This window comes from Streptomyces sp. cmx-4-9, assembly GCF_046548835.1.
Taxonomy (GTDB): Bacteria; Actinomycetota; Actinomycetes; order Streptomycetales; family Streptomycetaceae; genus Streptomyces.
The window spans coordinates 398,881-511,459 of the sequence record NZ_JAEBEE010000007.1; the positions used below are offsets into that span (position 1 = coordinate 398,881).

The 112,579-nt window shown below is 72.4% G+C and carries 107 protein-coding genes (2 of these 107 running past the window's edge); 51 read left to right on the top strand and 56 right to left on the bottom strand.

What is annotated here, in order from left to right; genetic code table 11:
• A protein-coding gene (locus ACLJTM_RS23435) for a DUF1707 domain-containing protein (protein WP_411105645.1) crosses the window boundary here: on the bottom strand, positions 1-226 show its start. Its footprint begins 416 nt before the window's first position; the window shows 226 of its 642 coding nt (coding positions 1-226); the start codon lies at positions 224-226; its stop codon lies beyond the left edge, outside the window.
• A 150-nt stretch (positions 227-376) separates the two neighbouring features.
• On the opposite strand from ACLJTM_RS23435, the gene ACLJTM_RS23440 reads away from it, so the two are divergent.
• The 4 genes from ACLJTM_RS23440 to ACLJTM_RS23455 all read left to right on the top strand — a co-directional run bounded on the left by ACLJTM_RS23440 (position 377) and on the right by ACLJTM_RS23455 (position 4,987).
• A complete protein-coding gene (locus ACLJTM_RS23440; RefSeq protein ID WP_411105646.1) occupies positions 377-2,041 on the top strand; it encodes a fumarate hydratase in 1,665 nt (554 codons plus the stop codon).
• Positions 2,042-2,252: 211 nt separating this feature from the next.
• Entirely contained in the window at positions 2,253-3,323 is a 1,071-nt protein-coding gene (locus tag ACLJTM_RS23445) for a hypothetical protein (protein ID WP_411105647.1), read from the top strand.
• Between the two features lie 12 nt (positions 3,324-3,335).
• Positions 3,336-3,947, top strand: coding sequence for a hypothetical protein (locus ACLJTM_RS23450; protein WP_411105648.1), 612 nt, complete (start codon positions 3,336-3,338; stop codon positions 3,945-3,947).
• Positions 3,948-4,153: 206 nt separating this feature from the next.
• Positions 4,154-4,987, top strand: coding sequence for a glycerophosphodiester phosphodiesterase (locus ACLJTM_RS23455; protein WP_411105649.1), 834 nt, complete (start codon positions 4,154-4,156; stop codon positions 4,985-4,987).
• On the opposite strand, the gene ACLJTM_RS23460 is transcribed toward ACLJTM_RS23455, so the two are convergent.
• The gene (locus ACLJTM_RS23460; RefSeq protein ID WP_411105650.1) at positions 4,980-6,518 is read right to left on the bottom strand and encodes a ricin-type beta-trefoil lectin domain protein; all 1,539 of its coding nucleotides are present in this window, start codon (positions 6,516-6,518) and stop codon (positions 4,980-4,982) included. The genes ACLJTM_RS23455 and ACLJTM_RS23460 overlap by 8 nt on opposite strands.
• A 108-nt stretch (positions 6,519-6,626) precedes the next feature.
• Here ACLJTM_RS23460 and ACLJTM_RS23465 point away from each other — a divergent pair, with 108 nt between their 5' ends.
• The 3 genes from ACLJTM_RS23465 to ACLJTM_RS23475 all read left to right on the top strand — a co-directional run bounded on the left by ACLJTM_RS23465 (position 6,627) and on the right by ACLJTM_RS23475 (position 11,394).
• On the top strand, positions 6,627-8,030 hold the full coding sequence (locus tag ACLJTM_RS23465) for a class II fumarate hydratase (RefSeq protein WP_411105651.1): 1,404 nt from the start codon (positions 6,627-6,629) through the stop codon (positions 8,028-8,030).
• 101 nt (positions 8,031-8,131) lie between these two features.
• Positions 8,132-8,839: a DUF402 domain-containing protein gene (locus tag ACLJTM_RS23470; RefSeq protein WP_411105652.1), complete on the top strand. Its 708-nt coding sequence runs from the start codon at positions 8,132-8,134 to the stop codon at positions 8,837-8,839.
• A 257-nt stretch (positions 8,840-9,096) separates the two neighbouring features.
• A complete protein-coding gene (locus ACLJTM_RS23475) occupies positions 9,097-11,394 on the top strand; it encodes a SpoIIE family protein phosphatase (protein WP_411105653.1) in 2,298 nt (765 codons plus the stop codon).
• 124 nt (positions 11,395-11,518) lie between these two features.
• Here ACLJTM_RS23475 and ACLJTM_RS23480 read toward each other — a convergent pair whose 3' ends face one another.
• The gene (locus ACLJTM_RS23480) at positions 11,519-13,801 is read right to left on the bottom strand and encodes a transglycosylase domain-containing protein (protein ID WP_411105654.1); all 2,283 of its coding nucleotides are present in this window, start codon (positions 13,799-13,801) and stop codon (positions 11,519-11,521) included.
• A gap of 243 nt (positions 13,802-14,044) precedes the next feature.
• Here ACLJTM_RS23480 and ACLJTM_RS23485 point away from each other — a divergent pair, with 243 nt between their 5' ends.
• Positions 14,045-14,953 (top strand): SPFH domain-containing protein, encoded by a 909-nt coding sequence (locus ACLJTM_RS23485; protein ID WP_411105655.1) that lies wholly within the window; start codon positions 14,045-14,047, stop codon positions 14,951-14,953.
• Positions 14,950-15,231 (top strand): hypothetical protein, encoded by a 282-nt coding sequence (locus tag ACLJTM_RS23490; RefSeq protein WP_411105656.1) that lies wholly within the window; start codon positions 14,950-14,952, stop codon positions 15,229-15,231. Before ACLJTM_RS23485 ends, ACLJTM_RS23490 begins: the two co-directional genes overlap by 4 nt.
• A 24-nt stretch (positions 15,232-15,255) precedes the next feature.
• Here the strand turns inward: ACLJTM_RS23490 and ACLJTM_RS23495 are convergent, their stop codons facing one another.
• Positions 15,256-16,203 carry a hydrogen peroxide-inducible genes activator gene (locus ACLJTM_RS23495; protein WP_411105657.1) on the bottom strand — a complete coding sequence of 316 codons (948 nt, stop codon included), beginning with the start codon at positions 16,201-16,203 and terminating at the stop codon, positions 15,256-15,258.
• Positions 16,204-16,337: 134 nt separating this feature from the next.
• Between ACLJTM_RS23495 and ACLJTM_RS23500 the strand changes: the two genes are divergently transcribed.
• Positions 16,338-16,892, top strand: a complete 555-nt coding sequence (locus tag ACLJTM_RS23500; protein ID WP_351038461.1) for a peroxiredoxin — start codon at positions 16,338-16,340, stop codon at positions 16,890-16,892.
• A gap of 3 nt (positions 16,893-16,895) precedes the next feature.
• Complete coding sequence (locus tag ACLJTM_RS23505) at positions 16,896-17,435, top strand: alkyl hydroperoxide reductase (protein WP_411105658.1); 540 nt, start codon at positions 16,896-16,898, stop codon at positions 17,433-17,435.
• 72 nt (positions 17,436-17,507) lie between these two features.
• On the opposite strand, the gene ACLJTM_RS23510 is transcribed toward ACLJTM_RS23505, so the two are convergent.
• From ACLJTM_RS23510 to ACLJTM_RS23530, 5 genes are all read right to left on the bottom strand, one after another.
• Complete coding sequence (locus ACLJTM_RS23510; protein ID WP_411105659.1) at positions 17,508-18,218, bottom strand: hypothetical protein; 711 nt, start codon at positions 18,216-18,218, stop codon at positions 17,508-17,510.
• Between the two features lie 45 nt (positions 18,219-18,263).
• Entirely contained in the window at positions 18,264-19,637 is a 1,374-nt protein-coding gene (locus tag ACLJTM_RS23515; protein ID WP_411105660.1) for an AI-2E family transporter, read from the bottom strand.
• A 107-nt stretch (positions 19,638-19,744) separates the two neighbouring features.
• The gene (locus ACLJTM_RS23520) at positions 19,745-20,464 is read right to left on the bottom strand and encodes a transglycosylase SLT domain-containing protein (protein WP_411105661.1); all 720 of its coding nucleotides are present in this window, start codon (positions 20,462-20,464) and stop codon (positions 19,745-19,747) included.
• 454 nt (positions 20,465-20,918) lie between these two features.
• Positions 20,919-22,235: a PhoH family protein gene (locus tag ACLJTM_RS23525; RefSeq protein WP_411105662.1), complete on the bottom strand. Its 1,317-nt coding sequence runs from the start codon at positions 22,233-22,235 to the stop codon at positions 20,919-20,921.
• A gap of 344 nt (positions 22,236-22,579) precedes the next feature.
• Positions 22,580-23,341: an isoprenyl transferase gene (locus ACLJTM_RS23530; protein WP_411105663.1), complete on the bottom strand. Its 762-nt coding sequence runs from the start codon at positions 23,339-23,341 to the stop codon at positions 22,580-22,582.
• 124 nt (positions 23,342-23,465) lie between these two features.
• Here ACLJTM_RS23530 and mgrA point away from each other — a divergent pair, with 124 nt between their 5' ends.
• On the top strand, positions 23,466-24,503 hold the full coding sequence (gene mgrA, locus ACLJTM_RS23535) for an L-glyceraldehyde 3-phosphate reductase (RefSeq protein WP_411105664.1): 1,038 nt from the start codon (positions 23,466-23,468) through the stop codon (positions 24,501-24,503).
• 142 nt (positions 24,504-24,645) lie between these two features.
• Here the strand turns inward: mgrA and ACLJTM_RS23540 are convergent, their stop codons facing one another.
• On the bottom strand, positions 24,646-25,428 hold the full coding sequence (locus ACLJTM_RS23540) for a prepilin peptidase (RefSeq protein WP_411105665.1): 783 nt from the start codon (positions 25,426-25,428) through the stop codon (positions 24,646-24,648).
• 185 nt (positions 25,429-25,613) lie between these two features.
• Here ACLJTM_RS23540 and ACLJTM_RS23545 point away from each other — a divergent pair, with 185 nt between their 5' ends.
• The 3 genes from ACLJTM_RS23545 to ACLJTM_RS23555 all read left to right on the top strand — a co-directional run bounded on the left by ACLJTM_RS23545 (position 25,614) and on the right by ACLJTM_RS23555 (position 28,263).
• Complete coding sequence (locus ACLJTM_RS23545) at positions 25,614-25,973, top strand: DUF192 domain-containing protein (RefSeq protein ID WP_411105666.1); 360 nt, start codon at positions 25,614-25,616, stop codon at positions 25,971-25,973.
• 87 nt (positions 25,974-26,060) lie between these two features.
• Complete coding sequence (locus ACLJTM_RS23550) at positions 26,061-26,678, top strand: SMI1/KNR4 family protein (RefSeq protein ID WP_411105667.1); 618 nt, start codon at positions 26,061-26,063, stop codon at positions 26,676-26,678.
• A 307-nt stretch (positions 26,679-26,985) separates the two neighbouring features.
• Positions 26,986-28,263, top strand: a complete 1,278-nt coding sequence (locus ACLJTM_RS23555) for an extracellular solute-binding protein (RefSeq protein WP_411105796.1) — start codon at positions 26,986-26,988, stop codon at positions 28,261-28,263.
• 147 nt (positions 28,264-28,410) lie between these two features.
• Here ACLJTM_RS23555 and ACLJTM_RS23560 read toward each other — a convergent pair whose 3' ends face one another.
• Positions 28,411-29,040, bottom strand: coding sequence for a hypothetical protein (locus ACLJTM_RS23560; protein ID WP_411105668.1), 630 nt, complete (start codon positions 29,038-29,040; stop codon positions 28,411-28,413).
• A 171-nt stretch (positions 29,041-29,211) separates the two neighbouring features.
• Between ACLJTM_RS23560 and ACLJTM_RS23565 the strand changes: the two genes are divergently transcribed.
• Positions 29,212-30,345 (top strand): serine hydrolase domain-containing protein, encoded by a 1,134-nt coding sequence (locus ACLJTM_RS23565; protein WP_411105669.1) that lies wholly within the window; start codon positions 29,212-29,214, stop codon positions 30,343-30,345.
• A 180-nt stretch (positions 30,346-30,525) separates the two neighbouring features.
• Here the strand turns inward: ACLJTM_RS23565 and ACLJTM_RS23570 are convergent, their stop codons facing one another.
• From ACLJTM_RS23570 to ACLJTM_RS23580, 3 genes are all read right to left on the bottom strand, one after another.
• Positions 30,526-30,849, bottom strand: a complete 324-nt coding sequence (locus ACLJTM_RS23570) for a nuclear transport factor 2 family protein (RefSeq protein WP_411105670.1) — start codon at positions 30,847-30,849, stop codon at positions 30,526-30,528.
• A gap of 137 nt (positions 30,850-30,986) precedes the next feature.
• Positions 30,987-31,880, bottom strand: coding sequence for a polysaccharide deacetylase family protein (locus ACLJTM_RS23575; RefSeq protein WP_411105671.1), 894 nt, complete (start codon positions 31,878-31,880; stop codon positions 30,987-30,989).
• A 243-nt stretch (positions 31,881-32,123) separates the two neighbouring features.
• The gene (locus ACLJTM_RS23580) at positions 32,124-33,770 is read right to left on the bottom strand and encodes an MDR family MFS transporter (RefSeq protein ID WP_411105672.1); all 1,647 of its coding nucleotides are present in this window, start codon (positions 33,768-33,770) and stop codon (positions 32,124-32,126) included.
• Positions 33,771-33,891: 121 nt separating this feature from the next.
• On the opposite strand from ACLJTM_RS23580, the gene ACLJTM_RS23585 reads away from it, so the two are divergent.
• Positions 33,892-34,476 (top strand): TetR/AcrR family transcriptional regulator, encoded by a 585-nt coding sequence (locus tag ACLJTM_RS23585; protein ID WP_411105673.1) that lies wholly within the window; start codon positions 33,892-33,894, stop codon positions 34,474-34,476.
• Between the two features lie 57 nt (positions 34,477-34,533).
• Here ACLJTM_RS23585 and ACLJTM_RS23590 read toward each other — a convergent pair whose 3' ends face one another.
• Entirely contained in the window at positions 34,534-34,956 is a 423-nt protein-coding gene (locus tag ACLJTM_RS23590; protein ID WP_411105674.1) for a nuclear transport factor 2 family protein, read from the bottom strand.
• 113 nt (positions 34,957-35,069) lie between these two features.
• On the opposite strand from ACLJTM_RS23590, the gene ACLJTM_RS23595 reads away from it, so the two are divergent.
• Complete coding sequence (locus ACLJTM_RS23595) at positions 35,070-35,627, top strand: TetR/AcrR family transcriptional regulator (RefSeq protein WP_411105675.1); 558 nt, start codon at positions 35,070-35,072, stop codon at positions 35,625-35,627.
• Here the strand turns inward: ACLJTM_RS23595 and ACLJTM_RS23600 are convergent.
• The 14 genes from ACLJTM_RS23600 to ACLJTM_RS23665 all read right to left on the bottom strand — a co-directional run bounded on the left by ACLJTM_RS23600 (position 35,602) and on the right by ACLJTM_RS23665 (position 46,835).
• Positions 35,602-36,237, bottom strand: coding sequence for an OmpA family protein (locus ACLJTM_RS23600; RefSeq protein ID WP_411105676.1), 636 nt, complete (start codon positions 36,235-36,237; stop codon positions 35,602-35,604). The two genes, ACLJTM_RS23595 and ACLJTM_RS23600, sit on opposite strands and share 26 nt — an antisense overlap.
• Positions 36,238-36,241: 4 nt before the next feature.
• Positions 36,242-36,643 carry a hypothetical protein gene (locus tag ACLJTM_RS23605; protein ID WP_411105677.1) on the bottom strand — a complete coding sequence of 134 codons (402 nt, stop codon included), beginning with the start codon at positions 36,641-36,643 and terminating at the stop codon, positions 36,242-36,244.
• Between the two features lie 220 nt (positions 36,644-36,863).
• Complete coding sequence (locus ACLJTM_RS23610) at positions 36,864-37,532, bottom strand: pilus assembly protein TadG-related protein (protein WP_411105678.1); 669 nt, start codon at positions 37,530-37,532, stop codon at positions 36,864-36,866.
• A complete protein-coding gene (locus tag ACLJTM_RS23615) occupies positions 37,532-37,777 on the bottom strand; it encodes a hypothetical protein (RefSeq protein WP_411105679.1) in 246 nt (81 codons plus the stop codon). Before ACLJTM_RS23615 ends, ACLJTM_RS23610 begins: the two co-directional genes overlap by 1 nt.
• A gap of 110 nt (positions 37,778-37,887) precedes the next feature.
• On the bottom strand, positions 37,888-38,571 hold the full coding sequence (locus tag ACLJTM_RS23620; RefSeq protein WP_411105680.1) for a response regulator: 684 nt from the start codon (positions 38,569-38,571) through the stop codon (positions 37,888-37,890).
• On the bottom strand, positions 38,571-39,827 hold the full coding sequence (locus ACLJTM_RS23625) for a sensor histidine kinase (protein ID WP_411105681.1): 1,257 nt from the start codon (positions 39,825-39,827) through the stop codon (positions 38,571-38,573). The genes ACLJTM_RS23620 and ACLJTM_RS23625 overlap by 1 nt, the downstream gene beginning before the upstream one ends.
• A gap of 2 nt (positions 39,828-39,829) precedes the next feature.
• Positions 39,830-40,723 (bottom strand): DUF5936 domain-containing protein, encoded by an 894-nt coding sequence (locus tag ACLJTM_RS23630; RefSeq protein ID WP_411105682.1) that lies wholly within the window; start codon positions 40,721-40,723, stop codon positions 39,830-39,832.
• A 13-nt stretch (positions 40,724-40,736) separates the two neighbouring features.
• Positions 40,737-41,675, bottom strand: coding sequence for a type II secretion system F family protein (locus tag ACLJTM_RS23635; protein WP_411105683.1), 939 nt, complete (start codon positions 41,673-41,675; stop codon positions 40,737-40,739).
• Complete coding sequence (locus ACLJTM_RS23640) at positions 41,672-43,018, bottom strand: CpaF family protein (RefSeq protein ID WP_411105684.1); 1,347 nt, start codon at positions 43,016-43,018, stop codon at positions 41,672-41,674. Before ACLJTM_RS23640 ends, ACLJTM_RS23635 begins: the two co-directional genes overlap by 4 nt.
• Positions 43,015-43,383, bottom strand: coding sequence for a TadE/TadG family type IV pilus assembly protein (locus tag ACLJTM_RS23645; RefSeq protein ID WP_411105685.1), 369 nt, complete (start codon positions 43,381-43,383; stop codon positions 43,015-43,017). Before ACLJTM_RS23645 ends, ACLJTM_RS23640 begins: the two co-directional genes overlap by 4 nt.
• Position 43,384: 1 nt before the next feature.
• Positions 43,385-43,765, bottom strand: coding sequence for a TadE family protein (locus ACLJTM_RS23650; RefSeq protein ID WP_411105686.1), 381 nt, complete (start codon positions 43,763-43,765; stop codon positions 43,385-43,387).
• Between the two features lie 3 nt (positions 43,766-43,768).
• Positions 43,769-45,091 carry a CpaE family protein gene (locus ACLJTM_RS23655; protein WP_411105687.1) on the bottom strand — a complete coding sequence of 441 codons (1,323 nt, stop codon included), beginning with the start codon at positions 45,089-45,091 and terminating at the stop codon, positions 43,769-43,771.
• Between the two features lie 11 nt (positions 45,092-45,102).
• On the bottom strand, positions 45,103-45,804 hold the full coding sequence (cpaB, locus tag ACLJTM_RS23660) for a Flp pilus assembly protein CpaB (protein ID WP_411105688.1): 702 nt from the start codon (positions 45,802-45,804) through the stop codon (positions 45,103-45,105).
• 8 nt (positions 45,805-45,812) lie between these two features.
• A complete protein-coding gene (locus ACLJTM_RS23665) occupies positions 45,813-46,835 on the bottom strand; it encodes a hypothetical protein (RefSeq protein WP_411105689.1) in 1,023 nt (340 codons plus the stop codon).
• A 407-nt stretch (positions 46,836-47,242) separates the two neighbouring features.
• On the opposite strand from ACLJTM_RS23665, the gene ACLJTM_RS23670 reads away from it, so the two are divergent.
• Entirely contained in the window at positions 47,243-48,940 is a 1,698-nt protein-coding gene (locus ACLJTM_RS23670) for a chitinase (protein WP_411105690.1), read from the top strand.
• Between the two features lie 125 nt (positions 48,941-49,065).
• Positions 49,066-50,403, top strand: coding sequence for a M14 family metallopeptidase (locus tag ACLJTM_RS23675; RefSeq protein ID WP_411105691.1), 1,338 nt, complete (start codon positions 49,066-49,068; stop codon positions 50,401-50,403).
• 180 nt (positions 50,404-50,583) lie between these two features.
• Here the strand turns inward: ACLJTM_RS23675 and ACLJTM_RS23680 are convergent, their stop codons facing one another.
• Positions 50,584-50,994 carry a RidA family protein gene (locus tag ACLJTM_RS23680; protein ID WP_411105692.1) on the bottom strand — a complete coding sequence of 137 codons (411 nt, stop codon included), beginning with the start codon at positions 50,992-50,994 and terminating at the stop codon, positions 50,584-50,586.
• On the bottom strand, positions 50,991-51,761 hold the full coding sequence (locus tag ACLJTM_RS23685) for an IclR family transcriptional regulator (RefSeq protein ID WP_411105693.1): 771 nt from the start codon (positions 51,759-51,761) through the stop codon (positions 50,991-50,993). Before ACLJTM_RS23685 ends, ACLJTM_RS23680 begins: the two co-directional genes overlap by 4 nt.
• A 139-nt stretch (positions 51,762-51,900) precedes the next feature.
• On the opposite strand from ACLJTM_RS23685, the gene ACLJTM_RS23690 reads away from it, so the two are divergent.
• From ACLJTM_RS23690 to ACLJTM_RS23725, 8 genes are all read left to right on the top strand, one after another.
• Complete coding sequence (locus tag ACLJTM_RS23690) at positions 51,901-53,187, top strand: alanine racemase (RefSeq protein WP_411105694.1); 1,287 nt, start codon at positions 51,901-51,903, stop codon at positions 53,185-53,187.
• A gap of 9 nt (positions 53,188-53,196) precedes the next feature.
• Entirely contained in the window at positions 53,197-54,786 is a 1,590-nt protein-coding gene (locus tag ACLJTM_RS23695) for an N-acyl-D-amino-acid deacylase family protein (protein WP_411105695.1), read from the top strand.
• A gap of 17 nt (positions 54,787-54,803) precedes the next feature.
• Entirely contained in the window at positions 54,804-55,811 is a 1,008-nt protein-coding gene (locus ACLJTM_RS23700; protein ID WP_411105696.1) for a YdcF family protein, read from the top strand.
• Positions 55,812-55,899: 88 nt separating this feature from the next.
• Positions 55,900-56,085, top strand: a complete 186-nt coding sequence (locus ACLJTM_RS23705; RefSeq protein ID WP_411105697.1) for a hypothetical protein — start codon at positions 55,900-55,902, stop codon at positions 56,083-56,085.
• Positions 56,086-56,292: 207 nt separating this feature from the next.
• Positions 56,293-56,757, top strand: coding sequence for a nitroreductase/quinone reductase family protein (locus tag ACLJTM_RS23710; protein ID WP_411105698.1), 465 nt, complete (start codon positions 56,293-56,295; stop codon positions 56,755-56,757).
• Between the two features lie 163 nt (positions 56,758-56,920).
• Positions 56,921-57,427, top strand: coding sequence for an FBP domain-containing protein (locus ACLJTM_RS23715; protein WP_411105699.1), 507 nt, complete (start codon positions 56,921-56,923; stop codon positions 57,425-57,427).
• 1,893 nt (positions 57,428-59,320) lie between these two features.
• Positions 59,321-60,532 carry a pyridoxal phosphate-dependent aminotransferase gene (locus ACLJTM_RS23720; protein WP_411105700.1) on the top strand — a complete coding sequence of 404 codons (1,212 nt, stop codon included), beginning with the start codon at positions 59,321-59,323 and terminating at the stop codon, positions 60,530-60,532.
• Between the two features lie 176 nt (positions 60,533-60,708).
• The gene (locus ACLJTM_RS23725) at positions 60,709-61,089 is read left to right on the top strand and encodes a hypothetical protein (RefSeq protein WP_411105701.1); all 381 of its coding nucleotides are present in this window, start codon (positions 60,709-60,711) and stop codon (positions 61,087-61,089) included.
• A gap of 63 nt (positions 61,090-61,152) precedes the next feature.
• Here ACLJTM_RS23725 and ACLJTM_RS23730 read toward each other — a convergent pair whose 3' ends face one another.
• On the bottom strand, positions 61,153-61,575 hold the full coding sequence (locus ACLJTM_RS23730; protein ID WP_411105702.1) for a hypothetical protein: 423 nt from the start codon (positions 61,573-61,575) through the stop codon (positions 61,153-61,155).
• 144 nt (positions 61,576-61,719) lie between these two features.
• Here ACLJTM_RS23730 and ACLJTM_RS23735 point away from each other — a divergent pair, with 144 nt between their 5' ends.
• Genes ACLJTM_RS23735 through ACLJTM_RS23750 form a run of 4 tightly spaced genes read left to right on the top strand, consistent with a single transcriptional unit; the run spans position 61,720 to position 66,281 of the window.
• Positions 61,720-62,820 (top strand): hypothetical protein, encoded by a 1,101-nt coding sequence (locus tag ACLJTM_RS23735; protein WP_411105703.1) that lies wholly within the window; start codon positions 61,720-61,722, stop codon positions 62,818-62,820.
• Complete coding sequence (locus ACLJTM_RS23740; RefSeq protein ID WP_411105704.1) at positions 62,817-64,001, top strand: toxic anion resistance protein; 1,185 nt, start codon at positions 62,817-62,819, stop codon at positions 63,999-64,001. The genes ACLJTM_RS23735 and ACLJTM_RS23740 overlap by 4 nt, the downstream gene beginning before the upstream one ends.
• A 17-nt stretch (positions 64,002-64,018) precedes the next feature.
• Positions 64,019-65,647 carry a substrate-binding and vWA domain-containing protein gene (locus tag ACLJTM_RS23745; RefSeq protein WP_411105797.1) on the top strand — a complete coding sequence of 543 codons (1,629 nt, stop codon included), beginning with the start codon at positions 64,019-64,021 and terminating at the stop codon, positions 65,645-65,647.
• Between the two features lie 49 nt (positions 65,648-65,696).
• Positions 65,697-66,281, top strand: coding sequence for a hypothetical protein (locus ACLJTM_RS23750; protein ID WP_411105798.1), 585 nt, complete (start codon positions 65,697-65,699; stop codon positions 66,279-66,281).
• 71 nt (positions 66,282-66,352) lie between these two features.
• Here the strand turns inward: ACLJTM_RS23750 and ACLJTM_RS23755 are convergent, their stop codons facing one another.
• Positions 66,353-68,200 (bottom strand): phosphoenolpyruvate carboxykinase (GTP), encoded by a 1,848-nt coding sequence (locus ACLJTM_RS23755; RefSeq protein ID WP_411105705.1) that lies wholly within the window; start codon positions 68,198-68,200, stop codon positions 66,353-66,355.
• Between the two features lie 211 nt (positions 68,201-68,411).
• Between ACLJTM_RS23755 and trhA the strand changes: the two genes are divergently transcribed.
• Positions 68,412-69,134 carry a PAQR family membrane homeostasis protein TrhA gene (trhA, locus tag ACLJTM_RS23760; protein ID WP_411105706.1) on the top strand — a complete coding sequence of 241 codons (723 nt, stop codon included), beginning with the start codon at positions 68,412-68,414 and terminating at the stop codon, positions 69,132-69,134.
• 121 nt (positions 69,135-69,255) lie between these two features.
• Here trhA and ACLJTM_RS23765 read toward each other — a convergent pair whose 3' ends face one another.
• The 3 genes from ACLJTM_RS23765 to ACLJTM_RS23775 form a co-directional block, all read right to left on the bottom strand.
• Positions 69,256-71,310 (bottom strand): thioredoxin domain-containing protein, encoded by a 2,055-nt coding sequence (locus tag ACLJTM_RS23765; RefSeq protein ID WP_411105707.1) that lies wholly within the window; start codon positions 71,308-71,310, stop codon positions 69,256-69,258.
• Between the two features lie 47 nt (positions 71,311-71,357).
• Positions 71,358-72,695: a recombinase family protein gene (locus tag ACLJTM_RS23770; RefSeq protein ID WP_411105708.1), complete on the bottom strand. Its 1,338-nt coding sequence runs from the start codon at positions 72,693-72,695 to the stop codon at positions 71,358-71,360.
• Positions 72,696-72,762: 67 nt separating this feature from the next.
• Positions 72,763-73,644, bottom strand: a complete 882-nt coding sequence (locus ACLJTM_RS23775) for a DUF4344 domain-containing metallopeptidase (protein ID WP_411105709.1) — start codon at positions 73,642-73,644, stop codon at positions 72,763-72,765.
• 149 nt (positions 73,645-73,793) lie between these two features.
• Here ACLJTM_RS23775 and ACLJTM_RS23780 point away from each other — a divergent pair, with 149 nt between their 5' ends.
• Entirely contained in the window at positions 73,794-77,084 is a 3,291-nt protein-coding gene (locus ACLJTM_RS23780; RefSeq protein ID WP_411105710.1) for a tetratricopeptide repeat protein, read from the top strand.
• A 206-nt stretch (positions 77,085-77,290) separates the two neighbouring features.
• On the opposite strand, the gene ACLJTM_RS23785 is transcribed toward ACLJTM_RS23780, so the two are convergent.
• Together ACLJTM_RS23785 and mca are read right to left on the bottom strand one after the other, a co-directional pair.
• Positions 77,291-77,521, bottom strand: a complete 231-nt coding sequence (locus ACLJTM_RS23785; protein WP_411105711.1) for a hypothetical protein — start codon at positions 77,519-77,521, stop codon at positions 77,291-77,293.
• A 2-nt stretch (positions 77,522-77,523) separates the two neighbouring features.
• Complete coding sequence (gene mca, locus ACLJTM_RS23790) at positions 77,524-78,405, bottom strand: mycothiol conjugate amidase Mca (protein ID WP_411105712.1); 882 nt, start codon at positions 78,403-78,405, stop codon at positions 77,524-77,526.
• Positions 78,406-78,525: 120 nt separating this feature from the next.
• Between mca and ACLJTM_RS23795 the strand changes: the two genes are divergently transcribed.
• Together ACLJTM_RS23795 and greA are read left to right on the top strand one after the other, a co-directional pair.
• Complete coding sequence (locus ACLJTM_RS23795; protein WP_411105713.1) at positions 78,526-78,927, top strand: DUF4307 domain-containing protein; 402 nt, start codon at positions 78,526-78,528, stop codon at positions 78,925-78,927.
• A gap of 359 nt (positions 78,928-79,286) precedes the next feature.
• A complete protein-coding gene (greA, locus tag ACLJTM_RS23800) occupies positions 79,287-79,784 on the top strand; it encodes a transcription elongation factor GreA (RefSeq protein ID WP_411105714.1) in 498 nt (165 codons plus the stop codon).
• A 99-nt stretch (positions 79,785-79,883) separates the two neighbouring features.
• Here the strand turns inward: greA and ACLJTM_RS23805 are convergent, their stop codons facing one another.
• From ACLJTM_RS23805 to ilvA, 3 genes are all read right to left on the bottom strand, one after another.
• On the bottom strand, positions 79,884-80,741 hold the full coding sequence (locus tag ACLJTM_RS23805; RefSeq protein WP_411105715.1) for an ABC transporter permease: 858 nt from the start codon (positions 80,739-80,741) through the stop codon (positions 79,884-79,886).
• Entirely contained in the window at positions 80,738-81,775 is a 1,038-nt protein-coding gene (locus ACLJTM_RS23810) for an ATP-binding cassette domain-containing protein (protein WP_411105716.1), read from the bottom strand. Before ACLJTM_RS23810 ends, ACLJTM_RS23805 begins: the two co-directional genes overlap by 4 nt.
• Positions 81,776-81,953: 178 nt before the next feature.
• On the bottom strand, positions 81,954-83,186 hold the full coding sequence (ilvA, locus tag ACLJTM_RS23815; RefSeq protein ID WP_411105717.1) for a threonine ammonia-lyase: 1,233 nt from the start codon (positions 83,184-83,186) through the stop codon (positions 81,954-81,956).
• Positions 83,187-83,534: 348 nt separating this feature from the next.
• On the opposite strand from ilvA, the gene ACLJTM_RS23820 reads away from it, so the two are divergent.
• The 3 genes from ACLJTM_RS23820 (at position 83,535) to ACLJTM_RS23830 (ending at position 84,963) form a co-directional block, all read left to right on the top strand.
• A complete protein-coding gene (locus tag ACLJTM_RS23820; protein ID WP_411105718.1) occupies positions 83,535-84,056 on the top strand; it encodes a MarR family winged helix-turn-helix transcriptional regulator in 522 nt (173 codons plus the stop codon).
• A 68-nt stretch (positions 84,057-84,124) separates the two neighbouring features.
• Complete coding sequence (locus ACLJTM_RS23825; protein WP_411105719.1) at positions 84,125-84,715, top strand: sigma factor-like helix-turn-helix DNA-binding protein; 591 nt, start codon at positions 84,125-84,127, stop codon at positions 84,713-84,715.
• Entirely contained in the window at positions 84,712-84,963 is a 252-nt protein-coding gene (locus ACLJTM_RS23830; protein ID WP_411105720.1) for a hypothetical protein, read from the top strand. Before ACLJTM_RS23825 ends, ACLJTM_RS23830 begins: the two co-directional genes overlap by 4 nt.
• Positions 84,964-85,017: 54 nt before the next feature.
• Here ACLJTM_RS23830 and ACLJTM_RS23835 read toward each other — a convergent pair whose 3' ends face one another.
• Positions 85,018-86,175 carry a cystathionine gamma-synthase gene (locus ACLJTM_RS23835; RefSeq protein WP_411105721.1) on the bottom strand — a complete coding sequence of 386 codons (1,158 nt, stop codon included), beginning with the start codon at positions 86,173-86,175 and terminating at the stop codon, positions 85,018-85,020.
• A 94-nt stretch (positions 86,176-86,269) separates the two neighbouring features.
• Here ACLJTM_RS23835 and ACLJTM_RS23840 point away from each other — a divergent pair, with 94 nt between their 5' ends.
• Together ACLJTM_RS23840 and msrA are read left to right on the top strand one after the other, a co-directional pair.
• Positions 86,270-87,376, top strand: a complete 1,107-nt coding sequence (locus ACLJTM_RS23840; protein WP_411105722.1) for a hypothetical protein — start codon at positions 86,270-86,272, stop codon at positions 87,374-87,376.
• 180 nt (positions 87,377-87,556) lie between these two features.
• Positions 87,557-88,219, top strand: coding sequence for a peptide-methionine (S)-S-oxide reductase MsrA (gene msrA, locus ACLJTM_RS23845; RefSeq protein ID WP_411105723.1), 663 nt, complete (start codon positions 87,557-87,559; stop codon positions 88,217-88,219).
• Positions 88,220-88,323: 104 nt separating this feature from the next.
• Here msrA and ACLJTM_RS23850 read toward each other — a convergent pair whose 3' ends face one another.
• Entirely contained in the window at positions 88,324-89,370 is a 1,047-nt protein-coding gene (locus ACLJTM_RS23850; protein ID WP_411105724.1) for an NAD(P)-dependent alcohol dehydrogenase, read from the bottom strand.
• A 194-nt stretch (positions 89,371-89,564) separates the two neighbouring features.
• Here ACLJTM_RS23850 and ACLJTM_RS23855 point away from each other — a divergent pair, with 194 nt between their 5' ends.
• Complete coding sequence (locus tag ACLJTM_RS23855; RefSeq protein WP_411105725.1) at positions 89,565-90,506, top strand: helix-turn-helix transcriptional regulator; 942 nt, start codon at positions 89,565-89,567, stop codon at positions 90,504-90,506.
• A gap of 93 nt (positions 90,507-90,599) precedes the next feature.
• On the opposite strand, the gene ACLJTM_RS23860 is transcribed toward ACLJTM_RS23855, so the two are convergent.
• Together ACLJTM_RS23860 and ACLJTM_RS23865 are read right to left on the bottom strand one after the other, a co-directional pair.
• Entirely contained in the window at positions 90,600-91,859 is a 1,260-nt protein-coding gene (locus tag ACLJTM_RS23860) for a L,D-transpeptidase (protein ID WP_411105726.1), read from the bottom strand.
• A gap of 146 nt (positions 91,860-92,005) precedes the next feature.
• Positions 92,006-92,299, bottom strand: coding sequence for a hypothetical protein (locus ACLJTM_RS23865; protein ID WP_411105727.1), 294 nt, complete (start codon positions 92,297-92,299; stop codon positions 92,006-92,008).
• Between the two features lie 155 nt (positions 92,300-92,454).
• Here ACLJTM_RS23865 and ACLJTM_RS23870 point away from each other — a divergent pair, with 155 nt between their 5' ends.
• Positions 92,455-92,829 (top strand): hypothetical protein, encoded by a 375-nt coding sequence (locus ACLJTM_RS23870; protein WP_411105728.1) that lies wholly within the window; start codon positions 92,455-92,457, stop codon positions 92,827-92,829.
• A gap of 73 nt (positions 92,830-92,902) precedes the next feature.
• Here the strand turns inward: ACLJTM_RS23870 and hutH are convergent, their stop codons facing one another.
• The 5 genes from hutH to ACLJTM_RS23895 all read right to left on the bottom strand — a co-directional run bounded on the left by hutH (position 92,903) and on the right by ACLJTM_RS23895 (position 98,927).
• Positions 92,903-94,444 (bottom strand): histidine ammonia-lyase, encoded by a 1,542-nt coding sequence (gene hutH, locus ACLJTM_RS23875; protein WP_411105799.1) that lies wholly within the window; start codon positions 94,442-94,444, stop codon positions 92,903-92,905.
• Positions 94,445-94,560: 116 nt separating this feature from the next.
• Positions 94,561-95,673, bottom strand: coding sequence for a diguanylate cyclase domain-containing protein (locus tag ACLJTM_RS23880; protein WP_411105729.1), 1,113 nt, complete (start codon positions 95,671-95,673; stop codon positions 94,561-94,563).
• Between the two features lie 246 nt (positions 95,674-95,919).
• Positions 95,920-96,714 carry an enoyl-CoA hydratase/isomerase family protein gene (locus ACLJTM_RS23885; RefSeq protein ID WP_411105730.1) on the bottom strand — a complete coding sequence of 265 codons (795 nt, stop codon included), beginning with the start codon at positions 96,712-96,714 and terminating at the stop codon, positions 95,920-95,922.
• Positions 96,715-96,737: 23 nt separating this feature from the next.
• Positions 96,738-97,904, bottom strand: coding sequence for an adenylate/guanylate cyclase domain-containing protein (locus tag ACLJTM_RS23890; protein ID WP_411105731.1), 1,167 nt, complete (start codon positions 97,902-97,904; stop codon positions 96,738-96,740).
• Between the two features lie 117 nt (positions 97,905-98,021).
• Positions 98,022-98,927: a biotin--[acetyl-CoA-carboxylase] ligase gene (locus tag ACLJTM_RS23895; protein WP_411105732.1), complete on the bottom strand. Its 906-nt coding sequence runs from the start codon at positions 98,925-98,927 to the stop codon at positions 98,022-98,024.
• Positions 98,928-99,058: 131 nt separating this feature from the next.
• Between ACLJTM_RS23895 and ACLJTM_RS23900 the strand changes: the two genes are divergently transcribed.
• The 4 genes from ACLJTM_RS23900 (at position 99,059) to ACLJTM_RS23915 (ending at position 101,814) form a co-directional block, all read left to right on the top strand.
• Positions 99,059-100,651 carry an acyl-CoA carboxylase subunit beta gene (locus ACLJTM_RS23900; RefSeq protein WP_411105733.1) on the top strand — a complete coding sequence of 531 codons (1,593 nt, stop codon included), beginning with the start codon at positions 99,059-99,061 and terminating at the stop codon, positions 100,649-100,651.
• 17 nt (positions 100,652-100,668) lie between these two features.
• Positions 100,669-100,878, top strand: a complete 210-nt coding sequence (locus tag ACLJTM_RS23905) for an acyl-CoA carboxylase epsilon subunit (protein WP_411105734.1) — start codon at positions 100,669-100,671, stop codon at positions 100,876-100,878.
• Positions 100,879-100,957: 79 nt separating this feature from the next.
• The gene (mmpB, locus tag ACLJTM_RS23910; RefSeq protein WP_411105735.1) at positions 100,958-101,095 is read left to right on the top strand and encodes a morphogenic membrane protein MmpB; all 138 of its coding nucleotides are present in this window, start codon (positions 100,958-100,960) and stop codon (positions 101,093-101,095) included.
• A gap of 98 nt (positions 101,096-101,193) precedes the next feature.
• A complete protein-coding gene (locus ACLJTM_RS23915; RefSeq protein WP_411105736.1) occupies positions 101,194-101,814 on the top strand; it encodes a Maf family protein in 621 nt (206 codons plus the stop codon).
• Here ACLJTM_RS23915 and ACLJTM_RS23920 read toward each other — a convergent pair.
• Positions 101,795-102,262: a hypothetical protein gene (locus ACLJTM_RS23920; protein WP_411105737.1), complete on the bottom strand. Its 468-nt coding sequence runs from the start codon at positions 102,260-102,262 to the stop codon at positions 101,795-101,797. The two genes, ACLJTM_RS23915 and ACLJTM_RS23920, sit on opposite strands and share 20 nt — an antisense overlap.
• A 375-nt stretch (positions 102,263-102,637) precedes the next feature.
• On the opposite strand from ACLJTM_RS23920, the gene ACLJTM_RS23925 reads away from it, so the two are divergent.
• A complete protein-coding gene (locus tag ACLJTM_RS23925) occupies positions 102,638-104,401 on the top strand; it encodes an acetyl/propionyl/methylcrotonyl-CoA carboxylase subunit alpha (protein WP_411105738.1) in 1,764 nt (587 codons plus the stop codon).
• 144 nt (positions 104,402-104,545) lie between these two features.
• On the opposite strand, the gene ACLJTM_RS23930 is transcribed toward ACLJTM_RS23925, so the two are convergent.
• Both ACLJTM_RS23930 and ACLJTM_RS23935 read right to left on the bottom strand, forming a co-directional pair.
• Positions 104,546-105,493: a DeoR/GlpR family DNA-binding transcription regulator gene (locus ACLJTM_RS23930; RefSeq protein WP_411105739.1), complete on the bottom strand. Its 948-nt coding sequence runs from the start codon at positions 105,491-105,493 to the stop codon at positions 104,546-104,548.
• Between the two features lie 175 nt (positions 105,494-105,668).
• Positions 105,669-107,108 carry an NAD(P)H-quinone dehydrogenase gene (locus ACLJTM_RS23935; RefSeq protein ID WP_411105740.1) on the bottom strand — a complete coding sequence of 480 codons (1,440 nt, stop codon included), beginning with the start codon at positions 107,106-107,108 and terminating at the stop codon, positions 105,669-105,671.
• A 173-nt stretch (positions 107,109-107,281) separates the two neighbouring features.
• On the opposite strand from ACLJTM_RS23935, the gene ACLJTM_RS23940 reads away from it, so the two are divergent.
• The 3 genes from ACLJTM_RS23940 to ACLJTM_RS23950 all read left to right on the top strand — a co-directional run bounded on the left by ACLJTM_RS23940 (position 107,282) and on the right by ACLJTM_RS23950 (position 110,350).
• Positions 107,282-107,719: a gamma-glutamylcyclotransferase gene (locus tag ACLJTM_RS23940; protein ID WP_031144599.1), complete on the top strand. Its 438-nt coding sequence runs from the start codon at positions 107,282-107,284 to the stop codon at positions 107,717-107,719.
• Between the two features lie 143 nt (positions 107,720-107,862).
• On the top strand, positions 107,863-108,669 hold the full coding sequence (locus ACLJTM_RS23945; RefSeq protein WP_411105741.1) for a purine-nucleoside phosphorylase: 807 nt from the start codon (positions 107,863-107,865) through the stop codon (positions 108,667-108,669).
• A gap of 34 nt (positions 108,670-108,703) precedes the next feature.
• On the top strand, positions 108,704-110,350 hold the full coding sequence (locus ACLJTM_RS23950; RefSeq protein WP_411105742.1) for a phospho-sugar mutase: 1,647 nt from the start codon (positions 108,704-108,706) through the stop codon (positions 110,348-110,350).
• Positions 110,351-110,429: 79 nt separating this feature from the next.
• Here ACLJTM_RS23950 and ACLJTM_RS23955 read toward each other — a convergent pair whose 3' ends face one another.
• The 3 genes in view from ACLJTM_RS23955 to afsQ1 are tightly spaced (each overlapping or abutting the next) and all read right to left on the bottom strand, a layout consistent with a single transcriptional unit that may run on beyond the window.
• Positions 110,430-111,065 (bottom strand): hypothetical protein, encoded by a 636-nt coding sequence (locus tag ACLJTM_RS23955; RefSeq protein ID WP_411105743.1) that lies wholly within the window; start codon positions 111,063-111,065, stop codon positions 110,430-110,432.
• Positions 111,049-112,536, bottom strand: coding sequence for an ATP-binding protein (locus ACLJTM_RS23960; protein ID WP_411105744.1), 1,488 nt, complete (start codon positions 112,534-112,536; stop codon positions 111,049-111,051). The genes ACLJTM_RS23955 and ACLJTM_RS23960 overlap by 17 nt, the downstream gene beginning before the upstream one ends.
• Positions 112,533-112,579 carry the end of a two-component system response regulator AfsQ1 gene (gene afsQ1, locus ACLJTM_RS23965; RefSeq protein WP_063754818.1) on the bottom strand. Its footprint extends 631 nt past the window's final position, so only the last 47 of its 678 coding nucleotides appear in the window; its start codon lies beyond the right edge, outside the window; its stop codon occupies positions 112,533-112,535. Before afsQ1 ends, ACLJTM_RS23960 begins: the two co-directional genes overlap by 4 nt.

The following is a 112,579-nucleotide window of genomic DNA, read 5'->3' on the forward strand; positions in this document are numbered from 1 at the left end:
CCGGGACGTGGCCGGTGCCGGGCGCGGGCAGGTCCCGGACCAGCGGTTCCAGCTCGTCCACCGTCTTCACGGCGTAGAGGGAGTCCAGGCGTTCGGCGTGCTCCTCGGCGGTCAGCCGGCCCTCGGCGAGGGCGTCCGCGAGGGTCCGGGCGATCCGGTCGCGGTCGGCGTCGGAGGCGCGCAGCCGGGCGGGCGCGGGGGCGGCGGGGTGCTTTTCCAGGTCCACGCGCCCCAGCATAGCCAGACACGATAGATCGCGATACTGCCGAGTGAGCCTTACCTCACAGACACGCCCGCGGCGCGAGGTCCTACGCTGGAACACTGCGCTGCCAATCGGTCGTCAGCGCCGTCTGCCGAGTGAGGAATGACTGCCGTCATGCCAGAGTTTGCGTACACCGACCTGCTGCCCCTGGGCGAGGACACCACCCCCTACCGGCTGGTGACCGCCGAGGGCGTGTCCACCTTCGAGGCGGACGGGCGTACGTTCCTCAAGGTCGAGCCGGAGGCGCTGCGCAAGCTCGCCGAAGAGGCGATCCACGACATCCAGCACTTCCTGCGCCCCGCGCACCTCGCGCAGCTGCGCCGCATCATCGACGATCCCGAGGCCTCCGCGAACGACAAGTTCGTGGCCCTGGACCTGCTGAAGAACGCGAACATCGCGGCGGCCGGTGTCCTGCCGATGTGCCAGGACACCGGCACGGCGATCGTCATGGGCAAGCGCGGCCAGAACGTGCTGACGGAGGGCGGGGACGAGGCGGCCCTCTCCCGCGGCATCTACGACGCGTACACCCGCCTGAACCTGCGCTACTCGCAGATGGCGCCGCTGACCATGTGGGAGGAGAAGAACACCGGCTCGAACCTGCCCGCGCAGATCGAGCTGTACGCGACCGACGGCGGCGCGTACAAGTTCCTCTTCATGGCCAAGGGCGGCGGCAGCGCCAACAAGTCCTTCCTCTACCAGGAGACCAAGGCGGTCCTCAACGAGGCCTCCATGATGAAGTTCCTGGAGGAGAAGATCCGCTCGCTCGGTACGGCGGCCTGCCCGCCCTACCACCTGGCGATCGTCGTCGGCGGCACCTCGGCCGAGCACGCGCTGAAAACCGCGAAGTACGCCTCCGCGCACTACCTGGACGAGCTGCCGCGCGAAGGCTCCCCGCTGGGCCACGGCTTCCGCGACGAGGCCCTGGAACAGCAGGTGTTCGAACTGACCCAGAAGATCGGCATCGGCGCGCAGTTCGGCGGCAAGTACTTCTGCCACGACGTCCGGGTGGTCCGCCTCCCCCGCCACGGCGCCTCGCTGCCCGTGGCGATCGCCGTGTCCTGCTCCGCCGACCGCCAGGCCACCGCGAAGATCACCGCCGAGGGGGTCTTCCTGGAGCAGCTGGAGACGGACCCCGCGCGCTTCCTGCCGGAGACCACCGACGAGCACCTGAGCGAGGCCTCGGACGTCGTCTCCATCGACCTGAACCAGCCGATGGACGAGATCCTGGCCACGCTGACCCGGCACCCGGTCAAGACGCGCCTGTCGCTGACCGGTCCGCTGGTCGTGGCGCGCGACATCGCGCACGCCAAGATCAAGGAGCTGCTGGACTCGGGCGCGCCGATGCCGCAGTACCTGAAGGACCACCCGGTGTACTACGCCGGCCCCGCGAAGACCCCCGAGGGTTACGCCTCGGGCTCCTTCGGCCCGACCACGGCCGGCCGCATGGACTCCTACGTCGAGCAGTTCCAGGCGGCGGGCGGCTCCAAGGTCATGCTGGCCAAGGGCAACCGCTCCCAGCAGGTCACGGACGCCTGCGGTACGCACGGCGGCTTCTACCTGGGCTCCATCGGCGGCCCGGCGGCCCGGCTCGCCCAGGACTGCATCAAGAAGGTCGAGGTCCTGGAGTACGAGGAGCTCGGCATGGAAGCGGTCTGGCGGATCGAGGTCGAGGACTTCCCGGCCTTCATCGTCGTCGACGACAAGGGCAACGACTTCTTCCAGAACCCGGCCCCCGAGCCGACGTTCACCCACATCCCGGTGCGCGGCCCGGGCCTGTAGCACGCGGCGGGGGCGGCGGCGCGACGGCGCCGCCGGCCTCCCGGCCGGCTTCCCGCGGCCGGTGGCGGCGCCAAGCCCCCCGGACGTCACGGGAATTGGCCTGTACAGGCTGCCGTGGAGAACGTGATCGGGGCACGGCGGGGAACGGCATGCTGACGTACCAGGAAGTGATGACCACCGACTTCGGGCGCCTCCTGACGACCGCCGACAAGTGGCAGCCGAGAAGAACGCCATGCGGCACGACCCGGACTACATGACGAGCGTGCGGACCGCCCAGCAGTCCTGGCGCGACTACATCAAGGAGTGCGTCAAGGCGGTCGACGAGGCCGACCAGGACCTGCGCAAGGACCTGGAGGCGGTCGTCAAGGACGGCCAGGGCGGCAAGGGCGACGGCACCCCGGGCACCGGCTTCAACGGGCAGGCCGGGGAGATCGCGAAGGCCGACGACGCCCAGAAGCAGGAGCGCCTGGACCTCGCCTGGCTGAAGAAGCGGGACGACGAGACCCTCGACGACTACATCGAGCGGCTCCAGAAGGGGGGCATGACCCGTCTGACGGGCAACCCGAAGCTGGCGGAACTGGTCTCGAACATCAGCAAGTCCACCGTGACGGCCGGTGCCTTCGCCGCCGCGCTCACGGCCGTCGGCATGAACTCCTTCAAACTGGCCGGGTACTTCAAGGACGTGAAGGCCGGCAACTTCCCGAAGGCCTTCAACGCGCCCGGCACCCTGCTGGAGCGCAACGTCAACGCGCGTCTCGCGGGGGCGGCTCCAGGCGGCCTGATGAGCAAGCTGCCGCCCAACGTCGTCGGCGCGCTCACGGGTTCCGACGAGGCGGCCATGTGGGGCGGCAAGATGCAGAACGGCCGCTTCTTCATACCGGCGGCCTCCGAGGCCAACCTGGTGACGGTCGCCCGGCAGGGCGGCATGGCGAACGCCATGAAGGCGGCCGGTGCGATGCGCGGGCTGGGCGTGGTGGGAGGCGTCGCCGGCACCGCCTACGGCATGGCGAACCTGGCCGCCTACGACGGCGAGATGATCAGGAAGGACCCCGCCAAGTTCGCCACCGACCTCACGGGGACGGCGTTCAGCGCCTCGATGACCGCACTGACCGTGTGCCCCACCCCGGTGACCGCCGGACTGGCCGTGGGCACCGGCATCGCCTACGGCGCCGCGCTCGTCTGGGACAACCACGAAGCCATCGGCAAGGGCCTGGAGAAGGTCGGGGACGGCATCGCCGACGGGGCCAAGAAGCTCGGCAGCGCGCTGAACCCGTTCGACTAGAAGGGCAGAGAGATGCACACCCAGAGCACCCCGTTCGCACTGCGACCCTGGCAGGGCGGGGAGAAGAACGAGCTCCGCCGGGTCGGCTGGCAGGGGCAGTCCGCCGAGTGGGGCGATGTCACCGTGGCCTCGCTGCCCCATCCGCAGGACGATGTCCGCGCCACCGAGGCCGTCGGCGGCCACATCCCCCGTGCCGTCTTCGAATCGCGCGGCATCCAGGTGACGATCACCGAACGGCCGACGCTGAACGGGGCGACGCTGCGCGTCGGGGACGCCGTGGTGTACCTCAGGCGGAACCGGTGGGGGGCCACCCACCGGGGCCGCGCGCTGCACATGAAGCACGCCGGCGACCGGTACCGGCTCTGGGCGGTCGACCGCCGCGAGTACGTCCTGATGCGCGAGGCGGACAACCAGGACCGCGGCGTCACCATCAGGGTCAAGGAGTCCGGCATCGCCAAGTGGAAGCGCATCGACGTGAGCATGACGGGCCGCGCCGTGGGGGCCGACATCGCCCTCGCCCTCGTCTTCACGGGGGTCGACCGGTCCGCACTGACCCGGCGGGGCGCCCTCCGCGCGGGCTTCTCGCGGGTCTTCCACGTGGCGGCGGACTCCGCCATGGGCTGACCACCGGCCGACCGGCGATCCACCGGGCTGAACGGCCGCCGGGCCCGCGCCACCGCGGGCCCGGGGGTCGGCGGCGGGCGGGGCCGGCCGGTGGGAGCTTCCGGCGCGGCTGCGGCCCGCCCTGCGCGGGAGGGGCCGCTGCCGGTTAACGTCGGCGACACAGGTGTGCGCCTGCCCGTTCATCCCGGTTCGCAAGGATCTGCCGTATGACTGCGACGTCGCCCCTCCTGCCCACCGCCGCCGTACGGGTCGTCGCCCACCGGGGCGCCTCCCACGCGCACCCCGAGCACACCCTGGCCGCCTACCGCCAGGCCGTCGACGACGGGGCCGATGCGCTGGAGTGCGACGTGCGGCTGACCGCGGACGGGCAGCTGGTCTGCGTGCACGACCGGAGGGTCGAGCGGACCTCCGACGGGCGCGGGGCGGTCTCCCGGATGACGTACGGGGAGCTGGCCGCGCTGGACTTCGGGGCGTGGAAGGGGGCGGGGCACGCCGGTGCGCGGGTGCTGCTCTTCGAGGACCTGCTGCGGCTGGCCTTGGCGGCGCCCCGGCCGGTGGGGCTGGCCGTCGAGACCAAGCACCCCTCCCGCGCCGGCGGGCGGCTTGAGGCGGAGCTGGTGCGGATGCTGGGCGCGTACGGGCTGGCCGACGGGGGCAGCGGGCTGGTCGAGGTGATGAGCTTCTCCCGGACGGCCCTGAACCGCCTGCACCGGCTGGCTCCCGGGTTGCCCGCGGTGTACCTGATGGAGCGGCGGCTGCGGCCGGTGCGCCCGCCGTACGCCCCGCACGCGGGCCCGGGCATCGAGCTGGTGCGGCGCGACCCCGGGCTGGTGGGCCGGCTGAAGGCCCGCGGGCTGTCGGTCCGGGTCTGGACGGTGGACGAGCCCGAGGACGTGGCGCTGTGCCTGCGGCTCGGGGTGGACGCGCTCATCACGAACCGGCCGGCCGAGGTGCGCCGCATGCTCGCCGGCGGGCGGGCACCCGGCCGGGACGGCCGGCCGGGTGCGGGTGGGGGTGCGGGGGCGCGGACGGTCAGCTGAAGCGCTGGGAGGCCGAGCCGTTGCAGGGCTGCAGGCGCAGCGGCCCGTGGGCCGCGGAGACCGTCAGGCAGCTGCCCGGGGAGGCCGCGGGGCGCAGGGTGGCGCCGTCGCGGACGAACTGCTGGTTCGCGCCGCCGTGGCAGTTCCACAGGACCAGGGCGGTGCCGTTGCCGTAGCCCCCGGGGACGTCGAGGCAGCGGTCCTGGGTCAGTCCGGTGTGGAGGGACCTGCGGGCGGAGTCGTACCACCAGGCCTGGTTGCGGCCGCTGTGGCAGTCCCAGCCCAGGACGGCGGCGCCGTTGGCGCTGGAGCCGCCTTCCGCGTCGAGGCAGCTGCCGTTGGCTCCGTTCTTCAGGGGCTTGTACAGGTCGTCCCAGGCGCCGGCCTGCAGGACCGGGGTGCCGGTGCTCGCCGGGTCGGCGCAGGAGGCCTCGCGCAGGCCCGATGCGTACAGCTGGGTCAGGCAGGACGCGAAGGCGCCGTGGCCGCGGTGGTTGGGGTGGAAGGACTGGCGGACGGTGTTCTCGTCCCAGGGGAAGTGGTCGCCGAGGTCCAGGTACAGTCCGCGGGCCCAGGGGTCCTCCATGCACACCTCGTGGCCGTGGAAGAGCCGCGAGTTGTCGAGGTAGACGGCGCCGGAGGCGAGGGCGGCGGCGCGCATGCCCTTCTCGAAGGCGGGCACCGCCTGGTTGCGGCCCCAGGCGGCGTCGGAGTCGTAGCCGGCGCAGCCGCCGGGCAGCTTGCCGGGGAAGTTCGGGTTGTCGCGGAAGTCGGGGCCGATGGGGCTCGGGTAGCCCATGACGACCAGCTTGTAGTCGGTGTCGGCGTAGCCCGCGTCGCGCATGACCGTCCTCAGGTCGGCGACGGTGGCCTCCACCTTGGGCTTCAGGCCGTCGACGCGGGCCTGCCAGCCGGGGGCGTAACCGGGTTCGCAGGCGCCCTGGCTGAGGATCCAGCGGGTGACGCAGTCGGTCATGACGGGGCCGAACTGCAGGTCGTCGTTGGCCCCGGCGACGAGCAGCACCATGTTGATTCTGGTGTTGCGGGCTTTGACGGCCAGGCTGTCGCTCTGGACGAGTTCGTCGGCGTACTGCTTGCTGCCGCCGATCCTGATGTTGCCCGTGTAGCCTCCGGAGCAGGCCACGTTGAAGGTCAGGTCGGCCGGGATGCCGGTGCGGTGGATCGCCGCGTCGGGCGAGCGGTGGCACTGGTTGCCCGGGGTGTTGGTGGCGGGGTCGTAGGTGCCCACGCCCTCGCCCGAGATCTCGCTGTCGCCCAGCGAGATGAGCCCGGTCTTGCGCTGGGCGGGCGGGCGGATGGCGGGGTCCCCGTAGATCCGGGTGGCCTCCGCGGCCCGGACGGCCTCCAGCTCGGGCGGCAGGGGTGTGACGGCCGCGGTGGCGGTGGCGCCCGCCGTGGTGGCCGCGTGGGCCGTGGGAGTGACGGCGGTGACGCCGCCGAGGGCGGCCGCGGCCGCCGCCACGGCGGCGAGGGTACATCTGAGTCTGGGTTTCTTCGGTGCACGTGCCATGAACGCCTCCCCGAATGCCGGTGTTACCCACGGTATTTACTGGTCAGTAGGGGAGTTGGGAACACTTCGAACAAGACAATTGCTCAACTTTTTGAGGAGGCCACGAACATGACACAGGACCAGCAGGCCGAAGGGTTCCGGACCGAGCACGACTCCATGGGCGGGGTACGGGTGCCCGCGCACGCCAAGTGGCGGGCCCAGACCCAGCGCGCCGTGGAGAACTTCCCGATCAGCGGGCAGCGCCTGGAGCGCGCCCACATCGAGGCGCTCGCCAGGATCAAGGCCGCGGCCGCCACGGTGAACGCGCGGCTCGGCGTGCTCGACGAGGAGGTGGCCGACGCGATCCGCTCCGCCGCCGCGGAGGTCGCCGAGGGCCGCTGGGACGAGCACTTCCCGGTGGACGTCTTCCAGACCGGCTCGGGGACCTCGTCCAACATGAACACCAACGAGGTCATCGCCACCCTGGCCACCGAGCGGCTCGGCCGCCCCGTGCACCCCAACGACCACGTCAACGCCTCGCAGAGCTCCAATGACGTGTTCCCCTCGTCCATCCACATCGCCGCGACCGCCGCCGTCACCGGGGAGCTGATCCCCGCCCTGGAGCACCTGGCCGCCGCCCTGGAGCGCAAGTCCTCGGAGTTCGAGAGGGTCGTCAAGGCGGGCCGCACCCACCTGATGGACGCCACCCCGGTCACCCTGGGCCAGGAGTTCGACGGCTACGCCGCCCAGATCCGGTACGGCGTCGAGCGGCTGCGCGGGGCACTGCCGCGGCTGGCCGAACTCCCCCTGGGCGGGACCGCGGTGGGCACCGGGATCAACACCCCGCCCGGCTTCTCCGCCGCCGTGATCGCCCAGGTCGCCACCGCCACCGGGCTGCCACTGGCCGAGGCCCGCAACCATTTCGAGGCGCAGGGGGCGCGGGACTCCCTGGTGGAGACCTCGGGGATGCTCCGCACGGTCGCCGTCTCGCTGACCAAGATCTGCAACGACCTGCGGTGGATGGCCTCCGGGCCCCGTACGGGATTGGCCGAAATCAACCTGCCGGATCTCCAGCCGGGGTCCTCGATCATGCCCGGGAAGGTCAATCCGGTGGTCCCGGAGGCCGTCCTCATGGTCGCCGCCCAGGTGATGGGCAACGATGCGGCGGTCGCCGTGGCCGGCGCCTCGGGCAACTTCGAGCTGAACGTGATGCTGCCGGTGATGGCCCGCAACCTCCTCGAATCGATCCGGCTCCTCGGCAGTGCGAGCCGGCTGCTGGCGGACCGGACCGTCGACGGGATCACCGCGAACGCGGCGCGGGCCAGGGAGTACGCGGAGTCCTCGCCCTCCGTGGTGACCCCGCTGAACCGGTTCATCGGGTACGAGGAGGCCGCCAAGGTCGTCAAGAAGGCCCTGGCGGAGCGCAAGACGATCCGCGAGGTCGTCCTGGAGTCCGGGTACGTGGACCGCGGCGACCTGACCCTGGAACAGCTCGACGAGGCCCTGGACGTCTTGCGGATGACGCACCCCTGACACCCCCTCGGCAGGGTCCGGATCCGGTCGATTCCCGTCACCGACCCCCTCCGTGACCTGCACCGCAGCGGGCGCGGGGGGCTCCGCCCTAAGATCTGCGCATGACAGGTACCTTCCGTCCCGGGGGCGGCGCGGCACAGGACGGCGCGCCGGACCCGCGCTGGTCGCCCGGGGAGCAGATCCTCTGGCGCTACCGCGACCACGCCCCGGGGCTGGAGGGCCGGGTGCACATCTGCCGCCCGGTGACGGTGGTGCAGGACACCGACGAGCTCCTCGCCGTGTGGATGGCGCCCGGCACCGAATGCGTCAAACCGGTCCTCGCCGACGGCACCCCCGTCCACGAGGAACCGCTGCGCACCCGCTACACCGCGCGTCGCACCACCGTGCGCGCGCACTGGTTCGGCTCGGGCGTGCTGAAGCTGGCCCGCCCCGGGGACCCCTGGTCGGTGTGGCTGTTCTGGGGGAACGGCTGGCGGTTCAAGAACTGGTACGTGAACCTGGAGGAGCCCCGCTCGCGCTGGTCGGGCGGGGTGGACTCGGTGGACCACTTCCTGGACATCGCCGTCTATCCGGACCGCAGCTGGACATGGCTGGACGAGGACGAGTTCGCCCAGGCCCAGCGGGCCGGCCTGATGGGCCGTGAGCAGGCCCGGCGGGTCCGGGACGCCGGGCGCGGGGCCGTCGAGGTGATCACGCGGTGGGGTGCCCCGTTCTCCGACGGCTGGCAGGACTGGCGGCCGGATCCGGCCTGGGGAGTTCCGCTCCTGCCGGAGGACTGGGACCGCACTCCGGCGCATATGACCTCATGAGACCCTTGATGCGCCCCCGGGGTTCAAACGTAGGATCGTCCTCCGGAAGACCGCGCGTGCGCAGCGGCGCGTTCGGGCAGTGCATCCGTAAGTGCCGTGCCGTACGCGGAACTTGACCGGAGGTCAACGCAGAGCGACAGGTAACGAGGGGGACGCGGAAACCCGGGGTGATGGTGCCCCGGCCGCTGAGCGGGTATACCGCGACTGACCGAGTTGAGTGCAGCGCACATCGAGCGCAGACGGACGGAATTCCACGCGTGACGGAGTACCCCACCTCCCAGGAGGGCCCGCAGCCTGCCGCGGCCACCGCGGCACCGGCACCGGGCGGTTCCGGCCTGCCCTTCGCCTCCGGCTCGGCCCACCGCGAACTCGGCCGCGTCCCGGGCCCGGGCGGTGGTGAGGACGGTCACCGCCGGGCGCCCGCCGCATCCGGGGCGTCCGGTGCTTCCGGGCCGTCCGGTGCTCCCGGGGCGTCCGGTGCGTCCGGGGCGGGCAGCGACGAGCCCGGCCACGGCAAGGCCCCCGTCCCGGCCGTCGAGGCCACCCGGCCCGAGATCCCCTCGGCCCGCACCCGGTCCGAGAGCGACGACGGCCCGTACGAGGGCGGCTCCGCCCTGCGGACGACGCCCGGCCCGGCCGGCGCCGCAGGCCCGCCGTCCGCCCCCGGCGAGCCGGGGCTGCGCGACGCCGAGGCCGCCCGCAACGCCGGCGCCGCGGCGCCGCAGGGCCCCGGCGGCGCCGAGCCGCTGCCCGGCGCCCCGGCCGCGGACACCGTGGCCCGCCGGGAGGGGGACCGGCTGCGCTTCGTGGGCGCCGCGACACGGCGGATCGCCCGCGGCATCGACCTCGACGAGATCGTGCTCGGCCTGTGCCGGGCCACCGTTCCGACCTTCTCCGACGCGATCCTGGTCTACCTGCGGGACCCGCTGCCCGTCGGGGACGAGCGGCCGGTGGGCCCCGTCGTCTTAAGGCTCCGGCGGACCGACCGGCTCCGGCCGATCGACGACCTCACCGACATCAGCAGCACCATCGGCGCGGGGATGGACCTCGCCGGGGCCGCGGGGGCCACCGGCGAGCTCGACTTCAGCCAGCTGCCGCTGGTCGGCCCGCAGGGCGACCTGCCCGCCGCCGAGCTGTGCGAGATCCGCTCCGGCGGCGCGCTTGCCGAAGTGCTGCGCGGCGTACGGCCCGTCTTCGGGTCCTCCGCCGCCGCGAAGGCGGCCCTGCCCGAGCTGCTGGGGCTGGACCATCCGCTGCCGCGCGGGAACCGGGCGGTCCTCGCACCGCTGCGCGGCCGGCGCCGGGTGATCGGCGCCGCCGTCTTCCTGCGCAGCCCCGAAAGGCCCGCCTTCGAACAGAACGACCTGCTGGTCGCCGCCCAGTTGGCCACCCACACCGCCCTGGGCATCGACAAGGCGGTGCTGTACGGCCGCGAGGCGTACATCGCCGACGAGCTCCAGCGCACGATGCTGCCCGACAGCCTGCCCCAGCCCACCGGGGTGCGGCTCGCCTCGCGCTACCTGCCCGCCGCCGAGACGGCGCGGGTGGGCGGCGACTGGTACGACGCGATACCGCTTCCGGGCAGCCGCGTCGCGCTCGTCGTCGGCGATGTCATGGGCCACTCCATGACCTCCGCCGCGATCATGGGGCAGCTGCGCACCACCGCGCAGACCCTGGCCCAGCTGGACCTGCCGCCCGCAGAGGTGCTGCACCACCTGGACGAGCAGGCCCAGCGCCTGGGGTCCGACCGGATGGCGACCTGCCTGTACGCGGTGTACGACCCCGTCTCGCACCGGATCACCATCGCCAACGCGGGCCACCCGCCGCCGGTGCTGCTGCACCTGGGCGGCCGGGCCGAGGTGCTGCGCGTACCGCCCGGCGCCCCCATCGGCGTCGGCGGAGTGGACTTCGAGGCGGTGGAGCTGGACGCGCCGGCCGGTGCCACCCTGCTGCTGTACACCGACGGACTGGTGGAGTCCCGGCTGCGGGACGTGTGGACCGGCATCGAGCAGCTCCGCGAGCGGCTGGCGACCACCGCCCAGCTGACGGGCCTGGACCACCCGCCGCCGCTGGAGGCCCTGTGCGACGACGTGCTGGACATGCTCGGCCCGGGCGACCGGGACGACGACATCGCCCTGCTGGCGGCCCGCTTCGACGGGATCGCGCCCAGTGACGTCGCGTACTGGTTCCTGGACCCGGAGGAGACCGCCCCGGGCCGGGCCCGGCGGTTCGCCCGCCGCGCCCTGGCCCGGTGGGGCCTGGAGGAGCTCCAGGACTCGCTGGAGCTGCTGGTCAGCGAGGTGGTCACCAATGCGGTCCGGTACGCGGAGCGGCCCGTGACCCTGCGTCTGCTGCGGACGGACGTGCTGCGCTGCGAGGTCGGCGACGACTCCCCGCAGCTGCCCCGCCAGCGCCGGGCCCGGGACACCGACGAGGGCGGCCGCGGGCTGTTCCTGGTCAACCGGATGGCCCGCCGCTGGGGTGCCACCCGGCTGAGCAGCGGGAAGGTGGTCTGGTTCGAGCTCGGGCTGCCGGGCGCGCCCGAGCGGCGCTGACCGGCGCCCGGACCCCCGCCCGGCCGCCCGGCCCCGCGCCCGTGCCGCGCACCGGAACAGGACGCCGCCCCGCAGCCGTGACGGCTGCGGGGCGGCGTCCTGTCGTCCCTGCGGGTTTGGCGGGTCAGCGGTCCTGGGACTCCTGCGGGAACAGCGGCGGGTCCGGCGGCTTGGGGCCGCTCTTGGTCGGTGTGGGCGACTGCGTGGGCGTCGGCGACTGGGTCGGCGATTTCGTCGGCGAGTTGCTCGGGTTCGGGGAGCGGGTCGGGCTCTTCGTCGGGTCCGGGCTGCTGGACGGCGGGCTGCTGCTGGGCGACGGGCTGGCGGCCTGGCTCGGCGTCGGCGACGGCGCGATGCTGCGGGACGGCGCCTGCGGGGCGCCCATCTCGGCCTCCGACACGTCGAACGTGCCGGTGTCCACGCCCTTGAGGGCGGCCAGCGTGTACGTCTTCCAGATCTCGGCGGGGAAGCTGGAGCCGCCCGCCCGGCCGCCGCCGGCGGTGCCGGTCAGGGTGACCTGCTTGTGCGAGCCCGGCTCCTCGCCGAACATCGCGACGACGGTGACCAGCTCCGGCGTGTAGCCGGTGAACCAGCCGGCCACGTTGGACTCGGTGGTGCCCGTCTTGCCGGCGGCCTGGTAGGCGCTGCTGCGGACCTTGCTGCCGGAGCCGTCCTCGACCACGCCGGTGAGCACCTTGGTCACGGTGTCGGCGGTCTGCCGGCTGATCGCCTGGCTGCCGATGGCCGGGGCCGGGACGTACTCGCGGTCCTTGTGCGCGGCCGCCTTGATGATGGTCGGGGTGGTCTTCTTGCCGTGGTTGTCGAGGGTGGCGTAGACGGCGGCCATCTCGACGGTGTTGGCGCTCATGGTGCCCAGCGACATGGCCGGCTTGTCCTCGGGCCAGCCCTTGCGGTCCTGCATGCCGAGGGCGAGCGCCGTCTTCTTCACCGCGGGCGGTTTGACGTCCACGATCATCTGCGCGTACACGGAGTTCACCGAGTAGTTGGTGGCCTCCTGGACGGTGATCTCCTTGCCGAAGTCCTTGTCGTCCTGGTTCTGCGGGTTGAACGGGATCTTGCTGCCGACCACCTGGCGCTTGCTGGTGCCGTCGTAGAGGGCGTTCGGGGTGATCGGCTTGCCGTCCTGGGTGGTGGCGCCGGTCTCCAGGGCGGAGGCGAGCACGATCGGCTTGAAGGTCGAGCCGGGCTGGTAGTCGGTGCGCAGGGCGTTGCTCGCGGATTTCTCCGCCAGGCCCTGGCCGCCGTACATGGCGACGATCGCGCCGGTCTTGGCGTCCACGGAGGTGGCGCCGGCCTGGACGCTCTGGTCCTGGGGCCGGTTCTTGGTGTCCTTGCGGTCGAGCTTGGACTCCAGCTCGTCCTGGACCGCCTTCTCCAGCGCCTCCTGCTTCTTCTTGTCGATGTTGAGCGTGATGTCCCAGCCGCCGGCCGCGATGTCGGCGTCGTTGATGTCCTGCCGGTTCATCTCCTCGTTGGCGGCCTGCACCAGGTAGCCCTTCTGCCCGTCCATGCCGGGGGTGGGCTTGGGCGCGATGGGCGGTTCGAAGGCCAGGGTCTTGCGCTTGGCCGCGTCCAGCTCGCCCATCTCGACCATGTTGTCGAGGACGGCGTTGAAGCGGATCATGACCAGCTCCTTGCCGTTCGGGCCGGCGGTCGCCCAGTCGTACTGGCTGGGGGCCTGGATGACGGCGGCGAGGTAGGCGCCCTGCACCAGGGTGAGCTTGTCGGCGTCGACTCCGTAGAAGGCCTGGGCCGCGGCCTGGATGCCGTAGGCGTTGCGGCCGTAGAAGTTGGTGTTCAGGTAGCCGGCGAGGACGTCGTCCTTCTCCATGCGCTGGTCGACCTTGATGGCGATCACCAGCTCCCGGACCTTGCGGGTGGGCGACTGGTCCTGGGTCAGGTAGTAGTTCTTGACGTACTGCTGGGTGATCGTCGAGCCGCCGGCCGTGCCCTTGCCCCGGAGGGTGTTGAACAGGCCGCGTGCCACGCCCATCAGGTCGACGCCGCGGTCCTTGTAGAAGGACTTGTTCTCGATGGCGATGAAGGCGGTCCGCACGTCCTGCGGGATCTTGTCGATCGGCACGATGGAGCGGTTCGTGTCGCCGACGCGGGCCATGACGGAGCCGTCGGCGTACTTGTACGTGTTGCTCTGCTGGGTGGCCTGCTTGTTCGGGTCGGTGGGCTCGTCCACGGAGAAGTAGAGGATGACCGCCGCGGCCATGAGAACCAGGATCCCCCCGAAGAAGGTCCCCAGGATCTTCTTCCAGGTGAAGAACCGGCGTATGCCGCTGCGTTTGCCGCCGCCGTCCTTCCCCTTGGTGCGTCCGGTCGGCGCCCGCCGCGCACCGCGCTGCTGCTGCGCCTTACGCGCTTCTGCTCGGCCCATCGCTCCCGCTCCGCTCGATATCCCCCCGACGTCAGCTCAGAAAGCTAACACCGCAGGCTGTGACAAAGGTTGGCCAACCATGGCCAATACCACGCAATTCGGACGTGAGAATCAGCACCCACCCCACTGGAACCGACGCGCTCCACGCCCGCAGGGTTGCCGATCCGTGCCGCCGGGCAGAAAAAGTGATATCACTTTGCCAGGTGGCTCGATCGGCCGCCATCGAAGGAAACGGGGCGAACCATGACGGACAAGGTCACGACGGTGGACGGGGTACGGGAGTTCCCCGCGCGCAGCACGGGTGGCGGCCTGGCACTGCTGCTGGGGCTCGCGGGGGTCCTGGCCGGGGCGGGCCTGATCGCGGCCGGCGCGCTGGCGGGGGCCGGCGCCGTGAAGGCTGTGCTGATCGCGGGCGGCATCCTGCTCGCCCTCGCCTCGCTCTTCGCGATGGGCGGCCTGAACACGGTGGCGCCGGGCGAGGCCCGGGTGGTCCAGCTCTTCGGCCGCTACCGCGGGACGGTCCGCCAGGACGGGCTGCGCTGGGTCAACCCGCTGACCTCGCGGGAGAAGATCTCCACGCGGGTGCGCAACCACGAGACGGCCGTGCTGAAGGTCAACGACGCCTACGGCAACCCCATCGAGCTGGCGGCGGTCGTGGTCTGGCGGGTCGAGGACACCGCCCGCGCCGTCTTCGAGGTCGAGGACTTCACCGAGTTCGTCGAGACCCAGACCGAGGCCGCGGTGCGGCACATCGCCATCGAGTACCCCTACGACGCGCACGAGGAGGGCGGCCTCTCGCTGCGCGGCAACGCCGAGGAGATCACCGAGAAGCTGGCGGTGGAACTGCACGCGCGGGTCGAGGCGGCCGGAGTGCACATCATCGAGTCCCGCTTCACCCACCTCGCCTACGCTCCGGAGATCGCCTCCGCGATGCTCCAGCGCCAGCAGGCCGGGGCGGTCGTGGCGGCCCGCAAGCAGATCGTGGAGGGCGCCGTGGGCATGGTCGAGCTGGCCCTGACCCGGCTGCAGGAGGAGGACATCGTGGACTTGGACCCGGAGCGCAAGGCGGCCATGGTCTCGAACCTGATGGTGGTCCTGTGCGGGGACCGCGCCGCCCAGCCGGTGCTCAACACGGGCACCCTCTACCAGTGACCCCGCCCGGCACGCCGCCCCCGTCCGGCCCCGCGCCCGGACCCGAACCAGGTCCCGGCGCCCGGGCGGCGGGCCGGCCGGCCCGCAAGCAGGTGCTGCTGCGGCTCGACCCGCAGGTGCACGACGCGCTGGCGCGGTGGGCCGGCGAGGAGCTGCGCAGCGCGAACGCGCAGATCGAGTTCCTGCTGCGCCGCGCACTGGCCGAGGCGGGCCGCCTGCCCGGCGGCGCGGCCCCGATCCCGCCGCGGGGCCGCCCCCGCACGCCCCCGCAGGACTGACCCGCACGCCCGCTCCCGCGGGGGTCAATCGGTGGGCCACACGGGGAGCGGACGCACGGCCTCGCGCAGAGCCGCCGCGAACGCCCGGAACTCCTCCTGCCGGGCGGTGCCGGTGCGCATGGCGAGCGCGATCCGCCGGGAGGGGGCCGGCTCGGCGAAACACCCGGTGGCGAGGTGCTCGTTGCGGGCCGTCTCCAGCCGCAGCGCGGTGCGCGGCAACAAGGTCACGCCCAGTCCCCCTGCGACCAGTTGTACGAGGGTGGACAGGCCGGCGGCGGTCGTGGTGACGTCGGCCCCGGTGGTGCGGCCGGCCTCACGGCAGATGTCCAGCGCCTGGTCGCGCAGGCAGTGGCCCTCGTCGAGCAGCAGCAGCTGCAGGCCGCGCAGTTCCTCCAGGGGGATGTCGCGGCGCCCGGCCAGGGGGTGCTCCCGGGGTGCCAGCAGCACGAAGTCCTCGTCGAACACGGGCAGTTCGGTGACCCCGGGGACTCCCAGCGGCACCGCCAGCAGGAGCAGGTCGAGCCGGCCGGCCGACAGCCCCTCCAGCAGCGAGGCGGTCTGCTCCTCGTGCACCTGGAGGTCCATGCGCGGGTAGCGCCGGTGGAAGAGCCCCAGCACGGTCGGCAGCAGGTACGGCGCCACGGTGGGGATCACCCCGAGCCGCAGGATCCCGGTGAAGGGGGCCCGTACGGCCTCGGCCTCCTCCAGCAGCCCGCCCATGGCGTCGAGTACGGCCCGGGCCCGGGCGGCGATCCGCTCACCCGCCGGGGACAGCAGCACCTTGCGGGTGGTGCGCTCCAGCAGTTGCACCCCGAGGGCGTCCTCCAGGGCGGCGACGGCGCCGGAGAGGGCGGGCTGGCTCATCCCGATGGCCGCGGCGGCATCCCGGAAGTGCAGGTGCTCGGCGACCGCGGCGAAGGCGCGCAGCTGTGCGAGCGTCGCCTGCTTCGGTCCTCTACTACTGGCAGCCACTGATAGGCACCTCCGATCACCCGGCACAAGAGTAGCTATTTCCGCAATCAATGCAGCTGTGCCAGCATGTGAGATCCGTCCAACCCCCTGGAAAGTCCTCAAAAGGGTCACTTTCCTGTCCGCAAGGAGAGCACGTGCTCACTGTCGGTGACAAGTTCCCCAGCTACGATCTGACTGCTTGCGTCTCGCTCGAAGCCGGCAGCGAGTTCGCCCAGATCGACCACAAGACCTATGAGGGCAAGTGGCGCGTGGTGTTCTTCTGGCCGAAGGACTTCACCTTCGTCTGCCCGACCGAGATCGCCGCGTTCGGCAAGCTGAACGAGGAGTTCCAGGACCGCGACGCCCAGGTCCTCGGTGTCTCCGGCGACTCCGAGTTCGTCCACCACGCCTGGCGCAAGGACCACGCCGACCTGCGTGACCTGCCCTTCCCGATGCTGGCCGACTCCAAGCACGAGCTCATGCAGGCCTGCGGCGTGCAGGGCGAGGACGGCTTCGCGCAGCGCGCCGTCTTCATCGTCGACCAGAACAACGAGATCCAGTTCACGATGGTGACCGCCGGCTCCGTGGGCCGCAACCCCAAGGAGGTCCTGCGGGTCCTCGACGCCCTGCAGACCGACGAGCTGTGCCCCTGCAACTGGAACAAGGGCGAGGGCACCCTGGACGCCGGCTCGCTGCTGGCCGGTGAGTGACCGATGTCCCTCGACTCCCTGAAGTCCGCCATACCGGACTTCGCCAAGGACCTGAAGCTGAACCTCGGTTCGGTCATCGGCAACCAGGACACCCTGACGCAGCAGCAGCTGTGGGGCACGGTCCTGTCCTGCGCGATCGCCGCCCGCTCCCCGCGCGTCCTGCGTGAGCTGGAGCCCGAGGCCAAGGCCGCGCTGTCCCCGGAGGCGTACACCGCCGCCAAGTCCGCCGCCGCGGTCATGGCGATGAACAACGTCTTCTACCGGACCCGGCACCTGCTGTCCGACCCGGAGTACGGCACCCTGCGCGCGGGCCTGCGGATGAACGTCATCGGCAACCCAGGCGTGGAGAAGGTCGACTTCGAGCTGTGGTCGCTCGCGGTCTCCGCGATCAACGGCTGCGGCCAGTGCCTGGACTCGCACGAGCAGGTCCTGCGCAAGGCCGGCCTCGACCGCGAGACCGTCCAGGAGGCCTTCAAGATCGCCTCGGTCATCCAGGCCGTCGCCGTCACCCTGGACGCGGAGGCGGCGCTCGCCGCCGAGTGACACCGCGCACCGCACGCGCACCGTGTGAGGAGGGGCCCCGCGGCCGGGAACGGCCGCGGGGCCCCTTCGCGTTCACGTGTGCAGCGCCGCCATCAGCGTCCGCATGTCCTTGACCATGGCCGCCTTCAGGGCTTCACGGTCGGGCCGGCTCCTGTCCTCCCCCGCCACCTCGGTCAGGAAGACGACCTGGAGGGTGAACACCGCCCCGCCGTCGCGGACCCGCAGCCGCAGGTCGCTGCCGGCCCCGCTCGGGTCGGGGGCGGTGATCAGGGCCTGTTCGCCGAGGCCGGCGACCGCCTCCCACGGGTCGTCCTTCCGGGGACCGCCGCCCTGGGAGTACGCCCGGTCGTACGGGCTGCCCGCCTCGAACTCGGCGGCCGGGTCGGTCTTCTTGTGCAGCTCGACCTCGGCGGTGACGAAGTACGCGTCGTCACCGGCCGGGGTGGAGCCCGAGCGGCTGCAGGTGGCCCAGTCCAGCGCCGGGTGCCGGTTCTCCCTGTGCGGGTCCGCATCGTCGGACAGGTCGCGCAGCGCCTCGCCGAGCGCCGACAGCTTCACCTTCTCGCACAGGTTGTCCGGGGTCTCGTAGCGGACCTCCGGCGCCGTCAGCCGCTCCCCGTAGAGGAAGAGCCCGCCCGCCCACACCGCCGAGGTGGCCAGTACCGCCGCCGACACCCACCACCACGGCCGGACCGGCCCCCGCTCGCGCGGCGGCGCGCCCTGCGCCACCTCCGGCGGAGCCGCCGGCTCCCACTGGCCTTCGAGCTCTGGCTCGCTGATCATTCCTGCCCCCCTGCTCGCCGTTCCCCTGTGCGGTCCGCAGACGCCCTAGTCCTTGGGCTCGTACGGGACGTGCGGGTCGCCCGGAACGCCCGGGAACGCCTCCACCGCCGTCGCCCCGTGCGGCGCCGGACCCACCGGGCCGGGACCGCGGTGGAGCTGCTCGCGCGAGTAGATCCGCAGGTAGCCCACCACCGTGTTCGTCACCGCGACCAGCGGGACGGCGACCACCGCACCGCCGATGCCGGCGACCATGCCGCCCGCCGCCACCGAGAGCACCACGGCGAGCGGATGCACCCGCACCGCCCGGCCCAGGATGAAGGGCTGGAGCACGTGGCCCTCGATCTGCTGCACCGCCAGGACGACCAGCAGCACCATCAGTGCGCTGAAGACGCCCTGCGTCACCAGCGCGACGACCACGGCGAGGGCGCCGGAGACCACCGCGCCGACGAGCGGGATGAAGGCGAACAGGAAGATGAAGACGGCGAGGGGGACGGCCATCGGCACCTTGAGGAAGTAGATGCCGAGGCCGATGAAGATGGCGTCGATCAAGGCGACCAGCACCGTGCCCCGGACGTACGCGGTCAGCGTGCGCCAGGCGCGCGGACCGGCGCCCGCCACGCCGGGCCGGGCCGCGGCCGGGACCAGCCCCAGCACCCAGGTCCAGATGCGCTTGCCGTCGTAGAGCAGGAAGAGCGTGGAGAACATCGCGAGCAGCATGCCGGTGAGCACCTCGACGAGCACCGTCACACCCTGCAGGCCGGCGGAGGTGATCTCCTCGGTGTTGGTGCCGATGGTCTCGCTGAGGTTCTTCGCGATGTCGTTGATCTGCTTCTCGGTCACGTGGAACGGACTGTCCAGCGCCCAGAGTTTGAGTTCGTTGATGCCGTCGCGGACCCGGTCGGAGAGGTCGTCGAGGTTCTCCATGACCTGCCAGACCACGAACCAGCCGACCAGTCCGATGACGACGAAGCCGAGGATCGCGGTGACGGCCGTGGCCAGGCCCCGCGGCAGGCCGAGGCGGCGCAGCCGCACCACGAAGGGCTGGAGCAGCGCGGTGACCAGCATCGCCGCGGCGAACGCGAGGACCACCAGGCGGACTTCGCTGATCACCTTCATCAGCACCCAGAGCATTCCGGCGAGCAGCAGCAGGCGCCAGCTGGCCTCGGCGGCCACCCGCATCCCCCAGGGGACCACGCTCACCGGGTCGGGCCGCTCGGGGTGGACCGCGGCGGGGGGCCGGACCGCCGCGACGGCGGCCGGCTCGGCCGCCGGGGCTCCGTCGTCGGGTACGGAGGCGGCGCGGCGCGGCAGTTCGCCGGCGGACTCGGCCTCGACCTCGGCACGCCGCTCGTTGAGGCGGGCCTCCATCCGGTGGAGCCTGCTCCCGAGCCGGCCGAGCCAGCCTGCCCTCTTCGCCATGTCGTTCCCTTCCCCCCGTCCGCTGTGCGCTCACACCTGGAAGACCGTACACGCGACGAGCCCCGCACCGTCGGACGGTGCGGGGCTCGTCAAGGCCTGGCCGGGTACTAGTACCAGTTGTTGGCCTGCCAGAAGCTCCAGGCGCCACAGGGGCTGCCGTAGCGGTCGTTCATGTAGTTCAGGCCCCACTTGATCTGGGTGGCCGGGTTGGTGCGCCAGTCGGCGCCGGCCGAGGCCATCTTCGAACCGGGGAGCGCCTGGACCAGACCGTATGCGCCCGAGGAGGCGTTGACGGCCTTGTAGTTCCAGGTGGACTCGTGGTTGATGATGTTGGAGAAGCACTGGAACTGGCCGGCCGGCACCATCTGCTGGGCGATGGCCTTGACCTGGGCGACCGTGTACGAGCTCTGGGGAGCGAAGTCGCCGGCGTCGCGGGCGGCGGATCGGCTGGCGACCTGCTCCTTCTCCTCGCGCTCCTTCTTGAGCCTGGCCTCGTCCGCGGCCTTCTTGTCGGCTTCCGCCTTCTCCGCTTCCGCCTTCTTGGTCTTGGCGGTCTCGGCTGCCTGGACGCGGGCGTTCTCCTCGGCCGAGCGCTTGGCGTCGGCCTCGGCGGCGTGCACGATCGAGTCGGCCTGCTGCGTCAGGGATGCGCTCTGGACGGCGGCCTGGTCGCCGACCGGGATGTCCGCGAGGAGAGTCGCGCCGGACGCGGTGGTCTCGAGATCGTTCGAGGCGGGGTCGCCAGTGGCAACGCCTACGACTGCGCCAACGGTGGTGACCGCGGTGGCCGAAGCCACTGCGAACCCCCGGACCGAGATCCGGCTCACACGGTGTCCTTCCAGCAGCGTCCGCAGTGACCGGCGGGCGCACGAGTGCCCCTTGACGCTGGTCTCCGTGGTGGTGCGGTCACTGGAGACGCGGGCCCGTGGGCAACTCCCTGACGGGGGCTGCCTCGTGATGCTCCGGGCGGCATACGGCGGACGGCTCTGGAGTTGTGGTGCTTCGCGTACCTCACGGGAGATACAGGTGTGCCGTATGCGGGGCCTGACGGAAAACAGACTCTGCCGGACCGCGACGCCGCAGGGCAATTCTGCGTTGCGTGGGAAAGGTCACACCTGCCGGATCGCCTCTCTTTCCCGCAAAGGGCTGTGCAGCGCGACGCCGCCCGGCTAGGCTCCTGTGCCTTTGCCGGGCGGCGTCAACTGGTCCTTCCCGTATGTGGTTTTTGACCCTTTCAGCCCCTTGGCCGTCAGTTGTCGGCCGTCACACCCGTCACACCCGTCACAGGGTTTCCAGCATCTCCGTGACCAGCGCGGCGATCGGGGAGCGCTCGGAGCGGTTCAGCGTGACGTGGGCGAAGAGCTGATGGCCCTTCAGCTTCTCGACCACGGCGACCACTCCGTCGTACCGGCCGACCCTGAGGTTGTCCCGCTGGGCGACGTCGTGGGTCAGGACGACCCGCGAGTTGGCGCCGATGCGGGACAGGACGGTCAGCAGGACGTTGCGCTCCAGGGACTGCGCCTCGTCCACGATCACGAAGGCGTCGTGCAGCGAGCGGCCGCGGATGTGGGTGAGCGGCAGGACCTCCAGCATCCCGCGGTTCAGCACTTCCTCGATGACCTCGCGCCCGGCGACCGCCGAGAGGGTGTCGAAGACCGCCTGTGCCCAGGGGCTCATCTTCTCGGAGGCGTCCCCGGGCAGGTAGCCGAGGTCCTGGCCGCCCACCGCGTACAGCGGCCGGAAGACCATCACCTTCTGGTGCTGCCGGCGCTCCAGCACCGCCTCCAGCCCCGCGCACAGGGCCAGCGCCGACTTGCCGGTGCCCGCCCGTCCGCCCATGGAGATGATCCCGATCTCCGGATCGAGGAGCAGGTCCAGCGCGATGCGCTGCTCGGCGCTGCGGCCGTGCAGCCCGAAGGCCTCGCGGTCGCCCTTGACGAGCCGTACGTTCCCGTCGGGGGTGATCCGGCCCAGGGCCTTGCCGCGCTCGGACTGGATGACCAGCCCGGTGTGCACGGGCAGTTCGGCGGCCTCCGGGACGTAGAGCCGGTCCTCGGAGTAGAGGAGGTCGACCTGTTCCGCGGAGAGGGAGAGCTCGCTCATCCCGGTCCAGCCGGCATCGGTGATCGCGAGTTCCGCGCGGTACTCCTCGGCGATCAGGCCCACGGAGGAGGCCTTGATGCGCAGCGGGAGATCCTTCGAGACCACCGTGACGTCGTAGCCCTCGGCCTGCAGGTTGCGGGCGACCGCGAGGATCCGCGAGTCGTTGTCCCCCAATCGGAAGCCGGCGGGCAGGACGCTGGGGTCGGAGTGGTTGAGCTCGACGCGCAGGGTGCCGCCCAGATCGCCCAGCGGGATGGGGGCGTCGAGACGACCGTTGCGAACCCGGAAGTCGTCGAGCAGGCGCAGGGCCTGGCGCGCGAAGTAGCCGAGTTCGGGATGGTGCCTCTTTGCCTCCAGCTCGGTGATCACGACGATCGGGAGCACGACCTCGTGCTCGTCGAAACGGGTGATCGCGTTGGGGTCTGCCAGCAGGACGCTGGTGTCGAGGACGTAGGTCCGCCTGTCGGGCAGGCGGCTCTTAGTGCTGGTCACCACGGAAGGACGTACCCCCTCGGAAGAGGTCGGGCCATGAAGACCGGACCGGTCATCGGCACCCATGCCAGGGCCGATTTCCGGCCCTCCACTCCGTCCGTGCGAACCGCACGTGCGTCCTGGTGCAAAGGGCCTCCCGGGCGGACGACCCCATGCCGTCCGCTGAGATTCGACACCCGTGGATCGGGCGTCGACCTGCAAGGGATATTCCCCGAACGCGCCAGGCCATGCCATGGCATATGACGGACGCTCGGTGAATCCCTGGTGAAGGGTTTTCCGGGGTTCGGCGCGGCGGGGGGCCGAAAAGAGGGGGAGGATGGTACGGCGGGGCGCCCGAAGGCCCCTGATCAGCTCCCGTACCGCCGGTGGCGCGCCGCGTAGTCGCGCAGCGCCCGCAGGAAGTCGACCTTCCGGAAGGCCGGCCAGAAGACCTCGCAGAAGTAGTACTCGGAGTGCGCGCTCTGCCACAGCATGAATCCGGACAGCCGCTGCTCGCCGCTGGTGCGGATCACCAGGTCCGGGTCGGGCTGGCCGCGCGTGTAGAGGTGCTCCGCGATGTGGTCGATGTCGAGGATCTCGGCGAGCTCCTCGAAGGAGGTGCCCTTCGACGCGTGCTCCAGGAGCAGGGAGCGGACCGCATCGGCGATCTCCTGGCGCCCGCCGTAGCCGACGGCGACGTTGACGAGTATCCCGTCGACGTCGTGGGTGGCCTGCTCGGCCTCCTTCAGCACGGTCTGCGTGCGGGCGGGCAGGATGTCGAGGTTGCCCACGTGGTGCACGCGCCAGCGGCCGTCGGCGGCGAGGCCGCGCACGGTGTTCTCGATGATGTTGAGCAGCGGGCGGAGCTCGACCTCGGGCCGATCCAGGTTGTCGGTGGAGAGCATCCACAGGGTGACGACCTCGACGTCCGTCTCGGTGCACCAGCCCAGCATCTCGGAGATCTTGTCGGCGCCGGCCTGGTGGCCCTGCTCCGTCGTGCCTCCGGAGGCCTTCGCCCAGCGCCGGTTCCCGTCCAGGATGACGCCGATGTGCTTGGGCGCCTCGTCATGGTCGAGGCGGCCTTCCACCCGGCGTGCGTACAGCCTGTACACCAGGTCGCGCAGCTTCACGATCTTCCAGCCCCTCCGTGCAATGCCCCCGTGCGATTGCGGTCCCCCGAGTGCGCCACATTACTGCGCAGCGGGAGGCCCCACCCAACTCGGCCTGTCACAAGTCCGTGATAGGGAGGACAACGTGACTGATACCAATCCCTATCGGGCAGAGCCCTCGCGCTACGACTCCATGCCCTACCGACGCACCGGCAACAGCGGCCTCAAGCTCCCCGCCATTTCCCTGGGCCTCTGGCACAACTTCGGCGACGACAAGGACCTGGCCTCCCAGCGCGCGATCCTGCGCCGGGCCTTCGACCTGGGCGTCACCCACTTCGACTTGGCCAACAACTACGGGCCGCCGCCCGGCTCGGCCGAGCTCAACTTCGGCAAGCTCTTCGCGCAGGACTTCGCGTCCCACCGCGAGGAGCTGGTGCTGTCCACCAAGGCCGGCTACCTGATGCACGCCGGCCCGTACGGCGAGTGGGGCAGCCGCAAGTACCTGCTCGGCTCGCTCGACGCCTCGCTGCGGCGCATGGGCGTGGACTACGTCGACATCTTCTACTCGCACCGCTTCGACCCGCAGACCCCCCTGGAGGAGACCATGGGCGCCCTGGCGTCCGCGGTCCAACAGGGCAAGGCGCTCTACGTCGGCGTCTCCTCCTACACCGCGGAGCAGACGGCCGAGGCGGCGCGGATCCTGCGCGACATGGGGGTGCGGCCGCTGATCCACCAGCCCTCGTACTCCATGATCAACCGCTGGACGGAGGAGGACGGCCTGCTGGACACCCTGGAGGAGAACGGCATGGGCTGCATCTCCTTCGCCCCCCTCGCCCAGGGGCTGCTCACCGGCAAGTACCTCCAGGGCATCCCGGAGGGCTCGCGGGCCGCCCAGGGCAAGTCCCTCAACCCCGACCTGCTGTCGGACGAGGTGCTGGAACGGCTCAAGGGGCTGAACGGGATCGCCGCGCGGCGCGGCCAGTCGCTGGCGCAGCTGGCACTGAACTGGGTGCTCCGCGACGAGCGGATGACCTCGGCCCTGATCGGTGCGTCGAGCGTGCGGCAGCTGGAGGAGAACGTGGCCGCCCTGGCCGGTGCGCCGCTCTCCCCGGAGGAGCTGACGGAGATCGATTCCTTCGCCGTCTCCACCCCCGGCACCAACATCTGGGCCCAGCGCGGCTGACCTGCGGGGAGGGTACGCCGGCCAACAGGCGTACGGGGAAAGAAAAAACGGGCCGGTCCGTGGGGGGGATACGGACCGGCCCGAGGGGGGGGTTCCACCATAACCCTTCGTAAAGCATCTCGCGTGCATCGGCGCGCCACGACTACGCTCCGAAACCGCCCAGCAGCACTCCGGTGAGAGCTCCGGCCGCCATGAAGGGGCCGAAGGCGAAGGGCTGCCGGCGGGCCTCGGGGCCCTTCAGCGCCAGGCCGAGGCCGTAGCAGGACCCGTAGACGAAGCCCAGGAACGCCCCGGCGGCCCATACCCCCCACCCGTACCACCCAAGAGCGACACCCAGCGAGAGCGCCAGCTTGACGTCGCCGAAGCCCATCCCCGCCGGGTTCACCAGGAACAGCACCAGGTACCCGGCGGCCAGCGCCGCCCCGCCGAGCAGGGCGAGCCGCCAGGACCCGGCCGCCCCCGGCAGTGCGGCGGCAACCCCGAGCAGCGCCGCGGCCGCGGCCGCGAGCGGGAGGGTCAGCACGTCCGGCAGCCGGCCCACGGCCCGGTCGACCAGGGCCAGCAGGACGAGCAGCGGCGCGAGCCCCGCGTACGCGGCCGCCTCCGGGCGCAGCCCGACGGCGGCGGCGAGCGCCGCGCAGACCGCCGCCGTCAGGACGGCGACGGGGCCCGGGCGGGGCCCGTAGCCGTGCGGGAGCCCCGCGGCGGGGGCGGCCTGCGGAGGGGCGGCGGCTGCGGACGCGGGTTCCGGCGCCGGGGCCCGGCAGCGGGCCGGGCCGACCCAGCCCGCCAGCGGGTGCCCTTGCGGGCAGCGGTCGCGCCAGGGCTCCGCAGCGGGGACGGAGAGCCGGTAGGCGGCGCGGGGCAGCAGCAGCCCGGCAGCCGCGCCGTACCCGGCGGCGAGGAGGATCAGCACCACACCCATCGGGCGACCGTAGCGGCTCCCCCGTGGCGGGCGAAGCCCTCCGCCGCACGAGGCACGACGGCTCCGGGACGGACCGGCGGGGCGCCGCCCGAGCCCGCCGGGGGCGCCCTTTCGGGATCTTGCCGGCTCCACCGGGTGGTCCGGGCCCCGACAGGAGCCGAGAAAGGCGGCCTAAGGTGGCCGCCATGGCGAACTGGCGGGACGGCGCGGCGGTGCTCGGGGTCGGGGACGCGCGGGTCCCGCTGGAGGTGGCCGCCTCCTACCGGGCCCGGACCCGGGGGCTGCTCGGGCGGGACGGCGTCGCCGGGGCCCTGCTGCTGACCCCCGCGGCGTCCGTGCACACCTTCGGGATGCGCTTCCCCATCGACGTGGCCTACCTGGACCGGCGGCTGCGCATCCTCGCCCTGACCACGATGGCACCCGGCCGGCTCGGGCTGCCGCGGCTGCGGTCACGGCACGTCCTGGAGGCGGAGGCCGGCGCGATGGCCCGCTGGGGCCTCGCCGTGGGCGCCGTCCTGCGGGTGGAGGCCGCCGGCCGCGATTGAATCCGCCCCGGTGGTGAGACGCCCCTTAGGTTCCGTGCGGTGCGGGCGGTAGGTTGGGGCGGTTGGGCTGGGTGTCAGGGGAGCGGCATGACGGAGAACGCGCGGATCAAGGCGCTGGAGCAGATCATGCCGGCGACGCACGGCGCCGACGAGGACATCGACTGGCAGGCCGCCGAGGCGGCCTGGGGGTCCCGGTTCCCGGCCGACTTCATCGCCTTCATGGGGCGCTACGGCGCAGGCTCCATCAACGGCGAGGCCAGCATCCTGCTCCCGCTGCCCAAGCCCGGACTCCAGTGGGACCCCGCCGAGATGGCGGAGGAGACCGAGAACGCGCGGCAGGTCTGGGAGGCGGAGGGCGGCCGGTCCGCCTTCGACCTGGACCCGGAGACGATCATCGCCTGGGGGGTCACCGGCGGGTCCGACATCCTGTGCTGGCTGACCACCGACCCCGACCCGGACCGCTGGCCGGTCCTGGTGTGCGGGCGGCACACCGCGGACTCCTTCGCCGTGTACCCGTACGGCATGGCCGAGTTCCTCTACCGGCTGTGCTCCGACGAGTTCGACGTCAGCCCGGTCAGCATCACCTTCTGGGACGGCGGCCACCTCAGCTTCGTCCACTGGCGCAAGGCCCAGCGCCGCTGGCAGGAGGGCCGCAACCCGGAGACGGGCGAGCCCGACCCGTACGCCGGCGACTTCGCCGACTGATGCCCCTCGCCCCGCAGCCCGCTCCCTGCACGGAACGGGCTCGTCCGCATGCCTGCGTGATGTCCTGCGGGATGTCCCGCCATGTCTACGCGCGTCCCCGAAGTGGATCACATATCGGAAAACACCAGCCGTAAAAGCCCCAGTTGGAGCATTGACCACAAGTGCGGCCCCAAGGGAACCAACCGCCCCTTCTCGGGAGAGAATTCCGGCCAACGGGCCACGGAAGTACATCCCCCGCCCGGAAGCAACTCACGAGTAGTAACGGGATCCAAAAGAAAACCAGGGGAATACACCCGTGCGACGAAGAATGTTCGGCACGACCGCCACCACGGTCGTTTTCGGCCTGTTGATACCGCTGTCCGGGTGCGGCAGCCAGGAGGACGGGGCAGGTGACGGCGCCACGCTGCGCCTGGTCGCCGCGGAATACGGGGACACCCAGGCCACCAGCTCCAAGGCCTACTGGGACAAGCTGACGGCGGATTTCACCGCCGCACACCCGGGAATCGAGGTCGAGGTCCAACTCCTGCCGTGGGCCGACGTCGACCGGGAGGTCTCCCGCATGGTGAAGGCCGGCAAGGCCCCCGACATGGCCCTGATGGGCTCCTACTCGGATTTCGCGGCCGAGGGCGAGCTCTATTCCGCGGACCAGCTCTTCTCGGTCAGCGCCGAGGCGAACTTCCTGCAGCCGCTGGCCGAGGCCGGCTCCGTCGGCAGCACCCTCTACGGCCTGCCCTTCGTGGCGAGCAGCCGGCTGCTCTTCTACAACGAGGCCCTCTTCACCAAGGCCGGGATCACCAGCCCGCCCAAGACCTGGTCCGACCTCAAGTCCGCCGCCAAGGCGCTCAAGGACCGGGGCGTGAAGGTTCCGTACGCCCTGCCGCTCGGCCCGGAGGAGGCGCACGCCGAGGCGATGATCTGGGAGCTGAGCAACGGCGGCGGCTACGCCGACAGCAGCGGCAACTACAACCTGGCCTCCGACCAGAACATCAAGACCTGGCAGTGGGTCAAGGACAACCTGGTCGCGCCCGGCCTGACCGGCCCCGTACCGCCCGCCCAGCTCAACCGGGCGGACGCCTTCGCGGCGTTCCTGCGCGGCGAGGTCGGCATGCTCAACGGCTACCCCTCGCTGGACCACGAGGCGCGGGCGCGGGGCATCGGCGTCGGCGCCGTCGCCATGCCGGTCTCGGACACCATCGGGTCGGGGGAGAACCCGCCCACGGTGGGCGTCGCCGACTGGATGATGGCCTTCAAGCAGAACGGCCACCGCGAGCAGATCGGCAGCTTCGTCGAATTCCTCTACCAGGACAAGAACCTGATGGACTTCGCCAACCGCTACCACCTGCTGCCCTCGACCACCAGCGCCCTGCGCACCCAGGACGGCGGCGGCGGCCTCAGCAAGAACGACACCCAGTTCCTGACGGCGCTGCGCGGCGCCCAGCTCTACCCGGTCAACGACCCGTCCTGGGTGACGGTCAGCGACACCATCAAGCGCAACATCGGCCGCGCCGTGGAGCCGGGCGGCGATCCGAAGGCCGTCCTGGAGGACATCTCCGCCAAGGCGGGCCAGGCCGCCAAGAAGCGCTGAAGGGCCTCCCCGTCCGGGACCTTCGCCCCCTGCCGGGCGCCGTCCCGTACGGCAGCATGGTGACCACGGCACTCCATCCGAGGCCGCGGTCCAGCCGCCCGCCGGGCACTCACGAGGTGCGCGGGGCGGCCGGCCCTGCCGGTGCGGTCAGCGCTGCCCGTTGTCCGGGGCGAACGCCGTGCGGTACTCCTTGCAGCTGGAGTCCCACGGCAGCGAACCGGAGAGCGTCCCGAACCCGGAGCGCGTGAGCGACCACTCCACCGTGTAGACACCCGTGTCGCACCCGATGCGCCGGGTGCCCGCGATCTTCTGCCGGCCCGTTGCGGGCTTCCCCTCCAGCTCCTGGTCCACCTGCGCCACCCGCTCCCCCTTGGGGCCGCGCAGCACGGCGTGCACCACGATCGTGTGCACGCCGTCCTTGGTGGTCAGCGCCTTCTTCACCAGGGTCGAGTCGGAGACGGACCAGGCGAACTCGTAGCCGGGCCGCCACGCCAGGGTCTTCGGGTCGGGGACCTTGCGCTCGTAGTCCGGGGCGCCCGAGGGGCCGGGGCGGGTGACCGTCTCGTACTGGACCCCCGGGTGAAAGCGGAACTGCCCCTCCACCTTGTGCATCTCGTCCTTGGTCCACATCGACTTCATGGTCTTCTCCCCGCCCGCCGGGTCCTGGAGGTAGGCCGTTCCCTCGGCGGCGGTGGCGGTCACGGCCTGGCCCAGGACGGGGGCGAGGGCGCTCGCGGTGGCGGCGAGGGCGAGAGCGGCGATCCGGGTGCGCTTCATGCCCGGACCAACGGAGCGCTCCGGCGGGCCGGAACGAGCCCGGGTGCGCTTTCACCCGTACGGGAGGGCCGGTGCGGCGCAGTGACGGCCTGACGGAATATCACATGATCCACCCCCGTTGACGCGGGCAGGCGGGAGCGCCGCGAGACCGGACGAGCTTCAGGGGGACCGATGGGCGCAGGCACGGGTGACGGCGTACGGGGCACGGTGGCGGCGGGATGGGAGCCCGTACGGGAGGAGTTCGCCACCTTCCTGGCGGCTGCGGCCCAGCCGCCCGAGGCCCAGCTGGCGGTGCACCACCGGGGCCGGCGGGTGGTCGACCTGTGGGCGGGCGAGGGCACCACTGCGGACACCCTGACCGGGCTCTACTCGATCACCAAGGGCGCGGCCCACCTGGTGGCGGCACTGCTCATCCAGGACGGCGTGCTGAATCCGGACCGTCAGGTGGTGGCGTACTGGCCCGAGTTCACCGGGCACGGCAAGGAGCGGCTGACGGTACGGCAGCTGCTCTCCCACCGGTCCGGTCTGATCAACACTGACGAGGGCTTCGACTACGAGGAGCTTGCCGACGACGCGCTGGTCGCCGCGCGGCTGGCCGCCCAGAAGCCGTTCTGGGAGCCCGGTGAGGGCTACGGCTACCACGCCTTCGTCATCGGCGCCCTGACCGGCGAGGTGGTCCGGCGGGTGACCGGGCGGTCGCTGCAGGCGGTGTTCGAGGAGCGCGTCCGCGCCCCGTACGGCCTGGACCTGTACCTGGGGCTGCCGGCCGGGGAGGAGGGCCGCTGGAAGCCGGTGCTGGAGATGGTGGCGCCGGCGGGGGCCCCCGCGGGCCCGCCGCCGCCGGAGCTGCTGCCGATCGCCTTCAACATGCACCGGGATCCGCCCATGGACCTGGTCGCCTTCGCCAACCACCCCCGGGTACGGGAGCTCGGTCCGGCCTCGGCGGGCGGCATCGGCACGGCGCGCGGGGTGGCGGGGATGTATGCGGCGGCGATCAGCACGGTGGACGGGCGGGCTCCGCTGCTGACGCCGCAGACGGCGGCGGACATCGCCGAGCCGCTCGCGGCGGGTTCGGACCTGGTGAGCCCGCTGCCGAACACCTTCGGGCTGGGCTTCCAACTGCTGCCGGAGGTGGGCCCGCAGGCCTTCGGGCACTCCGGAGCGGCGGGCGGGCTCGGCTGGGCCGACCCGGCGACCGGTACCGCGTACGGGTACACCCGCCGCCGCTTCGGCTTCCCGGGCGGGGCGGCCGCGGAGAACCGGGGCCTGACGGCGGCGGTGCTGAAGGCGGCCGGGGCACGGTGACGGACGGGCCTCGGCGAGCGACCGGGCCGCGGTGCTGCCGGGCCTCGGTGCTGCCGCTTCGGTGCCGCCGGGCCTCGGTGCTGCCGCTTCGGTGCTGCCGGGCTTCGGCGCTGCCGCTTCGGTGCTGCCGGGCTTCGGCGCTGCCGGGTTTCGGCGAGCGGGTGGCCCGGGCCCGGGTGGTCAGGCCTGGCCGGTCTCGAAGCGGCTGATGCGGCCGTCGTCGGTGACGAGGAACCGCCAGGCGGTCTGCATCTCGCCCCAGGTGTCGTTGCGGTAGCCGACGACCAGTTCGCGGCCGTCCGGGGACTGGGACCGCACGTCCATGTGCCCGCCGGAGGAGAAGACCTCCTTGTCGGTCCACTGGCCGAGGTCGCGGTCCGAGCCGTCGTCGGACATGGTGGCGCCGGGGGCGAGCAGCGCGTGGAAGGCTTCCCGGTCACCGGCGTTGACGGCGGTGACGAAGGCGCGGACGGCGGGGTCGGTCAGCTGGCCGGGGTCGATCACGGGGGCTCCTGGTGTGCGGAGGGACGGGTGCGCGACCAGGGAACACCGTGGACGGGACCGGGCCGTCGACCCTCACCCGTTCGCCGCCGGACGGCGTGTCAACGGCCGGGGGGGGCACACCGGGCCGCCGGGCGGGGTCAGGACGGATCGGGTGCGGAGCGGACGGGGAAGCCGGTCGGGCGGCCCTGGTCCTTCAGCCAGCACAGCACCCGGTCGAGCGCCTCGACGGTCTGCGACCGGTTGCCGCCGCCGTCGTGGAAGAGCACCGTGGGGCCGTTGCGGAGTTCCTTCTTGACCGCGTCGACGATCGCGGCGGCGCCCGGCTTGTCGAAGTCCTTGGTGTCGACGTTCCAGCCCAGGGGGCGCATGCCGTGGGCGGCGGCGATGCGACGGCTGTCGGGGGTGAACGCCCCGCCGGGGGCCCGGTAGTAGGCCACCTCGGCCGCGCCGCCCGCGGCCTGCTCGATCCGCTGCTTCGCGTCGAGGATCTGCTGTTCCTGGTAGGCGACCGGCTTCTTGTCCATGGCGGTGTCGTGGTCCATGGTGTGGTCGCAGAGCCGGTGGCCCGCCGCGGCGATCCGCCGGACCAGGTCGGGATGGGCCTCGGCCTGCGGCCCCACCATGCAGAAGGTGGCCTTCACGCCGTGGCGGGCCAGTGCGTCGAGCACCTTCGGGGTCCAGCGCGGGTCCGGACCGTCGTCGATCGTGATGTTCACCGCGGCCCCGCCGGCCTCGGACGCGTGGGCCATCCCCTCGGGCACTTGCTGCTGCGGCCGTTGCTGCTGCGGCTGCTCCTGTTGCCGCTCTTGGCCCTCTTGGCGCTCCTGCCGGCCGTTCGGACCCGCGGCCGCGTCGCTCTGCCGGGACACCTCGTGGTGCGCGAGGGTGTGGCCCGGGTCGAAGAGGGCCGTCACCGCCCCTGTGGTCACTGCATCGGCGAGGGCCGATGCCGCAACGGCCGCACGGGCCCGGACGATGCGCTGCTCCGTACGCGGTGCACCGTGCGTACCCGTCGTCTTGTGCCTGGTCATGCGGGCGTCCACTTCCCTCCGCCGTGCGGGATCCACCTGGTGGGCGTTCTGTGGATCAAGACGTCCGTCCCCGTCGGGGGGTTCCCTCCAATTCCGTATAAATTCTGCGTAATGGGACGTAACCCCTTGACCATCACCCCATCCTGCCCCGGCGCATCCGGGTGAAACAGGGCGTACGACGCAGGCCCGGCCTCGCAGGATCGGTGGATCCTGCGAGGCCGGGCCTGCGTCGTACGCCTACGGTCAGTGGGCGAGGGACTCCTGCGGGGCCGGGGTGCTCGCGCCGCCCTTGCCCTCGCCGCCCTCGCCGTCGGCCGCGGCCGGACCCGCACCGCGCAGCGGGATCTCCTTGACGAACCACGCGGCCAGGAAGCCCAGGAGGGCGATGCCCGCGCCGAGCAGGAAGGCGGAGTGCGTTCCGGCGGCCACCGCGTGCTGGTACGCCTCCCGCACGGCCTCGGGCAGCTTGGCCAGGCTCGCCGCGTCCAGCTGGGCGGAGCCGGCGGCGCCGGCGGCCTCGGGACCGAGGCGCTCGGCCATGGTGTCCGTCACCCGGGAGGTGAAGAGCGAACCCATCAGGGCCACGCCGAACGAGCCGCCGAGCGTACGGAAGAGGGTCGAGGAGGAGGACGCGACGCCCATGTCCTTCATCTCGACGCTGTTCTGCGCGACCAGCATGGTGATCTGCATCAGGAAGCCGAGCCCGGCGCCGAGGATGGCCATGTACACGCCGGAGATCAGACGCGAGCTGCCGGTGTCCATGGTCGCGAGCAGGAAGAGCCCGACGACCATCAGCGCGCCGCCGAGGATCGGGTAGATCTTGTACTTGCCGTTGCTGGTGGTGGCGCGGCCGACGACCAGCGAGACCACCATCATCGACAGCAGCATGGGCAGGAGCAGCAGCCCGGAGTTGGTGGCGGAGGCGCCCTGCACCGACTGCTGGAACAGCGGGAGGTAGACCACGCCGCCGAACATCGCGAAGCCGACCAGGAAGCTGATCAGGGACATCAGGCTGAAGTTGCGGCTGCGGAAGATGTGCAGCGGCATGACCGGCTCGGCGGCCTTGGTCTCGGCGTAGAGGAACGCGGCGATCGACACGACACCGAGCACGATCAGGCCGATGACCTCGGCCGAGGCCCAGGCGTACTCCGTACCGCCCCAGGTCGTGACCAGCACGGTCGAGGTGATGGCGACGGTCAGGAGCGCCGCGCCCAGGTAGTCGATCTTCGGGCGTGTCCCGCCGGTCCGCTTCGGGAGGTGCAGCACGGCGGTGACCATGGCCAGCGCGACCGCGCCGAGCGGGAGGTTGATGTAGAAGGACCAGCGCCAGCCCCAGTGGTCGGTGATGGTGCCGCCGACCAGCGGGCCGCCGATCATGGCGAGGGCCATCACGCCGGCCATCATGCCCTGGTACTTGCCGCGTTCGCGGGGCGGGATCAGGTCGCCGATGATCGCCATGACGCCGACCATGAGACCGCCCGCGCCGAGGCCCTGGATTGCGCGGAACCCGATCAGCTGCCCCATGTCCTGGGCCATGCCGCTGAGCGCGGAGCCGATCAGGAAGATGACGATCGAGGTGAGGAAGGATCCCTTGCGCCCGTACAGGTCGCCGATCTTGCCCCAGATCGGGGTGGAGGCCGCGGTGGCCAGTGTGTACGCGGTGACCACCCAGGAGAGGTGCTCCAGACCGCCGAGCTCGCCGACGATGGTGGGCATGGCCGTACCGATGATCATGTTGTCGAGCATCGCCAGCAGCATCGCGATCATGAGCGCCATGAGCACGACCCGCACGCTGCGCGGCTTCGGCCCCTCGGCGCCTGCCGCCTGGGTGCCTGCCACCTCCGCGTCCACCTCCCCCGAGGTCTTCGTCGTCTTGACCGTGTCGCCCATGTCCACTCCCCTGGCACGTCTTCCCGCACCGGCACTTACTTGCCGCCCGGCTAGTTCACTACACTGGGGACGGTAGACCGGTCACTAGCCGGGCGTCAAGTAAGTAACTTCGAGGAGACCCATGACCAGCAGCGGTCCGCAGCAGCGTCGCGGAAACACGCGTCAGCGCATCCAGGACGTCGCACTGGAGCTCTTCGCCGAGCAGGGCTACGAGAAGACCTCGCTGCGGGAGATCGCGGAACGGCTGGACGTCACCAAGGCCGCGCTGTACTACCACTTCAAGACCAAGGAAGACATCATCATCAGCCTCTTCGAGGACCTCACCAGGCCCATCGACGAGCTGATCACATGGGCCGAGGAGCAGCCGCCCTCCCTGGAGACCAAGCAGGAGGTGCTGCGGCGCTACAGCCGGGCCATGGCGGCCGGCGCCCCGCTGTACCGCTTCATGCAGGAGAACCAGGCGACGATGCGTGAGCTCAGCATCGGCGAGACGGTCAAGAAGCGGCTGTTCCGCCTGGTGGAGCTGCTGCGGACGACGGACGGCCCGCTGACGGACCAGGTCCGCTGCGTCAGCGCCCTGTTCACGCTGCACGCAGGGATGATGTTCCTCCAGCACGTGGAGGGCGACCCGGAAGAGACCCGTCAGGCCGCCCTGGAGGTCGCCATCGACCTCATCACCCAGGCCCACCACGACCAGCCCTCCTAGGCAGGGGCGGGGTCAGCACAGGCGGGGTCAGCACAGGCGGGGTCAGCCCGGGCGGGGTCAGCCCAGGCGGCGCTCCGCGGCCTCGATCGGGATGTCGTTGATGCTGGCCTCGCGGCGGCTCATCAGGCCGTCCGCGTCGAACTCCCACTGCTCATTGCCGTGGCTGCGCCACCACTGGCCGGCCGCGTCGTGCCACTCGTACGCGAAGCGCACCGAGATGCGGTTGCCGGTGTGGGCCCACAACTCCTTGCGCAGCCGGTAGTCGAGCTCGCGCTCCCACTTCTCGGTCAGGAAGGCGCGGATCTCGGCGCGCCCGGTGAGGAAGCGGTCGCGGTTGCGCCACTGCGAGTCCTCCGTGTAGGCGAGGACCACCCGCTCGGGGTCCCGGCTGTTCCACGCGTCCTCGGCGGCCTGCACCTTGGCCCGTGCGGACTCCTCGGTGAAGGGGGGCAGGGGCGGACGCGGTGCGGTGGGGGCCATGGCGGGCGATCCTCTCGACGCGGCGACCGGTGGAGAACGAGCGTTCTCCCGGTGGGGGACACGATAGAGAACGGCCGTTCTCCCGGCAAGCGGTTCTGGTCTACGCTGCCTGCATGGCTGCCCTCATGGACGACGACGAGGCCCGCACCCGGCTCCTGGACGCGGCGGAGGCACTGTTCTACGCCGAGGGCGTCCAGGCCGTCGGCATGGACCGCATCCGCGCGGCGTCGGGAGTCCCCCTCAAACGCCTCTACCGGCTCTTCCCCGCCAAGGAATCCCTGGTCACCGCCTACCTCCAGCGCCGCGACCAGCGTTGGACCGCCAGCCTGCGCGCGGCGGTGACCGCGGCCCCCGACCCGGTGGCGGCGGTGTTCGACTGGCTGGCGGCCTGGTTCTCGGAGCCGGACTTCCGCGGCTGCGCCTTCCTGAACACCTTCGGCGAACTGGGCTCCGGCCCCGCCGCGGTGCTGGACACCGTACGCCGCCACAAGGCGGACCTACGGGCCCTCCTCGGCGAGGTGGCCGGTCCGGGCGAGGACGCCCTGGCGGACCAGCTCCTGATCCTGGCCGAGGGTGCCACCGTGGTGGCGGCCCTCGACCCCGGCCCGGAACCCGCTCACCGGGCCCGGGAGGCGGCCGCGCTGCTCATGCGCTCCCGCGCGGGAAAGTGATCTCGACGCGCCGGTTCTTCTTGCGGCCTTCCTCGGTGCCGTTGTCGGCGATCGGGTAGTCCTCGCTGTAGCCGCGCACGTCGAAGACCACACTCGGGTTCGTCACGGTCTTGGCCAGCTCCGCCTGCACGGCGTCGGCCCGCTGCTTGGACAGCTCCTTGCCGTGCTCGTAGCTTCCCTGGTCGTCGGTGAACCCGAAGACCCGCACCCGGGTCGCCTTCTGCTGGTTGATCTCGTTGGCGATGGCCTGGATCCGCGCGGCGGCCTGGGCGTTGAAGACGGCGCTGTTCTCGGGGAACAGCACCTCGGACTGCAGCGCCATCATGACGTTCTGATTGGTCTCCTGCCGCCGCTGCTCCCCACCGAGGTCCTCGACGACCTCGGCGATGTCGAGCACCTTGACGGGGGCGAGCGTCCCGCCTTGGGGGATCTTCAGCCCGGGCGAGTTCGAGTCGATGGCCACGGGCGCGGCGGCGGACGGCTCGGTGCCGGGCGGTACGGACGGCGTCACGTCGTCGGCGTGGGCCGCTGTCGCGCCGATGAGGTGGGCGCCGGCGATGACGAGGGCAGAGACCGCTGTGGCCGCTGCCACTCGATGGCATGTTGTCATGGGGTCACCCCGAGATCTTGACGGTGGCCGTGGCGAACGTGGGCAGGCTGAACTCGACTTCGGTGGTCGAGCTCGGCGGGGCGGGGAACTGTGCGAAGAAAGGCACCACTTGCCCCGGGGCGACACTGGAGATCCCCGTCGTGCACAGGCACCGCGCCTCGGTGTCCCGTAGTACGTAGTAGCGCTTCTTGCCCGCCTTGTCGACGAGGGAGGCGCCGGCCACGGATTCTCCGCTTCCCTTGAGTTCGTTGCCGCGCCACGCGGAGGTTCCGGCGAAGGACTCGGTGCCGGAGTTCTTGATCTGTCCGTTGATCGTCAGGAAGCCTCCCGCGTCACGCTGCAGAGAATTGATCTCCAGCGTCATGCCGCTCGCTCCGCTGACCGTGGCGATCACCTGGGTCGGCACAGGGGACTGGCTCCCACTCGGAGCCGGGTCCTGCGTACCTGACCCCTGGGTCTGCGGTGTCGTCGACTTCTGCGGCTCCTTAGGCTCGTTGCCGTCGTCACCGCCACACCCGGCCAACGCAAGAGCCACGACCGCTGCACTCACCACGGCCACTCCCCCACGGACCTTCGCCTTGCGCCGCATGCTCATCTACGAACGTTCCCTTGTCTCTCGATCCCTGTCAGCTGACGAGTCGCACACTGAACAGTCTTCTGGTCCACGCGGTGAGCGAGCCCGGCTTCAACGGATTCAGCTCCACCAGCTCGCCCCCGCAGTTGAAGGTCACCGACGAGGCGGGCGGCGGGGGGGCCGACGTGGGCGATGGCGTGGGTGTCGGCGACGGACTGGCCGTCGGCGCCGGGGGCGTGGGGCTCGGCGTCGCCGCCGCAACCAGGAAGCACCTTGATTCGATCAAAGCCGTGGCTTCGGCCGTCCCGTGCATGCTGTCCGTACCCGGTATCACGGAATTCCCGACCGACTCCTCCGTCTCCACCCTGACGGTGAACCGTGGGAGCGCGGGCTCACAGCTCGCTGTCGCGCCGTTCTTCGCCGCGAAGGCCTCCGCGGCCGCGCAGGCCGCGCCCTCCCTGAAGAAGCCGCCGTCGATGATCCGTTTCCAGTCGGCGGGTTCCATGGCGACAAGGTCGAGGCCGAGGAACACCTGGTCCCTGGCCTCACGCCCCGCAGCCAGCGCCGCAGCGTCCGCCGCGCCCTGCGCGTCGCTGCGCCGCACCGAGGCCTGGCCGACGACGAAGAAGGCGAGCGCCGCGAAGAGCAGGCCCGCCACCACCACGATGTAGATCGGGAAGGCCTGTCCTCGATCGGGCGAACGCCGTCTACGCGACGCCATCAGCCGGCTTTGATGTCCTGCACCGCCTTCTTGATCCTCGTCGTGATCTCCGTGCCGACCCCCGAGCCGACGATCGCTCCCACGATCACGATCACGACCAGGATGATGCCCAGGTACTCGAACGCGGTCTGGCCGCGGTCGAGGCCCGCATGGCGCTTGCGGATCCGGGTCACGGCTGTGTCCGCCCAGCCGTTCACACGGATCCTCGCCTCGACGGTCGCCTTCAGCAGGGTGTGGTGCGACATGAGGGGTCCCTCCCGGTCGGGTGCCGCTGTCGATTTGCGGACAGTACGGCCAGTCACCAGTCGTTACCAAGGGTCCCGGGGCCCAATTACGGACCCACTGCGCACGCTGTCTACCCATGACCGGTCACTCCTGGACGGGCGGTTCCCAGCCAGCGGGCTATGGCCTCGCTGCGGGTCGTGCTGTGGAGCTTCGCGAAGATGCGGTTGATGTGGTTCTTGACCGTCTTCTCGCTGATGAAGCAGGCGGCGGCGATCTGCTGGTTGCTCATTCCGGACGCGATGAGGTCCATGATCTCCACTTCCCTGGAACTCAGGCCGAAGGCAACAGAGTTGTGCAGCCGCTCCGAAGACTGTCCCACATTTCGTTGCGTTTGCGAAGGGGTACGGAGCTCTGCGAGAAGGGCGCTTGCCGCCGTCGGCGTGAAGTGCGGGCGGCCTTCGCGGACGTCACGGACCGCTCGCAGCAGGTCGTCGGCGGTGAACTCGCCGTGGACCAGGTAGCCGCCCGCGCCCAGCAGCAGTGCCTCGCGGACGATGTCGGCCTCCTGGCTGTACGTCAGCATCAGCACCGGAGCCAGCCGGACCAGGTGCGGCAGGGCCGAGATGCCGTCCACGCCCGGCATCCGCACATCCAGCAGCACGACGTCCGGCGCGTGCCGCCGGGTCAGGCTCAGTGCCTCGCGGCCGTCCGCGGCCTGGGCGACCACCTCCAGGTCGGGACTGGTCGTCAGGAGCGCCGCCAGGCCCGCCCGGACCACCGGGTTGTCGTCCGCGATCAGGACCTGGAGCGGCATCACGGACTCCGCTCCGGGGACAGCGCCGCGACCAGCAGATCGAGGCGGACCAGGGTGCCCGGGCCGGCCGCGCCGGGACCGATGTGGAGGGCCGCTCCGATCGCGGCGGCGCGTTCCGCCATGCCGACCAGCCCGAAGCGGCCGGCGCGGCGCAGCGCGGCCAGGTCCGTACAGGAGGCGGGCAGGCCGCACCCGTCGTCCTCGACCGTGACGGTGAGCCGGAGGCCGTCCGCCGCGGCGCCGACGACGACCTGCCGCGCCCGCGCGTGGCGGCGTACGTTCTCCAGGGCTTCGGCGACCACGGCCACGACCTGGCGGGCCACCGCGGAGGGGACGACCGGCAGGACGCCCGACACGGTGAACCGTGCGTCGCCGCCGCTGCACAGCGCCCGCAGTTCGGGCGCGAGCGAGACCCCCGGGGCGTCCAGGTCGAGGTCGCGGCGGAGGTCCGTCAGCAGGGTCCGGGATTCGGCGGCGGCCCGGCGGGCCGCCGCGGCGACGAGTTCGGCCTGGCTCCGGACGGCCGCCGGATCAGTGGTGCGGGCCAGGGCTTCGGCCGCGAGCGCCAGACCGTGCAGGGTCTTGGAGACCGAGTCGTGCATCTCCCGGGCCAGGCGGTCGCGTTCGGACCGGACCGCCTCGGTGACCGCCAGTCGGGCCCTGGTCTGGGTCAGGGCACGGCCGGCCTCCCCGAAGCGGAAGAGCAGCTCGCGCAGGCAGGCTCCCGCGGCCCCGGCCAGCAGGCACAGGGTGGACAGCGTCAGCCCGTCGGCCAGGGCCCCCACGGCGACCGCCTGGACGGCCGCGTACGGGGCGGAGCCGCGCCAGCCGTGGACCAGGCCGGCCAGCAGCGGGGTGCACACGCAGACCAGACCCAGCGGGGACTCGGGGGTCGCCGTGATGAGCAGCAGCCCGCTGAGGGCCATGTCGGGGGCGAGCAGCCAGCGGTGGCGCAACAGCAGCGGGCCGAACCGCTCCCAGTCGCGGAACAGCGCGTACGAGACCATGAACGTGAGCAGCACCGCCCCGCCCACCAGGTACGCCGGGCCGCCGGCCGCCGCCCCGCCCAGTGCCGGCGGGGCACCCAGCGCGATCATCACCATGCGGAAGGCGAAGACCTGCCGGCACAGCGCCTGGAGCGCGTTCACCTGCAGGGACAGTTCGGCCGCGGTCGGGGCCGGCCGTCCCGGTCCGCGTCCCGAACGTCCGCGCGCCGTCGGGGCCGCGCGTGCCGTGATGCCCAGGGGGGCCGCCATCCTCAGCCCCCGCCGAACAGGGCGCCGAAGTCGACGTCCGCGCCGTAGACGAAACCGCAGACGAGCAGGATCAGCGTGCCCGGCAGCATGAACATGGTGACGGCGAAGGTGGCCTTGGGGACCGCCCGGGCCGCGCGCCGGCGGGCGTTCTGGGCGTCGGTGCGGCGCATGTCCTCGGCGATGGCGATGAGCGTCTCCACGATCGGGGAGCCCAGTTCCTCGCCCTGCTGGAGTGCGGTGACGAACTGGGCGACCTGCTCGGAGTCGTTGCGGCGCCGCAGTTCGTCGAAGGCCTGGCGGCGGCTGACACCCATGTCCATCTGCTGGAGGGTGATGCGGATCTCGTCGGCCCAGGGGCCCTGGTACTTGCCCGCGACCCGGTCCAGTGCCTGCCGGAAGCCGAGGCCGGCGCTCACGACGACGGCGAGCACGTCCAGGAAGTCCGGCAGGGTGCGTTCGATGTGGTCGCGGCGGACCCGGATCGCCGACCACAGTCCGGCCTCGATCCAGAACAGTCCGAAGGCGACCATCAGCAGGGCGGGCACCAGCCGGCCGTTGAGCAGCATCGAGAAGGCGCCGACGGCGCCGAGGAGCCCGTACACGGCGCGGCGCGCCGCGTAGCGGTCGATGGTCAGGCCGGCCGGGTTGCCCGCCATGTCGATCTGGCGGCGTTTGCGCGCCACCTGGTTCGGCCCCATCAGCCGCAGGACCAGGGGGGCCCAGCGGATGCCCAGGCGGTCGACGAGGGAGCCGACGGCGGTGGTGCGGGTGGCGCCGACCTCCAGGGCGAGGGCGAGGTCGGTGGGGAGCTTGACGTCCGCGCGGTAGAGGCGGATGCCGTGGAAGATGCCGAGGACGGACACGGCCACGGCCAGGGCGAGGAGCAGTTCGGTCATCGGCGGGCGCCCCTCACACGTCGATCTTCGAGAGGCGGCGGATGAGCAGGAAGCCCAGCGTGAACAGCCCGAGTGAGACCAGGACGGCGGTCTGGCCGATGAACGCACCCGTCATGCGGTCCAGTGCTCCCGGCATCATCAGGTCCACCAGCAGCAGCGATCCCAGGCCCATGGCGGGGACCAGGTAGGCGGTCACCGTCACCTGGGACAGCTGGGTGCGGATCTCACGCCGGGTCTCCTTGCGCTGTTCCAGGGTGACCGTCAGGTTCCGCAGGCTGTCGACGATGGCGCCGCCCGCCCGCGCCGACAGGACCAGGGTGGAGACCAGCACGACCAGTTCCCGCGAGGGCAGCCGCTGGGTCAGTTCGCTCAGGGCTTCCTCGATGGAGTGGCCGACGGCGAGCCGGTCGGCGACGCGGGCGAGTTCCTCGCCCGCCGGGGCCTCCAGTTCCTCGGCTGCGATGCCGATGGCCGTACGCAGGGCCAGTCCGGCCTGGGTCGCGTTGGCCAGGATGCGGGCCAGTTCGGGGAGCTGGTTGATGAACCGCTCGGTGCGGCGCGTGCGCTGCCAGTTGAGGAAGGCGTTGGCCGCCCAGATGCCGATCGCACCGGCGACCGGGCCGAAGAACGGGGCCAGGAGCGAGGCGGCGATCAGCCACACCGCGGTGATGCCGGCCAGCATGGCGACGAAGAACTCACCAGGGGTCGTGTCCATGCCGGTCGTCGCCAGCTTCAGTTCGATCCGGCGGCCGAACGAGGTCGTGCGCAGTCGCCGGTCAAGGCCCGCGAAGCGCCTGCGGCGGCCGGCCGGCGCCGGTATTGCGCTCGCCGAGAGCCGTTCGATGAGTGCGGCCCGCTGCGCCCGGCCGGCGGAGTAGGCGTGCACGCCGAGGACGACGAGCAGGCAGGCCAGGAGCGCGGCGCCGAGGGTCAGGAGGACGAGTGGGTTCACAGGACGGTCCGGGTGGTGCGGGCGGTCAGGGGGTCGTCCGGCCGGGCGACGCCGAAGGCCTGCGGAATCGGCTGGTTGTGCATGTAGAGGCGCTCGGCGATGCGCCGGGGCAGCGGGTAGTACGCGAAGTGGCCCTGGACGCGTCCGTCCGGGCCCATGGGCTGGGCGGTGAACCGGCAGACGGTCGTGATCCGGAAGGGTTCGCGGCCGTGGGATTCGAGGATGGAGATCTCCGTGACGCGGCGCGAGCCGTCACCGAAGCGGGTCAGCTGCACGATGACGTTGACGGCGCTGTTGATCTGATCCTGGAGCGCTTCGAAGGGGATTTCGACCTCCGACATGGAGGCCAGGGTCTGCAGGCGCATCAGGGCGTCCTCGGCGCTGTTGGCGTGCACCGTCGCGAGGGAGCCGTCGTGGCCGGTGGACATGGCCTGGAGCATGTCGAGGGTCTCGCCTCCGCGGACCTCGCCCACGATGATGCGGTCGGGGCGCATGCGCAGGGAGTTGCGGACCAGGTCGCGGATGGTGATCTGGCCCTTGCCCTCCACGTTCGCCGGCCGCGACTCCAGGCGGATCACATGGGCCTGTTGGAGCTGGAGTTCGGCGGAGTCCTCGATGGTGATGATCCGCTCCCCCTCCGGGATGAGGCCGGAGAGGGCGTTGAGCAGGGTGGTCTTCCCGGTGCCGGTGGCCCCGGAGACGATCACGTTCATCTTCGCCTGGACCAGCCCCGACAGCAGGAGCAGCATCTGCTCGTCGAGCGAGCCGAGGGCGATCATCTCGTGCAGGGTGAAGGCGCGGGGGAAGCGCCGGATCGTGAGGGTGGCGCCGGTCAGGGAGAGCGGCGGGATGATGACGTTGACGCGCTCACCGCTGGGCAGCCGGGCGTCGACCATCGGATTGGCCTCGTCCACCCGCCGGTTGACGGTGGACACGATGCGCTCGATGGTCTGCATCAGCTGCTCGTGCGAGGCGAAGCGCAGCGGAAGCTGCTCCACGCGGCCGGCCCGCTCCACGAAGATCTGGTCGGGGCCGTTGACCATGATCTCGGAGATCGACGGGTCTTCGAGCAGTGGCTCCAGCACACCGAGGCCGAGGGCTTCGTCGACGACGCGGCGGATCAGCTGGGCCCGCTCGACGGTGGACAGGACCGGGCCTTCACGGCTGATGATGTGGCCGAGTACGCGCTCCAGCCGGGCCCGGCGCTCCGCGGGCGCGAGCGCGGACATCTCGGCGAGGTCGATCTCCTCCAGCAGTTTCGCGCGGTAGGAGGAGACCAGTCGGCCGTCCTCACGCGGACTGTGCCGGTCGTCGGGGGTGCCGACCCGGGAACGCAGGCTCATGGTCCGAACACCTCCGGGTCGTCGTTGGGCATGACCGCGGTGGCCACCGCGTCGTCCAGGCCGAGCCCGGGGACGATCGAGTTGATCCGTATGGTGGCCACCGCGGTCACCGCGTCGGCGTTCTTGCTCACGTCCACCGTCGCGCCCAGGCTCGCCTTGACCGCCGCTTCACCCGCGGCCTTGCCGCCGGAGCCCTTGCGGGCCTCCACGCGGGCGGCCGTACGGGCGGCGGTGTCGGCCTGCTCGTGGACGTACGCCACCCAGCCCAGCTGGATCCCGCACAGCGCGACGAACAGCAGGATCGGTACGAAGCCGATGTACTCGATCGCCACCTGGCCCCGGTCCGACCGCGTCCGGTTCCTCATGTCACTTCGCCTCCTTCTCCATCGCCGCGCCGCCCGTGCCGTCGATCGAGCCGAAGCCGAGCGAGGGGTGCAGGACGGGGATGCTGAGCTCGACCGTCGCCTTGTAGATGTCGCCCTGCTCACCGCAGACGACCTTGAGGTTCCAGGCGCCCCCCACGTGCTCCCCCGCCGCCGCCGCGCAGGCCGCGTCGCCGTGCACCGCCCCTGCCCGCGCCGCCTCGTCCGCGGCGTTGCCCGCCAGGGAGAACGCGTACCCGATCAGGACGCACTCCCAGACGGCCGCGACCAGCAGCAGGATCAGCGGCAGCGTGCCGACGAACTCGACCGCCACCTGGCCGCGGTCGCCGCCGGGGCGGCTGCGGCGGGGGCGCGCCGCGGGCACCGGTCAGCCCTCCCGGCCGCGGCGCAGGCGGGCCACCGGGCCGGAGGCGCGGACGGCCAGGGAGCTGCCGGGCGGGCCGCCGGGGCCGGCCGGGGCGGGGATGCCCGCGGAGTCCAGGGCCTTCGGGGAGCCGGGGGCGCCGGCGTGGGCCTGGGGGGCGGCCAGGAGGCCCAGTTCGCCTGCGAGGGCCCACAGGGCCTGTTTCACCGTGGAGCGGTTGTCGAGGTCCTGGACCCGGCCGGCGTCCACCACCGCCTGGAGTTCCTTGAAGGCGGCCGGGACGGGGGTGCGGGTGGCGCGGGTCTTGGTGATCTGCTGGATGAGGGCGGGCTGGATCTCGGTGTGCCGGCTCCAGCGGTTGACGACCATCGCGGTCTCCTCGGCCTTGCGTACCTGGAGCCGTTCCCACATGCGGACCATGCGCTTGGCCGCCCGGACCGCGACCACGTCGGGGGTGGTCACCAGCACGGCGGTGTCGGCCAGTTCGACGGCGGCTGCGTTGGCTCCGGTGACCTGGGTCCCGCAGTCGACGACGACGAGTTCGTAGCGGCTGCGCAGGGCGGCGAGGACGTGCCGGGCGGCCCGGTCGTCGACCTCCTCGCCGCGTTCGCCCTCCGCGGGCGCCAGCAGCAGGGCGAGGCCGGTCCGGTCGTCGTAGACGGCGTCCTGCAGGACCCGCGCGGAGATGTCCTGGATCCCGGCGAGGTCGGCGATGGAGCGCCGGAACTGGACGTCGAGGTAGGAGCCCACGTCCCCGGCCTGGAGGTCGAGGTCGACCAGTGCGGTGCGCCGTCCCGAGGCGGCGGCTGCCAGCGCGAACTGCACGGCGGTGAAGGTGGTGCCGACGCCTCCCTTGGCCCCGGTGACGGTGACCACCCGGCCGCCGGGCCCGGCGGGCACCTCGGGCCCGCGGCCCAGGTGGCGGCGTACGCCCACGGACCATTGGGCGGCGGCCTGGACGCGGGCGGCGAGTTCCTCGTAGGTGAGGGGGAGGCCGATCAGGCCGCGGGCGCCGGAGTCCATGGCCGCGGAGAACAGGGCCGGTCCGGCGTCGGAGGAGACCAGCACCACCCCGACGGCGGGGAAGCGCAGGGCGACCTCGCGGACGAGTTCGAGTGCGGGCAGCGGGCCGATCCGCTCGTGGACCAGGACGACCTCGGGGAGCTCGTCGACGGACTCGGCGGCGAACCGGCCCAGGGTGTCCAGCAGGGTGGTGGAGTCGGGGACCGGGGGTGCTGGTTCCGCGGCGGGCAGCTGACTGAGGAGGGTGGCGATGACGCGCGCGGCGTCCGGGTCGCCGACCGCGGGGAGGATTCGGGTGGTCATCCGGGCCTGCCTTACTTGTCCCCGTCGAGGGTGTACGTGCGGTCGCCGGCGCTCGGCGCGGAGTCGGTGCCGGGGGCGACGAGGGCCAGGCGCACGTGTTCCGCGAAGGACTCGGCGTACGCGACGCGCTGGGTGTCCTTGGTGCCGAGGGCGAAGGTGATGGGCACGGCCTCGGCCGGGCCGCTGCGGTCGCTGTTCTTCTCCAGGGCGGTGAGCTTGCCGACGCCCAGGACCCGGGCGTTGGCGACGATGATCACCGAGCGCGAGGGATCGGTGTCCTTGGCCCCCTTGAAGGTGGCGATGATGTTGACCTTGGCCCCCGAGGTGATCTTGCCCGCCACACCGGTCGCCGCGTCGATCATGATGGCGATCTCCTGCTCGCCGGGCTGCAGCTGCGGCCGGTCGACGAACATGTCCGACTGGAGGAGCGAGCCCTTCTTCAGGGTGGTGAGGGCGATCTTGTCCCTGAGGGCGCCGAGGTCGGTGACGGCCGTCTCGGAGAGCCACCGCTTCGGGATGCTGACCTCCTCGAACTGGCCTTCCGCCAGCGGGCTGTACGGGGCGATGTCGCCCTTGGCCCGGTAGGCGACGACCTCGGCTCCGACCTTGGAGTTGACGTCGCCGATCACGACGAGGACGCCGGCGAAGGCCCCGAGGGCGCACAGGACCGACAGGAGCAGCAGGATGACGCCGCGGCGCTGGCGTGAATTCATGGGCCTTACTACCTCGCCGTTCTTCGTTCGATCGTGCGTGCGGGCCGGGCGGTTCGGAGGGACCGGGTGGACCGCTCGGGGCCGGGCCCGGCGGTGGCGGGTCCGGTCGGGGGCGGGGGCGCCGTGAGCGGTGCGGAGCAGAAGGCGCAGCGGTCGCCGATGAGTTCGAGGCCGCACCAGCGGCACGTGTCGCGGCGGACCGAGGCGACCAGTTGGTAGAGGACGTTCGGGTCGGGGATCCCGGCGGCGAACTCCACGAGCTTGGGGGTGCCCCACCAGGCGGGCGAGTCGGCCGGCAGCGGGTTCTCCATGACCCCCTGCACCTGCCAGGCGGGGGCCAGTTCGGCCGCGACCCAGTCGGAGGCGAGCTGGCCGCGGGCGAAGGTGAGGTGGGTGGCGAACTCGGGCCCGGGGGGCAGCGCCGGGCCTCCGCCGTGCGGACCGGGTGCGGCGTGCGAGCCGTGAGATCCGTGCGCCCCGCGGGAGGCCTGGTTCCCGCGGGAGGCCTGGTTCCCCCGCGCGTTGTGCAGCCTGACCAGGTGCGGGGCCGGGTGGGCGAGGACGGCGAACTGGGCGCTGGGAGACCAGGACCTGGCGTGCGCCTTGAGCCCGACGGGGATCCGGTCGAGCTTGGCGACCGAGCCGAGCAGGGCGCCCGCGTAGATGTAGTGGGACAGCAGCCGGCCCGCGGAGGCGATGACCCCGGGGCTGAAGTCGCAGACGCTGAGCTGCCGCAGCTGCCGGGCCAGCAGGGCGGTGCCCAGCGGCGGCAGGTCGGTGTCGAGCAGCGCCATCCGGTCGGTTTCCAGGATGGCCCGTACGGTGTGCAGCCGCTGCACGGCGGCGCGGGGCAGCCAGGACGGCACGAGGGCCACGAGATGGCCGTGCCCCTCCAGCAGTGCGGCCGTCTCGGCCACGGCGCCCGGCAGGTCGAGCTGCTCGGGAGGGTGCAGGACGGTGGCCCCGGGTGTGTGCCGGTCAGGGGCCGGAAGCACCAGATCTGCGCTGGTGACAGCGATGGCGGTCGGCACGCGAGTCCCCCTGTTCACCCCGTACGCCACGAACCCCGCGGTGCGCCCGTCGCGGGCGCGCGACGGACCCGTCCCGTGCTCACCCGTACGCGCACGCCCTGCGCGACCGCAAACGCCCCCGGCTCTCGCCGGGAGTGCCCCGGACGTCCTTCCCCCTTGCTCCAGCACCATATCCGCGACTCCCGTGGCGGGGCAGGGCCTTGGGGATACCCGTGCCCTGAGCACGTGTCACAGGTGGCCGGAAACCCGGACAACAGGGATCGGGCGCCCGACCATTTCACGCCAGATTGCGCAGACCCTTGACACGAGGATTGGTCTGGACCAACTTGGCACCGCAGGCCCTGCACCACCCGTCCCCACCGGGTCGGCCTCACCCGCACCCCTCCCCTCCCCCCACCGGAGCCCACGTGAACCGCATACGCTCCCTCGCCCTCCTGGGCGCCGCCACCCTCGCCGCCGGCGGGCTGACCGCCCTGGCCACCGGCACCGCGCAGGCTGCGGACGTCAATGTCGCCCGCAACGGCGGCTTCGAGTCCGGCCTGGCCGGCTGGTCCTGTTCGGGCGGCAGCGGCGCCGCCGTCACCTCCCCCGTCTTCGCGGGCGCCGGCGCGCTGAAGGCCACGCCGGCCGGCTCCGACAACGCCCGCTGCAGCCAGACCGTCACGGTCAAGCCGAACTCGACGTACACGCTGAGCACGCAGGTGCAGGGCTCGTACGTGTACCTGGGCGCGACCGGGACGGGCACCCAGGACGTGTCGACCTGGACCCCCGGCTCGGGCTCCGGCTGGCAGAAGCTCTCCACCACCTTCACCACCGGCCCCGGCACCACGCAGGTGACCGTCTACACGCACGGCTGGTACGGCCAGCCCGGTTACACCGTCGACGAGTTCAGCGTCTTCGGCCCGGACGGCGGCGGGGGCACCGACCCCGGCCCGTCCGTGCCCGGCGCCCCGGCGGGGGCAGCCGTTTCCGGCCAGAGCGCGAACGGCCTCACCCTTTCGTGGAACGCCGTCGGCGGGGCCGCCGGCTACCACGTCTACCGGGACGGGGTCCGCGTCCAGAGCACGGGCTCGGCCACGGCCCAGATCACCGGGCTCGCCCCCGCCACCTCGTACTCCTTCCAGGTGAGCGCGTACAACGCGGCGGGCGAGGGCCCGCGGTCGGCGCCGGTGACCGGTACGACGACCGGCGGCGGCCCCGGCCCCGGGCCGAACCCGGCGGTGCCCAAGCACGCGCTGACGGGCTACTGGCAGAACTTCAACAACGGCGCGACCGTCCAGAAGATCTCCGACGTCTCCGCCCAGTACGACATCATCGCGGTCTCCTTCGCCGACGCCACGAGCACGCCCGGCGCCATCGCCTTCACCCTCGACTCGGCGGGTCTGGGCGGCTACACGGTGGCCCAGTTCAAGGCGGACATCGCCGCGAAGAAGGCGGCGGGCAAGTCGGTGATCCTCTCCGTGGGCGGGGAGAAGGGCACGATCTCGGTCAACGACTCCGCCTCGGCGAACAACCTCGCCAACTCGGCGTACGCGCTGATGCAGGAATACGGGTTCACCGGCATCGACATCGACCTGGAGAACGGGCTCAACCCCACCTACATGACGCAGGCACTGCGCGCGCTGTCCGCCAAGGCGGGGCCCTCGCTGGTCATCACCATGGCCCCGCAGACCATCGACATGCAGTCGACCCAGGGCGGCTACTTCAAGACGGCGCTGAACATCAAGGACATCCTGACCGTCGTCAACATGCAGTACTACAACAGCGGTGCGATGAACGGCTGCGACGGGAAGGTCTACTCCCAGGGCTCGGTGGACTTCCTCACCGCCCTCGCCTGCATCCAGCTGGAGGGCGGCCTGGACCCCTCCCAGGTGGGCATCGGGGTCCCGGCCTCGCCGAGCGGGGCGGGCAGCGGCTACGTCTCCCCCACCATCGTCAACAACGCCCTGGACTGCCTGGCACGGGGCACGAGCTGCGGCTCCTTCAAGCCGTCGAAGACCTACCCGGGGCTGCGCGGCGCCATGACCTGGTCCACCAACTGGGACGCCAAGGCGGGTGGCACTTGGTCCGACGCGGTGGGTCCCAAGGTCCACGCGCTCCCGTAGGCGGTAGGTGTGGGGGTGGCCGGTATCGGTTCAGCGGGCACGGGCAGGTCTTGACCCGGACATGCCACGAGAGCACGCTGAGCGCGTCCGCACGGCTACCCCCACACTCCCACCCAGGAGAACGCATGCGGCTCCACACCCGTCGGAGGGCCGCCGTCACGGCGGCCCTCCTGGCACTCGCCCTCGGCGCGCCCGCCTACGGCATCAGCGCCACGGCATCACCACCGCCCACCCCGTCCACCGCCACCCAGGACGAGGCGATCGTCCAGTACCGGATCCACGGCCCCTCCACGGCCGCCGACCGGACCGCCCTGCTCCGCACGGGCGTGTCGATCGACGAGTCGGACGACCACACGGTCGTGGTCAGCGCCGACACCGGGCAGGCCCGCGCGCTGCGGGCGCTCGGCTACCGGCTCGACGCCCTGCCCGGGCCCCCCGACCGCTCCCTGCCGGGGATCGCGGCGGGCGCCATGGACTTCCCCTCCGCCGACGCCAAGTACCACAACTACGCGGAGGCGACCGCGGAGATCGACCAGCGCATCGCCCAGTACCCCGGCATCATGAGCAAGCGGGTCATCGGGAAGTCCTACCAGGGCCGCGACCTCTTCGCGATCAAGATCAGTGACAACGTCGCGACCGACGAGGCCGAGCCCGAGGTGCTGTTCACCGCACACCAGCACGCCCGCGAGCACCTGACCGTGGAGATGGCCCTCTACCTGCTCAAGGAGCTGGGCTCCAAGTACGGCACCGAATCGCGGATCACCAACGCGGTCAACGGCCGGGAGATCTGGATCGTGCCGGACCTCAACCCGGACGGCGGCGAGTACGACATCGCCACCGGCTCCTACCGCTCCTGGCGCAAGAACCGCCAGCCCAACGCCGGCTCCTCGTACGTGGGCACCGACGAGAACCGCAACTGGAACTACAAGTGGGGCTGCTGCGGCGGCTCCAGCAGCAGCAAGAGCTCGGAGACCTACCGCGGTGCGGCTGCCGAGTCCGCTCCCGAGGTGAAGGCGGTCTCCGACTTCGTGCGCAGCCGGGTGGTCGGCGGCAAGCAGCAGATCAAGGCCTCGATCGACTTCCACACGTACAGCCAGCTGGTCCTGTGGCCCTTCGGCTGGACCTACAACGACACCGCCCCCGGCATGACCGCCGACGACCTCGCCGCGTTCAAGAAGATCGGCACGAGCATGGCGGCGAGCAACGGCTACACCCCGGAGCAGTCCAGCGACCTGTACATCACCGACGGGACGATCGACGACTGGCTGTGGGGCAGCCAGAAGGTCTTCGCCTACACCTTCGAGATGTACCCGTCCAGTGCGGGCGCCGGCGGCTTCTACCCGCCCGACGAGGTGATCGACCGCGAGACCTCCCGCAACAAGGAGGCCGTCCTCCAACTGCTGGAGAACGCCGACTGCATGTACCGCTCGATCGGCAAGGAAGCGCAGTACTGCACCGCGTAGCCCCACCCGGCACCGGGCGGCACGGCCAGGCACGGCCCGGCACCGCGCAGTACCGCCCGGCACCGCGCAGTACCGCCCGGCACCGCGCAGTACCACCCGGCACCGTGCAGTACCGCCCGGTGTCCGCAGTACCGCCGTGGTCCGGGGCGCCCCACCGCCAGGGGGGCGCCCCTCCGGCGTTCAGCCCAGGACCGCGAGGGCGTCGATCTCGACGAGCAGCCCGGCGGGCAGGCCCACGTACACCGTGGTGCGGGCGGCCGGCGCCTCCTTGAGGCCCTGCTCGCCGAAGTAGGCGTTGTAGATCTCGTTCATCTCCGCGAAGTGGCCGGTGTCCGTGAGGTAGACCCGGATCATCATCACGTCGTCCCAGGTCGCGCCGCCCGCCTCCAGCACGGAGCGGACGTTCTCCAGCGTCTGCAGGGTCTGCTCGCGCAGCGTCGGCCCGGCGGGCGTCGGCGGCTGCCCCTCCACGTGCGGGAGGAAGCCGACCTGCCCGGCAACCTGGAGGATGTTCCCCTTGCGCACCCCGTGCGAGAACCTCGCCGGCGGGGTGGTGTGGGTGCCGGGGGTGACGGCCGTCTTCTCGGTCACGTGCTCTCCTGTGCTCCTGGGTGGGTGGGAATGCCCGAGTAGTCCCGGGTGATGGCCGCGGCGGTGCGCCGCACCAGCGGCAGCAGTTCGAGCAGGCCCTCCGCCGCGACCACCACGTTCGGCGCGGAGACGGACAGCGCGGCGGCCACCCGCCGGTCCGGCCCGTGCACCGGCGCGCCGAGGCAGTTCACGGACTCCTCGTGCCCGCCGAGGTCGGCCGCCCAGCCCTGCTCCCGCACCCGCTCCAGCTCCCGCAGGAACGCATCGGCATCCGGAGTGGAGCGGGCGGTGTAGCGCGGGTACTCCACGCGGTGGGCCAGTGCCCGGCGCTCCGCCTCGGGCAGGTCCGCAACCAGGAGCTTGGCGACGGCGGCCACGGTGAGCGGCACGGGCCGGCCGATCCGGGAGTACATCCGCACCGGATAACGGCTGTCGACCTTGTCGATGTAGAGGACCTCGTCGTCCTGGAGGACGGCGAGGTGGACGGTGTGCCCGGTGGCCCGGTTCAGCTCGGCGAGGTGCGGATGGGCGACCTCCCGCACGTCCAGGTTCTCCACGGCCTCCGCGGCGAGCGAGAAGAGCCGCGCGCCGAGCCGGTAGCGTCCGTCGGCCTGCCGGTACACGAACCCCCGCTCGTGCAGGGTGCGCAGCAGGCGCAGCGCCGTGCTCTTGTGCACGCCCAGCTCCCCGGCCACGTCGCCGAGTCCGGCGGGACCACGCGCGAGCAACGGCAGCACCGCGAGCGCCCGTTCCACGGACTGGCTCATCCCTCGTCCTCCCGCGCCGTCCGGGCCGGCCGCCGCCGACCGGCGTTGACCCGTCGTCACCCGGGATGTTAGACAGCATGCAGCGGCATACGCAACGAGAGTTGCATCCCACGCAACGCAACGCCCGGGAGGCACCCGCATGGCCAGCGCCAGCGACCCCGTCAAGGAACTCGCCGACGAACCGGTCGACCACCGGTTCAAGGGCCTCCCCCCGGACGCCCAGGCGCACGGCCTCACCGTCGGACAGCTCGCCGCCCAGCGCCGGGACCTCTTCGACGGCGGCTTCACCACCCCCGTGCTCACCCTCGACGCGGACGCCCTGGAGCACAACCTCACCGCCCTCGGCACCTACGCCGCCCGCCACGCCCTCGCCTTCGCCCCGCACGGCAAGACCTGCATGTCCCCGCAGCTCTTCCGGCGCCAGCTCGACCACGGCGCCTGGGGCATCACCGCGGCCGTCCCCCACCAGGCCCGCGTCTACCGCGCCTTCGGCATCGGGCGGATCTTCCTCGCCAACGAACTCGTCGACGCCGCCGCGCTGCGCTGGGTCGCCGCCGAACTCGCCGCCGACCCCGCCTTCCGGTTCGTCTGCTACGTCGACTCCGTACGCGGCGTCCAGCTCATGGACCGCGCCCTGCAGGGGCAGCCCGCCGTCGTCGACGTGGTCGTCGAGCTCGGCGCCGGCGAAGGCGCCCGCACCGGAGCCCGCACCGAGGACGACTGCCGAGCCGTCGCCGACGCCGTCGCCGCGACCGCCACCCTGCGCCTCGTCGGAGTCGCCGGGTACGAGGCCGAGGTCCCCGACGCCGACCCCGCCCGCGTCGGCGCGTACCTGCGCCGCCTCACCGGCCTCGCCACCGAGTTCGACGGGGCCGGCCGCTTCCCCGCCGACCTCGACGAGATCGTCGTCAGCGCCGGCGGCTCTGCCTGGTTCGACTCCGTGGCCGAGGCCTTCGGCGAACTCCCGGAACTGTCCCGGCCCGTCCTGCGGCTGCTGCGCTCCGGCGCGTACGTCTCCCACGACCACGGCTGGTACACCCGCCTGACCCCCTTCAACCGGCATCCCGAGGAAGGCGGCCTGCGGCCCGCGTTCCGCCTGTGGACCCAGGTCGTGTCCCGGCCCTCCCCCACCCAGGCCTTCGTCAACGCCGGCAAGCGGGACATCGCCTACGACCTCGGCCTGCCCGAAGCCGAACGCGTCCGCGACGCACTCGACGGGACCGAGCGGCCCGCCACGGGCATCCGCGTGACCCGGCTCTCCGACCAGCACGCCTGGCTGGAGACCGACTCGGCCGACGACGTCCAGGTCGGCGACTGGGTGGCGCTCGGCATGTCCCACCCGTGCACCATCTTCGAGAAGTGGCCGCTGATCCCGGTCGTGGACGGCGACGGCACGGTCACCGACTACGTGCGCACCTTCTTCTAGGCGGCCACCGTGGACCTGGTCATCCGCGGGGCCCGCATCGTCGACGGCACGGGCGGCCCCTCCTACCGGGCGGACGTGGGAGTCCACGAGGGCCGCATCACCGCCATCGGCCGCATCCCGGGCGGCGGGCGGCGCACCCTCGACGCCCACGGCCTCGCCCTCGCCCCCGGCTTCACCGACATGCACGCCCACAGCGACCTGGCGCTGCTCCGCGACCCCGACCACAGCGCCAAGGCCGCCCAGGGCGTCACCCTCGAAGTCCTCGGCCAGGACGGCTTGTCCTACGCACCCGTCGACGAGCGGACCCTCACCGAGGTGCGGGCCGCCATCGCCGGCTGGAACGGCAGCGGCCCCGGCAGCACCGACGTGGACTTCGACTGGCGCACCGTCGGCGAGTACCTCGACCGCCTCGACACGGGCTTCGGCGGCGAAGGCATCGCGGTCAACGCCGCCTACCTCGTCCCCCAGGGCACCGTCCGCGCCCGCGTGGTCGGCTGGACGGACCGCCCCGCGTCCTCGTCCGAACTCGACCGCATGCGGCGCCTGGTCGCCCAAGGACTCGCCGAGGGCGCCGTCGGCCTGTCCTCAGGCCTCACCTACACCCCCGGCATGTACGCCACCGGAGCCGAACTCACCGAACTGTGCCGGGTCGTCGCCCGCTACGGCGGCTACTACTGCCCGCACCACCGCAGTTACGGGCACGGCGCCCTCGCCGCCTACGCCGAGATGGTCGAACTGACCCGGCAGGCCGGCTGCGCCCTGCACCTGGCGCACGCCACCATGAACTTCGGCGAGAACCGGGGCCGCGCCCCCGAACTCCTCGCCCTCCTCGACGCCGCCCTCGCCGAAGGCGCCGACATCACCCTCGACAGCTACCCGTACACCCCCGGCTGCACCACCCTCGCCGCCCTGCTCCCCAGCTGGGCGGGCGAGGGCGGCCCCGAGGCGGTCCTGGCCCGGCTGCGCGACGACACCACCGCCGCACGCATCCGCCACACCCTGGAGGTGGAGGGCTCGGACGGCTGCCACGGCGTACCCGTCGACTGGTCCTCGATCGAGGTCTCCGGCGTCACCGACCCCGCCTTCACCGCCCTCGTCGGCACCCGGCTGGACGGCTGGGACACCGCCCGGCGGCTCCTGCTCGGCGACCGGCTCGCCCCCACCGTCCTCCAGCACGTGGGCCACGAGGAGAACGTCCAGGCGATCATGCGCCACGGCGTCCACACCGGCGGCTCCGACGGCATCCTCCAGGGCACGAAACCGCACCCGCGCGCCTACGGCACCTTCCCGCACTACCTCGGCCACTACGTCCGCGAACTCGGCGTCCTCACCCTGGAGGAATGCGTCGCCCACCTCGCCGGCCGCCCCGCCGCACGGCTGCGCCTGCCCGACCGGGGCCTGGTCCGCGAGGGCTTCCGCGCCGACCTCGTCCTGTTCGACCCGGAGACCGTCGCGGCGGGATCCACCTACGCGCAGCCGCGCGCCCTGCCCACCGGCATCCCGCACGTCCTGATCGACGGGCGGTTCGTCATGCACGACGGACGGCGCACCGACGTCCTCGCGGGCCGCTCGGTGCGCCGCACACCCGTTCCCCGGTGACACCTACGATGAACGGCATGGTCGCCTTCGCCCTCGCCGCCCTGTTCTTCCTGGCCTTCTGCGTCAGCGTCCGCAACGACCGCCGCCTGTTCCGCAATGCCGTCCTGCTCGGACTGACCTTCTGCACCCTGTCGTTCGCCCTGCTCCTGCAGATCGCCGCACTGCCGGGCTGGGCGGCCACGGCCGTCATGCTGCTGGTCTTCGCCGTGCCCACGCTGGGCACCCTGGCCCTCGGCGTCTTCCTCCTCGCCAACGGCGTGACCATGGTGCGCAAGGAGGGCCGCAGCCCGGGCAATCTGCTGTCCCTCGCAGCCGGCGCCGCCGTCCTCACCCTCGCCGCACTGGTCCTGACCCTGATGGACCGCGGCTCGCACCTCCTGGACTCGGTGCTCGCGGGCCTGGTGCTGCTCGTCGCCTACGTGTCCTTCGTCTTCCTGTGCTTCCTCGCGTACGCCTACCTCTACGGACGCATCAGGGTGCGGGGCGACGTCGACTACGTGGTGGTGCTCGGCGCCGGCCTCATCGGCGGGGAGACGGTACCGCCGCTGCTGGCCTCGCGGCTGCGCAAGGGCCTGCAGATCCACGAGACCCAGCTGGCGCGCGGCGGACGGCCGCCGCTGCTGCTCTGCTCGGGCGGCAAGGGCGATGACGAGAAGGTCCCGGAGGCCCGGGCGATGGCCGACTGGCTCCTCGCCCACGGCGTGCCCGAGGAGCACCTGCGGCTGGAGGACCGCTCCCGCACCACCGAGGAGAACCTCGCCTTCAGCCAGACGGTCATGGCGCAGGAGCACCCCGGCTACCGGTGCGTGGTCGTCACCAACAACTTCCACGCCTTCCGCGCCGCGATGATGGCCCGCAAGGCCCGGGTGAACGGCCAGGTCCTCGGCTCGCCGACCGCCCGGTACTTCTGGCCGAGCGCGACGATCCGCGAGTTCGCCGCCGTGTTCTGGGAGCACCGGGCGGTCAACCTGAGCATCTGCGGCGCCATCGCCGCGGGCACCGCCGTTCTGGCCGCGGCGGGCTGACCGCGGACGGCTGACCGCGGGCGCCCCGGGTGCGTTCATGGGACCGCCGCCGCAGGATGGGGCCAGGGGGCATCGGAGGAGGTACGCGATGGACAGTGAAGCGGATCAGCAGCCCACCCGGTCGGACCGGCTCTTCACGGGCGGGGAACGACCGTACGACCCCGAGGACCTCGTGATGGCAACCGGCCACGACCCGACTCCGGAGCGGGTCGAAAAGGCACGGCAGCTGATGGAGAAGGAAGGCCCGCAGGTCATCGAGCGCTACCTTCCGTAGCCGCTCGCGTGCGTGCTGCTGTCGGCCCCGGCCCCCGGCCGGGGCCGTCCCCCTGCCGCCCTTTCCGTCCGACCGACCGCGCCATCGCAGTCCGGCCGACCGCATCCAGAGTCGGTGCGCGGTCGTTATCGGCCAGGGGGCCGAAATGCCAGGGGCTGAAATGCCAGGGGCTGAAATGCCCGGGGGCCGAATCCTGAGGACAGGTGAATGCACGCACTCGATGTCGACTGGGAGCACCCCACGGACCCCCGGCCGGGCCCCCGCCTCGACCACGTCCGCGCCTACGTGACCAGCGCCGGCGCCGACGGCCACCTCTGGCACGGCGTCCCCACCCTCCTCCTCACCACCGTCGACCGCACCACCGGCCGCACCACCCGCACCCCGCTGATCTACGGCGAGGACGCCGGCCGCCACATCGTCCTGCCCGCCGGACACGGCGCCCCCGACCACCCCGCCTGGTACCTCAACCTCACCGCCCACCCCGAGGTCCGCCTCCAGGTCGGCGCCGCCGCCTTCATGGCCACCGGCCGCACGGCCACCCGCTGGGAGCGCGAGGTCTACTGGGAGATGATGACCGCCCTGTGGCCCGCCTTCGAGGAGGACCAGGCCGCCGCCCGGCCCCGCGAGATCCCCTTGGTGATCCTGGAACCCCGGACGAGCGGCCCGCAGTAACCTTCCCTCCCCGGCACGACACGCAGCCCCGGCACCCGGCCGACCCGCGGTCGGCCGCGGGTCGACCGCGGTCGGCTGCGGTCGGCCGCGGGTCGGCCGCAGCCCGCCGACGAGCCCGTTATCGGGGTGCGGGCCCGCCGGGGCCCACGTAGGGTCGACGCCCGTGGAACCACTCACCGAACAGCACATCCGGTCCTCCTTCGTGAACTGCACCAAGGGCGAGGCCGCGCGCCTGCGACTCCCCCTCGACTTCACCGAACTCCCCTGGGACGACCTCGACTTCCTCGGCTGGGTGGATCCCGGAGCACCCCTGCGCGCCCACCTCGTCCTGCCCGCGGCCCAGGGCCCGCTCGGAATCTCCCTGCGCGTGCCGGCCGTGAACCGCACCAGCGCACTGAAGTCCAGCCTCTGCCAGATCTGCCTCACCGCGCACGCCTCCTCCGGCGTCACCCTGCTCGCCGCCCCCCTCGCGGGGGCCCGCGGGCGCGAGGGCAACACCGTCGGCATCTACGTCTGCGCGGACCTCGCCTGCCCCCTGTACGTCCGCGGCAAGCGGCAGCCGAAGCTGCGCACCGGCCGGTACGAGGAGTCCCTCACCCTGGACGAGCGCCTGACCCGGATGACGGACAACCTCCAGTCCTTCGCAGCCCGCGTCACGGCAGCAGCCTGACGCGTACGGGGGCTCGCGGGGCGGGGCGGGGGCTTCGGGGGGTCTGGGGTGGCGGGGCGGTGTCGGTGGGGTGGGGTGGGGCTTCGGGGGGCTCTGTGCCGCCTGGGCGGGATCAGGGAAGCGTGGGGGTTTCCCGTCAGTCCCAGGGTCCTTCCGGGTCGGGCCGTCCCCTCAAGGGCGCTCCTCCGTCGCGTCGCTACGCGATGGCCTGCGGCCACCCTTGACCGGCCGTCCCGCCCCGGAAAGACAAGGACTGTCGGGAACCCCCCAAAAGGACGCTCACCGGGGACCGGTCAACATTCGGGCCGGCCAGCGAGGGGCGGCCGAGTCGGGGGCCGCATCAGACCATGACCCCTGCCACTCGGCATAGCGGCCGCCGCCCGTCTGTGGCCGTACATAGGCCGCAAGCTCCCCGCTGCCCTCTGTTACTCGGCTTGGCGACTGCCACCCGTATGTGGCCGTACATAGGCCGCAGGCTCCCCGGTGCCCCCTGCCACTCGGCTCAGCGGCCGCCGGTCGCCTGGGGCTGGGCATGGGCCGCCCACCGTCCACTGCCCTCCGGCGCCCGGCTTGGCGGCCGCCGCCCGGCCGTGGCTTGGCGTGGGCCGCCCACGTTCCGGTGCTCTGCGGCGCCCGGTAGCGACTGCCTGCCGCCTGGGGCTGGGCATAGGCCGCAGGCTGGCCCGCTGCCCTCTGCTGCGCGGCTTGGCGGCTGCCACCTGGTCTGTGGCCGGGGGGCGGGCCGCCAAAGGCGGGGTGTGGTCCCCGCCGCGGGCGTCTACGGCCCGTCCGGGGGTGGGCGCGGGCGCTCGTGGCCGAGGGGAGCCACCTCCCGCCGGTTTGTCCCTTTTGGGCGCCAGTCTGGGCGTGGGTGACGTCTTGCCGGAGTCTGACAGCGAGGGAAGTGGCTTCTGACTCCGTCAGAGCGCCGTCCGCCCCCGATGCGGCCCTTCGCGCGCCTAGGTACGTCCCAAGACCCCCTCCCCTACCGGCGATGGCCGTTCGCGGCCCCTAGGGTCGCCGGAAGGCAGCCTGTACACCCTCCACATCGACCCGCTCGTCGCCCACTGCCCGCAACCTACCCCCGACGGGCCCCAGAAGGACCCGGCCTATGCCCAGCCACCGGCGACCGGCGGCCGCCAAACCGAGCACCGGAGGGCACCGGACCGTGGGCGGCCTATGCCCAACCTCAGACAACCGGCAGTCGCCAAACCGAGCGCCGGAGGGCAGTGGACGGTGGGCGGCCTATGCCCAGCCCCAGGCGGGTGGCAGTCGCTAAGCCGAGTGGCAGGGGGCACCGGGGAGCCTGCGTGCCTATGTACGGCCACAGACGGGTGGCGGCCGCTATGCCGAGTGGCAGGGGGCATGGTCTGATGCGGCCCCCGACTCGGCCGCCCATCGCTGGCCGGCCCGAATGTTGGCCTGTCCCCGGTGAGCGTCCTTTTGGGGGGTTCCCGACAGTCCTTGTCTTTCCGGGGCGGGACGGCCGGTCAAGGGTGGCCGCAGGCCATCGCGTAGCGACGCGACGAAGGAGCGCCCTTGAGGGGACGGCCCGACCCGGAAGGACCCTGGGACTGACGGGAAACCCCCACACCACCCTGATCCCGCCCAGGCGGCACACAGCCCCCCGAAGCCCCCGCCCCACCCCACCGACCCCGCCCCACCGCCCCCAACCCCCCGAAGCCCCCACCCCCCGGGGTGATGAGCGCAACACCCGGGTGGCGGTGTTCTTCGTCTGCACCTGTTCCGCAGGTCGGGGCGTGGGAGGGGCCCCGGATTCCAAGGGTGGAGTGGGGCGGCACCCGCTCATCGCGCGAACCGGGACATATCCCGCCCCACGTGGGGCGGTGAAATGGCGCGGCGGGCTCGGACGGGGCCCCGTAAGCTCCCGTCATGCAGGTGATCCAGTCAACGAAACTCGCCAATGTCTGCTACGAGATCCGCGGCCCCGTGCTCGAAGAGGCGATGCGGCTCGAAGCAGCAGGTCATCGCATCCTCAAGCTCAACACCGGCAACCCCGCGGCCTTCGGCTTCGAGTGCCCGCCGGAGATCCTTGAGGACATGCTCCGCAACCTGGGCAACGCCCACGGGTACGGGGACGCGAAGGGGCTGCTGTCCGCGCGCCGCGCGGTGATGCAGCACTACCAGACCAAGGGCATCGAGCTGGACGTCGAGGACATCTACCTCGGCAACGGTGTCTCCGAGCTGATCCAGATGTCGATGCAGGCGCTGCTCGACGACGGCGACGAGGTGCTGGTTCCCGCGCCGGACTATCCGCTGTGGACGGCTTCCGTCTCGCTGGCCGGCGGTACGGCCGTGCACTACCGGTGCGACGAGCAGGCCGACTGGATGCCGGACCTGGCGGACATCGAGCGCAAGGTCACCGACCGGACCCGTGCGATCGTGATCATCAATCCGAACAATCCGACCGGTGCCGTCTACGACGACGCGATGCTGCGCGGTCTCACCGACATCGCGCGCCGCCACAACCTGGTCGTGTGCTCGGACGAGATCTACGACCGGATCCTGTTCGACGGGGCCACGCACACCAACACCGCGGCCATCGCTCCCGACCTGTTGACGTTGACCTTCAACGGGCTGTCCAAGAACTACCGGGTCGCCGGGTACCGGGCCGGGTGGATGGCGGTGTGCGGGCCGAAGCAGCACGCCTCGTCGTACATCGAGGGGCTGACGATCCTGGCGAACATGCGCCTGTGCGCGAACATGCCCTCGCAGCACGCGGTGGCCACCGCCCTGGGCGGCCGGCAGTCGATCAACGACCTGGTGCTGCCGGGCGGGCGGCTGCTGGAGCAGCGCGACACGGCGTACGACCTGCTGACGCAGATCCCGGGGATCACGTGCGTGAAGCCCAAGGGTGCGCTGTACCTGTTCCCGAAGCTCGACCCCGCGGTCTACAAGATCAAGGACGACCGGCAGATGGTCCTCGACCTGCTGCGGGCCGAGAAGATCATGGTGGTGCACGGTACGGGCTTCAACTGGCCCGAGCCCGACCACTTCCGGATCGTGACGCTGCCGAACGCGAAGGACCTGGCGGACGCGGTGACCCGGATCGGGAACTTCCTCGACGGGTACGGCCAGCCGTAGGCCGTAGGCCGTTGCCGGTCGCGGGCCGTCCGGGCCCCGGACCGGCCCCGGGCGGCCCCCGGACGGGGGCCCGGGTGGTGGCGCCTGGGGTCCGGCTGGAGCATTGCCGGATCGAGCTCAACTTTAGAACCGATCCAATGTAGGATGGTCTCCTGACCCACCCAGGAGGCCCCCTCATGTACGAGCCGATCCGCACCAAGCCGGTCGTCCACCGCATGGGCGCCACTGCCGACTACCCGCACAGCAGCCGCGGTGAGGCCCTGGACATCCAGCTCGCCCAGCACCTGTCCGCCCTGCTCGCCGTCACCGACGACCTCGGGCTGGACGAGCCGGCCGAGGCGATTGCCGCCCAGGTGGCACGGCTGCGGGGCGCGGAGCCCGTGCGGGCGCCGCAGTGTCCGGCCGGGGACACCGCCGCGCTGCACCGCCGTGCGCACGACCTCGCCGCCCGCACGCTCGTGGTGGCCGCGTCCCGCGCCGACACCACCGTCGCGATCCTCGCCGCCGAGCGGATGGACGCGCACGCCGCCGCCCTCGATCTGGCCGGCGCCCACTGACGGCCCCGGTCCGGGGCCGCGGAGGCTCCGGACCGGGTGCCATGACCTCCCCCGCGCGGGCGGCTACCGCCCCGGGGCGAACTCCGCCGCGGCGACCCCGCACCACGGGACCGTGGCGGCCGGCCAGACGGGGCCGAGGGCTTCCGCGTACTCGGTCGTTCCCGGGGCCACGCCCGGGACCTTGACCAGGGCCTGGGCGGCCGGCTGAGCCGGGTCGGGCTGTGCGTCCTCGCGGAACTCCACCGTGACCACGTACGCGCCGGTGCCCTCCGGGCGTCCCGAGACCGCCACCGCCGCCGCCACCCGACGGCTTGCCGGATCGATTCGGCAGGCGGTGACCCGTACGTCCTCCACCGCGGGCCGCGGCGGCGGCGCCGGCGGGTCGCCTCCGCTGGCCCACACGTACAGCGTCAGCGGGGCGAACACCAGCAACCCGGCCAGCACCACCAGACCCACCAGCCAGCCCTGCCACTTCAACGCGCTCACGCCCATGGCACGATCCTCCCGGGCGGCCGCCCCGCCCACCAGCACCCACGGGCCCACACAGCATTTCGAAGTGGGACCGCCTGGACACCTGACGTCCATGCAACTCGTCGCGGAATGTGGGTTTCCGCGAGCACGCTGCACCTCGTGAGACGCATCCTGGGAATCGTCCTGGGCCTCCTCCTGGTCGGCGGCGTCATCGTCGTCGTCCTCTTCCAGGAGCAGGACTCAGCAACCACGGCAACGAAGACCGTGCGTGGCATCATCGGCTCGGAGAAGTCCGAGTTCTTCCGCGACCCCGACGTCGTCAAAGCCCTGGCGGACCGGGGCTACACCGTGCAGACCGAAAGCTCCGGCTCCTGGGCGATGGACCAGCTCGACCTCAAGGAGTTCGACTTCGCCTTCCCCGGCAGCAGTGAACCCGCCAGGGAGATCGAGAGCGCGGCCGGCCTCAAGGGCGCCCAGACCACCCGACCTTTCTACTCGCCGCTCGTCGTGATCGCCCGCTCCAACGCGGCGCAGGTGCTGGCCGGCAACGCGCTGGCCCGGATGACCGGGAAGAACACCGGCACCCTCCTCATGGGCCCCTTCCTCAAGGCGGCCGGCGAGGACCGCACCTGGCAGCAGCTGTCAGGCTCCGCCGCCCATGCGGAGCTGACCGGAACGGTGTTCGTCAAGACCACCGACCCGGCCACCTCCAACTCGGGGGCCCTCTTCCTGGCCGCCGCCTCCCACGTCGCAAACGGCGGCAACGTGGTCTCCGACGATGCCGGGATCGCGCGGACCGCACCCCTGCTGCGCAAACTGATCGCCGTACAGGGCGCCTTGGAACCCAGCTCCGACGCCCCTTTCCGGGCGTTCATCAGCGGCAGCGGCGAGCCCCTCATCCTGGTGTACGAGTCCCAGGTGGCCTCGCTGCTGATGCACGGCCAGGGCGCCGCGGCCCTCGACGACATGGTCGTCCTCTACCCGGACACCACCGTCAACACCGCCCACACCTTCGTGCCGCTCAATGCGCAGGCCGCCGAGCTCGGTGCGCTCCTCGCGAGCGATCCGAAGCTGCGCGGGCCGGCGCTGCGCCACGGGTTCCGTCCGCAGGACGGCGTGGCGGAGTTCACCGCCGCGACCTCCTCGCACGCCGCCTACCTCAACCCGGGGCTGACCGGCATCCGCCAGGTCGGCACTCCGACCGTCAAGATCCTGACGGCGCTGGCCGCACGCGCCAAGGGGCAGGGGGACACACCATGACACTGACACCGCCCGAGGACGGCCCGCTCGTCCTGACCGCACCGGAGCCCGTCGCTCCGGTCCGCCGGGAGCAGGCCGCGGGGCTCGTCCCGCTGCAGGACGGGGTCCGCGAGGAGATGGCCCGCCGGGCCGGGGAGTACGTGGGCCGGCTGGCCGGGATCGACACCCGCTCCCCGGAGTTCGCGCAGCAGATCGGCGAGATCTCCGCGCTGGGCTCCGCCGACGTCCGCAGCGCCGCCCAGCAGTCGAACCGGATGCTTGAGCGGGCCGTGCGCTCGCTCGGCAGCGGTGGCGGCGACGCCCAGGCCCGTGTCGCCGGCTCCCTGGTGGAGCTGCGGCGCACGGTGGAGGACCTGGACCCCCGGGAGTCTCCCGCGAAGGGGGCCCGCAGGCTCCTCGCGAAGCTGCCGGGCGGCAGCCGGCTGCGCGACCACGTGGCGAAGTACGCCTCCTCGCAGGCGACCCTCCACGCGATCGTGGGGGCGCTGCGGGCCGGGCAGGACGAGTTGCGCCGGGACAACGCGGCCCTGCACACCGAACGGGCCCGCCTGTGGGAGACGATGGGCAGGCTCCAGGAGTACGTGGTCCTCACCGAGGCCCTGGACGCGGCCGTCGAGCAGCGGATCGCCGAGGCCGGGCAGGGGGATCCGCAGCAGGCCGACGCGCTGCGGGCGGACGTGCTGTTCCCGGTCCGGCAGAAGCACCAGGACCTGCTGACCCAGCTGGCGGTGTGCGCCCAGGGCTATCTCGCGATGGACGTGGTCCGGCGCAACAACGACGAGTTGGTCAAGGGTGTGGACCGGGCGGCGACCACGACCGTCTCGGCGCTGCGGATCGCGGTGATGCTGGCCTCGGCTCTGGACCACCAGCGCAGGGTGGTGGAGCAGGTCGAGGCGTTGCGGGGCTCGACGGAGGAGTTGATCCGGGGGAACGCGCAGATGCTGGCCACGCAGAGCGGGGAGGTCCAGCGGATCGCGGCGGACCCGGCGGTGGGCGCGGAGACGCTGCGGACGGCGTTCGCGCAGATCTACCGGACGCTCGACGCGATCGACACGTTCAAGGTGCAGGCCACGGAGATCATGGCGGCCACCGTGGAGTCGCTGACCGGTGAGCTGCAGAGTGCTTCGGCGTACCTGGCGCGGACCCGCACGGCCGGGCTCCTTGAGGGCGGTGGCCGGTGAGGGGGCCGCGGGTGGCCGTGGCGGCGTTCGTGGCGGCGGCGCTGGCGGTGTCGGCCGGCTGTACGTCCGGGGGGTCCGGAAGTTCCGCAGGGCTCGGGGGGTCCGGGGGGACGCCGGGCGGGCCGGGGAAGTCCGCGTACCAGGAGGGCAGGCTGCGGGTCCTGGCGTCCAGCGAGCTGTCCGACATGGCGCCGGTGCTGGAGTCGGCCAGGGCGGCCACCGGGGTCGGCGTCGAGCTGACCTGGTCGGGGACCCTGGATGCGGTGGAGCAGATCGCGTCGGGGAAGGCCGACGGGAGGTACGACGCGATCTGGCTGTCGTCCAACGACTACCTGCGGCTGCGGCCGGAGGCGGCGGGGAAGCTCGCCAACGAGACGCCGGTGATGTCCTCGCCCGTGGCCCTCGGCGTGAAGCCGCAGGCGCTGGCGCGGCTGGGGTGGAAGCCCGAGGAGGTCACCTGGTCGGCGGTCCACGAAGCCGTGGCCGGCGGGAGGCTGACGTACGGGATGACCGATCCGGTGCGGTCCCATTCGGGTTTCTCCGCCCTGGTGTCGGTGGCGTCGGGCCTGTCGGGGGCGCAGTCCGCACTGACGGAGGCGGACGTGAAGGCGGCGGCTCCGCGGCTCAAGGAGTTCTTCGCCGGGCAGAAGCTGACCGCGGGTTCCTCCGGGTGGCTGGGGCAGGCGTACGCGAAGCGCGGGGACGTGGACGCGCTGGTGAACTACGAGTCGGTGCTGCTGTCCATGAACCGGGACGCGAAGGACCCGCTGACGGTGGTCCGGCCGCGCGACGGGGTGGTCACCGCGCACTATCCGCTGACCCTGCTGACCTCGGCCCCGGCCGGGGCCCGCGCGTCGGGGCGGGCGCTGACGGAGTACCTGCGGGGCGCCGGGGCACAGAAGGCGATCACCGAGCAGACCTTCCGGCGTCCGGTGGCGGCAGCAGTGGCCCCGGCCGCGGGGCTGGACGCGCAGAAGCGGCGCGAGCTGCCCTTCCCGGGCTCGCGTGCGGTCGCGGACGGGCTGCTGGCCTCGTACGAGAACGAGCTGCGGCGGCCTTCGCGGACGGTGTACGTGCTGGACACCTCGGGGTCGATGTCCGAGGAGGACCGCATCGGCCGGCTGCGGTCGGCGCTGGCCGATCTGACGGGCACCGGGAGTTCGGGGACGGGTGAGCGCTTCCGGGACCGGGAGGAGGTGACGCTGCTGCCGTTCGGGTCCACGGTGAAGGCGGTCCGGACGCACGTCGTCGAACCGGGTGCTCCGGGGGCGGCCCTGGACGCGGTCCGCGCCGACGTGGAGGCGCTGCGCCCGGAGGGGGGTACGGCGGTGTACTCCAGTCTGGAGGCGGCGTACGCGCACCTCGGGGCGGGCGGCGCGGACGCGTTCACCTCGATCGTGCTGATGACGGACGGGGAGAACACGGAAGGGGTGGGGGCCGGGCACTTCGACTCCTTCTACGCGGCGCTGCCCGAGGCGCAGAGGCACACGCCGGTGTTCGCGGTGCTGTTCGGCGACTCGGACCGCAAGGAGCTCGCCCACATCACGGAGCTGACCGGCGGGCGCCTCTTCGACGCCACCGGCACGGGGGTGGCCGGGGGCGGTTCGCTGAGCGGAGCCTTCGAGGAGATCCGTGGCTACCAGTAGGGGCGGGAGGGTGACGGCGCCGGGCGGGGCCGGACGGGCCGGGCGGGTCCTGGGCTGGCTGGAGTCGCGGAAGAACCTGGCGGGTTCGGCCTGCGGGGTGGCCGGGGCGGGCCTGGCGCTGGCCGGGGCGGGCGGCGCGTGGTGGCCGCTGGTGGTCGTCGGCCTGTACGGGGCGGGCGCGCTCATCGCCCCGCCGGAGCGGGTGCCGGTGCCGCCGTTCGATCCGGGAGAGGAACTGGGCGCGCTGCGGGCGGACTTCGCCCGGCTGCGGGAGTACCTGGCGGAGGTGGAGCTGCCGTCGCCGGCGGCGGGCACGCTGGCGGAGCTGGCGGAGCTGTACGGGGCGCTGCTGGCGCCGGGGTGGGTGGCGCGGGCGCTGGCCACCGAGCCGGATGCGGTGCACGCGCTGGCGCGGGGGATCCGGCAGGACGTGCCGGAGTGCGTGGACGCCTACCACCGGACCCGCTGGTGGGACCGGATGTCGCCGGGCGGGGAGGCGCCGGAGCAGCACCTGGAGCGGCAGCTGGCGGCGCTGCGGGAGGAGGCCGGACGCCTAACGGCGGGCCTCCACGAGGTGGAGGCCCGCCGTCAGCAGACGCACACGGCCTATCTGGAGGAGCGCGGACGCTCCTGATGGGCCGGTGCGGCGGTGGGAACCGCTTGGTCGGGGGTTCCCAGTTCATGGCCCCGGGGGGCGGGGGCGGGTCAGCCCAGGCGCTCGACGAGCGCGTGGTACTGGTCCCACAGCTCCTTGGGGGTGTGGTCGCCGTAGGTGTTCAGGTGCTCGGGGACCAGGGCGGCCTCGTCGCGCCAGATCTCCTTGTCGACCGTGAGGAGGAATTCCAGGTCGGCGGCGGGCAGGTCCAGGCCGTCGGTGTCGAGGGAGTCCACGGTCGGCAGGATGCCGATGGGGGTCTCGACGCCTTCGGCGGTGCCGTCCAGGCGGCCGACGATCCACTTCAGGACGCGGCTGTTCTCGCCGAAGCCGGGCCACACGAACTGGCCGGCGTCGTTCTTGCGGAACCAGTTCACGTAGTAGATCTTCGGGAGCTTGGCCTGGTCCTTGTCGGCGGCGACCTTGACCCAGTGGGCCATGTAGTCGCCCATGTTGTAGCCGCAGAAGGGCAGCATGGCGAAGGGGTCGCGGCGCAGCTCGCCGACCTTGCCCTCGGCGGCGGCGGTCTTCTCGGAGGCGATGTTCGAGCCGATGAAGACGCCGTGGTTCCAGTCGAAGGACTCGGTGACCAGGGGCACGGCGGAGGCGCGGCGGCCGCCGAAGAGGATCGCGGAGATCGGGACGCCCTTGGGGTCCTCCCACTCGGGGGCGATCGTCGGGCACTGGGCGGCGGGGACCGCGAAGCGGGCGTTGGGGTGGGCCGCGGGGGTGTCGGACTCCGGGGTCCAGGCGTTGCCCTTCCAGTCGACGAGGTGCTCGGGCGCCTCTTCGGTCATGCCCTCCCACCAGACGTCGGAGCCGTCGGGGGTGAGCGCGACGTTGGTGAAGACGGTGTTGGCGTACATCGTCTTCATGGCGTTGGCGTTGGTGTGCTCGCCGGTGCCGGGGGCGACGCCGAAGAAACCGGCCTCGGGGTTGATCGCGTAGAGGCGGCCGTCCTCGCCGAAGCGCATCCAGGCGATGTCGTCGCCGATGGTCTCGACGGTCCAGCCGGGGATGGTGGGCTCCAGCATCGCGAGGTTGGTCTTGCCGCAGGCGCTCGGGAACGCGGCGGCGACGTACTTGGCGGCCTCGGCTCCGCCTTCTTCCTGCGGCGGGGTGAGCTTGAGGACGAGCATGTGCTCGGCGAGCCAGCCCTCGTCACGGGCCATGACGGACGCGATGCGCAGGGCGTAGCACTTCTTGCCGAGGAGGGCGTTGCCGCCGTAGCCGGATCCGTAGGACCAGATCTCGCGGCTTTCGGGGAAGTGGGAGATGTACTTGGTGGTGTTGCAGGGCCACGGGACGTCGGCCTGGCCTTCGGCGAGCGGAGCGCCGAGGGTGTGGACGGCCTTGACGAAGAAGCCGTCGGTGCCGAGCTCGTCCAGGACGGCCTTGCCCATGCGGGTCATGGTGCGCATGGCGACCGCGACGTAGGCGGAGTCGGTGATCTCGACGCCGATCGCGGAGAGTTCGGAGCCGAGGGGGCCCATGCAGAAGGGGACGACGTACATCGTGCGGCCCTTCATGGAGCCGCGGAAGATGCCGTCGTCGCCGGCGAAGAGCTCCTTCATCTCGGAAGGGGCCTTCCAGTGGTTCGTGGGGCCCGCGTCCTCTTCCTTCTCGGAGCAGATGAAGGTGCGGTCCTCGACGCGCGCGACGTCGGAGGGGTCGGAGGCGGCGTAGTACGAGTTCGGGCGCTTGCTCTCGTCGAGCTTCTTGAAGGTTCCCTTGGCGACGAGCTCCTCGCACAGGAGCTCGTACTCGCTCTCGGAACCGTCGCACCAGACGACGCGGTCCGGCTGGGTGAGGGTTGCGATCTCGTCCACCCAGGAGATCAGTGCTGCGTGCCGGGTGGGGAGGGTCGAACGGGTGGGAGCCGCGTTGTCGCGCGCCACGATTGCTCCTTGTTGAGGGGTGTGTTTGGTGTTGGCCCCGTGGGGGCTGCGACCCGGACGCTTCGCGCTCCGCTCATCCGGTGTCGACCGCACTCATCTGATCATCCGGTGGATGTGCGCATATGTCCAGGGGGCCTCTCACGTGAGCATCGCCACTCCCGTCAATCTTCCGTAAAGAGGACTAACAGAAACCTACGGACCCGTAGGTAGCATGTGCGCCATGACTTCTGATGCCGCCGCCGTCCCGGCCTCCGAGGCCCACCCGGTCGTCCAGGCCCTGGAAGCGGCCGAGACCGCCCTTGAGGAAAAGCCGCTCATGCGCGGCTGGCTGCACACCGGAATGTTCCCCGCCGTCGTCGTCGCCGGCCTCGCCCTGATGGCCTTCACCGACTCCACCCGCGCCCGCGTCGCCTGCGGGGTGTACGTCCTGACGGCCTGCCTGCTCTTCGGCGTCAGTGCCGTCTACCACCGCGGCACCTGGGGCCCGCGCGGCGAGGCCGTCCTACGGCGCCTCGACCACGCCAACATCTTCCTGATCATCGCCGGCACCTACACCCCGCTGACCGTGCTGCTGCTGCCGCCCTCCAGCGGCCGGACCCTGCTGTGGGCCGTGTGGATCGCCGCCGCCGCGGGCATCGCCTTCCGGGTCTTCTGGGTCGGCGCCCCGCGCTGGCTGTACACGCCCTGCTACATCGCGATGGGTTGGGCGGCCGTCTTCTTCCTGCCCGACTTCCTGCGCACCGGCGGCGTCGCCGTCCTGGTCCTGGTGATCGTCGGCGGTCTGCTCTACAGCGTGGGCGGGGTCATCTACGGGATGAAGCGCCCTAACCCCTCACCCCGCTTCTTCGGCTTCCACGAGGTCTTCCACTCACTGACGCTGGCGGCCTTCGTGGCCCACTACGTGGGCATCTCCCTCGCCGCCTACTCCCACTGAGCCGCCCCCCGCACCCTGACGCCGCCCGTTCCCACCGGGCGCCCGCAGCGCCCCCGGACGCCACCGCGGGCGCCCGGAAAACACCGCGACCGGCGCGACCAGCGCGGCCGGCGCGACCGCGTCAGGGACGCAGCGCGCCCACCTGCTCCCCCAGCTCGAACGGATCCGTCGTGGGCCGCGCACAGACGAAGTGCCGGCACACGTACGCACTCGCCCGGCCGTCCACCAGCGTGCGGTCCGCGAGCAGGGGGAACTCCCCGCCGCTGCCGTCCGCCGCCCGCACCTCACCCACCGCCACCACCGCGCCGGGAGCCGTCCCCAGCAGCGCCGTCCGGTGCAGCGCGGCCCGCGCCGCGTCCCCGGCGCCGCCCACGACCGCCACCTCCCGCGGCCCGTCCAGCAGTGCCTCGGCCACCGCCAGTCCGTGCCCGATGAAGCGCGGCGCACGCGGACCCAGCGCGTGCACCACACCCAGCGCCCGCTCGGCCGCCGTACGGTGCGCCTGCGAACCGGTGTGCGCCGCGTACGACAGCAGCGCACCGGCCGCAGCGGTCCAGCCCGAGGGCGTCGCCGTGTCCGTGGGGTCCTGCGGGCGCCGGATCAGCTGCTCGGCATCGTGCGCGGTGTCGTACAGCGAACCGTCCTCGGCGGTGAACCGGTCCAGCACCAGGTCCACCAGGAAACCGGCGAACTCCAGCCAGACGCCCTCACCGGTGACGGAGGCCAGCGCCAGGAAGCCCTCCGCCACGTCGCCGTAGTCCTCCAACACCCCCGCGTGGGCACCGGCCCGCCCGTCCCTGCTGGTCCGCACCAGCCGGGCGCGGCCGTCCATGTGCACCCTGACCAGCAGGTCGGCGGCCTCGGTGGCCCGCTCCACCAGGTCCGGACGGTCGAAGTACGCCCCGCACTCGGCGAGCGCGGCGACGGCCAGCCCGTTCCAGGCGGCGACGACCTTGTCGTCCCGGCCGGGCGCGGGACGCTGCGCCCGCGCGGCCAGCAGCCGCTCCTTGATGCCCGCCAGCCGGCCGGCCTCCACCGAAGGCCCGTCCTGCGGGCGTTGCAGCACCGACCGACCGTGCTCGAAGGTGCCCTCCTCGGTCACCCCGAAGCAGGCCGCGGCCAGCTCCCCGTCCTCCTCGCCGAGCACCTCGCGCAGCTCATCGGGCGTCCAGGCGTAGTACGCCCCCTCCACGTGTGCGCCGGTCAGCGGGTCCTCGCTGTCCGCGTCGAGGGCCGAGGCGAAGCCGCCGTGCTCGGTGCGCAGTTCGCGGACCATGAAGTCCGCCGTCTCCAGGGCGACCCGCCGGGCCAGGTCCGAGCCGGTGGCCCGCCACAGGTGCGCGTAGACCCGGCACAGCAGCGCGTTGTCGTAGAGCATCTTCTCGAAGTGCGGCACGACCCACTCCCGGTCCACGGAGTACCGGGCGAAACCGCCGCCGAGCTGGTCGTAGATCCCGCCGCGGGCCATCGCCTCGCAGGTGTCCGCCGCCATCTGGAGCGCGCCTTCGGAACCGGTCCGTGCGTGGTGGCGCAGCAGGAACTCGACGACCATGGACGGCGGGAACTTCGGCGCACCGCCGAAGCCGCCGCGCACGGCGTCGTACTCCCGCGTCAGGCCCAGCAGCGCCTGCGCCAGCTCCTCGGCGCCCGGCGTCCCGGCCTTCCCGTAGTCCAGCTGCCGCTCGGACAGGTCCCGCGCGATCCGCTGAGCGACATCGGTGACCTCCTCGCGGCGGTCGGTCCAGGCGACCCGCACCCCTTCGAGGACCTGCCGGAAGGAGGGCATGCCGTGACGGGGCTCGGGCGGGAAGTAGGTGCCGAAGTAGAAGGGCTCGGCGTCGGCGGTGAGGAACACGGTCATGGGCCAGCCGCCCTGACCGGTGGCGGCCTGCACGGCCTCCATGTAGACGGCGTCGACGTCGGGCCGCTCCTCGCGGTCCACCTTGACGTTGACGAAGTGCTCGTTCATGTAGGCGGCAGTCAGCTCGTCCTCGAAACTTTCGGAGGCGAGGACATGACACCAGTGGCAGCTGCTGTACCCGACGCTGAGCAGGACGGGCACGCCGCGCTCCCGCGCCTGCTCGAAGGCCTCCGGGGACCAGGGCCACCAGTCGACCGGGTTGTCGGCGTGCTGGAGCAGGTACGGAGAAGTCTCGTTCGCGAGGCGGTTCGACATGCGCCCATCCTGCCGCACCGGCAGCAACAGGGCCTGTGACGGGGCCATCATGTTCCCCTCTGAGGGAGCTGCACACGATCAGCCCACTTCCACTGGGGGACCACCCGGGCATAGTCCCAGTCGGCATGTCCTTTACGGCCCCGTCGGATCACCACGCTGGTGAACACAGAGGCGATAACCCTCCGCTTGTCCTCGAATCCCATCTCGCCAGACTTCCACCGCCGGCGTATCGATTCCGGCATCCGGATCGGTCCGGTCTCGCCCTCGGGGAAGAGCAACCGCTCGATGGCGTCGTCCACCAGGGGGCCGCTGATTGCACACCTTCCACACCCACGACCACCTGCACAGACGTAGTTGAACGGGCTTTTGCGACTGCGGGTGGTCCTGCTCCCTGACATCGGTTGTGCGCACTCGCCACCAGCCGCTGTTTCCGCACCGCAGCGGAGGAAACCGGCGGCAAGATACTTCGGGCCACTTCGCCTTTCCGTCAGCCGCGGACTAAGTGGACCACGATGCATGTACAGACTCCCGGCCGAGAAGGTCGCACACACTGCTGACCACTGCGCCGGGGTGACGATGATTTCCCACACTCCGACCAACGGATCACCGGTGACCGGATCGGTCATCAGCTCCCCTCGGTTTGAGCGGAACCCGCAGACCCTGGGCGAGGTAAGGATCTGCGTGACCGTCTGCGGAGTGGGGCGCCCTCCGCGTGTGCCGGTGATGCCGCGACCCACCCATTCCCGCGCAACCTCCCTGACAGCCTTTCCTGCGATGCGGTCGGCGATCGCCGAGCGCATGAGGTCGGACTCCACCGGGTGCAGGGTACGTCGGTCCTCCAACCAGCCAAATGGCCTCGGCCCGCTGTGCGGCAGCCCGTCCATCGCCCTCGACCAGTGCCAGTCCTGGAGGCGACGACTGCGCATCCGTCCCTCGCTGACGGCCTCCTGCAGCGAGGTGGCGGCTGCCAGGATGCCCTCCTTGCTGTACGGATCACGCAGGCCGTCCCGGTCGACGTACACCCTGCCTGGGTTAGCAGTCAGCGCGGCAAGAAAGCGGATGAGGTCTTCCGGCCTGCGGTAGAGCCGGTCGTCGGCTGCGGCGACAACACCCCGCAGCGATCCGAAGGTGAAGGCGTGCCCGCGATGCAGGTCTGCGAGCAGGTGTTCGAAGGCAGGACGCCGGTCGTCGCCTTGGGACGCGCTGCATGCGTTGTCCGTATAGGTCGCAACGACGATGCAGCCGTGCTGGGCTGCCGTGCGGTCGTTGAGGCGATGCTGCCGGGTGACACCGCGTCCGTCGCGTTGGCGTCCGTCCTGCGAGGTGCGTGCGTACGAGGCGACCGGTATGAGTTCGCCCCGGGGAGTGTGCAGTATCCGTTCCATGGCGCCCGCCTTCGAGAGTTCGTCCGACGCCCGCCTCAACGCACGAGCCGCCGTTCGGGTTACGCGGTCACCGCCGCCGAAGGAGCGGGGACAGGTCGTGGGTCCAGGTGTCGCGGGTGTGGGTCCAGGACCGGGCGCACGGGGCGCGGGACGGGGTGGCGAGGTCCGGGTGGCGGTCGGGGGCGGCGGCGTGGACGGCGCAGCGGTGGGCTTCGGCGCGGGTGGCGGGCGGGGCGTGCTCGTCCGCGGGGTCGGGGGCGGGGTCGGCTTCGGCTGCGAGGTCGTAGGCGCGGGCGGCGGTCAGCAGGGTCTGCTCGCCGTCGGGGCCGGCGCGCAGCAGGATCAGGCGGGCGAAGTCGTCGGCGGCGTCCTCCTCGGCCCGGGCGTCGTCCGCGGCGGGCAGGTCGAGGGCGTGTACCAGGGCGTGGCCGGCCTCGTGGTGGAGGGTTTCGCGGACGATCCGGTCGAGGTCGGCGTCCGGGTCCGGGGAACCGGTGCGGGCGAAGGGTTCGCGTTCCTCGGGGAGGTCGTCGTAGCAGAGCTCCACGCGGTGTTCGGCCGGGTCGTAGCCGGTGCCTTCGCCCGCGCAGGAGCGGGCGGTGACGGTGACCCGGCGGGGCAGGTCGACGTACGCGTTGAGTTCGACGAGGGCGGCTTCGGCCTGGCGGCGGTCCTTCAGGGTGCGGGCGGCGTCCCGGTCGGCGGGTGCGGGCTGCTCGTAGCGCAGGACGAAGCCGTGGTCCGGGGGCGGCTCGGCGCATCCGGCCGCGGGGAGGAGGAAGAGCAGGAGGAGGAGTCCGAGCGGGAGGGTGGCGGGCGTCCGGGATGCTCGGGTCGGCCGCGGTGCTCGGGTCGGCCGCGATCGTGCTCGGGCCGTCCCCGGTTGTGCTCGGGTCGTCCGCCGTGCCCGGGTCGGCCGCGGTCGTGCCCCGGCCTTCCGTACCGTCATCAGCCGTCCTTTTCCCGCCGGTTGGGACCGTCGGGCCGAGTGTACGAGGCGGGCGGCTTCCCTCTGAAGTAGCTCAGATTCCCTCGCGTCGGCGCGTGTCCCGCAGGAGACTTGGCGCACCTTGCCGGAGCTCTCTGAGGGGGATGCGGATGCGGGACAGCCATCGAGGGGAAGCGGAGCGGCTGTTGGTGCGGGCCGTGGACGAGGAGGTCCGGCGCGGTGCGGGTGGGGCGGCGGGCGGCGCGCTGGCGTCCGCGGACCGGGCGGCGCTGCTGGCCCGCGGCCGGGAGGCCCTGGACGCGCTCGCGGCGGGGGCGGCTGCGGAGTACGAGGCGTACGTACGGGCCCTGGACGAGGCGGCGGCCGGGAGCGAGTCGCTGGGTGAGGCCTTCCGCCGGCACAGCGCTTCGACGGCGCTGCTGGTGACGGCGGTGGCGGCGGTGGCGGCCTTCGGGACCGACCTGGCGCTCGGGGTGGCAGCCGGTACGGCGCTGACGGCCGGGGCGGTGGCGGGTGTCGCGGGGGCGGCCGCCACGGTGGCGAAGGTGACGGCCTTCCATCTGCCGGCCGCGAATCGGCGGGCCGGGGAGCTGGGGCGTCCGGGTGGTTCCGAGCAGTTGAGGTTGCAGTGGCTGACGGCGCTGGAGGTGCGCGGGATCCGGCCCTTCCTGGAGCAGCAGCGGGCGGTCGTGGCGGCTTCCCGGGGCGGTCGGGCGGGGCGGCGCAGCGGGCCGCAGTTGCGCGGGGCGGACCGTAGTGCGGCGGCGCGGCGGCGGAGTGCGCTGGAGCAGTCGTTCGGGCAACTCCCGGATGCGGCGGACCCGTTCGTGGGCCGGCGGGCGGAGCTGGCCCGGATTGCGCAGTGGGTGCAGGCGGCGCGGGCGAGTACGGAGACGCGGCCGGTGGTGGTCGTCCTGCACGGGGAGCCGGGTGCGGGGCGCACGGCTCTGGCGCTGCGGGCGGCGCACGCACTGCGGGACCAGTTCCGGGGGGCGTGCGTGGTGGACCTGCGGGGCGGTGATCCGGGTGCGGGAGAGGCGGCGCCGGGTCCGCCGGGGGCGGGCGGCGGGGCGCCGCTTTCGACGCGGGAGGCGCTGTTGCACCTGCTGAACCGGTTGGGGGCGCCCCGTGAGCAGTTGCTGTTCCGGGAGGGTGCTTCGGCGGAGCAGCAGGTGCGGCGGTTGGGCGAGTTGTACCAGCAGTACGTGCAGGGGTTGCCCGTGGCGGTGGTGCTCGATGACGCGGTGGACCCGGAGCAGGTGCGGCAGCTGGTGCCGGAGCGGTCGGACAGTCTGGTGTTGGTGACGGCGCGGGAGCCGTTGGAGCTGCCGGCGGAGTGGGCGGCGTGGGTGCACCGGCTGCCGGTGGAGCGGTTGGCGCAGGCGGAGGCCGCTGAGCTGGTGGGCGGGGGTGCGGGGGCGGCGGATGGTGCCGGGGCGGAGGCGGTCGCCTCGGTCGTGGCGGCCGGTGGCGGTCTGCCGCTCGCCTTGCGGATGCTGGCTCCGCTGGCCCGCTCGGGCAGGGTCCCGGAGGTCGGCGGGGGTGCGGGGGCGGGGCATCCGGTGGAGCGGGCGCTGCGTGCGGCCGATGCGCACCTGCCCGATCCGGCGCGGCTGCTGCTGCGGCGGCTGCCGCTGGCCGGGCGGGCCTCGCTCGGCGGGGCGGCGGCGGCCGCGCTGGCCGACGTACCGGAGCAGGCGGCGCTGCGGACGTTGGAGGAGCTGTGGGAGGCGGGGCTGGTCGAGCGGGTGCGCGGGCAGCGGTTCCGGATGCACGACGCGGTGCGTGCGTATGCGGCGGCGCGGCTGGCGGCGGAGGAGGACCGGGCGCAGGCTGCGGCGGCGCACGGGCGGTTGATCCGGACGTATGCGCAGCTGGCCGATTCGGTGATCCGGATGGTCGACGGGAAGATGTCGACGCGGGCGGACCAGTTCGGCGGGCACGGTTTTCCTTCGCTGGACGCGGCGTTGCGGTGGCTGGACGACGAGTCGAGTTTCATCACGGCGGCGCTGCGCGCGTCGGACGGGGTGGATCAGCAGGCGGTGCGGGACCTGCTGGGTGCGCTGTGCGATTTCTGTCTGCTGCGCGGGGACCTGTACCGGTTGGGGGAGATCGACGAGCTGACGCGGGCGGTCGCGGGGGCGGCCGGCGCGGAGGGCGGGGGCGGCGGGCAGCAGGGGCGGCTGGTGCGGTCGGTGCGGTGGCGCACCGGTATCGCGGCGCGTCAGCTGGGCGAGCTGGACAAGGCGCGCACGACGCTCACGTCGGTGGTCGACGAGTACCTGGAGGCGCGGCAGGAGGCGGGGGCGGCGATGGCGCTCGTCTCTTTGGGGATCACCCTGCACCACCAGGGGAACCTGCCCGAGGCGGCGGCCCGGATCCGGGAGGCGCTGGCGTTGCAGGAGGCGCCGGAGCTGGCGGGTGACCGGGCGTGGGGGCTGCATGCGCTGGCGGCGGTGGAGCGGGACCTGGCGCACCTCGGTGAGGCGCGGGCGCTGCTGGACCGCTCGCTGCGGCTGCACCGGGAGAGCGAGAGCGTCCACGGTGAGGCGTGGGCGCACTTCCAGCTGGGGCAGGTGTACCTGCGGCTCGGCGAGGTGGGGTCGGCGGAGGTGGAGCTGCGGCAGGCGCTGGACCTGTACGGGCGGACGCGCGACGACCGGGGCGAGGCGTGGGCGCTGACCCAGTTGGGGCGGGCCCGGGTGGTGGACGGGGATGCGGGGCCTGCGGTGGAGAGGCTGCGGGAGGCGCTGGCGCGGCACCGGGAGGCGGAGGACGCGCGGGGGGAGGCGTGGACGCTGTACTACCTCGGCCAGGCGCTGGAGGTGGGCGGGGAGCGGGACCAGGCGGTGCGGGAGCTGGAGCGGGCGCGGACGATGTTCTCGCGGATGCGGGACGTGTACGGCTTGGCGTACGCGCGGCACCATTCGGGGCGGGTGACGCGGGACCAGCGGGCGGCGCAGACGGGCAACCTGCGCAATTCGGGCTTCGCGCGGCAGCTGCTGGTGGACGCGCGGGGGGATTTCCGGCGGATCGGGCTGGCCCACGGCGAGGCGTGGACCTGTGTGGAGCTGGCGGTGGTGGACGCGGGCAATGCGAGGGTCGCGCAGGCGCTGGGGCTGTGCGAGGAGGCGGTGCGGCTGTTCGTGTCGTACGGGGACCGGCGGGGGGAGGACTGGGCGCGGTTCCTGCGGTGCACGCTGCTGCCGTACGCGGTCCCGGCGGCCCTGGAGGAGGCGCGGGCGGAGCTGGACCGGCTGGCGGGGGCGGTGCATCCGGCGCGGGACGGGCGGCTGGCGGAGTGCTTGGAGACGTACGGGGTGGTGCTGGGCCGCGGTGTGGACGCGTCGCAGGGGTGGCAGGCGTGGCGGCTGGGTCTGGTCCCGGGGCTGCATGCGCGGGAGGTGATGGGGGTGCCGGTGCCGGACGGCCCGGCGTAGGGGGCGCCCGGGGGGGGTCCACCGGTGGCCCGGCCTTCGGGTGGGTGCCGCGCCGGGCCCCGCCGCGGTGCGGCTCGGGTCCGGCCGCCCGGTCCGGTCCGGTGTGCCGCCCTGCGTGCGACGAGCCCCGCCGCCCACCGGTTCTGCGCGGGGGCGGCGGTTCGCACCAGGTCGTCCGGAGGGGCTGGGGCGCCCGAGGGGCCGGGCTAGGAGCGGGTGGTGTCCTGGCCGGGGGCCGGGGCCGACGCCGGGTCCGGGGCCTCCTGGAAGTTCACCCGGCCCATGTGCCGGCTCATGGACTTCATCAGGCCCCAGACGCCGAGGGCGAGGGCCGCGAACACGAGGAAGCCCAGGATGCCCGGGGTCACCTTGTTCTTGTCGAAGGTGTCCCCGGCCAGCGGAAGGAGCTCGTTCAGTGCTGCCTGCGTAGCGCTCATGACTACGCATTCTCCCGGATGCCCGCGAAGAGGTCGGACTCGGGGAGGGAAGTGTCGACGAGCGACTTCGCCAGCTCGTACTCCTCCGTCGGCCAGACCTCCTTCTGGACGTCCATCGGGACGCGGAACCAGCCGCCGTCCGGGTCGATCTGCGTGGCGTGCGCGATGAGCGCCTTGTCGCGGATCTCGAAGAAGTCCGCGCAGGGCACGCTGGTGGTGAGCGTCCGCTCGGTGCGCTCGAACTCCTTCCAGCGCTCCAGCCACTCCCCGTAGGGGGACTCCATGCCGCGCGCGAGCAGTGCCTCGTGGAGGGCGACGGTGCGCGGCTTGTTGAAGCCCTGGTTGTAGTAGAGCTTCTGCGGCTGGTAGGCCGGGCCGAACTCGGCTTCGGGGAACTTGTCGGTGTCGGCCGCGCCGTCGAAGGCCACCATGGAGATCTTGTGGGTCATGATGTGGTCGGGGTGCGGGTAGCCCCCGTTCTCGTCGTAGGTGGTGATGACCTGCGGCCTGAAGGCGCGGATCTTCTTCACCAGCTCGCCTGCGGCCTCGTCCACGTCCGCGAGGGCGAAACAGCCGTCGGGCAGCGGGGGCAGCGGGTCGCCCTCGGGCAGGCCGGAGTCGACGTATCCGAGCCATTCCTGCGCGATGCCGAGGATCTCGCGGGCTTCGTCCATCTCCTTGGCGCGGACCTCGTGGATGTTCTCCTCGATGTACTTGTCGCCCTGGAGCTTGGGGTTGAGGACGGAGCCGCGCTCGCCGCCGGTGCAGGTCACGACCAGGACGGGCACCCCCTCGGACACGTACTTGGCCATGGTGGCCGCGCCCTTGCTCGACTCGTCGTCGGGGTGGGCGTGGACGGCCATCAGTCGAAGGTGCTCGGTCAAGACGGGATCCTCTGCGATTCGGCGCGGCGGGCGACTTCTATAGTGACCGAATCGGGGGACGGAAAATTCCAGGGGTGGGTCCGCACGGATCCGGCCCCGCCCTCTCGGAAGGAACGATCGATGAGTGCGGTACGCGAAGGCCTTCCCGAAGGCCGGTACGGCCGGTCGGCGGACGAGCGGGCCGATCGCACGCTGAAGATCGTCGGATCGGTGCTGGGTGTCGTGCTGCTGGGCGTGGTGGGCTGGATCGGCTGGGACTACGTCGCAGGTCAGGCCGTCAGCGCCGAGGTGATCAAGTTCCAGGTGGTCTCGGACTCCGAGGTGAAGGTGCACCTGGAAGTCCGCAAGGAGGCCTCCGTCACAGGGGTCTGCACGCTGAGCTCGCAGGACGAGGGGCACGGCGAGGTGGGTCGCGCCGACTTCCGCTTCGCGCAGCCGCAGGACCGGGTGGACGAGGTGGTCTCGCTGAAGACGACCGGCCGCGCCACGATGATCGAGCTGATCGGCTGCACGGAGGGCTAATTCGGCTGCGCGGCCTGGTGGCCGGCTGCGTGGCGCCCAGTGGCTGCGCGGCCCAGTGGCTGCGCGGCCCAGTGGCTGTGCGGGCCAGTGGCTGCGCGGCCCAGTGGCTGGGCCCGCGTCCTGCCGTGGGCTCCGGCGCGCCCGGGGCTCGGCGGATGTGCGGGCCGGGGCGGGGCCGCACGGCGGGCGGGGAGCGGGCGTATCGCGTGCGTGGCGCCGCGTACGGTGCGTGTCCGGGCGTGCCCGTACGTGTTCGCGGGTGTCGCGGGTCCTCCCCCTTTTCTTCCCGAATTGTTAGGCTCGTGGTTTCGTCCGCCGCTGGCGGCTACGTAGTCCCCCTGTACCGACGAGGAGCACCCGTGACCCAGACGAGCGAAAGCGTCACCTGGCTGACCCAGGCGGCGTACGACCAGCTGAAGGCGGAGCTGGACTACCTCTCTGGTCCTGCCCGCACGGAGATCGCCACGAAGATCGCAGCCGCCCGCGAGGAGGGCGACCTGCGCGAGAACGGCGGTTACCACGCGGCCAAGGAGGAGCAGGGCAAGCAGGAGCTCCGCGTCCGCCAGCTCACCCAGTTGCTGGAGAACGCCAAGGTCGGCACCGCGCCGGCCGCCGAGGGCGTGGTCGCCCCCGGCACCCTGGTCAAGATCGCCTTCGATGGCGACGAGGACGACACCATGGAGTTCCTGCTGGCCTCCCGCGAGTACGCGTCCTCGGACTTCGAGACGTACTCCCCGCAGTCCCCGCTGGGCAGCGGTGTGATGGGCAAGGGCATCGGCGAGGACGCCGAGTACGAGCTGCCCAACGGCAAGAAGGCCTCGGTGAAGATCCTGGACGTCAAGCCCTTCACGGGCTGAGCGCCCCACCCGTCACCCGTACGCACGGTGCCCGGCCGGATGATTCCGGCCGGGCACCGTGCGTGACGAGTGTGGCGAGGAGTGGCGGGTGCGCGGGGGTCAGGCGGTCGCCGACCGGTACTTGCGGACCGCGAGGGTCCGGAAGACCACGATGATCAGGACGGACCACAGCACCGAGGCGAGCACCGGGTTCTGCATCGGCCAGGCCGCGGGGGCCTCGTAGCCCGGCGGAAGGTTGCCGAAGAGCTCGCGGGACGCCTGGACGGTGGCACTGAAGGGGTTCCACTCGGCGATGTGCCGCAGGAACGTCGGCATGTTGTCGGAGGGGACGAAGGCGTTCGAGATGAACGTCAGCGGGAAGAGCCAGATCAGTCCCCCCGAGGTGGCCGCCTCCGGGGTGCGCACCGACAGGCCGATCAGGGCGCCGATCCAGGAGAAGGCGTAGCCGAGCAGGAGCAGCAGGCCGAAGCCGGCGAGGACCTCGCCGAAGCTGGTGTGGGTGCGCCAGCCGACGAGCACGGCCACGACGGCCAGGACCACCAGGGTGAGCGTGGTCTGGACGAGGTCGGCGAGGGTGCGGCCGGTGAGGACCGCGCCGCGGGCCATGGGCAGGGAGCGGAAGCGGTCGATCAGGCCCTTGTGCATGTCGTCGGCGATGCCCGCGCCCGCGCCGGCCGTGGCGAAGGTGACGGTCTGGGCGAAGATGCCGGCCATCAGGAACTCGCGGTAGGCAGCCGGGGACGTGTTGCCCCCGACGCTGATCGAGCCGCCGAAGACGTAGCTGAAGAGCACGACGAACATCACCGGCTGGATCACACCGAAGATGATCATCTCGGGGATGCGGGACATCCGGATGAGGTTGCGCTTGGCGATGACCAGGGAGTCGTTGACTCCCTGGACGATCCCGCCGCGGGGGCGGGGCGCCGCGAGTTCCGGGGTCGCGGAGGTGGTGGTCACTTGGCCGTCTCCTTGCGCGCCTTGGGGCCCTTGCCCCGGTTCTTGGCCGTGCCGTCGCCGTCCTCGGGGGCTTCGCCGTTCTCCTGTGCGCCGAGTTCGGCCGCGTGGCCGGTCAGCGAGATGAAAACGTCGTCGAGGGTGGGGCGGCGCAGGCCGATGTCGTCGATCTCGATGCCGCGGCCGTCGAGTTCGCGGATGACCTCGGCGAGGAGCTTGGCGCCGCCGGACACCGGCACGGTGAGTTTGCGGGTGTGGTCCTCGACGGTGGTCTCGCCCTTGCCGAAGCCGGCGAGGACCTCGCGGGCGGAGGCGATGCGGTCGCGGTCGTGGACGACGACCTCGACGCGCTCGCCGCCGGTGCGGGCCTTGAGCTGGTCGGAGGTGCCGCGGGCGATGACCTTGCCCTGGTCGACCACGCAGATGTCGTGCGCGAGGTGGTCGGCCTCCTCCAGGTACTGCGTGGTGAGCAGCAGGGTGGTGCCGCCGGCGACCAGTTCCTGGATGATCCCCCACAACTGCTGGCGGTTGCGCGGGTCGAGGCCGGTGGTCGGCTCGTCCATGAACATCACGGGCGGGCTGACGACGAGGGCCGCGGCCAGGTCGAGGCGGCGGCGCATGCCGCCGGAGTAGGTCTTGGCGGGGCGGTCGGCGGCTGCGGCGAGGGTGAAGCGTTCGAGCAGCTCGTCGGCCCGGGCCTTCGCCGCCTTGGCCTTCATCTGGTAGAGCTGGCCCACCATCTGGAGGTTCTCACGGCCCGTCAGGTACTCGTCGACGGCGGCGAACTGGCCGGACAGCCCGATCGCCCGGCGGACTTCGTTGGGGTGCTTGAGGACGTCGATGCCCGCGACGACGGCCTTGCCGCTGTCGGGCCGCAGGAGGGTGGTCAGGACGCGCACGGTCGTGGTCTTGCCCGCGCCGTTGGGGCCGAGGAGGCCCAGGACGGTGCCTTCGGGGACATCGAGGTCCACGCCGTCCAGAGCCCGTACGTCGCCGAAGGTCTTGACCAGGCCTTCGGCGTAGATGGCGCCTGGCATAGGGGTACTCCCAGTGTGAATCGGGCCGGTGGGACCGGCGCTTTTCCAGACAAAGCCTAGGGTCGCCGGGCACGCTTCGCCCGGCCGAACGGGGAATTCGGTCCCCCGCGGCCCGGCGGCACACTATCGCGTCATATCGCGTATCGCCACGGGGTGCGGCCCCGGTGACCGGAGGGGTCTAGCCCGTGACCTTGTACCCCGCACCGTGCAACCGGCGCGCGACCTCCGCGCAGTGCTCCGGGCCCTTCGTCTCCAGGTGCAGTTCCACCTCCACCTCGGTCAGCCCGAGCCGCGGGTCGGTCCGGACATGGCTCACGTCCAGTACGTTCGCATCCACCTCTGACAACACGGCCAGCAGCCCGGCCAGCGCCCCCGGCCGGTCCGTCACGCGCAGCCGCAGCGACAGGTACCGGCCCGCGGCGGCCATGCCGTGCCGCAGGATCCGCTGGAGCAGCAGCGGGTCCACGTTGCCCCCGGACAGGACGGCCACCACCGGCCCCCCGCCGTACCGTTCGGGCTCGCTCAGCAGCGCGGCCACCGGGCTGCACCCGGCCGGCTCGACCACCAGCTTGGCCCGTTCCAGGCACAGCAGGAGGGCGCTGGAAAGCGCGTCCTCGGAGACCGTACGCACGTCGTCGAGCAGCTCGCCAATGATTTTGAAGGGGACGTCGCCGGGGCGGCCGACCTTGATCCCGTCGGCCATCGTGTTCGGGTCCTCGACCGACACCGGGTGGCCGACCTTCAGCGAGGGCGGGTAGGCGGCGGCGCCGGCCGCCTGGACCCCGATGATCCGCACGTCGGGGCGGAGCGCCTTCACGGCGACCGCGATGCCGGCCGCGAGGCCGCCGCCGCCGATGCCGACGAGGATGGTGCGCACCTCGGGGCACTGTTCGAGGATCTCCAGGCCCACCGTGCCCTGGCCGGCGATGATGTCGTGGTGGTCGAAGGGGTGGATGAACACCGCCCCGGTGCTGTCCGCGTACTCCTGGGCGGCCATCAGGGCCTCGTCGACGACCTGGCCGTGCAGCCGTACCTCGGCGCCGTACTCCTGGGTGGCGGCCACCTTCGGCAGCGGCGCCCCGACCGGCATGAACACCGTCGAGCGCACCCCGAGGAGCGAGGAGGCCAGGGCCACGCCCTGGGCGTGGTTGCCGGCGCTGGCGGCCACGACTCCGGCGGCGCGCTGCTCGGGGCGCAGGCCCGCGATGCGGACGTAGGCGCCGCGGAGTTTGAAGGAGCCGGTGCGCTGAAGGTTCTCGCACTTGAAGTGGACCGGCGAACCGGTCAGCGCGGAGAGGTGCCGGCTGCCTTCCATGGCGGTGACCCGGGAGACGCCGGACAGCATCTTCTGGGCCCCCCGGACGTCGTCGAGGATGACCTGCGGGACGGGCTGGGGCACGCGGTAGTTCATGCCGCCAGTCTCGCAGCCGGCCGGGCGCGCGGCTCAGGACGCGGTACGCCGGGCGCAGGACGGCCCGGCCACGGGCCGCGGGCCCCGGGCCGGCCCCCGGCGGCCGGCGCAGGGGCGGGCCCGGGGGCGGGCCCGGGGCTGTCCCGGCGGCGGTCCGGGGGGCGGTCCCGGCGGCGGCGGTGGCCGGCGCCGGGACCGGCCACCGAACGAATCGCGCCATCGGGGACGGCCGGAGGGGCGCCGTGCTGCCCGGTCGTATCAGTTCTCAAACGCGGGGTACGAGCCACGGCACGGCCGCGTACGCTGTCCCCCATCCTTGTCGGCCCCACGCGAAGAGAGCCCACGGCCATGCCTTCCCTCCCGGCCAGTTCCGACCTGCCCCCGGTGGCCGCGACCCCCGTCGGCGCCGGCCTCCTCGACGCGCTCCAGCACCAGGTCGCGGTCTTCGCCCGCCGCGCCGAGCAGACCCGTCTGGGCGGCGTCGGCCAGGCCCGCAACTCGATGGACCGTGCGGCGTACCTGCTGCTCAACCGGCTCGACCTGGAAGGCCCGATGGGCGTCAAGGCGCTCGCCGGCGGCATGGGCATCGACTCCTCCACCGTGACCCGGCAGGTCGCGCCGCTGGTCGACAGCGGTCTGGTGAAGCGGACTTCGCACCCGGAGGACGGGCGGGCGGTGGTCCTCGCCCTGTCCCCGCGCGGGCTGACGCGGCTGGAGGAGGTCCGCTCCTCGCGGCGCGAGCTGATGGCCCGGGTGACGGAGGGCTGGAGCGAGGAGGAGCGCAAGGCCTTCACCGAGCTGCTGACCCGCTTCAACCTGTCGCTGTCGGAGCTGATGGCGGCCGTGGCCGAGGCCGGCCCGGGTTCCTGACCGCCGGGGCGGCCGGCTGAGGCGGCTGCGTCCGACCCCTTGACCGGGATGGTCCCGCAGACCGCACTATGTGGCCTGTGGACCACCGATCGGGGCGCTACGAGGAGTTCGAGGCCTTCGTCGCGGGAGCGGCGGGGCGACTCCTGCGCGTCGCGGTCCTGCTGACCGCCGAGGCGCAGGACGCGGCCCCTGGCGCACACCGGCTCCTGTCGGGCGCCCTGGCGCGTACGTACGCGGACTGGCGGCGGCTGCGCGGCGACGACCCCTACGACCACACGCGCCAGGAGCTGTGCGCCGCCTTCGCCCGGACCGGCCGGCGCCACCACGGGGGCGTCGGCGTCCTGGCGCGGCTGGGTCCTACGGAGCGGCTCGTCCTGGTGCTGCGGATCCACGAAGGGGTCCCGGAGGAGGTTGCCGCGGCGCAGCTGGGGCTGCCGCCCGAGCGGGTGCGCGTGCTGTGCGGGCGGGCGGTGACCGCCCTGCGCTCCGCTGCGGACCCGGGCGCCGGCCCGGCCCCCCGAGCGGGCTGGGGCTCCGGCTCGGGCTCCGGCTCGGGCTCCGGCTCCGGCTCGGGCTCGGGTCCCGGCTCCGGCTCCGCCGGCGCCGTTTCGGGCGCGGTCGGGCCGGCCGGTGCGGCCGGGGCGGCCGGTGTCGCATGAGCCCGCCGAACCCGAGGGAAGTCCAGGTCATGCGGCTGCTGGAAGCCCCGCACCCGGTGGTGCCGGCCGGTCTGGCGGCCGGGGCGGCCGCCCGGGGCGACCGGCTGCGGCGCCGTCGGCGGGCGCTGCGGCGGCTGGGGTGGACGCTGCTGGTCGCGGCAGCGGCGGCCTTCGTGGTGTGGGCGTCCCTGACGCGGCCCTGGGTCACGCCGTCGACCGGGATCTCACCGCCGCTGGAGGGCTGGTAGGCCCCCGCCCCCTCCCCGGCGGGCGGCCGGGGCGGGGGCGGCGCGGCGGGCGGGTCAGCCCAGGGCCTGGGTGAGGTCCGCGATCAGGTCGTCGGCGTTCTCGATGCCCACGGACAGCCGGACCAGGTCCGCCGGTACCTCCAGGGCCGAGCCGGCCACCGAGGCGTGGGTCATCCGGCCCGGGTGCTCGATGAGGGACTCGACGCCGCCCAGGGACTCGCCCAGGGTGAACAGCTTGGCGCGGTTGCAGACCTCGACCGCCGCCTCCTCGCCGCCTTCGACGCGGAAGGAGATCATCCCGCCGAAGTTGCGCATCTGCTTCGCGGCGACCTCGTGGCCCGGGTGCTCCGGCAGCCCCGGGTAGAGGACCTGGGTGACCTTGGGGTGGCGGGTCAGCATCTCGGCGACCTTCGTCGCGTTCTCCGCGTGCCGGTCCATGCGCACGGCGAGGGTCTTGATGCCGCGCAGCACGATCCAGGAGTCGAAGGGGCCGGCCACGGCGCCCATCGCGTTCTGGTGGTAGGCCAGTTCCTCGCCCAGCGCCGCGTCGGCGGTGACCAGGGCGCCGCCGACGACGTCGGAGTGGCCGCCCATGTACTTGGTCAGCGAGTGCACGACCACGTCCGCGCCGAGCGCGAGCGGCTGCTGGAGGTAGGGGGAGGCGAAGGTGTTGTCGACGACCAGCCGGGCGCCTGCGGTGCGCGCGATGTCGGCGACGACGGCGATGTCGGTGATGCCGAGCAGCGGGTTGGACGGGGTCTCGACCCAGATGACCTTGGTCTTGGGGGTGAGGGCCGCGCGGACCGATGCCGGGTCGGAGGTGTCGGCGACCGACCATTCGACGCCCCAGCGGGAGACGACCTTCGCGAAGAGGCGGAAGGTGCCGCCGTAGGCGTCGTTCGGGATGACGACGTGGTCGCCCGGGGCGAGCAGCGTGCGCAGCAGGCAGTCCTCGGCGGCCAGCCCCGACGCGAAGGCGAGACCGCGCCGGCCGCCCTCCAGCGCCGCGAGGTTCTCCTCCAGGGCGGTGCGGGTCGGGTTGGCGCTGCGGCTGTACTCGTAGCCGCCGCGCAGTCCTCCGACGCCGTCCTGCTTGTACGTGGAGACCTGGTAGATCGGCGGTACGACCGCGCCGGTCAGGGGGTCGGCCGTGTTGCCCGCGTGGATCGCGCGGGTCTCGAAGCTCTGGTGCTCGTGGCTGTCGTCGCTCATGACCCTGAGCCTAAGCCCCGGCCGGAGCGGGTGCCGCACGCGGCGCCCACCCCCTGTTGGCCTCCGGGGCCCCGCGTCTGGTTCGCTTGGCGGCATGGAGATTCTGTTGTTCCTGCTCGCGATCGGCCTGCTCGTGGCCGTCGTCGCTCCCTACGTGCGGCGCAGCCGCGGCGGCATCCGCCAGGTCGCGCCCGGCAGCCCCGACGCCGCCGACCCCGAGAACTACGGCTTCGTCCGGCAGGAGCAGCTCGACATCCGGGTGCCCGGGCCCGACCAGGACCTGATGGACGCCCTGGGCAACGTGCAGCGCAGCGGCAGCTGGCAGGCGGCGTCGCAGCTGCTGGCCGGGACCCCGAAGGAGGGCGAGCAGCGCTGGCAGCGCGTCCAGGCCTTCGGCGGGGCGGCGGCGCTGGAACTGGTGCAGCAGCCCGGGGTGGGTGCGCCGTGGCTGAAGGCCTGGCGGCTGGAGGCGGAGAAGGACGCGGGCGGGGCGCAGGTGCATGCCGAGCTGCTGGTGCAGCAGGCGTGGCGGCATTCGGGCGGGGTGGGCTCCGAGGACCACCGGATCATCCTGGAGGAGGCGCGGGACGCGTGTCGCAGGGCGGCGCTGCTGGCGCCGGGCGACCCGGTCCCCTTCATCGCGGAGCTGGCGATCGCGCGCGGACTGGGCTACTCCGAGGCGGAGTTCGACGCGCTGTGGGCGAAGGTGATCGACGTGGCGCCGCAGCACATGGGCGCGCACCTGGCCGCGCTGCACTACTGGGGCGAGAAGTGGCACGGTTCGCGGGAGAAGGCGGAGGCGTTCTCGCACGCGGCCGCGGCCCGGGCCCCGCAGGGCTCGCTGCTGGCGGCGCTGCCGCTGTTCGGGCTGTACGAGAACACCCCCGACCTGGTGCTGTCGGGGGGCTTCTACCGCAGCGCGTCCGTGACGCGGGCGGTGGAGGGCGCGCTGTACGCCGTGCACACGGCGCGGCAGGACGACCCGATGCTGGCGCACGTGCGGCACATGCTGCTGATGTTCCTGGTGCAGATGGAGCGCTGGGCGGAGGCGATGGAGCAGGTGCGGCACGTGGACGGGTACGTGGGTGCGCTGCCGTGGTCGGCGTCGGACGATCCGGCGTCGCAGTACGCGGTGTTCCGGGCCCTGGCGGTGGCGGGGTACGAGGCGAACGGCGGGTCCCCGGCGACGCTGCCGCACTGAGGCCGGCGCACCGAGTGACCGCGCACCGAGTGACCGCGCGCGGACTGACCGCGCCCGGGTGGCCGCGCCAGGAGTGACGCGGCAGGAGTGACCGCGGCAGGACGCGGCGGGGGGGCGGGGCGGGCCGGGGAATCCTGGCCCGCCCCCGTCCGTTGACACTGCCACAAGGAGGGAATCCCCATGTTCTCGTACCGCCGCACGCCCGAGCTCCCCACCCGCGAGGAGGCCCTCACGGGCCGCCCGGAGCCCCTTTTCACCGTTCCCGACCGCCACACAGTCCTCGGCAACCCGCTCAGCGGCCCGTACCCCGAGGGCCTGGAGGTCGCGGACTTCGCCCTGGGCTGCTTCTGGGGCGCGGAGCGCATCTTCTGGCAGACCCCGGGGGTGTGGACCACCCTGGTCGGCTACCAGGGCGGCTTCACCGAGAACCCGACCTACGAAGAGGTCTGCTCGGGCCGGACCGGCCACACCGAGGTCGTCCGCGTGGTCTTCGACCCGCGGGTGGTGTCGTACGAGGCCCTGCTGAAGCGGTTCTGGGAGTCCCACGACCCCACTCAGGGCTTCCGCCAGGGCAATGACGTCGGCACCCAGTACCGCTCGGCGCTCTACACCCACTCGGCGGCGCACCAGGCGGCGGCCGAGGCCTCCCGCGCGGCCTACCAGCAGGTTCTGACGGCCGCGGGCCACGGCGAGATCACCACGGCGGTCCTGCCCGCCGCGGAGCGCCCGTTCTGGCCCGCGGAGGCCGGCCACCAGCAGTACCTCGACAAGAACCCGGGCGGCTACTGCGGCATCGGCGGCACGGGCGTCTCCTGCCCGATCGGCGTGGCGGCGGCCGAGTAGGGCCTGCGCCGCGCCCGTGCGAGCGGGCCCCGGGCACCGGCCGGCCGCGCCGGCCCCGGGGCCCGACTCGGTACGCCGGGCGGCGGGCCTCGCCGCCCCGTCGGTCAGATCGTGGCCGTGTCGATCACGAAGCGGTAGCGGACGTCGCTGGACACGACGCGTTCGTAGGCCTCGTTGATGCGGTCGGCGCTGATCACCTCGATCTCGGCGCCCAGTCCGTGTGCGGCGCAGAAGTCGAGCATCTCCTGGGTCTCGGGGATGCCGCCGATCATCGAGCCGGCGAGGGTCTTGCGGCCGCCGATCACCGAGAAGAGGTTCAGTTCGACGGGCTCTTCCGGGGCGCCCACGTTGACCAGCGCGCCGTCGACCTTCAGGAGGCCGAGGTAGGCGTCCAGGGCCAGCGGCGCGGACACGGTGGACACGATCAGGTCGAAGCGGCCGGCCAGCTCCTCGAAGGTGGCCTTGTCGCTGGTGGCGTAGTAGTCGGTGGCGCCCAGCCGCAGGCCGTCGTCCTTCTTGCGCAGGCTCTGGGACAGCACGGTGACCTCGGCGCCGAGCGCGTGGGCGATCTTCACGCCCATGTGGCCGAGACCGCCGAGCCCGACGATCGCGACCTTCTTGCCGGGGCCGGCGCCCCAGTGCTTGAGCGGTGAGTACAGGGTGATGCCGGCGCACAGCAGCGGGGCGGCGACGTCCAGGGACAGGCCCTCGGGGATGCGCAGGGTGTAGTTCTCGTCGACGACCACGTGGGTGGAGTACCCGCCGTAGGTGGGCTCGCCGTTCTTGTCGAGCGCGTTGTACGTGCCGGTCATGCCCTGCACGCAGTATTGCTCCTGGCCGCGCAGGCAGTATTCGCACGCGCGGCAGGAGTCGACGAAGCAGCCGACGCCCACCCGGTCCCCGACGGCGAACCTGGTGACGCCCGCGCCGACCTCGGCGACGACGCCGGCGATCTCGTGGCCGGGGACCATCGGGAAGATGCCCTCGCCCCAGCCGTCCTGGGCCTGGTGGATGTCGGAGTGGCAGATGCCTGCGTACTTGATGTCGATCAGCACGTCGTGCTCGCCGACCGGGCGGCGCGGAACGGTGGTGCGCTCCAGCGGGGCCTTGGCGGCGGGGGCGGCGTAGGCGGCGACCTGGGTGACGGACATGGGGGTGCTCCTCGGCGCTTGCTCGGGTGTGAGGGGTGCGGTGCGGCGGCGTCGACGCCGCGGCCTCGGTATCCAGCCTGCCCGCTGTCGGCGGGCCCACCCAGCCCCCTGCCCTGCCTAGGTCTGCCGGACCTACCCTTGGCGGGGTCAGGCTGGGCCCGCCGTGCCCCGGACGCCGCGGGGATACTTGCGGTATGGACCAGCTTGATCAGCGAGCCGAACTGGGCGAGTTCCTGCGCTCCCGCCGGGCCCGGCTGCGGCCCGAGGACGTGGGCCTGCCGGACTACGGGCGCCACCGGCGGGTGCCCGGGCTGCGCCGTGAGGAGCTGGCGCAGCTGGCCGGGGTGTCCGTGGCGTACTACACGCGCCTGGAGCAGGGGAACGGGCAGAACGTGTCGGCCCAGGTCCTCGATGCGATCGCGCGGGCGCTGCGCCTGGACGGCACGGAGACCGCGCACCTGACCCACCTGGCCCGGCCGGCGCCCCGGCGGCGGCGCCAGCCGCCCCGGCCCCAGCAGGTCCGCCCCGGGCTGCGCACGCTGCTGGAGGCGATGGAGGGCGTACCGGCCTACCTGGTGGGGCGGCGCCAAGACGTCATCGGCTGGAACCGGGCGGCGGCGGAGGTCTTCGGGGACTTCGGGGCGCTGCCTGCAGCGGAGCGGAACCTGGTGCGGATGGTGTTCCTGGATCCGGCGACGGCCGAGCTGTACGCGGACTGGGAGTGCCGGGCCTGCGAGGTGGTCAGCAACCTGCGGATGTACGCGGGCCGGCACCCGGAAGACGAGCAGCTGTCCGCGCTGGTCGGTGAGCTGTCGGTGAAGAACGAGGAGTTCCGGCGGCTGTGGGCGGCGCACACGGTGGCCGACAAGACGCACGGGGTGAAGCGGCTGCGGCACCCGTTGGTGGGCGAGCTGAGCCTGTCGTTCCAGACCCTGCGGCTGCCGGACGATCCGGAGCAGGCTCTGGTGGTGTACCACGCGGCGCCCGGCTCGCCCTCCGAGGACGCCCTGCGGATGCTGTCGTCCTGGGCCTCTCCGGCCGCCGCCTGCTCCCCTGCCGGGCGGGCTGCGGCGCCCGCGGACGGGCCGGCCGGGCCGGGGGCCGGGGCGGGGGCCGGGGCGCCGCCCGGGGCCTGAGGCGCCGGTTTCCCTGCGCGACGAGACACAGAGCGGCGGTCGGCCGGGACCCTTCCGGGTCCCGGCCGACCGCCGTGTGCAGGTGGCGCTCCGTCAGGAGGCCGATCCGGCCTTCCACTCGGCCCAGGTCATGTTCCAGCCGTTGAGGCCGTTGTCGGGCTTGATGGTCTTGTCCGGGGAGTTGACCACGGTGACCACGTCGCCGATGAGGGAGTTGTCGAAGAACCAGGCGCCGGGCTGGTTCGGGTCGTTGGCGCCCTTGGCGTCGTTCAGGCCGACACAGCCGTGGCTGGTGTTGGCGCTGCCGAAGATGGAGTCGGCTCCCCAGTAGTTGCCGTGGATGAAGGTGCCCGAGGTGGACAGCCGCATGGCGTGCGGGACGTCCTTGATGTCGTACTCGCCCTTGCCCTCGCCGTCCTTGAAGCCGACGGTGGCGCCGTCCATGCGGGTCTCCTTGAACTTCTCGGAGATCACCATCTGGCCGTTGTAGGTGGGGTTCGACGGGGAGCCCGCCGAGATCGGGATGGTCTTGAGGACCGCGCCGTCCCGGGTGACCGTCATCTGCTTCGTCTTCACGTCGACCGTGGAGACCTGGCTGCGGCCGGTCTTGAAGGTGACGGTCTTGTTCTGGACGCCCTGGACGCCGGGGGCGCCCTGGACGCCGTCGAGCGCCAGCTTCAGGGTGACGGTGGAGTTCGCCTGCCAGTACTGCTCCGGGCGGAAGTCGAGCCGCTGCGGGCTGAACCAGTGGCCGACGACTTCCTGGCCGCTGCTGGAGGAGACCGTGATGGCCGACTGGACGGCCTTCTGGTCCTTGATCGGCTTGTTGAAGGTGATCGAGACCGGCATGCCCACGCCGACGGTCTGGCCGTCGTCGGGGATGAAGGAGCCGACGAAGCTGTTCTCCGGGGAGAGGGTGGTGAAGGAGGCGTTCTCGTGCGCTTCCCTGCCCTCGGCGTCCTTGGCGGTCGCCGCCAGCGCGTACTTCACGGAGCGCTTCAGGGCGGCCGCGGGCTTCCAGCTCTTGCCGTCGGCGGCGATCTTGCCCGCCACGGCCGTGCCCTCGCTGGTCTTCAGCTCCACGTTCGTGAGCGTGCCGTCGCTGACCGTGACGCTCGCCGAGTCGTTCAGGCCGACGTTGGTGGCGCCGTCCTTGGGGGTGATGGTTATTCGCGCCTTGGAGGTGTCCTTCGCCGCCGCCGCGTCCACCTCCGCCTGGGACTTGCTGGCTTCTCCGCTGCCCTTCGGGGCGCTGTCGCCGCCGTCGTTGCAGGCCGAGAGCATCAGTACGCCGCCGAGCACGGCGGACACGGCCACGAGGGACCTCCTCCGCCGCTTGCTGTCCGTCCTCACACGTCACTCCATCGTTGCCGGAAACCCCGGGGCTGCCGTCCCGGGACTGGCCGGGCAGGGGGTATCACCCCCCTGCCACGCCCCTGACAACGCGTTGACGTCGCGGGTCGGTTCCACATTCCGTTCGGATGTGGGCGACCACACGGTCAGGCGTTGTCGTTCTCTTCGTCGTACACCCCATCTTCCTCGTCCAGGTCCCACTCCAGGGACTCGGGGTCGTATTCGACGGGCTCGCTGCTCCAGGATGCCTGGGCCAGCTCCACACCGGGGATGTCCACGACCAGGTCGGTGGGGTCCACCAGGTAGGCCAGGGCCTCCGATTCGTCTTCCCGGACGGCGGACTCGGCGTGGCCGCGCTCCTCGTCCGGCATGAACTCGTCGGCCTTGATGTGGTCGAGTGCGGCTCCGGTGAGTGCCTGCGGATCCGGCACCTCCAGCACCAAATCCACCCGAAGCCGTACGTATCGTGATGTCTCAGCAGGGTTCATACGACGGAGCGTAAGCCCGCGGAAGCCCCGACTTTCCCACGACCCGCCCCTTTCCGTAGCATCAGCGCACACGGCCAATTCGCTGCTGCCACAAGGGGGATCGCACCGTGTCCGCACGTCGACCGCTGCTCACCGCTCTCGGGGCGACCACCCTCCTCGCCGCCCTCTGGTTCGTGCCCTCCGCGGGCGCCGTCGCGCCAGGGCATCCGGCGGGCGCCGCCGGTGCCTCCACGGGCGCGGACGCCACCGGGCAGGCCCCTGCCACGGGCCCGGGTTCCGGTTCTGGTTCCGGTTCCCGTTCCGGCGCGGACCCCGGTCCGGACGCCGCCGCGGCGCGCACCGCCCCGCAGGCCGCGCGGGCACCGCTCCTGCTCGCGGACACCGGGTCCGCGGACACCACGCCGTACCTGCTCGGCGGCACGCTCTGCCTGGGCCTGGGCGCCGGCTGCGTGGCCTTCTCGGTGCGCCGCTCGCAGCACTAGTGCGGTGACCGCACTGGACGCGGGAAGGGGCCGCCCCTCGGGGCGGCCCCTTCCCGCGTCCGTGCGCCGGTCCTCAGGCGAGCGGGCCCGTCACCGATTCGACGGCCTCGACGAGCGCTCCGCTGCGCACGAAGGCGTCGGCGGCGGCGAGGTCGGGGGCGAGGAAGCGGTCCGGGCCGGGTCCCTGCACGCCCGCCGCACGGGCCGCGGCGATCGCGGCCCGGCTGGCGGGGGCGGCGGTGAGCCCGTGGCGCAGCTCGATGGCCCGGGTGGCCGCGTACATCTCGATCGCGACGATCCGGGTCAGGTTGTCGACGGCCGTACGGAGCTTGCGCGCCGCCGACCACCCCATGGAGACGTGGTCCTCCTGCATGGCGGAGGAGGGGATGGAGTCGGCGGAGGCGGGGACCGCGAGCCGCTTCATCTCGCTGACCAGGGCGGCCTGCGTGTACTGGGCGATCATCAGCCCGGAGTCGACGCCGGCGTCGTCCGCGAGGAACGGCGGCAGGCCGTGGGAGCGGTTCTTGTCGAGCAGCCGGTCGGTGCGCCGCTCGGCGATGGAGCCGAGGTCGGCGGCCGCGATGGCGAGGAAGTCCAGGACGTAGGCCACGGGCGCGCCGTGGAAGTTGCCGTTGGACTCGACGCGCCCGTCGGGCAGGACCACCGGGTTGTCCACGGCGGCGGCCAGCTCGCGGGAGGCGACCAGGGCGGCGTGCGCCATGGTGTCGCGGCCGGCCCCGGCCACCTGGGGGGCGCAGCGCACGGAGTAGGCGTCCTGCACGCGCGGTGCGGACTCCTCCTGGAAGTGCCCGGTGAGGCCGGAGCCCTGGAGTACGGCGGCCATGTTGGCGGCGGAGGCGCCCTGGCCGGGGTGCGGGCGGATGGCGTGCAGCTCGGGGGCGAGGACCTTCTCGGTGCCGAGCAGGGCCTCCAGGGTCAGCGCGGCGGTGATGTCGGCCGAGGTGTAGAGCCGGGCGAGGTCGGCGAGGGCCATGACCAGCATGCCGAGCATGCCGTCGGTGCCGTTGAGGAGGGCGAGGCCCTCCTTCTCGCGGAGTTCGACGGGTTCGATGCCGGCTTCGGCGAGCAGCTCCCCGGCGGGGCGCACGGCGCCGTCGGGGCCTTCGGCGTCACCCTCGCCCATGAGCGCGAGCGCGCAGTGGGAGAGCGGCGCGAGGTCGCCGGAGCAGCCGAGGGAGCCGTACTCGTGGACGACGGGGGTGATCCCGGCGTTGAGCACGTCGGCCATGGTCTGCGCCACCGAGGGCCGTACGCCGGTGTGGCCGGAGGCGACGGTCTTGAGCCGCAGGAACATCAGGGCGCGGACGACCTCCCGCTCCACGCGCGGGCCCATGCCGGCGGCGTGCGAGCGGACGATGTTGCGCTGGAGCTGGGCGCGCAGCTCGGGGCTGATGTGCCGGGAGGCGAGCGCACCGAAGCCGGTGGACACGCCGTAGACGGGCTCGGGCTTGGCGGCGAGGGCGTCGACGATCTCGCGGGAGCGGGCGAGGGCGTCGAGCGCCTCGCCGGACAGCTCGACCCGTGCGTTGCCGCGGGCGACGGCGATGACGTCCTCGGCGGTGGTCCCGGACGTCCCCACCACGACAGTGTGCATATCCATATTCAGCACCCTACGGATTGAATCGCTACCTGTCACTAGCCAGTTCTGTCACGAGTCGCACCCGGCTGGGCCCCTTACCGACGACCGGCCCACCGCCGGCCCCGCCGCCCCTACCCGCGCCCCCGGAAGCGCCGCCGGTCGGCGCTGCCCTCCTGGGCGGCGTCGGCGAGGCGCACCACCGCGGTGTCCCGGCCCGCCACCACGGGCTTGGGCGAGCGCGCCGCCTTGGCCTTGTACTGGGCGGCGTCGGCGAGCCGGAAGAGCCGCCGGGAGGACTGCACCGGGCCGATGGGGTCGCCGGTGGACGCCACCCCGCAGGCCACGCCCTCGCCCAGCTCCAGGTCCGCGGCCCGGGTGCACAGCTCTTCGGTGACCCGCACCACCTCGTCGGCGCTCGGCCCCACCCCGACCAGGCAGAACTCGTCGCCGCCGAGCCGGGCCGCCAGGGCGCCGGGCAGTATGGCCCCGCACAGGCTGAGGACCGAGCCGAAGCGTTCCAGCAGCCGGTCGCCCATGGCGTGGCCCAGGGTGTCGTTGACCTTCTTGAGCCCGTTGAGGTCGCAGACCACCAGGCTGACCACCACCCCGGTCCGGCGGTGCTCCTCCAGCGCCTCGTCGAGCCGCATGTCCACGGCCCGCCGGTTGGCGAGGCCGGTGAGCGGGTCGGTGAAGGCGAGCCGGCGGGCTTCCTCCAGCCGCTCGTTCTGCGCGAGCCCGGCCGCCACCACGGCGGCCAGGACGGTCGCGAACTCGGCGTCGTCCTCGTCGAAGTCCGGCAGTCCCTCGTCACGGGCGACGTACAGCTCCCCCCAGGCGCGCCCGCTGAGCACCACGGGGGCCACCACGCAGGTTGCGCGCCCGCGGCGGCGCAGGGCCTCGCCGCGGCGTCCGGGGCGGTTGCCGACGGCGCTCTCGACCCACGCGTGCGGCCCGCCGCCGCCGGCCCAGCGCTCGTGGAGGAACTCGGCGATCTCGGGGAAATCATGCACGGGATAGGACTCGTCCTCGGGGAACTCCTCCTCGCCGGGGCGCCGCTCGCCCTCGTTGACCAGCACCCGCAGGCGGCCCCGCTCCCGCTCCCACGCGGAGATCGCGGCGAATGAGCCGTCCAGTGCGGTCCGCGCCCCCCGCGCAGCCGCCCGCACACTGTCCCGCGGCGCGCACGCCGCGGCCATCGCCTGCGCGAGGCTCACCAAGGCTCGCAGCCGCCCGTCAACTCCCATCACCCCACACTAGGGAGTTTTGCCCGATTTGGTGACGGCGGGCGCGACAGGAGGGACGCCGTGGACACCGCGGGCGGCCGACCGCGACCGCCCGTTGCCGACCGTTACCGGCCGTGACGGCCCGGAAAGGGGCCGCCGCCACCGGGCGGTCCCCCCGCCGCCGACGCCCCACCGCGGCCCGTGCTCCGGGCGGTCCCCCCGCCGCCGACGCCCCGCCGCGGCCGTGATCGCGCGGCCCGCCGCGGGCTACTCCCCCGGCCAGTTCGGCTTGCGCTTCTCGTTGAACGCCGCGACGCCCTCGGCCCGGTCCCCGGAGAAGGCCACGCTGCGCCATGCGGCGTCCTCGATCTCCAGCCCGGCCGCCAGGTCCATCCCGTGCCCCAGCCGCAGCGCCCGCTTGGCCGCGCGCAGCCCCACGGGGGAGTTGGCCGCCATCCGGGCGGCCAGGGCCAGCGCCTCGGCCGTGTCCTGCCCGGCGGCGACCACCGAGTCCACCAGGCCCAGGGCTAGGGCCTCGGCCGCCTCCACCCGGCGGGCGGTGAAGATCAGCTCGGCCGCCCGGGCCGCCCCCACCCGGCGCGGCAGCAGCTGCGTGCCCCCGCCGCCCGGGATCACCCCCACCGAGACCTCGGGCAGGCCGACCACGGCCGTCTCGTCCGCCACGATCACGTCGCAGGCCAGCGCCAGCTCGAAGCCGCCGCCCAGGGCGAAGCCGTGCACGGCCGCCACGGTGGGCATCGGCAGCTCCAGGACGCCCCCGTACGCCCCGCGGGTGGTCGGGCGCTGCCGCACCAGCTCGGCGTCGGACAGGGAGTTGCGCTCCTTGAGGTCGGCCCCGACGCAGAAGGCCCGCTCGGCCGCGGAGGAGAGCACCACCACCCGCACGGAGGGGTCCGCGGCCAGCTCGGCGCAGGCCGCCCCGATGGCCCGGGCCATCTCCGTCGACACCGCGTTCATCGCCTTGGGCCGGTCCAGGACCAGCTCCGCGACCCCGTCGTCACCGTGCCGACGTACTGCTACGAACTCCGACTGCACCGACACAGGACCCTCCCGGTTAACGAACGTTACCCGGGGATCCTAGGCTTCCGCCGCGTGAGCGACCAGGGCTCCACGACCCCGAGCCCGCGGACCGGCCGCTGCCACATCGGCTGCAGCGCGAAGCGGTAGGACGGACCGTCCTCGGGCGCCGCCTCCGCCTCCTTCTCCGACACCGGAGCGGCCCCGGTCCGGGACAGCTCCTCGGCCATCGCCCCGTCCACCAGCACCGCGTCCTTCGGCGCTATCGACGTGAGCCGGCTCGCCAGGTTCACCGTGGTGCCGAAGACGTCGCCCATCCGCGTGGTGACCGTGCCGAAGGCGATGCCGACCCGCAGCTCGGGCATCTGGGGGTCGGCCTCCATGGTCTCGATGAGCCGCAGGGCGATCTCCGCCGCCGTGCCCGCGTCGTCCGCGCAGTACAGCACCTCGTCGCCCAGCGTCTTGATCAGCCGGCCGCCGTACGCGGCGACCAGGTCCGCCGCCGTCGTCTCGAAGTTCTCGACGAGCTCGCCGAGCTCCTCCTCCTCCAGCCGCCGCGTCAGCCGGGTGAAGCCGACCAGGTCCGCGAAGCCCACCGCGAGCCGCCGGTCGACCATCTCCTCGTCGTCCGCCACCTGGACCACCCGCCCGGTGGCCGCCGCCAGCTGCCGCCGCCACACGTAGACGAGGAACTCCTCCAGCTCCGGCAGCAGCAGCTCGACCAGCGGGTACGTGACCTCGGTACGGGTCATGCCCGGCTCCGGCGGCTCGGTGAGCCCCTCCAGGAACGAGTCGATCTGCCACTCCGCCAGCCGGGCCGTGGTCTGCCCGGTGGAACGGGCCACCTGGACCGCCATCGGCTCGCTCAGCAGCCCCGCCTCCACCAGGCCCGCCAGACGGCGCAGAGCCAGCACGTCGGCCTCCGTGAGCGCCTTGGCCTGCCCGATGTCGGCGAAGCCCATGGCCCGCCAGAAGCGGGAGGCGAGCTCCATGGAGACGCCGGCGCTGCGGGCGGCCTGGAAGGGCGTGTACCGGCGCTCGGCGCCCAGGATCAGCTGCTCCAGGCGGATGGCGAGGGGGTCGGCCGTCGGCTGGACCGTGTGGTCGACCTCGTGGTGGGGCGTGTGCTGGTCCCGGCCGATGGGGGTGCCCGGGCCGGAACCGGGGCCGCCGGCCCCGGCGGACGCGCTGGACGTAGGGTCGTCGACGGTCAAGGGCCGCCTCCTGTCCATTCCGTGCGCACTGCCCTGCCGAACCGGTGGATCACCGCGAGGACCGGGATCGCCTAAACCATACGGCAGGTGTGCCGTACCTCACTCCTTCTCCACGGGTCAGTGGACGGACCTGAGGTGCACGACGTCGCCCGCACCGACCGCCTCGTGCCGGTCCTCCGCCGTACGGATCACCAGGCGGCCGTCGGTGTCGACCGCCTCGGCCGTTCCGGTGAGGGTGCGGCCGCCCGGCAGCTCGGCGCGGACGTGCCGGCCCAGGGTGGCGCAGCCGGCCGCGTAGGTCTCCTGGAGGCCGCTGGACGCAGGGTCGCCTCCGGCGGCCCGCCAGTCCCCGTACCACTGCTCCAGGGAGCGCAGGACGGCCCTCAGGAGCGGGTCCCGGTCGGTCACGGCGGCCCGGGCGAGCGCCAGGGAGCCCGCGGCGGGCACCGGCAGCTCGTCCTCGGTCAGGGTGACGTTGAGCCCGATCCCGATGACCACTCCTGCCCCGGAGCCCCCGGAGCCTTCGGCCCCGGCGGCGCCCCCTGCCACCCGCTCGGCCAGGATGCCGCCGGTCTTGCGCTCCTGGCCGTCCACGCACACCAGCAGGTCGTTGGGCCATTTGAGGGAGGTGTCCACCCCCGCGGCGCGGGACAGCCCGGTGGCGGTGGCCACCCCGGCCAGCAGCGTCAGCCAGCCCCAGCGCTCCTGCGGCACCGCGTCGCCGGGCTTGAGCAGGACGGAGAAGAACAGACCGGAGCGGGCCGGTGCGACCCAGCTGCGGTCCAGCCGCCCGCGCCCGGCGCTCTGCTCCTCGGCGACGAGCACGGCCCCCTCGGGCAGGGTCGCGGCCCGGGCGGCGAGGTCGCTGTTGGTGGAGCCGGTGGCGGCGACCACCTCCAGGGAGGTCCACAGCCCGCCGTCGGTGACGACGGCCCTGCGCAGGGCCGCGGCGTTCAGGGGCGGCCGGTCAAGGTTGGACCAACGACCGGCGGAAGCACCTGCTGAGGCATCTGATGGCGTCATGCAACCCACATTAGGTGTGTCAAACGCCGCACTGCCGAGCGCCATGCCCGCCGTTACGCTACGCACCAGTAGCCAGCACCAGTCAATCAATTGACCAGGCCGTTGACACCACGCAGGGAGCCGCGACCCCGATGTCACAACCGTCAGAGCCGATCGACATGCACACCACCGCGGGCAAGATCGCGGACTTGCAGCGCCGCATCGACGAGGCCACCCATGCCGGGTCGGCGCGGGCCGTCGAGAAGCAGCACGCCAAGGGCAAGCTGACGGCGCGTGAGCGGATCGCCCTCCTCCTCGACGAGGGCTCCTTCGTGGAGCTGGACGAGTTCGCCCGGCACCGCTCCACCAACTTCGGCCTGGAGAAGACCCGTCCGTACGGCGACGGCGTCGTCACCGGGTACGGCACCGTCGACGGACGCCCCGTCGCCGTGTTCTCCCAGGACTTCACGGTCTTCGGCGGAGCCCTCGGCGAGGTCTACGGTCAGAAGATCATGAAGGTCATGGACTTCGCGCTGAAGACCGGCTGCCCGCTGGTCGGCATCAACGACTCCGGCGGCGCCCGCATCCAGGAGGGCGTCAGCGCGCTCGGCATGTACGGGGAGATCTTCCGCCGCAACGTCCACGCCTCGGGGGTGATCCCGCAGATCAGCCTGGTCGTGGGGCCCTGTGCGGGCGGCGCGGTGTACTCCCCCGCCATCACCGACTTCACCGTCATGGTCGACCAGACCTCGCACATGTTCATCACCGGGCCCGACGTCATCAAGACGGTCACCGGCGAGGACGTGGGCTTCGAGGAGCTGGGCGGGGCACGGACGCACAACAGCACCTCCGGCGTCGCCCACCACATGGCCGGGGACGAGAAGGACGCCATCGAGTACGTCAAGTCCCTGCTGGCGTACCTGCCGTCGAACAACCTGTCCGAGCCGCCGGCCTTCCCGGAGGAGGCGGACACCGAGGTCACCGACACCGACCGCGAGCTCGACGTGCTGATCCCGGACAGCGCGAACCAGCCGTACGACATGCACACCGTGATCGAGCACGTGCTGGACGACGGCGAGTTCCTGGAGACGCAGTCCCTCTTCGCGCCGAACATCCTGACCGGCTTCGGCCGGGTCGAGGGCCACCCGGTGGGCATCGTCGCCAACCAGCCGATGCAGTTCGCCGGCTGCCTGGACATCGACGCCTCCGAGAAGGCCGCCCGGTTCGTCCGGACCTGCGACGCCTTCAACGTCCCGGTGCTGACCTTCGTGGACGTGCCGGGCTTCCTGCCGGGCACGGACCAGGAGTACAACGGGATCATCCGGCGCGGCGCGAAGCTGATCTACGCGTACGCCGAGGCCACCGTGCCGCTGATCACCGTCATCACCCGCAAGGCCTTCGGCGGCGCGTACGACGTCATGGGCTCCAAGCACCTGGGCGCCGACCTCAACCTGGCCTGGCCGACCGCCCAGATCGCCGTCATGGGCGCGCAGGGGGCAGTGAACATCCTGCACCGGCGCACCCTGGCCGAGGCCGCTCCCGAGGAGGTCGAGGAGACCCGGGCGCGGCTGATCGCCGAGTACGAGGACGCGCTGCTGAACCCGTACACGGCCGCCGAGCGCGGGTACATCGACGCGGTGGCCATGCCGTCCGAGACCCGGGCGCACGTGGTCAAGGGGCTGCGCCAGCTGCGGACCAAGCGGGAGTCCCTGCCGCCGAAGAAGCACGGCAACATCCCCCTCTAGCCCCTCAGGAGGTCTCTGTGGTGATCAAGGTCGTCAAGGGCAACCCGACCCCGGAGGAGCTGGCCGCCGCCCTCGCGGTGGTCCAGGCGCGCGCTGCGGCGCTGGCCTCCCAGCCGTCCGGGGTGCAGGAGGTGGCCGCCCAGTGGTCGCACCCGGCCCGGGTGGCCCGGCACCGGCTGCACCAGCCGGGGCCGCGCGCGTGGGCCCGTACGTACTGGCCGGGATAGCCGGATGGGGTGATCGGACGGTGGCGCCTGAGTACCCGTACTCAGGCGCCGCCGCCGTTCCCGGGGCCAGGATCGGGGCATGCTCTGGTCCGACCCTAAGAACGAGCCGCCCGAGGACATGCGCGACGTGCAGGCGATGATCCGGCGGCTGACCGTGGTGATCGCCGTCGCCATGCTCGTGGCGGTCTACGTGCTGGGCGTGGACATGGGCTTCTAGACCCGCCCTCCCGGAACCCGCCGGCCCGTGTCGGGGGCGCCGGGCGCCCGCCTGCGGCCGGGCCCGGAGGGGTCCGGCCGCGCCCCTACGATGGGGCCATGACCGCTACCCCGCTGCCCGCGACCGGGCGCCAGCTCGTCCTCGCCTCCGCCTCCCCCGCCCGGCTGAACCTGCTGCGCCAGGCCGGGCTGGCCCCGCACGTGATCGTGAGCGGCTTCGACGAGGACGCCCTGGAGCACGAGGAGCCGGCCGAGCTGGCACTGGCGCTGGCCGAGGCGAAGGCGGCCGTGGTGGCCGCCCTGGACGAGGCCGCGGGCGCCCTGGTGATCGGCTGCGACTCGGTGCTGGAGCTGGACGGCGAGGCGCTGGGCAAGCCGGCGGACGCCGCGGAGGCCACCGCCCGCTGGACCTCCATGCGCGGCCGGGCGGGCGTGCTGCGCACCGGCCACTGCGTGATCGACACGGCGAGCGGCCGTCAGGTCTCGGCGACGGCGTCCACGACGGTGCGGTTCGGCGAGCCGACGGACGCCGAGGTCGCCGCGTACGTGGCCAGCGGCGAGCCGCTGCACGTGGCCGGGGCCTTCACCCTGGACGGGCTGTCGGCGCCCTTCATCGAGGGCATCGACGGGGACCCGGGGAACGTGATCGGCCTGTCGCTGCCGCTGCTGCGCTCCCTGCTGGCCGAACTGGGCGTGTCCATCACGGACTTGTGGGCTTGAGCGATCCGTGCGGCGGCGCGGGCGGCGGCCCGTCCGCGACCTCCGGCCGGGCCGGGCCGGGCGCGTAGAGCACCAGGGCGAGGACCACGAGGCACAGGATCAGCATCAGCGCCGCGAAGGCGGCCCAGCCCACGAGGGCGACGGCGAGCATGCCCAGCACCCCGTGGGTGACGGCCGCGACGACGAGCAGGATGCGGCCGAAGCGGCCGGGGGCCCGGTCCCGGACGGCGGCGACGGCGAGCAGGACGGCGCACAGCAGGAGGAAGGCGCCCGTGCCCGCCCCCATCGCATAGGTTGCCTTGGACATGACATCCGGGTCGCTGCCCGCGATGGACATCGACTGGCTCGCCGTGGTCCTGCCGAGCACGACGTGGACGAGGACGAGCACCGCCGCCTCCACGACGAGCACGACCGCGGCCAGTGCGGCCACGAGCCTCCGCAGCACCACTCCCCCACCCCCCTCACCTCACAAGCCTGTTCGACGCCAGGAGGCTACTAACGGGTAAACGTACGGACAAGGGGTCCGGCCCGCTTCGTTGCGGCGGGGTGACCCGCGCGGCGGGCGCACAAGGGATTCCCGGCCCGTTCGTAGGGATTCGACAAAGAATCGCCCGGGGCCGCTGACCCGGTGGACAGAGACCCCGCACGCGTCCCGGGGTTACTGTGCAGTCGGGGACCCCCCTTACGAGGGGCGCCACAAGGGCTTTCCAGCCTGGAGCCGGACTCGAATCACACTCCGTGTGGGCAAGCTCACCACTGGATAAGGGTCGTAAGGCCGTGTGGGCTGTCCCTAAACTCAGCTTGTTTCAAGGAGGGAGCCATCGTGCGCAAGGTGCTCATCGCCAACCGTGGCGAAATCGCTGTCCGCGTTGCTCGGGCCTGCCGGGATGCCGGAATCGGGAGCGTAGCCGTCTACGCCGATCCGGACCGGGACGCCCTGCACGTCCGCGCGGCGGACGAAGCTTTCGCGTTGGGCGGTGACACCCCGGCCGCCAGCTACTTGGACATCTCCAAGGTCCTGCAGGCCGCAGCCGATTCCGGTGCGGACGCCATCCATCCCGGATACGGGTTCCTGTCCGAGAACGCGGAGTTCGCCCAGGCCGTCATCGACGCGGGCCTGACCTGGATCGGCCCGCCGCCGCAGGCCATCCGCGATCTCGGCGACAAGGTCGCCGCCCGGCACATCGCCCAGCGGGCCGGCGCGCCGCTCGTCGCCGGCACCCCGGACCCCGTGTCCGGCGCCGACGAGGTCGTCGCGTTCGCCAAGGAACACGGCCTGCCGATCGCGATCAAGGCCGCCTTCGGCGGCGGCGGCCGCGGTCTGAAGGTCGCCCGCACCCTCGAAGAGGTGCCGGAGCTGTACGACTCGGCCGTCCGTGAGGCCGTGGCCGCCTTCGGCCGCGGCGAGTGCTTCGTCGAGCGCTACCTGGACAAGCCGCGGCACGTCGAGACCCAGTGCCTGGCCGACAGCCACGGCAACGTGGTCGTCGTCTCCACCCGTGACTGCTCGCTCCAGCGGCGGCACCAGAAGCTGGTCGAGGAGGCCCCGGCGCCGTTCCTGACCGAGGCTCAGAACGCCGAGCTGTACGCCGCCTCGAAGGCGATCCTGAAGGAGGCCGGCTACGTCGGCGCCGGCACGGTCGAGTTCCTGGTCTCCGCGGACGGCCTGATCTCCTTCCTGGAGGTCAACACCCGCCTGCAGGTCGAGCACCCGGTCACCGAAGAGGTCTCCGGCATCGACCTGGTCCGCGAGATGTTCCGCATCGCGGACGGCGAGGAGCTCGGCTACGGCGACCCGGTGCTGCGCGGTCACTCGATCGAGTTCCGCATCAACGGCGAGGACCCGGGCCGCGGCTTCCTGCCCGCCCCCGGCACGGTCACCCGCTTCGACGCCCCGTCCGGTCCGGGCGTCCGCCTCGACGCGGGCGTGGAGTCCGGCTCGGTCATCGGCCCGGCCTGGGACTCCCTGCTGGCGAAGCTGATCGTCACCGGCGCCACCCGCGAGCAGGCCCTCCAGCGGGCCGCCCGTGCGCTCGCCGAGTTCGAGGTCGAGGGCATGGCCACCGCCATCCCCTTCCACCGCGCGGTCGTGACCGACCCGGCGTTCGCCCCCACCGACGGCAGCCCCTTCACCGTCTTCACCCGCTGGATCGAGACCGAGTTCGTCAACGAGATCCCGGCCTTCACCGCTCCGGCGGCGGAGGACACCGAGGACGAGCCGGGCCGCGAGACGGTGGTCGTCGAGGTCGGCGGCAAGCGCCTGGAGGTCTCGCTGCCGTCCTCGCTGGGCATGACCCTGGCCCGTACGGCCGCCGCGGGCGGCGCCAAGCCGAAGCGGCGCGCGGCCAAGAAGTCCGGTCCGGCCGCCTCCGGCGACACCCTCGCCTCCCCGATGCAGGGCACGATCGTCAAGGTCGCGGTCGAGGAGGGCCAGCAGGTCACCGAGGGCGAGCTGGTCGTCGTCCTGGAGGCGATGAAGATGGAGCAGCCGCTCAACGCGCACCGCTCCGGCACCATCGTGGGCCTGACCGCCGAGGTCGGCGCCTCCCTCACCTCGGGCGCCACGATCTGCGAGATCAAGGACTGACACCCGCGCCCCGTCGCAGAACCGGCCCGGCCGCTCCCAGCGGCCGGGCCGGTTCTGCGTCGTACGGCCTCGGCGGACGGTCCTCAACCGGCCGGTCCGCGGCCGGACGGGACAGGCAGGACGGGACAGGCAGGAGCAGACGGTCTAGCGCCGGCGCATGTCCGCGACGCGGGCCCGCTCCGCCTGCTGCTCCAGCATGCCGGCGGGCGCACTGCGCAGCTGGGCCGTGGGCCCGCCCCGCCGCTGCACCGGCAGCGGGGACTCCCGGCGCGGGCGCCGCCCCTGCATGCCGTCCACACCGCCGGAGGCGGCCGCACCGGCCACGGTGATCTGGACGCCCTGGTCGGCCAGCGCTTGCAGTTCGGTCGCGGCCCGGTCGTCGTGCGGTGGAGGCTCGTCGGTGACGAGCCGGGTCATCACGTCGGTCGGCACGGTCTGGAACATGGTGTCGGTGCCGAGCTTCGTGTGGTCGGCCAGCACCACCACCTCGGCAGCCGCCTGCACCAGCGCCCGGTCCACGCTCGCGGAGAGCATGTTGGATGTGGACAGTCCGCGCTCGGCGGTCAGCCCGCTGCCCGACAGGAAGGCCCGGGAGACCCGCAGGCCCTGGAGGGACTGCTCGGCCCCGCTGCCCACGAGGGCGTAGTTGGACCCGCGCAGGGTGCCGCCGGTCATCACCACCTCCACCCGGTTGGCGTGCGCCAGGGCCTGGGCGACGAGCAGCGAGTTGGTGACGACGGTCAGTCCGGGCACCCGGGCGAGCCGGCGGGCCAGCTCCTGGGTCGTGGTGCCCGCGCCGACGACGACTGCCTCGCCCTCTTCGACGAGGCCGGCCGCGACATCGGCAATGGCGGTCTTCTCCGCCGTCGCGAGATGGGACTTTTGCGGAAAGCCGGACTCCCGCGTGAAACCGCCCGGCAAGACCGCACCGCCGTGCCGGCGGTCGAGGAGTCCTTCTGCCTCCAGTGCCCGCACGTCCCGCCGTACGGTCACTTCGGAGGTCTGGACGACGCGGGCGAGCTCCCGGAGCGAAACCGCTCCGTTGGCCCGCACCATTTCGAGGATCAATTGGCGACGTTCTGCAGCGAACACGAAACTGACAGTAACCCCAACGACCGTCTGCTTTCAGCTCTTTGCGCCGGAATACCGAAGTTGTCCATAACGTGGGGTGACTAGTGGTATACGCGGCCCGTCGAGCGGGTGAATCTCCGGCTGCACCGCCGCACCCCGCCCCAAAGTCCTTGCGGTGTGCGGCGGTTCGTGCCGGTTACGCCTCTCCCTCGGCCTTCCGGGCGTGCAGCTGCCGCGCCACCTCGGCGATCGAACCCGACAGGGAGGGGTACACGGTGAACGCGTTTGCGATCTGCTCGACCGTCAGATTGTTGTCGACCGCGATCGAGATGGGGTGGATGAGCTCGCTGGCGCGGGGCGAGACGACCACGCCGCCGACGACGATGCCGGTGCCGGGCCGGCAGAACAGCTTCACGAAGCCGTCCCGGATGCCCTGCATCTTGGCGCGCGCGTTGCGCAGCAGCGGGAGCTTCACCACGCGGGCGTCGATCCGGCCCGCGTCCACGTCGGCCTGGGTGTAGCCCACGGTGGCGATCTCGGGGTCGGTGAAGACGTTCGAGGAGACCGTCTTCAGGTTCAGCGGGGCCACCGCGTCACCGAGGAAGTGGTACATCGCGATGCGGCCCTGCATCGCGGCGACGGAGGCCAGGGCGAAGACGCCCGTCACGTCGCCGGCCGCGTACACGCCCGGGGAGGAGGTGCGGGAGACCTTGTCGGTCCAGATGTGGCCCGACTCCTTGAGCCGGACCCCGGACTCCTCCAGGTTCATGTTCGCCGTGTTCGGGATGGCGCCGACCGCCATCAGGCAGTGCGTGCCGGAGATGACCCGGCCGTCGGCGAGGGTGACCTCGACCCGGTCGCCGACCCGCTTGGCGGACTCGGCGCGGGCCCGCGAGATCACGTTCATGCCGCGGCGGCGGAAGACGTCCTCCAGGACGGCGGCCGCGTCCGGGTCCTCGCCGGGGAGCACCCGGTCGCGGGAGGACACCAGGGTCACCCGCGAGCCGAGGGCCTGGTAGGCGCCGGCGAACTCGGCGCCGGTCACACCGGAGCCGACCACGATGAGCTCCTCCGGGAGCTCGTCGAGGTCGTAGACCTGCGTCCAGTTCAGGATGCGCTCGCCGTCGGGCATCGCGTCCGGGATCTCGCGGGGGTGCCCGCCGGTCGCGATGAGCACCGCGTCGGCGGTCAGGATCTGCTCGGAGCCGTCGGCCGCGGTGACGATCACGTCCCGGGTGCCGTCGATGCCCTGCGGGCCGCCGAGCCTGGCCCGGCCGCGCACCACGCGCGCCCCGGCCCGGGTGACGGAGGCGGTGATGTCGTGCGACTGGGCGAGCGCGAGGCGCTTGACGCGCCGGTTCACCTTGCCGAGGTCCACGCCCACGACGCGCGCGGCCTGCTCGATGTGCGGGGTGTCGTCCGCGACGACGATGCCGAGCTCTTCGTAGGAGGAGTCGAAGGTGGTCATCACCTCGGCGGTCGCGATAAGGGTCTTGGAGGGTACGCAGTCGGTGAGGACCGAGGCCCCTCCCAGGCCGTCGCAGTCCACGACGGTCACCTCCGCGCCGAGCTGGGCCCCTACCAGGGCCGCCTCGTACCCGCCGGGTCCGCCGCCGATGATCACGATCCGGGTCACGAAAAGTCCGCCTCACGTCTACCCGGCCGGCTGCCGCCCCGGCCGGTGTTCCGGGGGGTCTCCCCGGGGGATGCATTCCGTGCCCCATTGTCCCGCACGCTCCGCGGTGCTTCGCGCCTGGTCCCACCATCCGGGCACGCGGCCACGCCCACCCCTCCCGTACCCTCGACCCCATGTCGCTCTACGCCGCGTACGCCGGCAACCTCGACCCGCGGCTGATGACGCGCCGCGCTCCGCATTCGCCGCTGCGCGGCACGGGCTGGATCAACGACTGGCGGCTGACCTTCGGCGGCGAGCAGATGGGGTGGGAGGGCGCACTGGCCACGGTCGTCGAAGCCCCCCGCCACCAGGTCTTCGTCGCCCTGTACGACATCGCGCCGCTGGACGAGGACTCGATGGACCGCTGGGAAGGCGTCGGGCTCGACATCTACCGCCGGATGCGGGTGCGGGTGCACACGCTGGACGGCGAGGAGGCGGCCTGGGTGTACGTCCTGAACGGCTACGAGGGCGGCCTGCCCTCGGCCCGCTACCTCGGCGAGATCGCCGACGCCGCGGAATCCGCGGGCGCCCCCCACGACTACGTGATGGAAATCCGCAAGCGCCCCTGCTGACCCTGCGGGCACGACCCCGCAGGTCCCGTGCACGGTCCCGTGCACGCGACGGGGACGATTCGGCGGAAACGACAAGGCAACGATCCGAACACCGTGAGCTGTGCCATCTACGCGCGTAGGGATTGAGCGGTTACGCTCGACGCGTGAACGCATCTGTTACCGATCCCCACGCTGCCGCAGACGCCGCCGCCGCACGTCTGCGTGAGCTCACCGGCGCCGAGACCCACGACGTCGCCCTCGTCATGGGCTCCGGCTGGGCCCCCGCCGCCCAGGCGCTCGGCGCCCCCGAGGCCGAGTTCCCGGTCACCGAGCTGCCCGGCTTCCCGCCGCCCGCCGTCGAGGGCCACGGCGGAAAGATCCGCTCGTACAAGATCGGCGACAAGCGCGCGCTGCTCTTCCTCGGCCGGACCCACTACTACGAGGGCCGCGGCGTCGCCGCCGTCGCCCACGGCGTGCGCACCGCCGTCGCCGCCGGCTGCAAGACCGTCGTGCTGACCAACGGCTGCGGCGGCCTGCGCGAGGGCATGAAGCCCGGCCAGCCGGTCCTCATCAGCGACCACCTCAACCTGACGGCGACCTCGCCGATCATCGGCGCGAACTTCGTGGACCTCACCGACCTGTACTCGGCGCGGCTGCGCGCCCTGTGCAAGGAGATCGACGAGACCCTCGAAGAGGGCGTCTACGTGCAGTTCCCCGGCCCGCACTACGAGACCCCGGCCGAGATCAACATGATCCGCGTCATGGGCGCCGACCTGGTCGGCATGTCGACCGTGCTGGAGGCCATCGCCGCCCGCGAGGCCGGCGCCGAGGTGCTCGGCATCTCCCTGGTCACCAACCTGGCGGCGGGCATCTCCGGCGAGCCGCTGAACCACGAAGAGGTGCTCCAGGCCGGCCGCGACTCGGCCGCGCGGATGGGCACGCTGCTGACCCGGGTCCTCGCCCGCATCTGAGGCACCGGACCGTACGAGAGGTAAGGCGGAAGTAGTGCAGGAACAGGACGACCTGATCACCCGGGCGCAGGCCTGGCTGGCCGAGGACCCGGACCCGGAGACCGCGGGGGAGCTCGCGCGCCTCATCGAGGCGGGCGACACCGCCGAGCTGGCGGACCGCTTCCGCGGCACGCTCCAGTTCGGCACCGCCGGGCTGCGCGGCGAGATCGGCGCGGGTCCGATGCGGATGAACCGCTCCGTGGTCATCCGGGCCGCGGCGGGCCTCGCGGCCTACCTCAAGGCCCGGGGCCACGCCGGCGGCCTGGTCGTCGTCGGCTACGACGCGCGCTACAAGTCGGCCGACTTCGCCCGCGACACCGCCGCCGTGATGACCGGCGCCGGTCTGCGCGCGGCCATCCTGCCCCGCCCGCTGCCGACGCCCGTCCTCGCGTACGCCATACGGCACCTGGGCGCCGTGGCGGGCGTCGAGGTGACCGCGAGCCACAACCCTCCCCGGGACAACGGCTACAAGGTCTACCTCGGCGACGGCTCGCAGATCGTCTCCCCGGCGGACGTGGAGATCGCGGCGGAGATCGCCCGCGTGGACACCCTCGCCTCGGTCCCCCGTCCGGAATCCGGCTGGGAGGAGCTCGGCGACGAGGTCCTGGAGGCCTACCTGGCCCGTACGGACGCGGTCCTGACCCCCGGGTCGCCGCGGAGCGTGCGGACCGTCTACACCGCCCTGCACGGCGTGGGCAAGGACGTCGTCATGGCGGCCTTCGCCCGGCACGGCTTCCCCGAGCCGGTCCTGGTCGCCGAGCAGGCCGAACCGGACCCGGCCTTCCCGACGGTCGCCTTCCCCAACCCGGAGGAGCCGGGCGCGATGGACCTGTCCTTCGCGAAGGCCGCGGAGACCGGCCCGGACATCGTGATCGCCAACGACCCGGACGCGGACCGCTGCGCGGTCGCGGTGCCGGCCGGGGACGGCTGGCGGATGCTGCGCGGCGACGAGGTCGGCGCGCTGCTGGCGGCCCACCTCGTCGGCAAGGGCGCGCAGGGCGTCTTCGCGGAGTCCATCGTCTCCTCCAGTCTGCTGGGCCGGATCGCGCAGGCGGCGGGCGTCGGTCACGAGGAGACCCTGACGGGCTTCAAGTGGATCGCCCGCGTGGAGGGCCTGCGCTACGGCTACGAGGAGGCGCTCGGCTACTGCGTGGACCCCGAGGGCGTCCGCGACAAGGACGGCGTCACGGCCGCCCTGCTGGTGGCGGAGCTGGCCTCGGAGCTCAAGGAGCAGGGCCGCACCCTGACCGACCTGCTGGACGACCTGGCGCTGGCCCACGGCCTGCACGCCACCGACCAGCTGTCGGTCCGCGTCTCGGACCTGTCGGTCATCGCCTCGGCGATGGCGCAGCTGCGGGCGCAGCCGCCGGTCGCGCTGGCGGGTCTGCGGGTCGCCTCTGCGGAGGACCTGGCCGAGGGGACACAGTCCCTCCCGCCGACGGACGGCCTGCGCTACCACCTGGACGGGGCCCATGCGGCGCGGGTGATCGTCCGGCCGTCGGGCACGGAGCCGAAGCTGAAGTGCTACCTGGAGGTCGTCGTCCCGGTGGCCGGGGCCGCGGACCTCGCCGCGGCGCGGATCCGCGGCCAGGAGGTCCTGGACGCCATCAAGAAGGACCTGGCGGCCGCGGCCGGCATCTGACCCCGAGTCCTCCCTCCGGCGTACGCGACGGCTTCCCGAGCTCCGGCCCGGGGGGCCGTCGGCGTACCCGGCGGGCGCCTCAGGAGGGCGAGGGCGTCGGGCGGACGATCTCGCCCAGGGTCGGCACCGACTCGGGGCGGGTGCGGACCGCCTCGGTGCACTCCCAGGCCCGCGGCGGATCGGCGTCCGGTCCGCCGAGGACCACCGGTCCCGGGCCCGCCGAGACCGCCTCGCTGCCCGCCAGGGTGCACACGATCTGCGACAGCGCCACCGGTGGCAGGTCCTCCGGCTTGCGGCTCAGCCGCACCGTGCCAGCCGGGTCGCCGGGCCGCGGTGCGCCCGCGGTCATGTCCGCCGGGACCCCGGTGCTGAAACCGGCGTCCCGTTCCTGCGCCGACGGGGTCCGCTCCAGCGCTTCGAGCAGGGCCTGCGCGACGAGCGCCACGGGATCGCGTACGGCCCTCTTCTCGGGGACCGGCACCACGCGCTCCACGCCCACCAACTGGGATCCGCAGACCAGTTCCACCGTGGCCCGGAAGCCCTGCACGGTGTCCTGCCCGGCAGGCTGGCCCGGCGTGTCGCAGGACACCCGTGAGGGGGCCGGGCCCACGTCCACGGGGACCTGCGTCGCCCGGATCCCGCAGCCCGGCAGCAGGCCCGCGGCCACCAGCCCCAGCAGGGCCGCCGCCGCCCGGTTCCTACGCGTCCTCGTCACCCTCAAGCACCTTCCCCACGTCCACCGGCAGCCGCAGCGTGAACAGCGCCCCGCCCTGGGGCGCGTTGGCGGCGGTGATGTCCCCGCCGTGGATGTGCGCGTTCTCCACGGCGATCGACAGGCCCAGCCCGCTCCCGTCCGATTTCGGCCGGGACGCGCTGGCCTTGTAGAACCGGTCGAAGACGTGCGGCAGGACGTCCTGCGGGATTCCCGGCCCGTTGTCCTGGACGGCGATCACCAGCCAGTCGTCCGCCACGACCACCGAGACCCGCACCGGCGAGCCGCCGTGCTTGAGGGCGTTGCCGATCAGGTTGGCGAGGATGACGTCGAGGCGGCGCGGGTCGAGCCTCGCCACGATGCCCCGCTCGGCGTCCAGTTCGACGGCGTCCAGCCAGGCCCGTGCGTCGATGCAGGCGGTGACCTGGTCGGCGACGTCCACGTCGTCGAGCACCAGCCGGGCGGTGCCCGCGTCGAAGCGGGTCACCTCCATCAGGTTCTCCACCAGGTCGTTGAGGCGCCGGGTCTCGCTCACGACGAGGGCCACCGCCGGTGCGATCATCGGATCGAGGTCGTCGACCTCCTCCTCCAGCACCTCGGCCACCGCCGTCAACGCCGTCAGCGGGGTGCGCAGTTCGTGCGACATGTCCGCGACGAAGCGCCGGCTGGACTCCTCCCGCGCACTCATGTCGGCGACCTTCTTCTCCAGCGCCTCGGCCGTCTTGTTGAAGGTGCGCGACAGGTCGGCGAGCTCGTCGGTCCCCGACACGTCGAGCCGGTGGTCGAGTTCGCCCTCGCCGAGCCGCCGGGCCGCCTCGCCCAGCCGCTGCACGGGCTTGAGGACGGTCCGGGCCGCGGCCTGCGCCAGCAGCGCCGACCCGAGCAGCGCCAGCCCGGTGGCGATGGTCAGCGACCAGCCCAGCGCGTTCAGGTCGTCCCGCTCCTGCGCGAGCGACTTGTACATGTAGCCGGTCGGGCCGCCGCCGACGATCCGCGTCCCGCCGACCAGGTACGGGTTGCCCTGCGGCTTCGTGCGCTGCCAGTACATGTGGTACTGGGAGTCGTTCGCCGCGGTGGTCTTCTGCCGGTCGTCGACCGCCTTGCGCAGGGACTCGGGAACGTCGTCCAGCCCGAAGGAGTCGGGACCGGCCGCGCCGAAGACCTGCCGGTGCTGCTTGTCCTCGTCCACCAGCAGCACGCTGTATCCGGGGCTGCTGCCCGCCATCAGCTCGGCGGTGCGCTGCATCTCCTCGGGCGTGGGATCCGCGGGCAGCGCCGCGGCCCGGTTCTGCATCTCCTGCCGGAAGTCCCCGAGCGCGGCCTCCTGGACGCGGGTGAGGACGGCCTCCCGGTTGAGCCAGTAGGCGATGCCCGAGGCCGACACCGCGGCCGTCAGCGCGACGAGCGCGAACACCACGAGGAGCCGCAGCCGCAGGCTGGTCCAGCGCCGGCCGGCGAGCAGCGCCGGGATCACTGCGGGGAGTCCAGGCGGTAGCCGACCCCGCGGACCGTACGGA

Bases quoted from the DNA above. Each gene is read 5' to 3' on its own strand.
- ACLJTM_RS23630 (WP_411105682.1), bottom strand. From the start codon at position 40,723: ATGACCGAACTGCTCCTCGCCCTGGCCGTGGCCGTGTCCGTCCTCGGC.
- ACLJTM_RS23780 (WP_411105710.1), top strand. From the start codon at position 73,794: ATGCGGGACAGCCATCGAGGGGAAGCGGAGCGGCTGTTGGTGCGGGCC.
- msrA (WP_411105723.1), top strand. From the start codon at position 87,557: ATGTTCTCGTACCGCCGCACGCCCGAGCTCCCCACCCGCGAGGAGGCC.
- ACLJTM_RS23850 (WP_411105724.1), bottom strand. From the start codon at position 89,370: ATGTCCGTCACCCAGGTCGCCGCCTACGCCGCCCCCGCCGCCAAGGCC.
- cpaB (WP_411105688.1), bottom strand. From the start codon at position 45,804: ATGAATTCACGCCAGCGCCGCGGCGTCATCCTGCTGCTCCTGTCGGTC.
- ACLJTM_RS23835 (WP_411105721.1), bottom strand. From the start codon at position 86,175: ATGAGCGACGACAGCCACGAGCACCAGAGCTTCGAGACCCGCGCGATC.
- ACLJTM_RS23590 (WP_411105674.1), bottom strand. From the start codon at position 34,956: ATGGCCCCCACCGCACCGCGTCCGCCCCTGCCCCCCTTCACCGAGGAG.
- ilvA (WP_411105717.1), bottom strand. From the start codon at position 83,186: ATGAACTACCGCGTGCCCCAGCCCGTCCCGCAGGTCATCCTCGACGAC.
- ACLJTM_RS23830 (WP_411105720.1), top strand. From the start codon at position 84,712: ATGAGCCCGCCGAACCCGAGGGAAGTCCAGGTCATGCGGCTGCTGGAA.
- ACLJTM_RS23895 (WP_411105732.1), bottom strand. From the start codon at position 98,927: ATGACGCCATCAGATGCCTCAGCAGGTGCTTCCGCCGGTCGTTGGTCC.
- ACLJTM_RS23775 (WP_411105709.1), bottom strand. From the start codon at position 73,644: ATGACGGTACGGAAGGCCGGGGCACGACCGCGGCCGACCCGGGCACGG.
- ACLJTM_RS23595 (WP_411105675.1), top strand. From the start codon at position 35,070: ATGGCTGCCCTCATGGACGACGACGAGGCCCGCACCCGGCTCCTGGAC.
- ACLJTM_RS23720 (WP_411105700.1), top strand. From the start codon at position 59,321: ATGCAGGTGATCCAGTCAACGAAACTCGCCAATGTCTGCTACGAGATC.
- ACLJTM_RS23765 (WP_411105707.1), bottom strand. From the start codon at position 71,310: ATGTCGAACCGCCTCGCGAACGAGACTTCTCCGTACCTGCTCCAGCAC.
- trhA (WP_411105706.1), top strand. From the start codon at position 68,412: ATGTGCGCCATGACTTCTGATGCCGCCGCCGTCCCGGCCTCCGAGGCC.
- ACLJTM_RS23555 (WP_411105796.1), top strand. From the start codon at position 26,986: ATGTTCGGCACGACCGCCACCACGGTCGTTTTCGGCCTGTTGATACCG.
- ACLJTM_RS23785 (WP_411105711.1), bottom strand. From the start codon at position 77,521: ATGAGCGCTACGCAGGCAGCACTGAACGAGCTCCTTCCGCTGGCCGGG.
- ACLJTM_RS23700 (WP_411105696.1), top strand. From the start codon at position 54,804: ATGGTCGCCTTCGCCCTCGCCGCCCTGTTCTTCCTGGCCTTCTGCGTC.
- ACLJTM_RS23675 (WP_411105691.1), top strand. From the start codon at position 49,066: ATGCGGCTCCACACCCGTCGGAGGGCCGCCGTCACGGCGGCCCTCCTG.
- ACLJTM_RS23550 (WP_411105667.1), top strand. From the start codon at position 26,061: ATGACGGAGAACGCGCGGATCAAGGCGCTGGAGCAGATCATGCCGGCG.
- ACLJTM_RS23450 (WP_411105648.1), top strand. From the start codon at position 3,336: ATGCACACCCAGAGCACCCCGTTCGCACTGCGACCCTGGCAGGGCGGG.
- ACLJTM_RS23505 (WP_411105658.1), top strand. From the start codon at position 16,896: ATGTCCCTCGACTCCCTGAAGTCCGCCATACCGGACTTCGCCAAGGAC.
- ACLJTM_RS23600 (WP_411105676.1), bottom strand. From the start codon at position 36,237: ATGACAACATGCCATCGAGTGGCAGCGGCCACAGCGGTCTCTGCCCTC.
- ACLJTM_RS23820 (WP_411105718.1), top strand. From the start codon at position 83,535: ATGCCTTCCCTCCCGGCCAGTTCCGACCTGCCCCCGGTGGCCGCGACC.
- ACLJTM_RS23855 (WP_411105725.1), top strand. From the start codon at position 89,565: ATGGACCAGCTTGATCAGCGAGCCGAACTGGGCGAGTTCCTGCGCTCC.
- ACLJTM_RS23615 (WP_411105679.1), bottom strand. From the start codon at position 37,777: ATGTCGCACCACACCCTGCTGAAGGCGACCGTCGAGGCGAGGATCCGT.
- ACLJTM_RS23580 (WP_411105672.1), bottom strand. From the start codon at position 33,770: ATGGGCGACACGGTCAAGACGACGAAGACCTCGGGGGAGGTGGACGCG.
- ACLJTM_RS23585 (WP_411105673.1), top strand. From the start codon at position 33,892: ATGACCAGCAGCGGTCCGCAGCAGCGTCGCGGAAACACGCGTCAGCGC.
- ACLJTM_RS23690 (WP_411105694.1), top strand. From the start codon at position 51,901: ATGGCCAGCGCCAGCGACCCCGTCAAGGAACTCGCCGACGAACCGGTC.
- ACLJTM_RS23940 (WP_031144599.1), top strand. From the start codon at position 107,282: ATGTCGCTCTACGCCGCGTACGCCGGCAACCTCGACCCGCGGCTGATG.
- ACLJTM_RS23510 (WP_411105659.1), bottom strand. From the start codon at position 18,218: ATGATCAGCGAGCCAGAGCTCGAAGGCCAGTGGGAGCCGGCGGCTCCG.
- ACLJTM_RS23620 (WP_411105680.1), bottom strand. From the start codon at position 38,571: ATGCCGCTCCAGGTCCTGATCGCGGACGACAACCCGGTGGTCCGGGCG.
- ACLJTM_RS23480 (WP_411105654.1), bottom strand. From the start codon at position 13,801: ATGGGCCGAGCAGAAGCGCGTAAGGCGCAGCAGCAGCGCGGTGCGCGG.
- ACLJTM_RS23655 (WP_411105687.1), bottom strand. From the start codon at position 45,091: ATGACCACCCGAATCCTCCCCGCGGTCGGCGACCCGGACGCCGCGCGC.
- ACLJTM_RS23545 (WP_411105666.1), top strand. From the start codon at position 25,614: ATGGCGAACTGGCGGGACGGCGCGGCGGTGCTCGGGGTCGGGGACGCG.
- ACLJTM_RS23795 (WP_411105713.1), top strand. From the start codon at position 78,526: ATGAGTGCGGTACGCGAAGGCCTTCCCGAAGGCCGGTACGGCCGGTCG.
- ACLJTM_RS23915 (WP_411105736.1), top strand. From the start codon at position 101,194: ATGACCGCTACCCCGCTGCCCGCGACCGGGCGCCAGCTCGTCCTCGCC.
- ACLJTM_RS23645 (WP_411105685.1), bottom strand. From the start codon at position 43,383: ATGAGGAACCGGACGCGGTCGGACCGGGGCCAGGTGGCGATCGAGTAC.
- ACLJTM_RS23610 (WP_411105678.1), bottom strand. From the start codon at position 37,532: ATGGCGTCGCGTAGACGGCGTTCGCCCGATCGAGGACAGGCCTTCCCG.
- ACLJTM_RS23440 (WP_411105646.1), top strand. From the start codon at position 377: ATGCCAGAGTTTGCGTACACCGACCTGCTGCCCCTGGGCGAGGACACC.
- ACLJTM_RS23560 (WP_411105668.1), bottom strand. From the start codon at position 29,040: ATGAAGCGCACCCGGATCGCCGCTCTCGCCCTCGCCGCCACCGCGAGC.
- ACLJTM_RS23640 (WP_411105684.1), bottom strand. From the start codon at position 43,018: ATGAGCCTGCGTTCCCGGGTCGGCACCCCCGACGACCGGCACAGTCCG.
- ACLJTM_RS23840 (WP_411105722.1), top strand. From the start codon at position 86,270: ATGGAGATTCTGTTGTTCCTGCTCGCGATCGGCCTGCTCGTGGCCGTC.
- ACLJTM_RS23465 (WP_411105651.1), top strand. From the start codon at position 6,627: ATGACACAGGACCAGCAGGCCGAAGGGTTCCGGACCGAGCACGACTCC.
- ACLJTM_RS23705 (WP_411105697.1), top strand. From the start codon at position 55,900: ATGGACAGTGAAGCGGATCAGCAGCCCACCCGGTCGGACCGGCTCTTC.
- mmpB (WP_411105735.1), top strand. From the start codon at position 100,958: ATGCTCTGGTCCGACCCTAAGAACGAGCCGCCCGAGGACATGCGCGAC.
- ACLJTM_RS23900 (WP_411105733.1), top strand. From the start codon at position 99,059: ATGTCACAACCGTCAGAGCCGATCGACATGCACACCACCGCGGGCAAG.
- ACLJTM_RS23685 (WP_411105693.1), bottom strand. From the start codon at position 51,761: ATGAGCCAGTCCGTGGAACGGGCGCTCGCGGTGCTGCCGTTGCTCGCG.
- ACLJTM_RS23460 (WP_411105650.1), bottom strand. From the start codon at position 6,518: ATGGCACGTGCACCGAAGAAACCCAGACTCAGATGTACCCTCGCCGCC.
- ACLJTM_RS23825 (WP_411105719.1), top strand. From the start codon at position 84,125: ATGTGGCCTGTGGACCACCGATCGGGGCGCTACGAGGAGTTCGAGGCC.
- ACLJTM_RS23725 (WP_411105701.1), top strand. From the start codon at position 60,709: ATGTACGAGCCGATCCGCACCAAGCCGGTCGTCCACCGCATGGGCGCC.
- ACLJTM_RS23880 (WP_411105729.1), bottom strand. From the start codon at position 95,673: ATGGGAGTTGACGGGCGGCTGCGAGCCTTGGTGAGCCTCGCGCAGGCG.
- hutH (WP_411105799.1), bottom strand. From the start codon at position 94,444: ATGCACACTGTCGTGGTGGGGACGTCCGGGACCACCGCCGAGGACGTC.
- ACLJTM_RS23515 (WP_411105660.1), bottom strand. From the start codon at position 19,637: ATGGCGAAGAGGGCAGGCTGGCTCGGCCGGCTCGGGAGCAGGCTCCAC.
- ACLJTM_RS23625 (WP_411105681.1), bottom strand. From the start codon at position 39,827: ATGGCGGCCCCCCTGGGCATCACGGCACGCGCGGCCCCGACGGCGCGC.
- ACLJTM_RS23770 (WP_411105708.1), bottom strand. From the start codon at position 72,695: ATGGAACGGATACTGCACACTCCCCGGGGCGAACTCATACCGGTCGCC.
- ACLJTM_RS23565 (WP_411105669.1), top strand. From the start codon at position 29,212: ATGGGCGCAGGCACGGGTGACGGCGTACGGGGCACGGTGGCGGCGGGA.
- ACLJTM_RS23470 (WP_411105652.1), top strand. From the start codon at position 8,132: ATGACAGGTACCTTCCGTCCCGGGGGCGGCGCGGCACAGGACGGCGCG.
- ACLJTM_RS23575 (WP_411105671.1), bottom strand. From the start codon at position 31,880: ATGACCAGGCACAAGACGACGGGTACGCACGGTGCACCGCGTACGGAG.
- ACLJTM_RS23810 (WP_411105716.1), bottom strand. From the start codon at position 81,775: ATGCCAGGCGCCATCTACGCCGAAGGCCTGGTCAAGACCTTCGGCGAC.
- ACLJTM_RS23740 (WP_411105704.1), top strand. From the start codon at position 62,817: ATGACACTGACACCGCCCGAGGACGGCCCGCTCGTCCTGACCGCACCG.
- ACLJTM_RS23485 (WP_411105655.1), top strand. From the start codon at position 14,045: ATGACGGACAAGGTCACGACGGTGGACGGGGTACGGGAGTTCCCCGCG.
- ACLJTM_RS23540 (WP_411105665.1), bottom strand. From the start codon at position 25,428: ATGGGTGTGGTGCTGATCCTCCTCGCCGCCGGGTACGGCGCGGCTGCC.
- ACLJTM_RS23710 (WP_411105698.1), top strand. From the start codon at position 56,293: ATGCACGCACTCGATGTCGACTGGGAGCACCCCACGGACCCCCGGCCG.
- ACLJTM_RS23455 (WP_411105649.1), top strand. From the start codon at position 4,154: ATGACTGCGACGTCGCCCCTCCTGCCCACCGCCGCCGTACGGGTCGTC.